This is a genomic window from Gillisia xinjiangensis (assembly GCF_046298265.1).
GTDB lineage: Bacteria > Bacteroidota > Bacteroidia > Flavobacteriales > Flavobacteriaceae > Gillisia > Gillisia xinjiangensis.
Genome location: NZ_JBKAHK010000002.1, coordinates 288,358 through 403,700 on the forward strand (window position 1 = coordinate 288,358; position 115,343 = coordinate 403,700).

Here is a 115,343-nt window from a genome sequence, read left to right on the forward strand (position 1 = left end):
TTCATTGTTATGAATTAATTCTGTAAAAATCTGACAGAATTCATTAGAAATAACTATAAGCCAAGGTTTTATATCCAGCAAAATGCAACAGCAAAAATCCTAAAATGGGGAAAAACCCAATACAATTAAAGTAAAAAGCCATCATCCTCAATAGAGAACGATGGCTTTTTACTCAGTAACCCAAAAACCTCGGGACAAAATCCCAAGAGCAAGGTAAGCCCGTCTAATGACTCGGGCAGGCCTCGGCAATTAAACCATCAATGAGGGTTTTTATTTCTTCCATTCAGCAACTCCACCTTTGGCAGAATCTACCTTTATCTGGTAATTCCCTCCTCCTGACACGATCCAGCGAACTTTTACTGAATTCATTCCCGGAATGTTAGCCACCAATATTTTTTCCGGATTCACCTTCTGTTCTTCCACTTTATTGAAATCGACATCTTTTACCACCATTCCGGTTACCACATTAGCGCCGGAAATTATAACATAATCTGGCCGTTCGATCTTATATTTAAGATCCTGACTACTGTGGGTAGGCATTAAACGTTCGTTATAAATTGTGGCGGTTATTTGCCTTAGACCACCACCCAAGTTTTCCTCTTTAACATCAGAAATACTGATTTTTGGAGTGTGATATGCGTGATATATAGTAAAGGCCATGTTTCTATGTGCATCCTGCTCCAGTAAAAATCCAGGATGTGCACGGCCAAAATTCTTTTTAAATCCGCCAACTTCGATTTTTCCGTATTGCGGATGATCATATTCTCCCCAATCTACAAAGGCATCTCCAAAGGTTAAATACCTGTCTACCTTCATTTCTTCCTCTTGGTTCCCACGGCCTTCATTTTGATGGAAATAAAGGTAAGAAACCATCAATTCATTGGTATAGGTATAAATGCCGCGGCTCCCGTAAAACCAGTCCAATTCCCCTCCAAAAACCGAATAAAGATCCTTGTAAACCACCAGGTATCTATATCCCGGGATCATTTCCTCCCCTTTTTTTGCAATAGCATCATAGATTTCTACATCGTCCTGGTTGTAGGTATCCTTATCTTCTTCGGCTCCCGGACCTCTTAAGATCATTCCACCATAATTATGATAGCTCTGTGCGCCTGCAATATTGGGGTGTTTCATCACAAATTCCATGACCGCACGGTTTTCAGGCAAACTAAAAGGATATTTATAGGCTCCCCGCTGTACATAATCCGGCTGCCATTTCCATCCCCAGTCACGGTTTGGATCGTAATAGCCAATTCCATCTTCATTTACTTCCCCGTCCCCATCGGTATCTATCCCTTCGTAACCCAACATTTCATATTCCCCCTTCTCTTCAGCAGCAACCCTTATAAGTTTTCTATCATCCATTTGATCTTTAATATATCTTCCGGTAGGTGACTTCCGAATCATCATCGTGATATGATTATCTTCGTTTAAATCGTTAAATCCATCTTCCCCGGCTTGTCCGTCGCCATCATTATCAAGAACGATCATTCCGGATCTTGGAGAATGCGGAGTGTTCGGATTATTCATATATTCATTCCGGGCATCAGGATTAATGGTTGGGTTGATGTAAAATGTCTTGTCCTGAAGCAGTTCCCGAATGAAATCAAGATCATCAAACATTTCTGTTAGGTACCAGGCAGTATAAAGGGAAAATTCAGCACCCTGTATTTCGTTGGAGTGTATGTTCCCATCGATATACATCGCCGGTTTTTTAGAAGGATCGCCTGTCTTAAAATCAGAAATGGTCAATAAATAGATATCCTTACCCTGGAATGATTTTCCAATACTTTCAATTTTTGCAAGATCCGGATGCGCCTTTGCGATCTTTTGCATAATATCCACGATCCCTTCATAGGTATAATACCTGTTCCAGCTTACCGTGACTTCCGGTTCGTGTGGAGTCCCAATAGCCCTAAAAAATTTCTCTTGTGCCTGTCCCGTTGGAATATTCAGCAACAAACTGAAAAACCCTAAAATCGCAGTATTTCTTATATTTTTTAAATTCATTTTCGCCAAAAATTAAAGTTTTACATTCATAGTTGCGTACCCCGTATGCGGCGCTCCTACTTTTATAGTTACTGTTCCCCCACCTTTTACAATCCAGGAAAGCGTCTCTTTTTCATAAGCGCCAAGTTTATCAACCAGTTTAATCGTATTCCCTGCAAGTATGTCTTTTTTATCCTTACTAAGGGTAACCTGTAATTTTTGAAGCCACCTGGATCTTTCTCCAAGTTCTGAATGTGTTGGAAGCGGGGAATTGTTAAGTAAATCTACGGTGATCCTGGTTAAACCTCCACTCAGTTTTTCTGTTTTAAAATTGTGAAATTCCAGTTTAGGCTGAATTTCAGCGAGTTTCACTATAAAATTCGTATGATTTTCAGCAATGCTATCCACCATTCGGTATGGTGGAGTTACCATAACAAAAGGTTTAATCCCGCCAACCTCAACTTTTTGATTTGGGAAATCGGGGTGATTAACTTCCTGCCATGGAATAAATATATTTTTCAGATCTTCCTTTTCTGCCCAGGCCAAAAAGTTGGTTTCCGGAGTAACTTTTACTTTTTTGGTTTCGGTAGAATCTTGGATTTCCAATTTAACCTCCGGCACCCACCATCCCGGAGTGCTAAAACTCAATCTTCCGAAGTGAAAATAAGCCCATTGAAAATAATCCCCATCTGTACCCTGATTTTCCTGATTGTAGGCTTTATGCGGAATTGTTTCATTATAAATTTCTGAAACCATCTTATTGAGTTCCACATCCTTTTCCAGCATAGAGCTCACAATCCTTTTTTCAGCATCACTTTTGTTGAATTTTAAAGGAGCTGAAAGATTATTGGCCGGACTGAAAGTTACAAATGCAAAAATATTCCATCGCTCGAACAGGTAATCCAGCAAAACCCTGCTTTCTTTTTGCGAAACCGGGTAATCCCCGGCATAAGGCTCAAATGCGGGAAATTTGTAAGTCAGGCTCTTGTTAAACGCGATCCCCTCTTCCGGGTCCTCATTATATTTTTCATCTTTATCATTGTCTATTCCTTCAGAAAACATCATATAGCGGGGTTCACTTTTAGCACCGTTTTCTGCTTTCACCAAAACCCGGAGGTCTTTTTCGTGAGGCACATACTCCCCTAAAGCACTTTCTACCCGAAACTTTGTTATAAATCCATCTTTATTTAAATCCTCATAACCGTCTTCGCTCAATCTGCCATCCCTGTCATGATCGATTTTCACCGAATTCCCTCTTCTTTCATATTTGATATTGCTGAAATATTGCGAATAAGCATCCGGAGACATATTTGGAAACACATAAAAGGTGGTGGTTTCCAGCAATTCAGCATGATCTTTTAACAATCTATTTGCAACCTGAAGCGCCAGTTCCACACTTAACACGTGATAGCCTTCCACGCCACCTGTAACAGCGATTGCCGGTTTATTCTCAAGATCATCTATTCCTATTTGAAGCGCCCAGATATCCTGTCCGCCTTCTGTTTTAGTGAGTGAAATTAATTTTGCATTTCCCGAAGAGGCCATTTGCTGCAGTCGTTGGGCTACCTCCCGGTTTGTTGGGTAATCCTGCTGTGCGGTGGCTGAAAATATTCCGAAGAAAGCAACTGCAAACAGGCCTATTAGATTTTGATTCATAGGGGTTGAATATAATTATTGATAGTAATCCTTCAAAAATAGGATTTTTATTAAGTATCTCTACTTAATCCAGCTGAAATTCTCCTGAAAGCATCGCTCTTAAAGCAATTTCTTATTTTATATTTACCCTTCAAATTTTAAGATTGTCTGCAATAAGTTTTAAAAATATCAACCGCCTAGCAATCCCTGCAATTATTGCCGGGATTGCAGAACCCCTGATCTCTTTAACCGACATTGCCATTATAGGAAATGTAGATAAAAACCCCATCGAGTCCCTTGCCGCAGCGGGAATTGTTGGTTCTTTTCTTTCGGCCATTATCTGGATCGTGGCACAAACAAAAACCGCGATTTCTTCTATCGTATCCCAGCATTTAGGAGCAAATCGTTTGCACGCGGTAAAAACCCTGATTCCACAGGCAATCTATTTCAACCTTCTCTTCAGCATTGTGATTTATGTAACTACTGCTTTTTTTGCTGAAGCTATTTTCTCAGCCTACAATGCGGAAGGTTTAATCTTAAGTTATTCTGAAGAATATTATCAAATTCGTGCTTTAGGATATCCGCTAACCCTGGTGACCTTCGCAATATTTGGTATTTTTCGCGGACTCCAAAATACCTTGTGGGCAATGAAATGCAGTATCACCGGCGCCCTGGTCAATGTAATTTTAGATTTCACTCTTGTTTATGGAATTGAAGGATTTATTCCGGCCATGCATTTAAAAGGTGCCGCATACGCAAGTCTTGCTGCACAGGCTACAATGCTGGTTATGGCATTATGGTTTTTCTTTAAAAAGACGCCTTTTCATTTAAAACTGAGTTTTAATATCAATCCACAGTTAAAAGGCCTGCTTCTTATGGCTGCAAATCTATTTGTTCGCACCGCTGCACTTAATTTTGCTATCTATCTCGCCAATGCATATGCCACAGGTTATGGCAAAAATTATATCGCGGCACAAAGTATCCTTATGAACATCTGGCTGTTTTTCTCCTTTTTTATCGATGGTTATGCAAATGCCGGAAATGCGATTGGAGGCAAGCTCCTGGGCGCCAGGGATTATAAAAGCTTGTGGGAACTAAGCAAAAAGATCAGTAAATATTCAGTTTTTATAGCTTTTATTTTAATGGGGATTTGCGCCCTGTTTTATGATGAGATTGGGCTTATCTTTAATAAGGAAGACAGCGTTCTAATGCTTTTTTATTCTGTGTTTTGGCTGGTTTTATTAATGCAGCCGGTAAATGCGATCGCCTTTATGTTCGACGGAATTTTTAAAGGACTGGGAGAAGCAAAATATCTTCGGAATCTTTTACTTGCAGCTACATTTTTAGGATTCACTCCTGCATTGCTTATCGCAGATCACTTCGGAATGAAACTCTATGCCATCTGGATCGCTTTCTTTGTATGGATGCTTATTCGCAGCAGTGCACTTGTAATTCAATTCCGAAGAAAATATTTGAAAAAGGAGATTTGATCAAGCTTTTAATAAATAAATCTGAAGAATTTCTATGATGAAATCGTTCTTCCCGCCACCAATGCACGAATTAATAAATATTAAAAATTAGTTTAAATTGATGAGATTGCCTTTTGTTTTCTTGGGAAATCGCTAGAAATTACCTTAAAAATCAGTTAAAACCGGAGTTTGAACCAAGGAAGGACTGCACTTTATAAAGCATTATACTTACATTTGATAAAATTCACCAGCTATGACCACAACCCGGGAAAACGGAAGTTTATATATAAGCATTGAGAACAAGATCGCAACAATTGAATTTGGACATCCGGCCAGCAATTCATTTCCTTCAGAATTACTGGAACGACTTCAAAAGGGATTTCAAACCCTCTCAGAAGATGAAAGTGTGAATGTGATCGTGTTAAAATCGGAAGGAGAAAAGGCCTTTTGTGCCGGTGCTTCTTTTGATGAACTTGTAGCCGTGGAGAGTATGCAACAGGGGAAATTGTTTTTTTCCGGTTTTGCCAATGTAATCAATGCCATGAGGGATTGTAATAAACTGATCATTGGCCGAATCCAGGGAAAAACCGTTGGCGGAGGAGTTGGACTCGCTGCCGCTTGTGATTACGTTCTGGCCACTGAAGCTGCCTCGATAAAACTTTCCGAATTAAGCATTGGGATAGGACCTTTTGTGATCGCTCCGGCGGTGGAACGCAAAATTGGCATTTCCGGGCTGGCAGAACTGAGCCTGGCAGCGCACGAATGGAAAAATGCCTATTGGGCTAAGGAAAAAGGTTTATATGCAAAGGTGTTCGACTCCATTAAAGAGCTGGATAATGAAATACTCCTTTTTTCAGAAAAACTGGCCTCTTATAACCCACAGGCGCTGCTGGAAATGAAAAGGATCCTTTGGGAAAATACGGCAAGCTGGAAAAATTTGCTTCATGAAAGAGCTGCAATCAGTGGGGAATTGGTGCTTTCAGAATTTTCAAAACAGGCATTATCCAGATTTAAAAAATAGAATATCAGATTCATTAACCTTTAAAGCTTGAAAAAAAGGGGTTTTAGCCAAAACGATCACATTTAATTTAAATACCTTTCTAAAAATAAAACTTATGTCATTTCAACTCGAGATACCTAAAGATCAACAACCCACTCCTGAACAGGAATGGGGATTTACCATTTGGGAATTTATTATGGGAAACCTTTGGTATATCATTGGGATCATTGTAATTCTTGCCATTTTTTTTTACGCAAGGTCTTATATGAAAAAACACTAAATCATGATTCAAAACGATATTCCTGTAAGTGAAGAAACCTACACTATTTTCAGTTTTTTAAGTGGGATGGGGCTTTGGCTTATCCTGGCAATTGCATTAATTGGAGTTGTACTATATAAGAAATTCAAAAAGTGATCAACGCGTTTTTAACCAACCTGTAATACTTAACCGGGTTGTTTTTACGGGTTTTACCTCGTGTTCCAGCACCTGACTTTCAAAGATCACCACCCTTCCTGGAAAGGGATAAATGCTTTTTGCAACCTCAACGCCGTTTTCTTCCTTATAAATCACCAGTTCCCCGCCATTTTCAGGTTTCCAATCCTCATCGTTTAAATAACACACAAGGGAAAGTTTTCGTCGGTCGTCATTTTGAAAAGTATCCAGGTGCCTTTTGTAAAAAGTTCCTTCAGGATAAATGGCATAATGAAATTCCTTCTGAAGGATCCCCAAAAAGCAGGTTTTATTGAGGTATTCAACAAGCGCGTTTATCTTTCTAAAAAATAGCTGCTCTGCTTCCCCCGCTTCAGATTCATTGATCCACAGAATAAAATCACCCCGCACCGCTTTCTCAATCGTTTCATTTACCCTATTGCCAATAGCCGCTTTTTTAAAACGCTCTTCTTCATATTTATTAAGAAGTACAGTTCTTATAGAACCCACTTCTTCGGCGTCAAAAAAATCCTCCACTATACAATATTGATCCTCCAGCAACCCGGAAATAATCTTTTCATAAAGCGGATTTTCCTTAAACTCCAGTTGTTCAAACAATTCAGAAGAAGAACTAATCATAATATATATTTTAAAAAGACGCCAAATATACTGCAGGAAAGCTTTGGTTGTATCTTAAATTTAAGGTGATAAAAATCTTTATCTTTGCACCAAATAACGATTATGAGCAAGATCAGGATCACCAAACAATTTTCTTTTGAAACCGGCCACGCTCTATACGGGTACGATGGCAAATGTAAAAATGTTCACGGGCACAGTTATAAATTAAGCGTAACGGTAATAGGCGACCCAATTACCGATAAAACTAATGTAAAATACGGAATGGTGATAGATTTTGGCGATCTAAAAAAGATCGTGAAATCTGAAATTGTGGACCTTTTTGATCATGCGACGGTTTTTAATAAAAACACCCCACACATTGAGCTTGCCAGGGAACTTGAAAGTCGGGACCATAACGTGATTTTAGTAGAATATCAACCTACCAGTGAAAATATGGTAGTGGATTTTTCTGAAAAAATAAAAAACCGGTTGCCGGATCACATCAAGTTACACTCGCTAAGGCTTCAGGAAACCGAATCTTCCTTTGCAGAGTGGTATGCAAGTGATCAGGAAGCCCCCCAGCCCCCAAAGAGGGAGTAAAAAAAGGCTCCTAACCTTTTTTTCCAGGCAGAAGATTGAGACGGAAGGGTTACTTTACCAAATCCTCATTACTTCAAGGTCCAAACCGAAATTATTTTATATTTACAGTTCAGATTAATTCTATGAACATTCCCCGAGGCAAAAAAATATATTTTTCGAGCGACAATCATCTGGGTGCACCTACCCAAGAGGAAAGCAAACCACGGGAACTTCGGTTTGTGAAATGGCTGGATGAAATCAAAGAAGATGCTGCGGCTATTTTTTTGCTTGGCGATCTCTTCGACTTTTGGTTTGAATATAAACATGTAGTCCCAAAAGGTTTTGTACGAACCCTTGGAAAACTTGCCGAAATTCGCGACAGCGGAATCCCCATTTATTTTTTTGTTGGAAATCATGATCTCTGGATGGATGATTATTTTGAAAAGGAATTGAATATTCCTGTTTTTCACAAACCACAGGAATTTAAATTCAACTACAAAAAATTTCTGGTGGGTCACGGAGATGGCCTGGGGCCTGGAGATCATGGATATAAGCGTATGAAAAAGGTATTCACAAATCCTGTCTCAAAATGGTTGTATCGATGGCTGCATCCGGATATAGGTGTGCCTTTAGCGAAACATTTATCGGTTAAAAACAAAATGATATCGGGAGTAGAGGATCAAAAATTTCAAGGTGAGGAAGGTGAATGGCTTATTCAATATTGCAAGCAAAAACTGGAAACTACACATTACGATTATTTCATCTTCGGGCACCGCCATCTTCCTTTGGAAATTGACCTGAATGGCAAATCTACCTACATCAATTTAGGCGACTGGATTTCTCATTATACCTATGGAGAGTTTGATGGAAATGAATTAAAGCTGAAAATATTCCAGGTTTAAAATTCTTCATTGAATTTTTCCAAAGTTTAAATCTTCAACTGGATTTCGATATTTTACGAACTTATATCCTTCAATTTCAATTGCAAACTTACATTCCCATTCCATTCGTTTTCATCAAGGGAATACACGGCATTGAATTTTTTCTTATCTGTGATGAGTTCACTTTTATTGCCCAGGTTAAAGCCAATTGCATCAATAGATACAGAAGTATGACTTTGTTTCACCCTGCATTTTAAATGAAGATCGTCCCCGCCCACACATTTCCCATAACCGGTATCTTTTAGGTTTTTGGTAAGAAATACCGGGGACATATTCCCGGGACCATGAGGAGCGAATTGCTTCAGGATCCTATGGAATTTGGGAGAAATATCATCCAGTGCCAGCTCTGCGTCTATAGCTATTTCTGGAATCAGAAGTCGTTTATCTATACTAGAAGCAACTACTTCCTCAAATTTCTGTTTAAAACCTTCATAGTCTGATTCCAAAAGCGTGAGTCCTGCAGCATATTTATGTCCGCCAAATTGCTCGATGAATTCTTTACATCCCTCCAGTGCATCATACACATCAAAATCCTTTACAGACCGGGCCGAAGCAGCGAGTTTATCTCCGCTTTTAGTAAAAACCAATGTAGGCCTGTAATAGGTTTCAGTTAATCTGGAAGCGACAATCCCAATGACGCCCTTATGCCAGTTTTTATCATAAACTACGGTTGTAAACCGTTCCTTTTCCCGCAGTTCTTCAATTTGCACAAGGGCTTCTGCGGTAATGGCTTTATCTGCTTCCCTTCTGTCTGAATTAAAGGTTTCTATTTCTGAAGCAAAAAGATCAGCGGTTTCCTGATTTTCTTCCACCAACAAATTCACAGCATAAAGTCCGTGTTTCATTCTCCCGGCTGCATTAATGCGGGGAGCAATTATAAAAACCACATCGGTTATAGTAAGGGTTTCTTTTTTTATTTGTTTTATAATTGCCTTAAATCCGGGGCGTGGTGCAACATTGATAACCCGTAACCCATGATAGGCCAGAATGCGGTTTTCTCCTGTAATTGGGACAATATCTGCTCCTATTGCGGTAGCTACAAGATCGAGATAGGGCAACAGCGTATCCATAGAATACCCATTCTGGATTACCCAGGCCTGCATCAGTTTAAACCCAACTCCACAGCCACAAAGCTCCTTGTATGGATACTCACAATCCTCCCGTTTTGGATCCAACACCGCAACCGCTTTTGGGATTTTTTCTCCAGGCCTGTGATGGTCGCAAATAATGAAATCGATATTTTTTTCAGAAGCATACGCTACTTTGTCAATTGCTTTTATACCGCAATCCAAAGCGATGATTAAACTAATGTCATTATCGGCTGCAAAGTCTATCCCTTTATAGGAGATCCCATAACCTTCATCATACCTGTCCGGGATATAGGTGGCCACATTGGGATAAAAAGTTTTTAACCAGGATGAAATTAAAGCTACACTTGTGGTACCGTCTACATCATAATCCCCATAAACCATAATATTTTCTTCGGAAGTGATTGCTCTCGCTATCCTTTCAACGGCCAGATTCATATCCTTCATCAGGAACGGGTCATGCAGATCCTCCAAAGAAGGCCGAAAAAATTTTTTTGCCGATTCAAAATCTTCAATTCCCCTTTGTGCCAAAAGAGACGCCACCGGAATTTCTATTCCAAGCTGAGAAGCGAGTTTTGTAACGGTTTCAGGGTTTGGTTTTGGTTTTAGCGTCCAGCGCATTTTCTGTTTGGTTTATATAGTTTAAGATACTAAAAGAAACTTATTTTTTCTCTAATGGATTTCCTTTAAATTCTATTCCATCCCATCCTGTTTTCATGAAATTTCTAATATTAAGATGATTTTTGGCATCAAAATTTTCAAGAACATCATCAAAATAATATTTTCCAAAACAAGAAAGGGTGAAATACTCGCTTAGCCCCTCAAGTTTTGCAAAGGCAAAGATCTTACAGCTGCCGTTATTTTCCCCAGGGTTATTCTTTAGATCCCCGTTAGTGAATGCGGAAGGTGTAAAGTTATAATGATCCTCAATAACCTGAATGGTCCTTAAAAATTCATTTTCTTTGGGATCCTGTTTTAAGGCTGTGATAAATTGGGTAGGGTTCATAGGTATCTTTTTCTGTGATCACCAATTACGTATTAGTGCACAATTAATTATTCGTTTTCTGCTTCTTGGAATTTAAAGGGGTGTGAAAATATAAAAAAATAGTGTTATTTTTTTCCTGAAACCACCACTACGATCTCGCCTTTTGGCGGTTTTTGTGTATAATGAGCCAAAACTTCAGCAACCGTACCGCGAATGGTTTCTTCGTGAAGTTTAGTAATTTCCCTGGAAACAGAAATGGGCCTGTCGGACCCAAAAAATTCAGCAAACTGCGACAAGGTTTTTAGGAGTTTATGTGGAGATTCATAAAAAATGATGGTTCGTTGCTCTTCTGCCAGGAAGGTCAATCTGGTTTGCCTGCCTTTTTTTACCGGCAGGAAACCTTCAAAAATAAATTTATCATTAGGAAAACCACTGTTCACCAAAGCAGGCACAAAGGCTGTTGCTCCGGGAAGACAGTCTACCTCAACTCCGGCCTCTACGCAGGCGCGAACAAGTAAAAATCCGGGATCTGAAATTGCCGGAGTTCCGGCGTCGCTTATAAGTGCAAAAGTTTCTCCGTTTAGGATCCTTCGCACAATGGTTTCCACCGTTTTATGCTCATTGTGCATATGGTGGCTGTGCATAGGGGTATTTATTTCAAAATGTTTCAGTAATTTTCCGCTGTTCCGGGTATCTTCAGCGAGGATGTAATCAACCTCTTTCAGCACCCGAATGGCGCGAAAAGTCATATCTTCAAGATTACCAATAGGGGTGGGGACCAAATATAATTTCGACATTTTCAGAAATGAATTTTCAGAAGGAATTTAGGATTTGAATTTATTTTCCACCAACTCCATAAATTTTTGCTCATACTCCTCTTTTCCGACCCAGTTTTTATAATCGGGTTTTACCAACAGCTGAACAAATTTCTTAGCCTCGGTTACAGAATCAAAGGTGTTAATTTGGGAAATCACCCTGTTATAATCGGCTGTTTTTCCATCAAAAAGATGACGAATAAAAGCCAGCCGCTCATTAAGTCCAATATTAATCCCGTTCTTTAAGCGATCGTTCAAAGATCTTGGGCGCTCTTCTTTATCCTGTTTTTTTACAGGTTCAAAATTTGGCAAATTATCATAATCTACTCCAATGTCACGGAAATCCTTTTTAGGTTTTGAAGGGGTTTCTGTAGATTTATCCAAACCGTTTTTGGAAATTATAGTGTTGATTAAATTATCCACATTTTGAGTTTCCGGTGGCATTTGGGCAACGATATCCTTAATTTTTTCTGTATTGGGTTCGGTAAGAGCATCGGAATCGTTGTATTGGGTTCCATCTGGCAGATAATCATCCTTTTCTTCCTGTTTATTATCAACCGATGCAGGAGGATCCAAGGTTTCATTTTTGGAAGCAACCTCAACCTGCTCTACTTTAGATTCTTTTCTATTCAACTCTTCTTCAGAAGATATATTAGAAGAAAAAGCTTCGAGATTTTTTTCGGTGAAATCTAAAACCGTAAGTTTTTCGTATAATCCAAGCACTTGATTCTTTAAGAAAGAAGTAGAATTATCCTCACTATTATTTAGAATTTTAGTTGCCAGATCTTTCAATTCGGCGTGCAATTTCTTTTTCATTCTGGATTGTATTTAAGTTACAAAGACTAACTGACTCAATATGCCGCAAAAATTTTACCAAAATTAAAGTCGGTAGTGCCTTATTCTTTTTTCAGCCTGATTTACAAATTTAAAGAACCATCCTGCTTAACCGGTTGTATTTTTAATAAATTTGTGTCAACTTTATGCAGATTAGGCATATTTCCTTTTCGGCATTGAAAATTACAAAATGTTTCTCGAAAATACAGTAAATCATAAGGAGCAATTTGGCTGGATAGAAGTTATCTGTGGATCGATGTTTTCCGGTAAAACCGAAGAACTCATCCGCAGGTTAAAACGAGCCAAATTTGCCAAACAAAAGGTAGAGATCTTTAAACCGGTTATAGACAAGCGCTATCACGAGGAAATGGTAGTTTCTCATGACGCCAATGAAATTAGGTCTACGCCTGTTCCATCTGCTGCCACCATCCGGCTGATGGCTGATGGTTGCGATGTGGTGGGAATTGATGAGGCGCAGTTTTTTGATGATGAGATCGTAACCGTTTGCAATGACCTGGCCAACCGCGGGGTACGGGTAATCGTTGCCGGACTGGATATGGATTTTAAAGGGAATCCCTTTGGCCCAATGCCTAATTTGATGGCAACGGCAGAATATGTAACCAAAGTACACGCAGTATGCACCCGTACCGGAAATTTGGCACAATTTAGCTATAGAAAAGCGTCTAATGATGATATCGTCTTTTTAGGAGAAAATGAAGAATATGAACCTTTAAGCCGCGGAGCTTATTATAAGGCGATGCTTAAAGAACGAGTAAAACAATTTCCGGTAACCGATGCGGAAACTCTGGAATCCATCAAAAAATCAGATTAATGCCAAAAACACGGGAAACTATTCTTGAAATAGATCTTGGCGCACTCGCCCATAACTATCGCTATTTACGTTCAAAAGTTCCGGAAAATGTGAAGATGATGGGCGTTGTGAAAGCTTTTGCCTATGGCAGTGAGGCTGGTGAAGTTGCTCATAAACTCAGCGAACTTGGCATCGATTTTTTTGCTGTTGCCTATACTTCTGAAGGGATTGCACTGCGGGAAGCCGGAATAAAAGACCCAATCCTGGTGCTTCATCCGCAATCTGTAAATTTTGAAAGCATTATAGAACATTGCCTGGAACCAAGTATTTACAGTGAATTTGTTCTGAAGGAATTTATAAAGTCTGCTGAAAAACTTGGGCAAAAAGATTATCCAGTTCATATAAAACTGAATACCGGTCTTAACAGACTTGGTTTTATTGAAAAGGAACTGGAAATGATTTTTGATGCATTTTCCAATACCAATGCCATTAAAATTAAAGGGGTGTTTTCACACCTTGCCGCTAGTGAAGACTGGCGGGAACGGGAATTTACATTGGGGCAAATAGGGAAATTCAGCACTATGGCAAGGCTTTTCATGAATGCCCTCAAGTATAAACCCATATTACATCTTTGTAATACGTCCGGGATCATCAATTATCCGGAAGCCCTCTTTGATATGGTACGCAGCGGAATTGGTCTTTATGGTTTTTCTAACGATATGGAAATCGACAAACACTTAAAGCCTGTTGGCACACTTAAAACCATCATTTCACAAATCCATCCTATTGAAAAGGGGGAAACCATAGGATATAACCGGGCATATAAAGCTGCCGGACCCATGAAAACTGCTACATTGCCCATAGGTCATGCCGATGGGATCAACCGGCAATTCGGGAACGAACGGGCCGGAGTTTTTGTTATTGGTCACTTTGCCCCCATTATCGGGAATATTTGCATGGATATGTTAATGATAGACATCACGGGGATTCCATGCGAAGAAGGCGATGAAGTCATTATTTTTGGTGAAATTCAGCCCGCTACCAAATTTGCTGAAAAAGGAAAGACTATTTCCTATGAATTAATTACCGGAATTTCCCAGCGGGTTAAGCGAATAATCAAACCTGAATAAATTTTCAGTCTTTTTAAAACGAGTGCTAATTTTTTATGTAAATTGCTTTTAATTAACCAAAAGCCAACAAAATGGGATTTTTTAAAGATTTTAAAACCTTTTTACTACGAGGTGATATTGTTGCCCTTGCTACTGCGGTAGTAATTGGAGCAGCTTTTAATAAAATTGTAAGCTCTGTAGTTTCCGATGTTATTATGCCTCTTATAGGTCTGATGACAGGAGGAGAAGCTTTTTCTCAAAAATTTCTTTCCCTGGATGGAAATTCCTATGAAACCTTGGAAGCTGCAATTGAAGCCGAGGCTGCTATTATAACCTATGGTAATTTAATAGATGCTATCATCCATTTTATAATTGTAGGATTCTTTATATTTTTAGTGCTTCGCGCATATGAAAGATCTAAAAAGAAAAAAGAAGAAGCTCCTGCAGCTCCAAAAGGACCTACTCAGGAAGAATTGCTTATTGAAATTAGAGACGAATTAAAACGACAAAACAAGCCAGGGAATATTTAAATCAATAAAAAGTACGCACACCGCTACACTACCTATTTTTTAATTTTAAACCCTTGCTTCGGCAGGGGTTATTTTTATAACAAAAATCACAATTGTGTTTAATTTGAAATATTGGAGTTAAAATTAAACGGTGCGGGGCATCAAATTATATTTTGAATAATATATTTGTATTTTACAAAAACAAACCTCACAGGTTTTTAAAACCTGTGAGGTTTAATAAACACTAAATATGAAAGTAGCAGTAGTTGGAGCCACCGGAATGGTAGGCACTATAATTTTAAAGGTATTGGAAGAACGCAATTTCCCGTTTTCAGAATTATACCTCGTAGCGTCCGAGCGATCTATTGGAACCGAGGTAAAATTTAAAAACAAAACCTATAAGGTAATAGGTTTGCAGGAAGCCGTAGATCTTAAACCGGACCTTGCCCTGTTTTCAGCCGGAGGTGACACTTCTTTGGAATGGGCACCGAAATTTGCCGAAAATGGCACCACCGTAATAGATAATTCTTCGGCCTGGAGAATGGACAAAACAAAAAAACTGATCATTCCGGAGATCAATGCCGGTGAACTGACCTCAGAAGATAAAATTATTGCCAATCCAAACTGTTCTACAATACAGTTGCTCATGGCGCTAAAACCTTTGCACGATAAATACACCATCAAACGCGTGGTGGTTTCCACCTATCAATCCATTACAGGAACCGGAGTAAAAGCTGTTCAGCAATTGGAAAATGAATATAAGGGAGCAAAAGGAGAAATGGCATACCCATATCCAATTCATAAAAATGCACTTCCACATTGTGATGTTTTTACAGAAAACGGTTACACTAAAGAGGAAATGAAACTTACCAATGAAACCAAAAAGATATTGGGAGATGATACGGTTTTGGTTTCTGCAACGGCAATCCGGATTCCGGTGGTTGGTGGTCATAGTGAATCGGTCAATATTCAATTTGAAAATGATTTTACCGAAGGGGATGTACGACGGATCCTAAGTGATTTTCCCGGTGTAACCGTACAGGATAATCCCGAATTGAATACGTATCCAATGCCAATTTATGCAGAAGGAAAAGACGATGTTTTTGTTGGACGGATTCGCAGAGATTATTCGCAACCCAATACTCTGAATATGTGGATTGTAGCCGATAATTTACGAAAAGGAGCTGCTACCAATGCAGTACAAATCGCCGAATATCTAGTGGAAAATAAAATTGTGTAAGTATTGTTGTGGATAACAAATCCCTGCATTTTGCCCAACGTTAATCAACATCGATGAACACCGGACCTTGTGTGTTTTTAAGGGAACGTTAATTTCAACTAAAAACCCTATTTTTGAGTTTACCATATAATTCTTAATAATGAAAAAAATAATACCCGGAATTTTCGCTGTAGTCGTTTTATTCTCCTGTAATGACAATTCCAAAAATGAAACCACCTCCTTGAACTATCCAGAAACCAAAAAAGTAGATACCGTTACCAATTACTTCGGAACTGAAGTTACCGACCCCTATCGATGGCTCGAAGATGACAGAAGTCCGGAAACCGAGGATTGGGTAAAAGCACAAAACAAGGTAACTTATAACTACCTCGATCAAATTCCTTACAGAAAGGAACTGAACGAGCGGCTAACCAAATTATGGAATTACGAAAAATTAGGCGCTCCCTTTACCGAAGGAGATTATACCTACTTCTTTAAAAATGACGGACTTCAAAATCAATATGTTGTTTACAGAAAGAAAGATCAGGATGCTGAAGCTGAAGTTTTTTTAGATCCCAATAAATTCAGCAAAGACGGAACAACTTCCCTTGGTGGATTGAATTTTTCTAAAGACGGTTCAAAAGCGGCCTATAGTATTTCTGAAGGCGGTAGCGACTGGAGAAAGATTCTTGTTATGGATACCGAAACTAAGGAAGTAATTGAAGATACCATAATAGACGTAAAATTCAGCGGAGTTTCATGGAAGGCCGATGAAGGTTTTTACTATTCAAGTTATGAAAAACCTGAAGGCAGCGAGCTTTCAGCAAAAACAGATCAGCACAGGTTATTTTATCATAAGCTTGGAACCAAACAAAGCGAAGACAAGATCGTTTTTGGCGGAACCGATGCCCAAAAACATCGCTATGTAGGCGGATCGGTTTCTGAAGATAACAACTATTTATTTATTTCAGCAAGAAACTCCACTTCAGGCGGGAAACTTTTTATGATGGATCTTACCAAAGAAGATGCAGAACTGGTTAGCATTCTTGATAATGAAGGTTCAGATACCTATGTGATAGAAAATGAGGGCAGCAAACTCTATATCGTAACAAATATGGATGCTCCAAATAAAAAAATTGTTACAGTCGATGCTTCCAGCCCAACTCCGGAAAACTGGAAAGATTTTATTCCTGAAACCAAAAATGTATTGAGCCCTTCCACCGGTGGTGGGTATTTCTTCACCAATTATATGGTAGATGCGGTTTCTCAGGTTAAACAATACAATTACGAAGGAAAGTTGATACGGGAAGTAGCATTGCCGGGAATTGGCTCTGTTGGTGGATTTGGAGCCAAAAAAGATAAAGAAGAACTTTATTACTCCTTCACGAACTATATAACTCCGGGAAGTATCTATAAATATGCTATTGAAGCCGGAACTTCTGAGTTATACAATAAACCGGACATTGATTTTAATCCTGAAGACTTTGAAAGCAAGCAGGTTTTTTATACTTCAAAAGACGGCACAAAGATCCCAATGATCATCACTCATAAAAAAGGACTTGAACTCAACGGGAAAAATCCCACCATTCTTTACGGTTATGGAGGGTTTAATATAAGCCTGACCCCATCATTCAGCATTGCTAATGCTGTTTGGATGGAACAAGGCGGCATTTATGCGGTTCCCAATTTACGTGGAGGTGGAGAATATGGAAAAGACTGGCACAATGCCGGAATAAAACTGAAAAAACAAAACGTTTTTGACGATTTTATCGCTGCAGCCGAATATTTGATAAATGAAAATTATACTTCCAGCGATTATTTGGCGGTACGCGGAGCCTCTAATGGCGGATTGCTGGTAGGTGCAGCAATGACCCAAAGACCGGAGTTGATGAAAGTAGCTTTGCCTGCAGTAGGCGTGATGGATATGCTGAGATACCACACCTTTACCGCCGGAGCCGGATGGGCCTATGATTATGGAACTTCAGAAGACGATAAGGAAATGTTTGATTATTTATATGGTTATTCTCCCGTTCATAATGTAAAAGAGGGCATTGAATATCCTGCAACGATGGTAACTACAGGAGATCATGACGACCGCGTGGTTCCTGCACATTCCTTTAAATTTGCAGCTGAACTACAGGAAAAACAAGCAGGAAATAATCCTGTTCTAATACGCATTGAAACCAAAGCCGGCCATGGTGCAGGAAAACCCACTTCAATGATAATAGATGAATATGCCGACATATTTGGGTTTACACTCTATAATATGGGGTTTGAAGTTTTGCCCAATAAAATAAATAAGAAGGTGAAAGGATAATTTTTCATCCTCAGTTATCTTGATACAAATGCCTCCGGAATAACTTTCGGAGGCATTTTTTATTTGATGAAGCAGTTGCCCTCACAAACTCGTCTAAAAGGTGGTGTTAGTTTGCCCTGAAAGGGTGAAATAAAAAGGGGTTTGAGGTATTAATAGGGTTTTCCTTCTATTATTTGATTTGGCTGTAACAAGTCGTATTTTTACCGCTATTTACTTGAATAGCACCCTTTATTTATGCTGAAAATTAAAAAAGTATCCTTCGCTTATACTGAAATTCCGGTTTTAAAGAACATAAATTTCAGCGTTGAAGAAGGTGAAAATATCTCCATCATTGGATCGAGTGGTTGCGGAAAAAGCACCTTATTACAACTTATTTACGGTCTGCATAATTCCGATGGAAAAATATTCTGGAAGGAAAAAGAGCTCCTTGGCCCTGAATTCAATCTGGTCCCCGGGGAGCCATTTATCAAATACCTCGCACAGGATTTCGATTTAATGCCACCTTTAAGTGTAGAAGATAATGTGGGAAAGTATTTAAGCAATATGTATCCCGTCAGGAAAAAACGCCGGATCAAGGAGTTGCTGGAAGTGGTGGAAATGGAAGATCTTGCTAAAGCAAAAGCCAAAACCTTAAGCGGCGGCCAGCAACAACGGGTTGCGCTGGCAAGAGCCCTTGCCAATGAACCGGAATTGCTGCTTTTAGATGAACCCTTCAGCCACATAGATCATTTCAGAAAAAACAATTTACGCCGAAGACTTTTCGCTTATCTGAAGGAGCGTAACGTCACCTGTATTATTGCGACGCATGACAGTACGGATGCGCTTTCTTTTTCCGATAAAACAATCGTTCTCAAAAACGGCAAAATCCACGCTAAGAATACCCCACAGCAGCTTTATTCCAATCCGAAGGATAAATATGTTGCTTCCCTGTTTGGGGATGTAAATTCGCTTAGTTTAAAGAATCTTGTTCCTTCAGAAAAAAGCAGAAAAAAAGTATTACTGTATCCTAATGAAGTAAAAGTTGTTTCAAAATCCTATTTAAACGCACGGGTTTTACAAAGTTATTTTAAGGGAGCAAACTTTCTGATCAAAGCAGAATTGAATGGTGAAATCATCTATTTTGAACATTCCAGGGAATTGGCCAAAGGAGAAATTGTGGGGGTTGAGGTTTCCGGGGATTTGATCAAATCCCGAATAAGGAACTGATACTAGACCTCACAGGTTTCGAAAACCTGTGAGGTCTAGTTTAATAACTTCTATTCAACCAAAAGAATCTCATTTGTATTCCCGTTAAAATCAAAACTTTCTTTTACCTTTTTACCTAAAAGAGCCTGCGCCACCGGAGAATTTGCTCCAATCGCATAAAATTTTTCATTTCCATCTAAAATTTCACCCGCTGGGATAACTATAAAATAATTGGCGACAGAAGTTTTCACAAGGCTTCCAAGTTGTATGGTATTAGCAGGAGCTTTTCTCCGGGCCATTGTAAGGGTTCTCTCCAATTTTCTAAATTCGCCTAACTGTCCGGTTAGTTTGTCAAATTCCAGATTGATCATTTCCCTACCGGTTTCATATTTATCGCCAGCGCTGCTTTTGGATTCATTTTCAAGGGATTCTTCAAGATCCTTCATAGCCGCTAAAATCCGATTAATCCGATGATGCAGATATTTTTTACAGGCTTCGAATAGCTGTTCTTTCAAGGTTGTTTATTTTAGGAAGACTGATTAATTTAAATGAAACCGGCCATGATTCTGCATTTGACGAACGATCCAGTTTTTGCGCTGGTTGATATAATTGCTGGCAGGATTTGCCCGGTATCGCCTTGGGTTTGGCAAAATAGCCGCAATAGCTGCAGCTTCATACGCCGATAGTTTCCCTGCAGATTTATTAAACCAGGCCTGGGAGGCAGCTTCAGCACCATAAATTCCTTTCCCCATTTCAATGCTGTTAAGGTACACTTCCAAAATACGTTCCTTGCTCCAAAAAAGTTCGATCATGAACGTAAAATAAACTTCAAGCCCCTTTCGAAACCAACTGCGCTGAGGCCATAGAAAAACGTTTTTAGCAGTTTGCTGGGAAATACTGCTCGCCCCCCGAAGGCGTTTTCCGGTTTTATTTTCATCCATGGCCTTTTCAATCGCCTTTATATCAAATCCGCTATGATTTAAAAAATTTTGATCTTCACTGGAAATAACGGCGAGTTGTAAATGTGGGGAGATCTCGCTTATAGGAACCCATTCATGTTGGATTGGCTCTTCCGGATTCTCAAAATAGCGAATAGCCATTAGTGGTGTAAAAGGCACGGGGACCCATTTGTACAGGATCACGAAAAAAATAGTGAACAAAAAAAATCCCGCTATAAGCTTTAGTAAAAATTTTAGTATTCGTTTCATATATAGAACCCTATTGTTTTTTATTGGTCTCCCGATAGCTGGGGAATAATTCGCATATTTTCATTGGTGTTTGCATCTGGTTTCCTTAATGCTCATTTCATATTATTCAACCATTTCTGCTAATTCCATTCCTACCAGACTCCCAATAGCAACTCCCATCCCACCAAGCCGCACACCGCAATAAACATTATTAGAAAGTTGTTTTAATATAGGTTTTTTTGTGCTGCCCACCCCCATGATTCCGCTCCATCGATGATCGATCTCAAAAGGAATATCAGGTAATATCGTGGATTTCAAAAGAGCTTCCAGTTTGTTTTGAATAAGGTCGGTCTGTTCCATTTCTGTCGTTTCTTCAGCCTTGAAATCAAGGTTTCTTCCTCCTCCAAACAGAATTCTGTCGTCTATATTTCTGAAGTAATAATAGCCCTTATCCAGGTGAAAGGTACCTTTCACTTTAAGATCCTTAATAGGCTTTGTAATTAAAACCTGTGCTCTTGCTGGTTTTACTTCTGAAACACCCATTTTGGAAGCAAATCCATTAGTAGCGATGAGTAATTTTTTTGTTTGGAACTGAAATTTATCTGTTTTCACCTCCACCGAAGTATTATTTTCTGAAAAATCCTCTACCGTGATACAATTAAGAATCTTTATTCCCGCCGCCTGCACTTTTTGCAGCAGTACTTCCATCATTTTCCCTGTATTGATTTGTGCTTCAAATTTGTTGTATATCAACGGTTCTTTTATATTTTTAAAACCAAAAATATTCGCTTTGGTCTCAAATACGTCTTCTCCAAAAACCGGTTTTATTAAATCATTAACCACCTTTATTTGGGCAACGCAGGATTTATAAAGTTGTTCATCTTCAGGGAGAAAAAGCTCATATCCGCCATAGCATTTGTATCCAATAGCATCATCTCCGAGATTTTTCCGAAGAAATTCAAGGCCTTTTTTTCGTTTTTGAATAAGCTCCACAACTTCCTGGGGAGAGTGGGAATCCAGGTCATCCAAAATTTCCGATAAGCTACCAAAGCAAGCAAAACCGGCATTTTTAGTACTGGCTCCATTCGGTAGAAATCCTCTTTCCAGGATCAATATCCTTGAATCCGGAAAACGGTTCTTTAAATGAAGTGCCGTATTCAGGCCTACAATTCCGCTTCCCACGATGGTATAATCTATATTTGAAATCCAGGATTGGTATTCCCAGTAAGAAAGGTTCATACTTTTGTTTTAAAAATGAAAATTACGTAAAGTTTTGGAGACTTTTGAACCAGATATCTTAGTTTATGCAAACAGAACTTTTTGGTATGGGGAAATTAAAGATTAGATTCTGAAAAACAAAATCCCGGCAGATTTTAAATCTGCCGGGATTTTGTTTTTTTATTTTAGGAACTACCATCAATTGGGACGGGATTTCTTCTGGATATTTGTTTTATTATTCGGGTACAATTGGATTCATTTTCCAGGACTCCATAAACTTAGTGGTATAATTTCCATCGATATAATCCGGATGATCCATCAACTGCCTGTGGAAAGGAATCGTTGTTTTCACACCCTCTATCACAAATTCATCCAGGGCACGTTTCATCTTGTTGATGGCTTCTTCCCTGCTTTGTGCTGTAGTGATCAACTTCGCGATCATAGAATCGTAGTTTGGCGGAATTGAATATCCGCTGTAAACGTGTGTATCTATGCGAACTCCGTGCCCTCCGGGAGCATGTAAATTGGTGATCTTTCCCGGGGAAGGGCGAAAATCATTGTAAGGATCTTCTGCATTTATTCTACATTCTATAGAATGCAATTGCGGGAAGTAATTTTTTCCTGAAATTGGCACTCCGGCAGCAACAAGGATTTGCTCTCTAATAAGGTCATAGTCTATAACCTGTTCTGTGATAGGATGTTCCACCTGAATTCTGGTGTTCATCTCCATAAAGTAGAAATTCCGGTGTTTATCTACCAAAAATTCTACCGTCCCTGCTCCTTCATATTTTATATACTCCGCAGCCTTAACCGCTGCATCTCCCATTTGTTTTCTTAACCTGTCGGTCATAAACGGAGAAGGAGTTTCCTCTGTAAGTTTCTGGTGTCGCCTTTGAATTGAACAATCCCTTTCTGAAAGGTGACAGGCTTTTCCTGTACTGTCCCCTACGACCTGGATTTCGATATGGCGCGGCTCAAGAATGAGTTTTTCCATATACATTCCATCATTCCCAAAGGCAGCACTTGCTTCCTGACGGGCAGAATCCCAGGCATTGCGGAGATTTTCTTCCTTTAGAACGGCACGCATTCCTTTACCTCCACCACCAGCGGTTGCTTTTAGCATCACGGGATATCCCATTTCTTTGGCAAATTTCCGGCATTCATCAAAATCTTTCAGTATTCCATCCGATCCCGGGATACAAGGAACTCCTGCGGCCATCATCGTGGCTCTGGCAGAAGCTTTATCACCCATTTTATCGATCATATCCGGGCTGGCACCAATAAATTTTATATTATGTTCCTGACAGATTTTTGAAAATTTGGAATTTTCAGCAAGAAAACCATAACCGGGGTGAATTGCATCTGCATTGGTAATTTCTGCAGCTGCTATAATACTTGAGATCTTTAAATACGATAAATTACTTGGAGGAGGACCTATACATACCGCTTCATCTGCAAACCTCACATGGAGGCTTTCGGCATCGGCAGTAGAATAAACTGCCACGGTTTTAATACCCATCTCCCTACAGGTCCTGATTACGCGCAATGCGATCTCACCTCTGTTGGCTATTAAGATTTTTTTAAACATACCTATCTATTTATTACTGAAGAAGTAAAATTAAATTCTTTGAAGCGAGTTTTAAGAAGGATCTACTAAAAATAAAGGCTGATCAAATTCTACCGGAGACGAATCATCCACAAGGACTTTTACGATTTTTCCGGAAATTTCGCTTTCAATTTCATTAAATAATTTCATCGCTTCAATCACACACAGCACATCCCCTACCTTTATACTATCCCCTACCTCAACAAAAACGTCTTTATCCGGGGATGGTTTACGGTAAAACGTTCCAATAATAGGAGATTTTACGGTGATGTATTTTGAGTTCTCTACTGCTGGTTGTTCATTTTCAGCGGCGGGTTTGTTGTTTTCCTGAGAGGAAACGGGAGGTTGCTGCTGTTGAGCCGGCATTTGCTGCTGCATTTGCCCACCCATAGGATACTGTTGAATATAAGTGTTTTCCTTATCATCCGATCCTGTTTTAATGGTGATCTTTATATCATCCATTTCAAGTTTTACTTCGCTGGCTCCTGATTTTGCCACAAACTTGATCAAATTCTGAATTTCTTTTAAATCCATAATAGTATAGCGTATTGGTTTATTAAGAATTATAAGCCCATTTAAGATAGATAGATCCCCAAGTGAATCCTCCTCCAAATGTTGCAAAAATTAAATTATCTCCTTTTTTAAATTGTTTTTCGAAATCGCCTAATAACAACGGAAGTGTTGCCGAAGTGGTATTTCCGTATCGCTCAATGTTCATAAGAACTTTTTCATCCTCAAGTTTCATTCGGCTTGCGGTTGCACCAACGATTCTTTTATTGGCCTGATGCGCCACCAACCAATCCACATCGGCACTGGTAAGATCATTTCTTTTCATTATTTGTTCACTGATATCTGCCATATTGGAAACCGCAAATTTGAAAACGGTTTTCCCGTCCTGTGTAACATAATGAAGTTTTTTTGCCACGGTAATTTCAGAAGGCGGCATTAAAGATCCACCTGCTTCAATTTTAAGAGCTTCCCTTCCTATTCCATCACTTCTAAGGAGTTCATCCTGAATTCCGAAGCCTTCATAATTGGGTTCAAACAAAGCCGCACCGGCTCCATCCCCAAAAATAATACAGGTAGTCCTGTCGGTATAATCAATTATAGAAGACATTTTATCGGCTCCTATCACCACTATTTTTTTATATTTTCCCGATTCGATATATGCAGCCGCTGTGGACATTCCGTATAAAAACCCGGAACAGGCCGCCTGTAAATCGTATGCAAAAGCATTTGTTGCCCCTATTTGGGTGGCAACATAAACTGCAGTTGCAGCAACAGGAAGATCGGGACTAACCGTAGCCAGAATTACCAGATCTATTTCCTTTGGATCTATTCCGGATTTATCAATCAAATCCTGAGCAGCTTTAATAGCAAGGAATGAAGTCCCTAAATTGGGATCTTTTAAAATTCGTCGCTCTCTTATACCTGTTCTGCTAAAGATCCATTCGTCGTTAGTATCGACCATTTCTTCCAACATCTTGTTGGTCAATATATCTTCAGGAACATAGGTGCCTACAGCGGTTATAGCGGCTGTGATTTCATTCATAAAAGCAATTTTTTACACTAAACAGCAGAAAAGTTCTGCTTCTTAAACAAAAACGCATCAAAACTACTGCGAATTGGGGTGCAAAATAAGGCCTTTTTAGGACTTATTCAACTTAAAACAAAAAACTCCCACTTGTAAATGTGAGAGTTTTATTTGGACGAAGCGATTGAATTATGCTTCTACTACTTCGGTGTTATCAATTAGCACCTGACCACGGTAATATAACTTACCTTCATGCCAATGTGCTCTGTGATACAAATGTGCCTCTCCTGTTGTTGGGTCTGTGGCTATTTGTGGAACAGAAGCTTTATAATGAGTTCTTCTTTTGTCTCTTCTGGTTTTAGAGGTTTTTCTCTTAGGATGTGCCATTGCTACGGATTATTTATCGTTTAATAAGTTTTTTAATTTATTCCAGCGGGGATCTATATCTTCCCCATTTTCATGCTCTTTAATATCAGCCACTTTAGGACTCAATTCTTCTAACTTTTCAAGTACTTCAGATTTCAGACTCCCGTCTATTACGCCGGGATGAACTCTTTTTAATGGAACAGATAATACGATCAATTCATAAATGTACTGCGCGACATTTAATTGATATTCCGAATGTGGAAGGATCAATAAGTCCTCATTATCATCGTTAAACTCATCTCCAAACTTTACCACCATGATCAATTCCCCGTCTACAGGTTGATCATAAGGTTCATTGGTGAGATCACAATTTACATTTACCATTCCGGAAGCTTTAAAAGTAAGCTCCATCATGCTTGGTTTTTTATCGAACAGCAAATCGATTTTTACATCGACGCTGTTAAATTCATCGTATTCAAAATGTTCAAAGAACTCTTTATCTATTTGATAATCAAAAGTATGCTTTCCTTGTTTCAACCCTACAAAAGGGATTGTAAACGCTTCTAATTTCTTCATAACATCATCTATTTCGAGCGTCTGCCCTTCGGAAAAGGCAGGTGCAAAGATATAAAATATAATGAATTATCAATCTGATATAAACAAATATTTGTTTATATCTTTTTGCTCTGTTTCCTCAACGGATCTTTGGTTAGTTTTTTATATTCCTTCCGGGTTTTAAAAATTTCGATAGCTTTAAAAACAGCCTCTTTAAAGGAGTTGATATTCGCACAATTTTTACCTGCAATCTCAAATGCAGTTCCGTGATCCGGGGAGGTTCTTACTTTTTTTAATCCGGCGGTGAAATTCACCCCCTCTCCAAAGGAAAGTGTTTTAAATGGAATAAGTCCCTGGTCATGATAGGATGCTATAATGGCATCAAAATTTTCGTGATTTTTAGAACCAAAAAAACTATCGGCTGCATATGGGCCAAAAACCAAATTCCCTTTATCTTTTAACTTCTGAATGGTGGGCTTTAAAATAGTTTCATCTTCCTGCCCTATCAATCCATGATCTCCGCTATGCGGATTGATTCCCAAAACAGCAATTTTAGGCTTGGATATCCTGAAATCCTGCTGAAGGGTTTTTTGTATCGTTGAAATTTTCTTCTCGATTAGCTCAGGGGTTATTATCCCGGCAATATCTTTCAGCGGAACATGATCTGTTAACAAACCTACCTTTAAATTATCTGTGATCATGAGCATCAGGCTGTCTCCCTGAAGCTCGCGTGCAAGATAATCTGTATGGCCCGGAAATTTAAATTCTTCAGACTGGATGGTATTTTTATTGATAGGGGCAGTTACCAATACATCGATTTCATCCTCCTTCAAGGCTTTTGTTGCGGCCTGCAGCGATTTAAAAGCGTATTTCCCGCTTTCGGGATCTTCAGCTCCAAAATTAATCACCGCATTTTCTTTCCATACATTGATCACATTCACTTTTCCATCTATTGCTTCTGAAGGCTTCTCAATTCCCTGAAAGTTAATAGAAAGATCAAAATGTTTTTTCAGAAAACTCAGGGTTTTAACCGATGCAAAGATAATAGGAGTACAAAAATCCAGCATTCTGGAGTCATCAAAAGTCTTTATAATGACCTCACCACCAATTCCATTTAGATCCCCAATACTGATTCCCAATTTTATCTTTTGCGCAGACTTCATATTCTATCCCCTTTTTTATTTCTATTTTTACATCACAAATGTAAGAATAATCCAAACATATGTTTACCGGAATTGTAGAAGAAATAGGAGAGGTGGTGGAAACCACTTATGAAAACGAAAATCTAAATTTAAAGATCTGGGCTAAAATGACACCTGAATTAAAGATAGATCAAAGTGTTTCCCATAATGGCGTTTGCTTAACCGTTGTTGGGCTGGAAAACCCCATTTATACTGTAACTGCAATTAAGGAGACTTTGGAAAAAACAAATTTGGGAGATCTAAAGGCTGGGCAATTTGTAAACCTGGAACGGGGAATGCAATTGGGAGCCAGGCTGGATGGCCATATAGTACAGGGACATGTAGATCAAACCGGAATTTGTAAGGAAGTAAAAGAGGAAAAAGGCAGCTGGATATACACCTTTGGGTATGATCCAGAAATGAGCAATATCACTATAGAGAAGGGATCCATAACAGTTAATGGCGTTAGTCTTACGGTGGTTAATTCAAAATTAAATGAATTTAGCGTTGCAATTATTCCTTATACGTATAATAACACCATTTTTAAATATCTCCAGAAAGGTGATACGGTCAACCTGGAATTTGATGTGATTGGAAAATACGTAAAAAGGCTCACCGAGCACTCTTAGGTGGTTTTTCTAAGCCTTAAGAAGCAAATTCCCATACCCAGACCTGCAAAAACAAGTATATAACTATGTTCATCGATAGGAACTACCAATCCTGGAGGCGGTGAACAACAAGTCTCCTCAGTAGACATCTGAGGCTGGGGTAAGTTATGGCTTTGAGCTGTCATAGAAACAGACCAAAACACTAAAAATACCGACAAAAGGAAAATATAGGGTAATTTCATTCTCATAATTGTGCGTAATGTACTACAAGAATTTTAATTACAAAAATAGATTCAATCTTCTGAGATCAAAAAATTAAGAAGTGAGGAAACATTTTCCATCTTTTGATGAACTGTTATTGCCTGGCAAAAAGAGAATTTTTTGGGGATAAAAGAAGAAAATAGATCCCCAGGAAGATTCCGGCTATCAATAAAATATAGATGTTGGTATCTATGGGGACTACCAGTCCCGGAGGAGGAGGTCCCCCAGGGCCTGTATCCATCTGAGGTTCAGGAAGATCAGCAGTTTGACCCCAGCTTAAAGAAGTTAGTATTAGAGATAGTATTAGTATGAAAATTCCGGACGCTTTCATAAGATCATCATGTAAAATTCACAATAATTTTTTATAAAAACTCTAAGTGGGGGTGTAAGAGCGAATCTGCTTAAAATTTCCGTTTAAGAGGGGCACGGGAGTATTTGAAATTTAAAGATAAATAATTAAGCAATAGACTACTAATTATTTATTTTTTATTTCCGGAAGTCTGGAAAGTGCTGGTTTCCTTTTCTGAAAACTAAAAAATAGATTCCCAGTCCAAGTCCGGCGATAAAAAGAAACTGAATGTTGGTATCTATGGGAACTACGAGTCCAGGAGGCGGTGGATTCTTTCGGTTGCAATATGCTGCTGGATTACATCCCCCTTCGCAATATTTAAACCCATTATCACACACTTGGACCAAGGCATAAGACGAAAATGAAAATAATATCGCAATAAAAAGGACTATTTTCTTCATATAAAGGTTAGTGATAACTTGAGGCATAACAGCAAACCTATTTTAAAACAAATTAGGTTTCAAAACAATTCGACGAAAAATTCATTTTAATCGATGAAAAGCATAATTCCCGATAAAAAAAATCAGATATAAATGGATTAGTACTTAAATCGGACACTGATCTACAGGAATATACGACAGAGGCTGACCAGAGTTTTTTATATTCCTCAGGAATTTAAATGGCGTAGGAATTGGTTGCAATAAAGAAATTTAAAATAAGAGTATTCTTTATTACTCCAGAAGTGAACCAGGGAATTTTCAAAATAAGTTCGTTTGCGATTGCCTTTAAAAGGAATTCCCTCCTGAGCGTGCTCAGGAGGGAATTGATTTTTTCTTAAATAAACCTTGTCGGAAAAACTAATTACTGTTTTTTCCAAAATTTAGTATGAAGTGTTCTGTCCAGATTAACGATCTCAAGCTTGATGTTTTTATATTTTGCAGTTTCCTTGAATTCGTCAATGATCTCATAGATATCATGGTGTATAAATTTTGCATCACTTCCATCAATTACCAAATGCGAATCTTCAGGCAAGTGATCTAAAAAAAGCATAATATCAGCTTTATTTAAAAAAGTGGTTTCCTGGGCGAGCTTAAGCACACGCTTGTTTTCCGATTCCTTATGTACTTTTTCTTCGTTGATGTAGGCATTTTTATAATTATCTCTAAGAATAAAAAATACTGCAATGGTACCACCCACGATTATACCTGTAATAAGATCTGTAAACATCACTACTAAAATTGTAATGATAAATGGCAGAAATTGTTTTTTACCTTGCTTAAATACCTGCTTGTAAATACTTACGCTGGTAAGCTTATATCCAACCACAAATAACACTGCAGATAATGCCGCTAAAGGGATTAAGTTTAAAATCACTGGGATTGCGGCAACACATACCAACATAATAATACCGTGTGTTATAGTTGCTGTTTTGGTCTTACCACCGGCATGAACATTTGCAGATGTTCTTACAATTACCGCAGTTACAGGCAAGCCCCCTACTAAACCTGCAACTATATTTCCAATACCCTGAGCTTTAAGCTCTCTGTTTGTTGAGGTTCGTCTTTTATAAGGATCAAGTTTATCTCCTGCTTCTGTACTTAAAAGCGATTCTAAACTCGCGATAAATGCGATGGATAAAGCGATAGTATAAACCTCAACATTTCCGATTACCGAAAAATCGGGAAACTGAAAGAAGCCAGCGAAATCACCCAGGGACTCCGCAACAGGTAAGTTTACCAGCTGACTGGATTCCAATGCGAAATCTGGAAAATAAACTTTAAAAAATTCATTTAAAAAAATACTGATTACCACTGCAGCCAATGCAGATGGGAAGTATTTAAAAAATGCAAATTGTTTTAAGACAGGACGATCCCAACCAATAATTATTATTAGAGATGCGATTGTTATGATAGTGGCACCATAACTTATCTCATAAAATATTTTAAGAATCTCGGAAAAAGTATTCGATCCATCATAATTTGTAAAAGATTCAACGCTTTCAAAAGCACCAGCTACCCCAAAAGCGTGTGGAATTTGCTTCAGTATAAGTATAAGGCCAATAGAAGCAAGTATCCCTTTAATCATGGCATTAGGGAAAAAGTATGCTACTGTTCCGGCTTTTAAATATCCTAAAGCTATTTGCAAAAACCCGGCAAAAATAACCGCGACCAAAACCGCTTCAAAACTCCCAAGGGTTTGAATTGCAGTGAATATAATTAAGGCTACACTTGCAGCAGGACCACTAACGTTGATACTTGAATTACTCGAGAAACCCACCACAATACCACCTATAATTCCAGCGATAATTCCTGAAAATAGCGGCGCTCCAGAGGCTAAAGATATTCCAAGACACAACGGCAGGGCAATAAGAAATACAACCAGACCTGCAGAAATATCGGTTACAAAATGTTTTTTAAGGAATTGAATATTTTCTTTCATATTAGGTAGAGATGTTTTTTGGAAAACCTTCAAAAGGCAGCTGCTTGCAACAATTTCAGGAAAAATTTAAAAAATGCAAAACTACTACATTTTAAAAGAATATACCTGATTTTTTAAAAAGACATATATTTAGGATTATTAACTGAAAATCAGTAGGCTATGGAATTAAATGCACTCGGAGAGGATCGGGGTTTTGAGGAAAAAAGTATTTTTTTATTCAAATCAAAATCCTCGATGCAAGCATACGAGGTAGGAAATGGAAAAAACTTATAAAAAATTGAGTCAAGTATATGTATTAAACTGAAGAGATTCGAAGGCGTGAGACTTCTCCCAGTGATAGATTTCAGGTTGCGAAAATCTCTGGTTACTTAATTTGAAACAAGTTTTTAATTTGAATCCCCACATTTAAATTTCTTTTTCTTTTTTGAAAACAAGCTCCTGGTTTTCCAGAAACTTTAGGGTCTCTTCTTTAAGATCTTCTAATGAGGTAAGAGTATCTAAAGATTGGACGCTGAAATTATATATCACATAAGGCTCATACTGCATTATTTTATCCTTTGTCTTAATGGTGGAAACTATAAAATGAAATTTCCTGGCCTCTATATTTGTTCCTTCAATAAAACCTTCTGATATATTAACCTGAGCATTCTCATTATTGAATACAGGAACCTTAACCCATTCTATTTGAAAAGTTTCATTGCTAAAGATTTTTGTTTCAGTATCCGGAAATTGAAGGCTATAAATTAAAAAGAGCATAATGCCGGCATTCCAGAGAAAATGGAACAGCATAGCCTTTAAAAGGTTAAAATTAATGGTAATCCAGATCAAAAAGCAACCTATAGAAAGTTGAGCCAAGGGAGTGAAAAAGTAGTCAGGGGAATAAAAATCTTCTAAAGTGTAATGAATTGCAGTGAACAAAAGAATATTTAATAAAATGCTAATATTTCCAAGAATTTTGTTTTCATATTTCAGGCTCAATAGATAAGCCGCAATAAAGAGCATTGAAAGTACAATTACAAACCACTCCATCGAAGCATTAACAGTTAAGACAAAAATTGGTAGAAAAATAATAGCTGCAATTTTAATCCATTTTTTACCTGTAAAAAAGCCTCTAAAAGCAATTTCCTCAAATAAAGGCGCAAATAAAAGTGTTAAAAACAACATTACTTTTAATGGCACATCAGAATAATTTCTTGAACCTTTGTAAGGATGTTCACTTCCAACAAAATTGTATAATAATACAAATAGCAATGCTGTGATTATTCCTAAAAGTAAAAGCCAGTTCTTAGATTTATGTCTTATCAATTTTGTTAATTTTTATTTGCTTTAGAATGTAGCTGTTCAGTTTCCATCACTCCCCACCTGGAATTGCGAAATGGCTTTCGGGCCAGTTCTGAGCTTAGTAATACTTAATTTCGTATTTAAAAGCTGTGGTATCTTTAAATTCAAAATCAATTTCCTTTTTATTCCTCAATTTATCAGGTTTTGAATACTTGTAAAATCTTGTCGTGTCCATTCTGGTACCTGAAATTCCCTTGGTGTAACCCTTATCTGAATACTTGAATATTTCCACCCAGGGCTTATCAAAATCTTCGTTATGATGAATTCGCTTAATTTCTCTTCCTTTTGAATCGTAAAATACAGAATCGGTTAGTTTCATAGCTTTTTCGGGGTCTGGATCTTTAGATGGGAACATTTCCCAGGTGCTTGTTTTAATGACTTCCAAATTTCCGATTTTATGATATTTACGAATAAATCTAATAGCGGTATCAGATTCATACATTGTCTGTATTTTCAAATTTTCTTTTGGATTGTACTCATAAACTGAAATCTGTCTAACAACACAAGTATCCTGTTTTTGGAAGTAATCACAGTCGGTTTCTTTTACCTTTTTTCCATTCTCATACTGGATTCTTACTATTCTATTGCTTCTTGTTTTTCCGAAATTTCTTTCCAAAACTTTATAGCCCTTTTTATCAAATTCTGCAACCCGACTTTTAGTAAAAGCGTTATTATTCTTAGTGTATTCAGTTATGGATTTAATTTTTGGAGAACATCCAAGGATAAAAATCAGAAATAGTAATTGAGGTAATTTTTTCATCATAGTATTGTTTTCATCAACTGTTGCCATCTTATGCTAATGGGTAGAGAAGATTATATTTCTCATGCCATTATCATTTTCAGAGGGAAATAAGGGGATTTAAATCTTCCATAATTTTATTGGCTTTTCCCTTATTCAATAAAACCTGCCTTGTTTTTTTTCTGAATTTTATCTCCAGAAAAACCGTTCCCCTACCAAATAGAATTGGTAGTATTCTTATTTTGGAAACCTCGTTAATAGCTATTTCATTCTGATAGGACACAAAAAAGATTTCCTTAATTAAAGCAAGCACAAAAAGAGCTATCATAAAAGATGCAATAAAAAGGTGGCCTGTTTCGCTTGTTTCTATATACTTCAATAAGGAAAAGAATCCCTGGGTCCCGGAAATGGCTAGGATCATTAAAAACATAAACCGCACAGGTTTTTTGGGTTCGATAATTTTTATCCTGTCGGATTCAATTTTAACTGAATTTTCAGGGCTGCTCATGGGTTCTTCGTATTCTTAGTTGACAAATTTATTTTCTTTCCGCTTTTTTCCGAGTCAGGACAAAATATATAACATATAACCAGCTAAAAAATCCGTGAATAATTGCCAATAATACCGATTTGTTTCTTTCCCAGGATGTCACTCCGGCAATTACGCTTCCAAGTCCAATTCCATTGCTTATTACTGTCCTTTTCGTTTCCGAGTCAATAATATCTTGACTATAACCCTCATATATTATAAATAGACCTAAAATAAATGTTGTGTAAATTTTCTTCATATTTCGAATTTTGTGGTATTAATGCCAATTCGTTATGCCCCAGCCTCACCCTACCATACCAAGATCTGGAACGGATAAAAGTAGATTTATCACATTTACTGTAAATCTATTAAAATTTTGTTGCTGCCCCTTATGGGAAACCGTATACTTAAACTTGCTTGTCTTCATTTTTCCCGCTCACAATGCTTGATACAATACCTTTTTGGTCTGTAAATTCTGCAAATAACACACCTGCAAGATGAATTACAACAAACGGAACTAAATAATAGATAGAAAGTATATGGATCTCTTCCATAGGTTTTTTTAAATCCTTAGGGCCTAATTCAATTATGAGTCCGGTAACCAAAGAGATTACAACACCTACGTAAAAGATGATATAGCTCCATTTTTGAAGTTTTTCCTTGGTATTCAATCTTTTATCGAATGGGTTTGAAATCTTCATTTTTCCAAAAAATGGCAGCAGGAACCGAATAATAAATAAACCAACTAAAAAATAACCTATATAAATATGCCATTCCCACATTGGTTTTCTAATTTGTTTTGCTAAAACAATTAATTGCTCCTGAGATAAAACCTGGCCGGTTTCACTAAGATAAATTTCAATTATACCTGCCATGTTATCCTTATTCATCCAGGTTAACCTCAAAAAAATTGTGATCAATAAAAGGATGAATGAAATGGCCATTGCCCAATGTATGATTCGATAAACTTTAGAATACGATTGTTTCATATGTAGATATTTATTATTTTTTAAAAGGTCTCCCGATGGCTATCGGGAGTAATTCGCATATCTTCATCGGTGTTTGCATTGAGTTGCCGTTATGCTCATTTCATAATATTTGTTTTTAGGCTTGAACCTCGGTATTACATCCACCCTTTTTATACCGTGATATTTAATGAATCCAGTATAAAAGCAGACTTATCAAATTTCCCTTAAATTTATTGAAATTTTATCACTACCACTTCCGTAAAACCATATAATTTCAGGATATTTAGATGTAACCGAATCCCTAAAACATTATAGTGAATTGTTATGATTGACTGTATAAAAGCAATGTAAAAAAGGATAAATTTGAGTTCGATGCTAAAAGTTTAGGGTGGTATACAATTAGGCATTTTTCAGGTTTTAAAAAGTGCCCAAAAACCAATAGCATTAGAAAATAGAATTACAAGAGAAGAAAGTTGGGACTAAAATTACAGCAGATTTGCGGTTACCATAAAAATATAAATATTTAAAAGCATAAATAAAAAAGCGGGCAAAGAAACCCAAATACTATCTTTTATATATAACCGGGTAATAAAGCCAAACAGCATTAACAGCGCCAGGCCGGCCGAAGAAATCAAAAGTAAAAAGGGAATAAATAAGCCTAGCAGCAGTCCTAATCCGCCTGTAATTTCAAAAACAGCGGTTAGCGTTCCAAACTTTGCCAGGCCAAAACGTATGAATTCGGCTTTCATAGAAGGGGAAGTAAAATAGGACACCCCGTAAAACAAAAATGAAATCCCGGAAACAATAATAAGAATGTGCAGTATGCCCATTCCTAAAGCAGGTTTGCTGCAGCCAAAGCAATATAGGCACTTAGAAGCAGTAACACCAAGGATGGTAATCGTTTTTTCCAGGGATTTCCTGCCTTAAAATGAAAGTACTGGGCTGCTACCATCAAAACTCCCATAAGGATCGCCGGTATAAGAACCAACTCCGAATACCAAATCCCTACAACCAGTAAGGTTGCAAGCACAAGCTTGGCTGCTCCTACCATAGTGCGGGTAAGGCTACTTAATCCGTATTGTTTAAATTCCTTTACAATATTTTCAAAACGAAAAATCCAAACAAAGGCCACAGATAGGGCGACAACTAATTGGGCAATATTCGTAATGTTCTCCATAACTTAATTTTTCATTGAATTTTACTGTTGTTTTATTGGAAACTAATCCTCTATCGAAATTGCATGCTTGTCTTTTGGTTCTGTATTTTTTTCTTAAAAAATATAAAAACCCTGTTTACACTTTTTGGAAGCCAAAAGCCTCCAAACCAAATTGGATATGCACCCAAATATAGGCTTTTTTATTGTTTGTGCCCTGGACAAATTCAACTCAGGGTCGTAACAAAAGATGATTTTTGGATCGCTAAAATATTCAGTTGGTAGGCTGAGCAGTTTGTCGTTTTTATAATTGAATTTTCTATTTAAATAGAAACTTAAACCATTGACCAAAATTTTTGCTCATTATATGGGTTTTTGAAGGCATTAAAGCAGCATAATTGAGGTTGTCAGAAATATCGGTAAACGTTTTGCCTTTTACATAATTTAGCCTTTTCCATTTTTCAGGTTCGAGATAAAAAAAATCTTCAAACTGATCATAATTGGAATGATCTATTTTTCGCCATTTTTCCAGAAAACCATCGATATCCACTTGATGGGAATGACCCCAATTAGTGAATTTTGTCCGGATTTCCTCTTCGCTGCGCGATAAGCATTCGTGGATAACTATAACCGGAATATAGATCACCTGTTTATTGGTGTTTCTGCCCGTTACATAACTGGGATAGTTCGTAGCAAATTTTTGATTTCGTGGTTTGGATACATATAATATCCCTTCATCGGTGTATTTATATAGATTGATATAATAACCAGCAATTTGAATTTGGTTTTCCTTGGGATGGTTCAAATATTTATTTCTCAGTCTGAGTTCTTTGGTGAATTTTTTAAAGTCCACAAAATATTCATCGCTATCTAATTGAATAATCCAGTTGCCAATTCCCATTTTCGAGGCCAGCATTTTTCGTTCTTTTACCTCATTCTCCATCGCGGTTAAACTGGAGTCATAAAAATCATCCCTGTAAATGCTGATCTTATTTTCTGTATCAAAAGATTTAAGCCAATGAAAGAAATTGTCGTCAACTTCAAATTTTCCTCCTGTCCAGGTCCTTAAGTTGTCATCCAGTGCAATTGTGATAGCATTAGCTTCCCTGTATACTAATGGAATGGAGTTTTTAAGTAATTTATAATCATAGGACATTAAAAAACCAACCTGAATTTCTTTCATCTATCGATCATTTTGATTTGGGGAAATTATAAACATTGATTTAATAGTTTATAAAATATTCAGGAATATTTTGATTTTTCTAAATTTTTGTTATTGAAAAATAAAAATTTACGGTTTTCTGCAAATAAAGATGTCCTGAAAATGGCATATAGAGATGTATGATTTTGAGGTCAGTTTAGGTTAGCGCCTCTCATACCGCACCCTAAAATAAAAAATCCCTACAAAACGCACTGTTTGTCGGGATTTTAATTGTATTCTGTGGTTTCACCTGTCCTCCATTCGACTCCGCCTGAAAAGGCTTCGCTCAGGACAGGCTTCTCGTCAAGACGGGAAACAAAAAAACCCTGCCGTTGGCAAGGTTTCTTTTCGTGGTCCCACCTGGACTCGAACCAGGGACCACCTGATTATGAGTCAGGTGCTCTAACCAGCTGAGCTATAGGACCGGCTCAATAGGTGTAATGAGGGCGCAAATTTATGTAATTGCCTCCTACTCCACAAGCATTTTTATTTATTTTTATTCTTTGCCTTTCCCTGCACTAAAATTGCCGAAATCTTTAATTGTAACAGTCTCATTATCTGGAACCTGCATCCTGACATAATTCCACCAAAACACCGTGTGAGGATTTGGGATGCAAAAAGGCTACCATCTTATTATCCGCGCCGTTTTTGGGGTTTTTCGAGATCAAAACAAAACCTTCCTTTTCCAATCGGCTTATTTCCGCCTCTATATCTTCTACATCAAAAGCGATATGGTGAATTCCTTCTCCCCGTTTTTCAATGAATTTGGCTATTGGGCTTTCAGGATTTGTAGCTGCCAGCAGTTCGATCTTGCTGTCCCCAATTTTAAAAAATGAAGTAAGCACACCTTCGCTCTCCACTTCTTCAGCCTTATAGGGTTCTGTATTGAGCAGGGCCCGGTAGGTTTTATTCGCTTCTTCTATATCCCTAACGGCCATGCCTATATGTTCGATTTTTCTCATCTCTTTTATTTAATGAATCATAAAGATAGTGACCTTTATGTTTTTGGTATTAATTAGAAGTATAATCTTAAGTAATTAGCTTCTGAATACAGGTTTTAATGTTTTCAAAAAACCACTAAACATTATTTCAATTGCTTTTTATAATTAATGTCCGGTAAAGAGTCAAGATCGTTCCGCCTATGGCATTATCAGTATTATTGAAAAATTCAAAAAAGCAATTTGTTTATTAAAAATCCCATTGCAATGTCCAATGAATGTGTGGTTCAGCTTTCTAAAAATATTTACCGGCAACAGTGCTTTTTATAAAATCATTCGTGCATTCGTGGCTTAAAAAATTATTTCGAAGGATTACCAGGAATAATAAATTCATATCCTTTGGATAAAACAGCTAATTTCCGATTATAAAAATACTATGCTATTTAAATATATTACTTTTGCAGTATGGAAGAAACAAATAGACAAAAGAAAATAGGCGGAGTTCTGCAAAAAGATTTGGCGGACATCCTGCAAAATCATATCAGGGATTCAGGGATTCATGGAGTTTTAGTGTCTGTTTCCAAGGTAAAAGTCACCACCGATCTTTCGATTGCGAAGGCATATATCAGCATTTTCCCATCTAAGGAAGCTAATGAAGTATTGGAAGGAATAAATCTTATAAAATCAAAGATCAAACACGAACTGGCGCAACGCACAAGACATCAGCTGCGAAGAATGCCGGAACTTACTTTTTTTATAGACGATTCCCTGGAATATATAGAAAAGATAGACAAATCCATCAGGGGCGAGGAAAACCCAATTTCTGATCCCGATCTTTTGGATCCACGGAAAAAATCTTAAAGTGAATTTTTCCCTCTACATCGCCAAACGGTATTTATTTACCAAAAGCAGCAATAATGCGATCAATATCATCACTATTATTGCCGCAGTAGGCGTTTTTGCGGGAGCCTTCTCATTATTTATTGTGCTTTCCGGATTCTCCGGATTAAAAGATTTCAGCTTAAGCTTCTCCAACGAATTTGACCCAGATCTTAAAGTATTTCCGTCAAGCGGAAAAACGATCAGTATTTCTGAAGCGGAAAAACAAAATTTATATAAAATTCAGGGGATCTCTGCTTCTTCTGAAATCGTGGAAGAACGTATTTTTCTGGATTACAGATCAAAAAACCATACCGCTTTTATAAAAGGCGTAGATTCTGAATATCGTAAAGTGAATAATATAGACAGCTCCATCGTGTATGGAAACTGGCTTACCGACAGTGATTTTCAGGTAGTGGCAGGTAATGGGATTACCAGGTTGCTAACCCTTAGTGCGTACGATTATAATCATTTATTGGAAATCATGGTTCCCAGGCCGGGAAAAGGTCAGGTTACCGTCCCAACTGATGCGTTTAATAAAGAAGGCGTCGTGGTTACCGGAATTTACAGCGTGAATGAAGAATTAGACAGCAAATATATATTCGCAAATATAAGTTTTGCGCGACAGTTGCTTGAACTGGAAGAAAATCAGGTTTCGGCTATGGAAATAAAACTTGCTCCGGGAGCCGACCCTGAAACAGTAACTTCAGAAATTAAAAAGATCCTCAGTCAGGATGTTATGGTTAAAAACCGTGCCCAGCTTAATGAAACGCTTTATAAAATGCTTAACACCGAAAATCTTGCGGTATATCTTATTTTCACCCTCGTGCTTATTATTGCGCTTTTTAATGTGGTAGGATCCATCATTATGGTGATCCTGGATAAAAGGGAAAATATTAAGACGCTTTACAGTCTTGGCGCTACTGAAAATACCATTAAAAACATCTTTTTTATGCAAGGTGCGCTTATGACTATTGTAGGCGGATTTATAGGGGTGCTTTTCGCCCTGATCCTGGTTTACCTGCAACTGCAGTTTGATCTTGTAATGATAACACCTTCGCTGCCCTATCCTGTTAAGATAAAAGCCGAAAATATTATTTTAGTTTTGGTAACTATTGGAATTTTAGGAATGACAGCCTCCTATATTGCCGCCAGCAGAAGCAAAAAAGCGATTCAGGCCTAAACGAATTCGAATCCTGAAAATTCTTTTTCTACCTCATCAAAAGCTGCAAAAACATCTATAGAATGATCGCTGGTCACCATTTTTGTGCGGAATTCCTTAAAATGCGGAATTCCTTTGAAGTAGTTTGTATAATGTCTTCTGGTTTCAAAAACACCTAATTTCTCACCTTTCCAGTCTATTGCCATTTGAAGATGTTTTCTGGCGGCCTGGACGCGTTCCTCCAGGGTTGGCGGTGCAAGATGTTCCCCTGTGGCAAAAAAGTGTTTCACCTCTCTAAAAAACCAGGGATATCCAATACTTGCACGGCCTATCATAGCACCGTCCAAACCGAATTTATCACGCATTTCCATCGCTTTTTCCGGAGTGTCCACATCTCCGTTTCCAAAAATGGGAATATGCATTCTCGGGTTGTTCTTAACATCGGCAATTGGACCCCAATCGGCAACACCCTTGTACATCTGGGCGCGGGTTCGGCCGTGAATGGCGATGGATTTTGCACCAACATCCTGCAATCTTTCGGCAACCTCAACAATTTTTATGGAATCATGATCCCAGCCTAAACGTGTTTTCACGGTGATTGGTAAATTGGTATGCTTCACCATGGCCGCGGTTAGAGAAACCATTAAATCGATGTCTTTCAGGATCCCGGCACCAGCTCCCTTGGAAACCACCTTTTTTACCGGGCAGCCAAAATTGATGTCAATGATATCGGGATTGGATTTTTCAACGATTTCAATAGATTGCAGCATGGAATCCAGATTGGCTCCAAAGATCTGTATGCCCACCGGGCGTTCCTTTTCATAGATATCCAGCTTCATCCTGCTCTTGGCAGCATCGCGAATAAGCCCTTCTGAAGAGATAAACTCGGTATATACTACATCTGCTCCCTGTTCCTTGCACAAGGCACGAAACGGCGGATCGCTTACATCTTCCATTGGTGCTAAAAGCAATGGAAATTCCCCTACATCTATGTTACCTATTTTGGACACACTCTTTTTATTTAAGGTGCAAAATTAAGCAAAATCCCCCTAACCCCCGAAGGTGAAATTTATGAAACTGGAATTCTGAAGAAATAAATTTAAGAAAGACTTAAAATGCCTACTCTACCAGGGGTATGTTTGTTAAAAACAATTCAAAGTTGAAAGTAGATATGCGAGATTTGGAATTAGGGTTCGTCCTGGTGAATCGCAGCAGTGAGAGTTCCCCCCTTCTGGGGTTAGGGGGCCGGGCCTAAATCCTGTCCCGCTCTGCAGCTTCTATTTGGCGCTGATTGTCACTTAATCTGAAATTACCGAAGTTGTACTTAAATCCAAACCGCACATAGCGCAATTCCTCCTGTGCGTAAAAGGAATTATCCTGATTAAGATATTGAGATGTCAACCGTGTATTGGTGGTATTCAGGATATCTTCAAAATTCAGACTTACCTCTGCCCTGTTGTTCCAAAGGGTTTTTCTAAAACCTATTGAAAAAGTGGTCATAGGATCCAAGTTATAAGAACCGGAAATAAAATCAGAAACATGCATTAAGAATAGATTTCCTTCAAAAGTGCCATCTTTAGAAAGCGTAAAAACATTGTAGACATAGGCCTGTATCCCATCTGCCTCATTGGTGACTTCGGCGTTTCCGCTTTCAACTGCCAAAAAAGTATTTTCCATGTGAAATAAGGAAGTAAATGCCTGGGCATACCACCACCCCGTTATAGACCTTCCGTGAAAAACATCAAGCCCATAGGATTTGTTTTCCAGCAAATTCGTACTCACATTTCTTATAGTTAGATTCCTGTTATCCTGAAATGCCAGGGTTGTAGGTGTTATCCCGTCATCCTTATAGTAAAGATCAAAGAAATACTGACCCTTCAGCGTATAATTTAAATTGTAATTGTTGCTGATAGCTGCCTTCAAATTTGGGTTTCCGGCATTGAAATTATTTTCATTCAGGAAATACCGGAAAGGGTTTAGACTCTCGTATTTAGGACGGGCAATTCGTCTGGAATAATCTAAAGTAAGCACATGATCATCGGATATTTTATGCTGCAAATAGGCGGTGGGAAAAAGTTCAAAATATTCCTGGGTATTGACTTCTCCCATAGAATTTGAAGTTCCGGTAATATCGGTATATTCCCCTCTAAGTCCTGCTTTTACGGCCCATTTATCCCAGTCTTTCGTAATACTGGCATAGCCGGCATAAATAGCCTCATCATACAGGAAGTTGTCGGACAAACCTTCAATAAGCTGGCGGTTGTTGTTCTGTGTATTAAAATAATCTATCCCGCTTTCAGAATTTATCTGAGATGATTTTGCCCCCATCTCAAAAGCAGTACTTCCTATTGGAGTTTGGTAATCCACCTGAGCGGTGAAAATATCGATTTCCTGAGCTGCATCGGTTAAAAAACTAATTCTGTTTAAAACAGCATCCTGCGGTGAAAAATAGGTGGAAAGCACATCCTGCCTGCGTTCCTGGTTGAAATTGGTATAATGGGCTTCCGCTGAAATTTGAGCTCCCTCGGTTTTCAGGAGGTGCGTAAATTTTAAATCCATCGCAATATTATTCTCATCATTTTCGAGTCCGCTTCGGGTAACAAATGAAGAATCCAGCTGAAACTGAGCACTCCTTATATCGGTTTCCACCACATTATCAAAAGTCCTGTTGGGCGATAACATCGCATTGGCAGAAAAACTCAATGTATTCCTCTTATCTATGGCATAATCCATATTTAGATTGGCATTGTGTGCCTGGGAACGGGTAGTCCTGTTGAAGTCTGTATACCATCGGGAGAATACGGCGCCATCTTCATTTATGAAATTGATATAGCTGTCGTCATTTTTAAAATCTTTCCGCGGACTGAAACTATAATTCGCAAAAACATTCAGCTTTTCACTTTTGAAATAATGGCTGGTCCCAAACTGGTATTTCGGAAAAATGGCCTGGGTATAGGTTCCGTTGAGACTTCCTTTATAGCCCGGGCTAATATTGCTGCTGGTAACTATATTCAAAATGGCTCCGCCCTGAGCTTCATAGCGCGCCGGCGGATTGGTGATGACTTCAATGGATTTTATGTTTGCTGCAGAATAACTTTCCAGCAAGGTTTGCAGCTCTGAAGCAGATAAATGAACTTTCCTGTCGTTGATATAAACTGCCACTATATTGTTGCGCACCAATAATTGGTTTTGTGTTACAATCACCCCGGGCGTTCTTTTTAAAATTTCCCACGAATTCCCTGAAGACAGGGTGGAATTTTCAACGTTGAAGATAAGTCTGTCTATCGTCTTGGTTACCGTTGGCTTTTTTGCATTGATCGTAATTTCATTAAGAGCTCCGGCATCTTCCTTTAAAACTATGGTGTTCAGCGTGCTGTTTCCGTTTACTGAAATCTTTTTTATATAGGGTTCAAAACCAACAAAACTTGCGATAAGAACATATTCTTTAGTTACAATATTTTCGAACAGATAATCTCCCTGTTCATCTGTAACGGCGCCTTTGTAAACAGTGGTAGAATCGTTTTCCATCAGGACTACATTTGCGTAGGCAACTCCTTCCTGGTTTGGAAATAGTACGGAGCCTTTAACAGAATTCTGGGAAAATGTGGAAAATGTAACAAGGAAAATCAGGCAACAAAGTGGGGGGATATATAAGTGCTTCATCAACAATAAATTGAAAATTGGGGTTTTTGTTGATCAAATATAGTATTTCTGAAAGATAATATTATCATTTCATTCTTAATTCCAAAAAAATGACAAAGTATAGGTAAGCTTCGGGGAATTAAACCCTCAATGAGGGATTGAAATTAATCCTTTTTTATCGCATCATATAAAACCTGCTGAATTTTGGTTCGGGTATTTAACTGATATAATCGCGTATTATCCCTTGTGGGATAAACCCGGTTTGACATAAAAATGTAAAGAAGATCTTTTGCCGGATCCATCCAAACCATAATTCCGGTAAAACCTGAATGTCCAAAACTTAAATCGCTTGCCTCCCTTGCTGCATTTCCGTCTGCTTTTCGCTCGCCTAAAGTGGGTTTATCAAACCCCAATGCCCGCCGATTATCGTTTTCAGGAAATTGATATTTGGTGAATTCCTCTATTGTTTTTTCTGAAATATATTGCCTTCCGCCATAATTCCCTTTGTTGAGGTACATTTGCATCAATTTTGCCAGATCGTTAGCATTTGAAAATAATCCGGCATTGGCCGAAATTCCGTTCATCATAATTGCTCCTTCATCATGCACTGTTCCGTGCAGTGGCATATTTCTGAATAAATAATCGTTTTCAGTAGGTATGATCCTGTTCATCGGAAATTTTTCCATAGGTTTATAAGTAAGGGTCGTGGCTCCTAATGGGTTGTAAAAATTTTTATTTGTGTAGGCTATAAAATCTTCATCGGTGATTTCTTCAACAATGCTGGGAAGCAAATAAAAAGCAAGGCCGGAATACAAATATTTTCGTTCAGCTTCCAAAGGGGATTTTTTTATGGCTTTAAATATTTTTGATTTATACCTTTTATGCAACCACATCGTTGAGGTAATTTTTATTGGAAATCTGGCTGAAGAATCCTTTTTGATGGTGTTCCATTTATAGCTGCCATTTTTTCGAAGGGTGTTTTTCCAGTAAGCGATCCAGGGTTTAAATCCCGCCTGATGTGCCAGGATTTCCCTGAACGGAACACCTGCTTTGTCTGAATTTTTGAAATAAGGCAGATAGGTTTCTATCCCAGCTTCCAAATTGAATTTCCCTTCATCATATAACTTCATCAAGGCCGGTAATGCTGAAGAAACCTTGGTTACCGAAGCCAAATCGTAAATATCGGTGAGTTTTACTCTTGTGGTATCGCTGTAAATATGTTCGCCATAAGCCTTATGAAAAATCACTTTTTGATCTCTGGCCACCAAAATCTGTCCGCCGGGAATCGCCTTTTCATTCATTGCTTCCTGCATCAGGGAATCTATGCGCCTATAGAGTATTTCTGAATCCATTTCCACTTCTTCCGGCAGGGTATATTTAAACCGGGTCCCGCCTTCAACGTCAAGGCCGGATCCCTCCTTAAATTTTTCGCCTATGCTCACCGGGAGTTTTCCGCTTGCGCCAATTCCGCCAAAAATAAGCTGTGCCGCCAGGTCCTGCGCGTTTTTGCTGTCCTGATAGGTAAGTATTAAAGCCGGGGAGTTTTCAATTCCCTCCAACTTATCCAACACATAGGGATTCTTAAAAAATGTGACAACCGTGTTTTTTTTGCCCGCCAATTCGCTAAGGAATTCCTGAGCTTCAGTTGAAAGTTCCAGGTTGTTCCTGGGGAATTTACTTTCGTCATAAACAGCTGCAATTACGAGGTTATAATTTTCGAACGCATTTTTAATTTCACTTACCTGCTCCACAGTTGCATCATTGGGAAGATGAAATTGAGCAATATTTGCGTATAAACTTATAGCTTCCTGAAAAACGCTGTTCTCACTTCCAAAAGAAACGGAAGCGATTTGCAGGTTTTCCAAATCCTTTAACGGCAAGAGATCGTTGTCGTTTTTGAGGACGGTAAGCGAAGCTTCTGTGAGTTTTCTGCTAAATAATTCGGCATCTGAATTATTCAGATCTTCCAACAGGTTTACCGAAGAAGTAGGTTGATATTCATTTAATCCCGCCCATTGTTTGAGTGCCAGGAGTTTTCGGCATCGTTTATCGATTTCAGCCTGTGAGATAAGACCCTGGTTTATGGCATTGCGTATTTCGGCAATGGCAAGCGGTACATCCACCGTAAATTCCAACAGATCATTCCCGGCAAGAATGGCGTCTTTATCTACGATTCCGGGGGAATTGTCTTTGGTTACGCCTTTCATGTTCATCGCATCGGTAACTGTTAAACCTTCAAAGTTCAATTCATTTTTCAACAAACCGGTGATTATGGGTTTTGATAATGTTGAAGGTACCCCGGTAGAATCCAGGGCAGGGATATCCAGATGGGCAATCATTACCCCGCCAATTCCGGCTTTTATTATTTCCCTGAAGGGATAAAGCTCCAGGGAATCCAACCTTGCCTGGGAATGATTTATTTGAGGCAACGCATAATGGGAATCGACATCAGTATCACCATGGCCGGGAAAATGTTTTGCGGTTGGCAATACCCCACCATCCTGTAAGCCCCGCATATATTCGATTCCTTTTTCAGCGACATTGTATTTATTTTCCCCGAAAGACCGGAAATTGATCACCGGATTGTTGGCATTATTATTTACATCGACCACAGGGGCAAAATTAAGATGCAATCCAACCTGTTTTATTTGCCGGGCTATTTCGGTTCCCATCGCATAGATCAAAGAATCATTTTGGATCGCTCCCAGGGCCATTTGAAACGGGTAACTTATGGTGCTGTCCAGGCGCATTCCCAATCCCCATTCGGCATCAATTGCACCCAATAACGGGACTTTTGAAGATGCCTGATATTCGTTCATCTGGCTAACCTGTCTTATTGGCCCTCCCTGGAAAAAGATTAACCCGCCTATTTTCTGATTTTTGATCAAATCAAGGATTTCCTGCCGATGTTCCTCTCCCCTGTTTGAATATGCCGCAACCATAATAAGTTGGGCAATTCGTTCATTCGGGGTTAAGTTTTCCATTAAGGAATCTACCCAGGTGCTATTGGTATATTGTAAAAATTCGGGAGTTTTTTGCTTATTTTCCTGTGCTTTCAGGGAAATTCCTGAAAAAAATATAATTGAAGCAAAACAAACTGGGTGTAAAAATTTCATAATTAAAAATTGATTTTTATTGATGACAGATTTCAGATTTAAAAACGATTAAACCTTAATATATATTTTTCGTTTATCCATAATATAACCCACGATCCACATTACCAGCACATAACAAATGGCAAAAACAAGCGAGGCGTTAAATTCGGTGAGCCAGCTCAAAAACCCGTTTTTATAGATCCATGTTTGTAAACCTTCAGAATTTACCAGGATGATATTCATTAACATCACCACCAAACCAGAAAGCACATAGATAAACAAAGGGTTTTTCCCAAAAACCTCGAAAAAATAGGTCCACCCTTTTAACTTCCACAATTCGATTATTAAAATAAGCAACGCAATAATAATAAGAGACCATCCAATGCTCAGCAATACATACGAACTGGTCCAGATCGCTTTATTAATAGGAAAAAACGGATCCCAGATCTCGGACAGGATCACCGCAATTATTCCGGACAGCACCAGTTTCCAAACAGTTGAAAACGTGTTTCCCGACTTTTGAATAAAAATTCCGGCCACGTATCCCGCCACAACATTTGCCACAGCGGGAAAAGTGCTCAACAAACCTTCAGGATCGAATGCCAAGCCAAAACCCCGATAAAGGTTTTCAGGGCGGAACAACATCAAATCGAATTTTAATGCGGCATTTCCGGTCAACCTATATGGTTCCGGCTGATCTCCGAAGGTATACATTACAAGCCAGTATCCAAATAAGATCAGAATGCTAACCACTATCGAAATTTTTAATTTTAAATAGTGAATCAGCAGGGAAGCAATTAAATAACATAAGGCTATCCGCTGTAAAACCCCCATAATTCTGATATTGGCCAGGTTCTTAAATGCCAGATAGCCTGCCTCATCTCTGTATAAAAATGGAAAAGCATTCAGAAACAAGCCGATAAGAAAGATCAATATGCTGCGCTTAAATATTTTTTTTAGGAAAAGGCCTTCTTCTTTCCCCTCGTATTTCCTAAGGCTAAAACTCATTGCGTTCCCAACTACAAAGAGAAATGTGGGGAATACCAGATCGGTAATGGTAAAACCGTGCCAGGCGGAGTGCCTGAACGGCGCATAAATAGTGGCCCAACTTCCGGGTGTATTTACTAAAATCATTAGGGCGATGGTGAGTCCCCGGAGCACGTCCAGAGCAAGATAGCGTTGCTGAGTTTTTAACATCATGAACTTCAGTATTAATTATTGACCTGCTTTATTAATTTCAGAAATAAAAAATTTTCGGCTATAATATAATCTTGTTTTTCACCTCTTCCTTAGTGAAGAATTCCGCGTATTCGCTGTAAGGATTCTTCCTCGCCCAAAAGCTCGTTCAGAATTTCAAAAAACACGCTTAGCATGTCATCCTGAACGAAGTGAAGAATCCCGCGTACTGGAGGGACGAATCACAATTAAAAGTCAATCACATTTTAAACACACCGAACCCTTACACAGCGTAGAGATTCTTCCTCGCCCAAAAGCTCGTTCAGAATGATAAAAAACGCGCTGGGCATGTCATTCTGAACGCAGTGAAGAATCCCGCGTACTCCTGAGACGAATCACAAATAAAAGTCAATCACATTTTAAACACACCGAACCCTTACACAGCGTAGAGATTCTTCCTCGCCCAAAAGCTCGTTCAGAATGACAAAAAAAGGATATCCACTTTTCCCTTTCCACTTTCCACTTGTCCATGACTATATAGCATTGACCGTTTTCACTTTCCTCTTCACTTTTTCTAAAACAATAAGGCTAAAAATATAAATTTTAAATAAACAATCAAACTTTTATTAAATTTTACATAAAGTGCCTTGAAGAATATATTTTTTTATATATTTTTAGAAAAAATTAACTTTGTTACCGTTAAGAATAAAAACTTAATCCTGACCGGTAACAAAGTAAATTTCTTTAATTTAAATTATAACTATGACTCAAGTTTTACAGGATTTTTTCATAAACAGTATTTCTCCATCGAATTTAACCAATGTTGAAAGGAAAAAATATTTGCAAAAGATCCGTATTATAAAGCACCTTTATATTAACGGCACCAATACAAATGCCGACATCTGCAGTACCTTTAAATTGAGTTTACCAACATCAATGGCGCTGCTCAACCAATTGACAGCTGCCGGAATAGTTGAAAAACAAGGCCAAGGCGAGTCGGTCGGTGGGCGAAAGCCGGATTTGTTCGGCTTAAAAAAACATACCTTTTTTGTACTGAGCATTCAAATAGAGCGCTTCAAGATCAAACTAGCCATTTTGGATAATACACATCAAATCCTGTTTGAAAAAACCATTCCTACCATAATATCCAAAGATTTCCGGATTGTAGAATTTATATACAAATATGCATCAGAAATGATAACGGCTTCAAAATTAAATTCTGATAAATTAATGGGGGTGGGAATTAGCATGCCCGGCCTGGTTTCCTCTGAAGAAGGCAAAAACTACACGTATTTCTTACAAGACCAGGAATCTGAATCCTTACAAAGCGCTTTTGAAAAAAGATTTAAAAAACCTGTTATCATTTTTAACGATGCAAAAAGTTCCTGTCTGGCAGAATTCAGGTTTGGCCTTGCTAAAAACAAAAGTAATGTCCTTGTGATCTCCATGGATTGGGGAATTGGATTGGGAATTATCATGGGCAAAAAAATGCATACCGGGGTTTCCGGTTTTGCAGGAGAGTTTGGCCATATTCCTATTGTAGAAGACGGATTATTGTGTCATTGTGGGAAACGCGGTTGTTTAGAGACGGTGGCCTCCGGAATAGCAATGGTCAATAAGGCGAAAAAAGGACTTGAGGCTGGGCAAACATCCATTTTAAACACGATGATCGACAATGAAATTGAAAACCTGGAGCCGGAAATTATAATTGATGCAGCCAATCTGGGCGACCAATTTGCTATCAATGTTTTGTCGGAAATTGGGATAAGCCTCGGGAAAGGAATTGCTATTTTAATACAAATATTTAATCCGGAACTGATCATCCTGGAAGGAAAAATTGCCGAAGCCAATCAATTTATAACCACTCCCATTCAGCAATCCCTCAACACGTATACTATGATCCAGTTAAAAGAACGGACTAAAATTTCCCTATCAACTCTCGGAAAAAATTCGAGTTTGTTGGGAGCCACAGTGGCGGTTATGGAACATATTTTCAAAGAACAAATCGATTCAGCAAAAGCAGAGATCAATTAAAAAAATCCCTCATTTCAGATTAAAAAATCCTAAAAAGCATTTCATTAATTATGGCTAGATTAAATTTACTTGAAGAAACCCGGTTTGAAAAATTACCGGTAAGCGTTTTTGCAGACGAGCATATAGCCTCCAAAATGGTGGCACAAAGAATCGCAGATCTTATAAAAAGGAAACAGGAAGAAGGAACCAATGCCGTTTTAGGACTTGCAACCGGGGCAACTCCAGTGGAAATGTATAATGAGCTCGTGCGGATGCACAAGGAAGATGGACTTAGTTTTAAGAATGTGATCACCTTTAACCTCGATGAATATTATCCCATGCAACCTGATGCAAAGCAAAGCTATGTGGCATTTATGGATGAAAACCTCTTTAGCCATATAGATATTAAAAGGGAAAATATCCATATTCCCGATGGGACCCTGGCAAAAGAAGCTATCGCAGATTATTGCCTGGAATACGAAAATAAAATAGAGGAAGTTGGCGGATTAGATCTTCAGATACTTGGGATAGGAAGAACCGGGCATATAGGTTTTAACGAGCCTGGATCGGCACCCAATTCTGGTACGCGGCTGGTAACTTTAGACGATCTTACCAGAAGAGATGCCTCCAGGGATTTTGGAGGTAAGGAAAATGTTCCTACCAAAGCCATCACTATGGGAATTGGCACCATTTTTAAAGCCCGGGAAATCATTTTGATGGCCTGGAGCAGAAAAAAGGCTTCTATTATAAAAAAAGCAGTAGAAGGAGAAATTTCAGGAAAAGTACCGGCTACTTACTTACAACTTTCAGATAGTGTGAAATTTGTGCTGGATAAAGAAGCTGCATCAGAATTGACCCGGTTTAATACTCCATGGCTCGTAAAAGATTGTGCCTGGGATAAAAAACTGATTAAAAAGGCGGTTATCTGGCTATCTTCTGAAATTGAAAAACCCATTCTTAAACTAACCGATGAGGATTATAACACCTACGGAATGGCACAATTAGCCGTTGAAAAGGGACCGGCATACGATATAAACATTGATGTATTCAACCAGTTACAGCATAGCATAACCGGATGGCCGGGCGGAAAACCCAATGCCGATGATAGCCAGCGTCCCGAAAGAGCCGAACCTGCCCATAAAAAAGCCCTTATTTTCTCTCCGCACCCGGATGATGATGTAATTTCCATGGGAGGTACTTTTATCCGGTTGGTGGATCAGGGACACGAGGTGCACGTGGCCTATCAAACTTCTGGAAATACCGCAGTCTGGGATACCGATGTGCTCCGTTATATAGAATTTACCATAGATTTCAATAAAAGTATTGGTAAGGATACCGAAAGGCTGATGGAAATTTATGCCAGGATGAGGGAATTCCTGAAAACCAAAAAACCCAATGAGATCGACCTTCCGGAGATAAGAAATGTAAAGGCATTTATCAGAAAATCTGAAGCCTATGCAGGGGCAAGATATGCCGGTTTACAGGATAAAAACATTCATTTTATGGCGCTCCCTTTCTATGAAACCGGAAAATCTGAAAAAAACCCCGTCAAAGAGATCGATGTGAAACTAACTATGGAATTGCTTCAGGAAATTAAACCTCAACAGGTTTTTGCAGCAGGTGATTTTGACGATCCGCATGGCACTCATATCGTATGTTTCAGAATAATCCTTGAAGCTATGAAACGTCTTCGTGAGACGGAGGAATGGACACAAAATTGCTGGTTATGGATGTACCGAGGAGCCTGGGATGAATTTGAAACACACGAGATTGAAATGGCCGTTCCCCTCTCTCCTGTTGAGGTTCAAAGAAAAAGAAACGCTATTTTTCAACATCAGTCGCAAAAAGATCACCCTGTTTTCCCGGGAGACGACCATCGGGAATTCTGGATGAGAGCCCAGGAAAGAAACAGGGAAACCGCAGAGAATTACCATAACCTAGGGCTTGCAGATTATGAAGCTATGGAAGCTTTTGTGAGGTGGAAGTTCTAACCAGATGTGAGATATTAAATATGAGAATTGAGTATTGAGTATTGAGATAAAAAATATTCGTGCATTCGTGGCTAAAAGCAATGAAGATTAATTTCTACGAGTCCCGAGCTATCGGGGCTGCGTTAACAGCTGCGCCCGCTGCGTGAAACCCGAAAGTCTAATCAATATTTTAATAAGTTTTTACGCCGTGTCCACTGCGTGAAACCCAGAAACGAAAAACCTTTGAGATATGAGAATTGAGATGAATTCCATTTCGGGATTTTGAATTTTGAATTCGGAATTTTAAATTGTTTCAGAACACTTCTCGGGCAAAAACAGCGTTATTTACCTAAAAAATTGATGTAAATGAAGAACTTTTTCCGTGTATTCCCCTTAATTCTTGTTGCTTCTGTTTTATTTTCCTGCGCTTCAAATCCTTATGCTTCCTCAAACAGAATCCATAAAAAACAGTCGAAGACGCTCACCAAAGAATTAAATACGTTTCCCCCAAACCAAAACATTCCGGAAGCGGCCTTAAATTATGGGGATTATTGGGCAGGAACCACCAATTTCAACCTTCGGAAACCAAATTATGTCATCCTGCATCATACGGCCCAGGATTCTACAGAAGAAACCCTTTATACCTTTACAATTCCCCGCACCCAGGTTAGCGCACATTACGTAATTGGAAAAGATGGAAAGATCTTTCATATGCTCAATGATTATTACCGGGCCTGGCACGGCGGAATAGGAAAATGGGGAAATGATACCGACCTAAATTCCACTTCTTTGGGGATAGAACTGGACAACAACGGTTTTGAACCTTTTTCTGAACTGCAAATTGCAAGTTTGATCCAACTTCTTGCAGTGCTTAAGGAAAAATATAATATACCCACGGCTAACTTCATAGGTCATTCAGACATTGCTCCAAGCAGAAAAGTGGATCCCAATATATTCTTCCCCTGGAAAAAACTCGCGGAAGAAGGCTTCGGACTTTGGTATGACGAAAGTATCTTGCTGGAAGATGAATCGGAAAAATTGAAAATCAAGGATTCCTTAGATCCGGCAGAGATCATGCTAAATCCAGGTTTGTTTACCGAAAGGCGTCCGGAACCAAAACTCGCATTAAGGATCATTGGGTACGATACCAGTGATTTGGATGCTGCGATAAAAGCCTTCAAACTCCATTTTATTCAGAAGGAAATCGACTCAAACCTAAGTGAGCAGGACCTAAAAATACTTTATAATCTCTATAAAAAATATATGTAATTATTGATTTGATTACAAACCAATGCATCCTTTTGAGGTATTTACTTGTTATAAATATTGGTTTTGTTCAAATAAATAAGTTCAGAATCCTCTTCATTTATAAGTCGTTTCGTGCGTAAATACCGGTTGTAATTATATTCATCAAAGTCTTCTGCATCGCGATCCATGGTGCTGATGTGAACATCGCCCATCGCATGAATAAATTTATTGTTGCCTATCCACATTCCTACGTGGATAACCTTTTCTGAAGTAGAATCTGTAGCTTTTCTTCCGAAGAATAGTAAATCCCCGGGAATGAGGTTTTCAAATTTCCGTTCGGTATCTACCTCAACTCCTGTATGAATTTGTTGGGAAGCATCCCGCGGGAGGATGATCCCGTTTAGGAAAAATATGGTTTTGGTAAACCCACTGCAATCGACTCCTTTGGCTGAAGTTCCTCCCCATAAATACGGTATCCCCATAAGCGTCTTTGAAGTTTCAACAAGGGTTTCCCCGGACGGTTGCAGACCGGAAATCCACTGTTCATAAGGTTGCGCATCTGCCTGCTCGATATAACCTGTTTTTCCATGAGGATACTTCACCTTGTAAAAACCATTTTCCTCTCCCAGGACCTCTAAAACGTTCCCGGCAACAAGATCTGACACCACCTGGGATTTAGTATTGGCTCCTTCATAGGCAAATCCAAATGTTTCAAGGTAAATCACCTTATCTGCAGCTTTCCAGGTGGAAAGGTCATTTTTGGTAAAAGGAGTAACTCCGCCATAATCTACCCAGGCCAAATATGCCTCAGGAGTTTGGATATAATACCAGCCACCGTCTTTTTTATAAACCTTAACCGGGGTACCCAAAATTGCCTGGGTAACAAGCTCTGCTGAATGTGAAGGCGCAGATCGAAGATTCGCAACAGAGATCTTGATAATTCCCTCTGAAGTTCTTTCCATTTCTGCCGAAGGGAGCAAGATAATGCTATCCTTAAATGAAATTTTTTCTGCATTCAGTTTTTGCTTCAGAGAGTTCACCGCTGACACCATATTGGATTCTCCTTTTAGAACGTATGTTCCATTTGTTTGATTGGCTTTAACATCAAATAAAGCCACCCTGGAATCGGGTGCGTATTCCGCTTTTACTTCTGCGATAATTTTTTGCAATTCATCCAATTCCCTATTATTCACTGTAGCTACATTCGTTTTGCAGGAACTGGCAATCAAAAGAACGCCCATTACCAGATATCCGAATTTTCCCAATCCTTTCATTTCATTCATTTTTTTAGACTTCATCAAAAATAAGTAATTTAGCGCCAGTACCATTCCTCTCCGGGAAATGAGTTTTACCATCGTAGACTTTAACTCCATCGGCAATATCGTTTTTAAGGAGCATTGCCCCATCCATATCCACATAATCCAATAAAGGTAAAAGTTGTGCGATGGCTGAAATTCCAACTGTGGACTCCGTCATACACCCCACCATAACTTTCATTCCAGGTTTTTTTGCTTCTGCAATCATCCTCCGGGCTGGGGTTAGACCGCCACATTTTGTGAGTTTTATATTCACTCCATGAAAATAGCCCGCGCATTTCTTCACATCGCTTTCTTTGATACAGCTTTCATCTGCAATAACAGGAATTACAGATTTTTTAAAGACTTCAGCCATTCCTTCGCTATCTGCGGGCGGAAGTGGTTGCTCCAGAAATTCCACATTCAAATCCTTTAAAATTTTTGAATATTCAATTGCCTGTTTTGAGGTCCAGGCGCAATTTGCATCTACTCTAAAAACCGAATCGCTGTATTTTCGCAAGTGCTTTATAATTTCGATATCATTGGGCGTACCAAGTTTGATCTTGTACAATGGCCAGGGAAATTCCTGCATCTTTTGGACCATTTTCTCAACGGCATCAATACCGATAGTGTAATTTGTTTGTGGAAGGTTATTCAACTCCAGACCCCATAATTTATAGAGCGGAAGGCCCTTTCTTTTGCCGTGAAGATCGTGCATTGCTATGTCCAGGGCGCATTGGGCAAAAGAATTTTCCTTTAAATAAGGGTTGGTGATCTCCCAGAGCTCTTCCGGGGTTTTATGAATGTTATCGGCGATCAGGGATTCTATCGCTTTTATCGCTGCGATCATACCTTCTGCCGTCACACCGTAATAGGATGTTGCTGCAGCCTCCCCATAACCTGTAAAGTTTCCATCGGTTAAAGCAACAATCAGGGTTTTTTGAAAATTCCTGGAAGTATGGCTAATGGTAAATGTGTCCTTCAGTTCAAGGTCAAATGTGAAAAAATTCAGCATAGATTAATTATTATCCTCCAACCGAAACTTCAATAAAATCGCTTTCATTTCCTGTTCTGTCCACGGCAGTAACGCCAATATAGGTAAGATGGGATCCTTTTTCATTTTTATTCTGAAGATAGGATAATTCGAATGAGTTTTGAGTCCGGCTTAAAATTTCATAACTCCAAACCCCATTATATTTAAAATACACTACCCATTTGAAAACCTCATCTATATCAGAATGACCCCAGTTTATTTCGACTTTATCCTGAACAACTTTTGCCTCCACTTTAGGGGCTGCAGGCAAAACATCATGCATCCAAAGACTTGCAGGAACCAGCGCCTCTTTTTGATAAGGACCATCCAGCAGCGCTTTGGAAACATTTGGATATTTAAGAAGCGGGCCTATACTCCAATGCACAGTCCCCTTGCTTTCCGGTAACATTCCACGGGTGAGCATTATCTGGTTTACCGTTTCATCAACGTTTAACGCATCGCCGCCAAAATCTATATTTATTCCTGGCCATAAATGGCGGTTTTGAAGGTTTTCACTTTCCCACCAGCCCAATAACACCGGAAAACTTTGTTTGGTTTGATTGATTTTCCAATATAACTGAGGGGAATAATAGTCTATCCAGCCTTCGTTTAACCATAGCCTGGCATCGGCATATAATTCGGTGTACTGATCCATTCCCGCGATTGATTTCGGGAATCCGGGACGGTAAATACCAAAAGGGCTTATCCCGAATTTTACCTTTGGCTTTTCAGCTTTAATCTCGTTATAGATTCGTTCCACGAAGGTATTTACACCATCTCTTCTCCAGTCGGGTTTTGATAGTTTTCCGCCTGTTTTTTGATATGCTGCAAAACTTGCTGCATCCGGAAAATCTACCCCATTATTATAGGAGGCATATGGATAAAAATAATCGTCAAAGTGGATTCCGTCAATATCATAACGCTTCACTATGTCCATCACTACAGCGGCGGTATGGTCCTGAGTTCCTTTTTTTGATGGATCCATCCAGTACATGCCATTTTTTAAGCCTACCACAAGATCCGGATGGGTTTTAACTATAGAGGCACCTGTGATCTTTCCTCCCGTAGAATGGTGTGCCCTGTATGGATTCAACCATACATGCAACTCCATTCCCCTGTCATGGGCTGCTTCAATCCAAAAATGTAAAGGATCGTAAAATGGTTCCGGAGCTTTCCCCTGTTCCCCTGTTAGAAAAAAGGACCAGGATTCAAGTGAACTTTTATAAAGCGCATCTGCCTGTGGCCTTGCCTGGAAAATCACCGCGTTATAATTATGTTTCTTTAAAAAATCAAGTAAAACAATCGCTTCTCTTTGCTGTTCACTGGTTGATAAACCCGATTTACTCGGCCAGTTGATATTGGCTACCGTAGCGATCCAGGCCGCACGAAATTCCCGCATTACAAAAGGGGCATTGTTTATAATTTGAACCGGCGTTACAGCCGATTCTTCCCCGGGAATCTCATTAATAATAAGGGATTCCGGAAGTTCTTCCTGATTTACCGGAGGAATTTCAGAAACCTGTGGTTCTGATTTTTTAGGAACGGTTTTTTTCGCTTTACACCCGGCCATTAAAACAATAAATACCAATGCGATAAGGAAGGGAAGTTTATGCAACATAAGAATTTATTCAGTTAAGTATTTAGAGGCAAAGTTATTTATAAATTCATATTTTATAACAAAAACCAGACCTTAAAAAAAATATTTTTCATTATAAATGATTGTAGATTAAAAAATTAGAAGAATGATCACCCATCAATCCCGGCACGCCAGAAATACCTCCTTCAGGTTATTTCTGAACCTGTAACTATTAAAGAAAATACTAAACGTAACCGTTGTAACTGTTAATAAAGATCAGATTCCTAAAGGGGTTAAAGCATGCAAATAATGTTTTTGGTTCTTTTGCTTTTTTGTAGGGCGTCCAGTCAACTTCCGGGCTGGGAAAAAAATGAACTCCCCTTTCGTTCAATCGTTCTCCGTGAATCGATACACGACCGGTAAAATCTAAAAAATCACGTTTGCTTTCAGAAATCCAGGCCACTTCAGAGACAATATGATTGGCACAAATCACAAAAGGGCCATGGATCCATATAGGAGGCGTTGGTGGAGGTAATTCCTTCAACCTCTATTGAAAATTTTCAATAATGTTTTGTTGTTTAAACTAAAATAACAAATCTAAACAATAATTTAAGGAAAGATTTTTAAAGGTTAAGAGTCACAGAAAAATCCATTTTTTACTTAAGGTTTTGTTGGCGTAACCAGACCACCTTTTGGTCCGGAATATGCGCTTTTCCTATTATTTCCTGATATAAGTCTGGCCTTCTGGCCTGGATATATCTATGACCTCCAGCTTTTTCTATATTATCGTGAAAAAGAACAGCAGAGGCAATATCATCTCCTAAATTCCGGCATTCGGCTAAAATATCACCAAAAGGATCAAGGATCATAGAACAGCCATTTTTCAACTGATCATCATCCATCCCAATTGGGTTTGAAAAAACCACGTATACCGAATTGTCATACGCCCTTGCCGGCAGCCATTTCATTAGCCAGGTCCTGCCTTTAGGTCCTTCGAATTCCAGCCGGAGAGAAGTAGGATCCTCCTTTCTGTTTTCCCATAATGAGGAATCAACAAACCCTGCTCCGGGACGGGTGGAGGGGGTACACATAGTTACATGTGGCATAAAAATAATTTCCGCACCAAGTAATTTCGTTGCACGAACATTTTCCACAATATTGTTATCGTAACAAATCAGGATTCCAAATTTCCATCCGAAAAGATTAAAAACACAGTATTCATTTCCCGGTGAAATGAATGGGTTGATGAACGGGTGAAGTTTTCTGTGTTTTGCTACTAAACCATTTTTGTCTACACAAACATACGCATTGAACATGTTATCCTCTTTATCCTTTTCAAAAAGACCCGCCAGTATAACGATTTTATGTTGTTTTACGATTTCCGTTAATCTAACTATGCTATCGCCATCAGGGATTTCCTCAGCCAAATCCAACATTTCGGCCAGGGAAAGAAGACAGGCAAAAGTATAACCGGTAATGGAACATTCATGGAAAGAAATAACCTTGGAACCCTCCTTTGCCGCTTGTTTTGACAACTCTTCTATAACTGAAAGATTGTACTCCTTATCGCCACTACGATGTTCAAATTGTGCTGTAGAAACTTTTAGATCGTTCATTTTTAACTCTTCAAGCTCATTATTTTCCCGAAAATTAAAGCTGTAGCACTCAGAAATGCATATTCAGTGTTTCTTGAAATTTCCAATCGAAAATTATTGGTTTAACATTGGAAACAACTTCCGAATCTCTTCTTCAGAAGGTTGCCTCCCGTATTCGCAGATCTCAAAAGATTCGGCATATTCCACTGATTCTCCTTTTTCTTTTCCGTACCATTTTTTTAAGGACTCACGTTCACCAGGAGTAATACTCCCGGACCGATTATTGCTGAGCCATTCTTTCCTTTTATCTTCATTTTCAGGAACCAATTCTAAGGTATTATTTGTCCAGGGCAACCATTCATACATTTGACTTTTATGTGCATCCAAAGCATTTATCTTTTTATCAAAAGTATTTGTAATATCAACTGCAATGTCAGGTTGAAATGGAGTAGGTTTTTGAAAATGATCTTCTAAATAAAGAAAAACAGGATTTTTCTTTAACGGAGGTGTATCCGGAGTAATATTGGGCACTATCACTACGTAGGCTGCATCCTGCACTAAAACTCCTGTATATCTATGATCGGGATGATAATCAACCGGCCTGTGGGTCAGAACAATGTCGGCCTCCCAATTACGGATCTCTCTGATGATTTGATCCCGTATATCCAGCGTGGGTAATAATTTCCCGTCATGATTATCCAGCACAACATAAGCTGCTATTTTGAGTTGCCTGCCAGCTTCTTCTGCTTCTTTCCTTCTTATTTCAGCCAGAGCTGCACCTCCCAGCTCAAAATGACCGGCATCTCCATTGGTAACAGAAACAAATTTCACGCGGTGTCCCATTTCTGCAAAAAGAGCGGCTGTACCACCAGCTTTATTATCAGCATCGTCAGGATGGCCGCCAAATACAATAATATTTAATTTAATATTGCCCCTGGACTGGGCAATCATATTGAAATCGTTACACAGCAGAAAAAGAATAAGGAGAGAAATGAAAGTTGTTTTCATCTGTTTATAATATTGTTTTAGAGGTCTCCCGATAGCTATCGGGAGTAACATCCATATAAACATCCCCCTGTGTGAGAAAGTTTATTCTCATGGATGTTTCATATTAATTATCTTCAGTTAATTTCCAAAAGATTTCAATTTATTTTTCAGAACACCATCTCAGCCTCTGTATAACATACAGTTCACGGTCCGTTGTTTAATCTCAAAAATTCCTTAATTTCAATTTTGCTTTTCTACAGAAACAATTTCATTTTTTATCTTATCATTCACTCGTACCAACTGCACGTAATCGTCATTTTTTACCACAACAATATATTCCCCGTGAGGAGTATTTAATCTCACCATATCCTTAACATCTCCGGGAACAAATAAGCCACTCTTTCTTGCAGGCACAGGTTCAAATTCACCCTTGCCATCACCTTTTAGGAAAAGCCCTACCCCGGCGTCTGAACGAGGAGTCTCCACTTCAGAACTGTAAAGATTACCTGCTATTAAAGCATCAAGATGACCATCCTCATCAAAATCTTCTACAAGTATTTGATTGATGCTCGATACCTGAGCCTCATTTGGTAATTTATGTTTTTTAAAAGACCCTCCCACATTTTCTAAATAAAGGCTGGCAAAAGATTTTACCTGGTAATGTAAAGCATCGTCTAAAGATCTATTTGTATATACATCTTCCAGAGTTGCTTCTGAAAAGGACTCGTAATTTTGAAATTTTTGTTTGATACCCGGCATCTGCTGGGAAGAACATTCTCTTCCACGAACCGGAAATTTTTCACCATCGTTAAAATAACTAAGAACTATGTCTTTGCTACCACTATTGTCAAAATCATGGTAATAGACATCAAAAGTTTCTTCCTCATCCGCCTGGTATTTGTAGTTGAGTCCTAAATTACCCGCAATTAGATCTACATCCCCATCATTGTCAAAATCACCAGCTTCAATACTGAACCACCACCCTGCAGAATCTTCCAATCCCATTTTTTTAGAGACATCGAAAAATTCTCCTCTGTCATTTTTAAACATCTTTATAGGCATCCATTCTCCCACAATAACGAGATCTACCCATCCATCATCATCAAAATCTGTCCAAACGGCACTGGTGACCATTCCCAGCTTCTCAAAATCCGGAGCAACATTTGCAGTAATATCTACAAATTTGGCAATACCATTTTCCGATCTGTTTTCAAGGATATAGCTATCTGCAGGTGAAGGGTAATTTCCGGGAACAAGCCGGCCACCCACAAACAGGTCCAGATCCCCATCATTGTCATAATCTGCAGCATATACTCTGGATCCGCTGGTGATCATTTCAGGAAGTGCCGAAACGGATCTTCTGAAAATTCCGTTTTCATTGATGTAAAGCCTGTCCTGCAACCATTCTGAATTCATATCAAATTCGTTACCGCCGCTCACCACGTAAATATCATTATCGCCATCATTATCGGCATCAAATATTATTACGCCCAGATCTTCAAATTTTTGATCATTTTTAATATCCTCAAACTCCTGCTTTACAAAACCTTTGTCGGTTTGAAAATAGATCCCTGCCGGATACCCGGTTGCACCTCCAATAAAAAGATCTTCCAGACCATTTCCGTTTAAATCGCCCACAGCCACACCTGGGCCAAACATGGAAGTTTTGTGGGGCAGAAGGATCTCTTTGGCAAAATCATCATAAATATTCTCTGTGTGTTTATGTTTTAATCCTAAAGAATCTGCTGCAATTGTAAGGAAAACAGGAGGATCACCTAGGGCAGGCTCAGGTTCTTTAGTTTTAGCGTTTTTGTAATCCAGCACTAAAAGCTGATTGGAAGGAACATTTTCAAGAATTTCTATTTTTTTATCGGGCCAAACTACTTTAAGTTCAGCTATGGTTTCACTTTTACCAACACCAAAATTCAATTTTGGTGCTACTGAAGATTGAAAACCCCGACTAAGAGTCAATTCCTGCATTTGGGTATTTCCGGAATCAGACAAATAAACTCGTGTCCCAAGACCATTTTTATTTTTTTCCGGCCCCTCCAATTCAATTGCCAGATAATTGTTTTGGTTTAGGTTGTTGTTTTTGAATATCGTCGCGTAATCATCAATATTATTGGTGATTATCTCAAGGTTTCCGTCATTATCGAGATCTACATAAACTGCACCATTGGAAAAACCTTTAAATTCTAGACCCCACTCCTCATTGGATCTTTCAAAAGTTAAATCACCCTTGTTGCGATATACAAAATTGTCGATTTTTTCAGATGGAATAGCCAGCGTTCTCTTCAACAAGCTATCTCTTTGGTTAGGAAGCTGGGAAAGCTCCTTAAAATAATCCCGGTTGTTCACTTCCCTCCTGGTTCCGTTCGAAATAAAAATATCTTTCCACCCATCATTATCCAGATCAGCAAATAAAGCACCCCAGCTCCAATCTGTAGACGAAATCCCTGCCAGTCGGGAAGTGTTTTGGAAATTCGGAATCCCATCTTCCATTACACCCGTGTTAGTTTGCAGGGTGTTATGCATATACTGGTAATGAAAACCAGCATTTACGGCGCTCCAAAATATTGCAGGGTTCATACTGGCCATATTCGCTTTTGCCCGCCTGTTACTTTTAGCATCCATATCTACCTGTAGCACATCCAGGAGTCCATCATTATTATAATCAGCAATATCTACTCCCATTCCGTAGAAGGAGGTTTGTTGGGTAGCATTTTTTATCACTTCCCGAAAAGTTCCGTCCTGATTGTTTATATACATAAAATCTGGCGAGCTAAAATCATTTGAGATATAAATATCGGGCCAGCCATCTTCATTTAAATCCCCAACAGTTGCACTTAATGTGAGTCCGAAAGAACGCAAACCAGCTTCATTGGTTACTTTAGTGAATTTTCCATCATCATTACGGTATAGATTATCTGTTTCAATATCCTGAACATTGTTCATTTTGAACTGGTAGTAATTGTTAGGGGCGTTGAAACGTGTAGGAGGATAATTTGCAACATAGAGATCCAGGTCGCCGTCATTATCATAATCAAAGAAAGTAGCCTGTACACTATTTCCTTCATCGGCAATACCGTATTCTGCCGCTCTTTCTGTAAAGGTGCGGTCTCCATTGTTAATGAATAATAAATTAGCTTTTGGACCATATTTTCCGGCTACTGAACAATAAATATCGAGAAATCCGTCGTTATTCACATCGGCCATGGTGACTCCGGTAAACCATCTATCATCTCCTGCTATCCCGGCAGGTTCTGTAATGTCTTCAAATTTTAGGTCTCCTTTATTAAGATATAATTTATTAGGAACCATATTACCGGTAAAAAAAAGATCAACCAAACCGTCATTGTCTATATCCCCGGCGGCTATACCGCCCCCCATGTAAATATAGGAGTAAGTGAAATAATTAAGCGTATCGTTTTCTTTAAGAATATTCTGAAAATCAATTCCTGAATCTTCAGGAGAAAGTTGAGTGAATTGTTTTTTCTCGTTCTTTTTTTCATCCTCCTCTTTTTCAGTAGAACAGGAAAATAATAATAAAACGAAAAAAAGAAAAAATAATGAAGGAAAAAATTTCGGCATCTCTCTTTATTTTAATGTTTTGTGAAAGATAAGAAGAGCCCTATAAAAATAGCGCTCTTCTTATCTTTTTTTAAAAAATTGGCCTATAATTTAATAGCCTGGATTCTGCTGCAATATACCGCCGCTCAAATCAATAGCATTTAATGGGATTGGCAGAAGATCATGTTTAGGCTCATACTGTTTCGCTTTTTGACCAAAATTAGAAATAGTACGAGCTTCGTTTTGCACGTAAGTATTTAAAACCTCCACCGTTCTGTCCTGTCTTCTTAGATCGAACAAACGTTGACCTTCAAGTGCCAATTCTAATCTACGTTCAAACCTTACGGCTTTTCTGGCAAAATCCTGACTATTAAAAGAAGCATAAGGTTCTATTTTATAATTGGCTGCAGGACCTGTTCCGGCTTCGTTTTGAACCACGGGTGAGTCTTTCGCCCGGTTTCTTATCCTGTTCACATATTTCAAGGCCAGGTCAAGATCGTTTTGCTCAACTGCTGCTTCTGCGGCCATCAAAAGCACATCAGAGAATCTCATGATCTGATAGTTAATACCTGAACGTTGCTGACCCCAGTCACCCGTTCCCATGTTAACATCATCTCCTGCATAATAAATATTTTTCTTGGATAAATACGGACCTGAAATATCTGCAGGGCTTGCACGAATCCAATCTTTACCTACCATTACTCCCCAGCCGTTATAATCTATTCCTCTTCGGCCAACAGTGTAATCAAGTCTGGGATCCAGCATTCCTGTTTCCGGCGTGAAAGGTTCATCACTGGCTAAACCATAATCATTGGCAACATCAGATTGGTTATAGGTATCTAACAAGGGTAAACCGTTTGCATCAGTTTGATAGGCATTTACAAGATCCTGTGTAGGCTGTATAAATCCACAGCAGGAATTAAATGGTCCCCCACCTGGGAAGTTCAGGGTTCCTCCCTGATTTCCGTTAAAAGACAATCCGTCATCTGCTGCAAATTGAATAGCAAAAATAGATTCAGGGCTGTTTTCCCCACTTGCTCTGAATATATCAAAAAAGTGACTGTTTAAAGCATATGGCCCGTTATTTATTACCTCGTTAAACAATGTTAATGCAGGACCATATTTATCCTGGTATAAAAAAGTTTTGGCTAAAAATGCTTTGGCAGTCCATGAAGTAGGACGTCCGGCATCTGATTGGGTATCCGGTAAATTATCTATTGCAAACTGAAAATCTGCTTCAATCTCGCCCCAGATGGATCCCGGATTAGGTTGATTGAATTCTGTATTGTCATAGTTTTCGACAGAAATGAAAGGGACATTCCCATATATTTTTTGAAGTTCAAAATTAAAATGTCCTCTTAAAAATCTTGCTTCAGCCTCTTTTTCAGGAAAATCCCGGTCTTCTATTTTTTGGATTACAGAAATAACGGCATTTGCACGGTTGACCCCAGCATAAAGACCGTTCCATTTTCCGAAGAAATAAGGGTTTCCACTGGTCCAGTCGTAAATTTCAGCTAAAAAAAGATCGGCCTGGTCACCATCTGTACTCCCTTTATGGGAATCATCGGAAAGAACATCAAACCACCAGTTGTCTCCACTCACGGCCCAATCATCTGCACCCTGTGCATTACGTTTACCATCGAGAACGGAATAAGCACCTGTAAGAAGTAGATCTACTCCCTGTTCATTTTGTAAAGCTTGATCACTTAAAGCACCAATGGCTGGAGTTTCCGTAAATTCTTCACTACAACCTATAAATACTATTAGCGGAAGAATATAATAAATTAATTTCTTTTTCATCTTTTTTATAATTTTATATTAACACCTAAAGTCAAAATTTGAGAGATAGGATAAATATTATCATCTATTCCTAAATTCAAACTGTTAAACGATTGTATCTCAGGATCCAGTCCGTCGTATCCTGTAATTGTAAAGAGGTTTGTTCCCTGAACATACAGACGAAGGCTTTCAACACTTAACCTGTCTGAAATATTTTCAGAAAAATTATAGCCTACCTGTAGGTTCTTTAGCCTCAAATATGATCCGTCCTCTACAAAAAAGGAATTTGGATTGGTTTCATTATTTGTAATTGTCTGGCTTAAAGCAGGGTTTTCAGCATTTGTATTATCAGGTGCCCAGGAATTTAAAACTCTTGTACTTCTGTTCCCGTCGAAAAAGGTAGGGAAATCTGAGTAGATTTTCTCATAATTATAAATATCATTTCCCTGAGAACCAGCAATGAATGCAGAAATATCAAATCCTTTATAACCCGCCATCAAGTTTAGGCCATAGGTAAAATCCGGATGAGGAGAACCTATATAAGTTCTGTCTGAATCATTAATAACGCCATCGCCATTGATATCACTATATTTGAAACGACCCACACCACTTGCCGGATCCGGAAATCCCTGATCGGCGTGACCAGAAACTTCTGCTTCAGAGGCAAAAATACCTTCTAACACTCTACCATAAAAGGAAGATAAAGGACGGCCTACAGCACTTCGTGTTATAGCACCACCTCTATAGAAAGATTCTCCTGGTTGGAAATCACTTATTAAATCCGTCACCTCATTATCGTAACGTGAAAGATTAAGTTCTATACCATATGTGAAATCATTAGAAGAGCTATTTTGATATCCAAGATTAAAATCAAAACCGGTATTTTGAATAGATCCAAGGTTGACCAATGGTGCCTGGGCATCAATAGCTGTAGAGCTAATCAAACTGTTATCCCTGGTGATCAAATCATTTGTAACAATTTCGTAAAATTCAATTGAGGCTGTAAGTGCATTGGCAAACATTCCCAGTTCCAGGCCTACGTTTTTAGAAATACTTTTTTCCCACCTCAAATTTGGATTTCCTACCTGGCTTAAAATGGCCCCTGTAGTGATGGCACCGCTTCCGTTGAAAGCATAATTTGCCAGACCCTCATTTAAATTAGAAATATTGATCGTTGGATTGGATGCGGGTAAAGTCTGATTACCTAATTCTCCCCAGGAAGCTTTCAATTTTAACCTTGAAATATTTCCAATAGGAAAAAATTCTTCCTCACTAATTACCCAACCCGCACTTACCGAAGGAAAAATATCGCTTTGATTTTCTCCGAGGAATCTGGAGGATTTATCCCTTCTTAAGGTACCGGTTAATAAATATTTTCCTGCAAAGGAATAATTGGCAGTTCCAAATATTGAAAAGAGCGTGGAGGTACCATCATATGCAAAATTCACATTTGGAGTACCCGCGCCATTACCCAATAAATAGAAGTCCGGGTTTTCAAATAAATAATCATTTCGGCTAATGCTTTTTCCTTTTTGGCTTGTAGATAAAGCCTCAATACCTACAACAGCATTTATAACATGATTATCAAAGGTTTGATTGTAAGTTGCGGTGTTGGTCCACACCCATTCATACCTGTTGAAATCACTTTCGGTTAACGTGTTTGTGGCACGTGCTTCTGAATGCTCAGGGTTTACGGGCAAAAAGTTTCGGTTATTGAAAGACCGAATATCCCCCCCAAAGGTTGTTTTTAATACCAATTCATCGAAAAGTTGATAGGAAGCATAAACATCCCCGAATAAACGAAGAGATTTATTGTAATTATCGGCTGCCCTATATCTATTCGCTACCGGGTTTGTAGGATTTGATAATCCAGCAGAAGACTGGTAAGTTCCAGCAAAATTGCCGGCATCATCCCTTACAGGAATTAATGGGCTGCTACGCAAGGCATTATTTATCTCATTCCCGCTTCGGGTATTATCGAAAGAAGCATTTAAATGTTCCCCTAACCGAAATTTGTCACCTAGTTTAAATTCAGAATTTAATCTGGTAGTAGCTCTTTTGTAACCTGTAAAAAGCTGGATCCCTTCCCGGTCCAGATAATTTACAGACATTAAATATTTCCCGTTCTCATTTCCATTCTGCATAGAAATTGAAGTACTATGTGTAAGTGCCTCCTGAAAGATTTCATCCAACCAGTCAGTTCCGCCGGGTTGTACTGTGGCATCTACGTCAATTCCCAAAAGTTTGGTTGGTACTACAGGACTTGCTCCATCACCATATTGCGGATGTTGAACTGTTGCTCCGTCATTACGTAAACTTTGGAAAATCATTTCCCCGTGTTGCTGAGGGTTCAACAAATCAGGTAGATTTGCAGCTCTGGAAACCCCAACATAACTATCTATAGAAATGGATGCTTTTTGCATACTATAACCACCGCTTTTTGTAGTTATAATAATTACACCGTTTGAAGCCCTTGCACCATAAATAGCTGCCGCACCATCTTTAAGAACGTTCATTTGCGCAATGTCTGCAGCATTTAAAGAGTTCAAAATGGAAGGATCGTCTGTTTGTACTCCGTCAATTATATATAGAGGGTTGTTATTATTGCTTGTTCCAAAACCACGGATCCTTACCACCGGAGATGAACCCGGCTGCCCGTTACTTACTACTGTAACCCCGGTAACCCTTCCTTCCAACGCTTCTGCAGCATTTACTATAGGTTGTTTTGTCGCTTCAGAAACATCCACTGAAGAAACTGATCCTGTAAGATCCCCTCTGGTTTGAGTGGTATATCCCATCACAACAATTTCATCAAGTTGAGCGGCATCCTCTAACAATGTCACATTGATTATTGTACTACCCCCTATAAGTATTTCTTGGTTACTATACCCAATATAGCTAAAAACCAGGGTCTCATTTTCAGAAACATCAATACTGTAATTACCATCAAAATCAGTTTGCGTCCCCCTGTTAGTTCCTTTCACAAGAACATTTACACCTGGCAAAGGAAGACCGTTTTCGTCTATAACCGTACCATTAATGATTTGTTGCATGTTTTCATTGCTATTGAAAGCCTGTGTTTCTGCTGTGCCAAAGAATAAAAACAAAGAAAAAATAATCACACCTATATGAAGGTATTTATTCTTTCCTGGTGAAAATCCAATGTGATTGGTTGTAATCTTCATATCCATAATGTTCTTTAATTTTGTTAATGAATTGATAAAGCTAATTGAAAGAAACGTGAAAATATAACAAAAGTTTGAAATTCAACTAAAAAAATAATAAAACTTTCCTGAAGTTTTTTGATTTTACAATTTACAATTCCTTATAACTGCATCATTTTTGTCATTACCATGGCACTTTCACTTCCGTAAATATTTACTTATTGTGGTTGAAAACCGGGCGGGGTTTCAGCTTTCGGTATCATAGTAATAGTGAATTTTTGTCTATCTAATAACATGCTCTCGATGCTTATTCATGGTAAAAAAAGCGGTGGGAACCGGTGACCTGGCAGGATTAAGCTCAATATACTGGGGTAGACCAGGTTTGGTAGAAATTCTCCGTACCGGTACGGTATTCCTCTAATAATTTGATGGCTTCTCCTGCCTGAGACACCGGATATTTGCAGGTTTTATTCTGGCACACGTAGATCAGGGTTTTTCCCTCAACAAGTTTTCCTTTAAGAAGTGGTAAGTTTTCTTTTTTTCCACCCATAAAAATAGAAGTTGGCAAATAATTTAACTGAAGTTGCATGTTTTTTTCAAAAGCCTTGTCACCAACCAATGCGATCTCGTATGCGCCAAATGTTTTAAGACTTAAGAGTTTCGTCCAATTGGCATAAAAAGAAGGTTCTTCAATGGCCTTATCAATCATTTGATTAAGCATATTTTCACTCATTTGGATATATTCTCCCTTATCCAACAGATTGCCCAAAATATAAAGATTATTTGCCATTGCAGAATTGGAAGAAGGAATAACATTGTCATCTAATTCCAGATTTTTAGCAACTAAATTTTCATGATTATCGGCTGTGTAAAAAAACATTCCACTTTTCTCATCCCTGAAATTCTCTATAACATAATCAGTAATATTTTTCGCTTTTTCCAACCATTTCACATCAAAATTCACCTGATAAAGACGCAGGTAGGCCCCACTTAAAAAAGCATAATCATCCAAAAAAGCATTTACTCCTGCTTTTCCGTTTCTGTAGCTTCTCCATAGGCTGAAATCTTTTTTGAGCATTTTTTCATCCAGAAATTCAGCGCATTCTATAGCCTTTTGTAAATACTCCTTTTCACCAAGGGCTGAAAAGGCCTCCAAATAGGCATCGATCATCAATGCATTCCAGGAAGTGAGGGATTTATCATCTATAGTAGGTTTGATTCTCTGTTTTCTTTTGTTCAAAAGCTTTTGCTTTGCACTGGCCAAGAATTTATTAAATTTCTTTATATCCAGCTCCTGCCGGTCTGAATATTCAGTTTTAGAAAACCTGCGATACAAAATGTTTTTACCTTCTTCCCAGTTCCCGCGGCGACTAACATTATAATAATCGGAAATTAATTCCAGTTCCTCGGAATTTAGGGCATCTTCAATCTCTTCAAAAGTCCATACATAATATTTCCCTTCCTCTCCTTCACTGTCCGCATTTACAGAGGAAAAAAAGCCACCCTCTGAATTTGCTAATTCCCTTTCAACAAATTCCAGATTTTGTTCTATAATCTCCTTGTATTCCTGGTTCTTGGTAACTTTATAGGCTTTTGAGTACAAACTGGTTAACTGGGCATTGTCATAAAGCATTTTTTCAAAATGAGGGATCAACCAATCCGGATCTATAGTATATCTAGCAAATCCTCCTCCCAATTGATCGTAGATTCCTCCTCTGGCCATTTGGTCCAGGGTGAGTTTTACGTTTTTCAGGGCCTCTTGATCTTCTGTAAGATAATAATATTGTAATAGTGCATCCCAGGTTACAGGCAATGGAAATTTTTGTGATCCTTTATAGCCCCCCTTTCGTTCATCTAGATTAGTTTGCCAGCCCTTATAAATATCGAGATAATCGGATTCGGAGAATTTGATTTTTCGGTCAACAAGATTATCAAGACTGTTTGCGCTTTTAATTCCTTCAGTTAGATCATCAGCGATTTTCGTGATCCTGTCCTTATCTTCCTTATAAGTCTTAATTATTTCAGTTAAAACGTTCTTCCATTCATCTTTTGGAAAATAAGTGCCTGCAAAAAATGGTTTGCCATTTGGAAGAGCAACTACATTAAGAGGCCATCCACCGCTGCCTGTTAATAATTGGGCTGCATTCATATAGATTTGATCAATATCAGGACGTTCTTCCCTGTCGATCTTAATAGAAATAAATTCCCGGTTCATAATATCTGCCACACCTGGATCCATAAAACTCTCTTTTTCCATTACGTGACACCAGTGACAAGCCGCATACCCCACACTAATTACAATAGGCTTGTCTTCTTTTTTAGCCTTTTCCAACGCTTCCGGACCCCATTCATACCAATCTACAGGATTATCGGCGTGTTGCACCAAATAAGGACTATTGGCTTCAGAAAGTCTGTTCTTAGGATTTTTTTCTTCAGATTTATTCATATCATTACAACTGGACAAGCAGCATACGATAAAATAATAAATGCTGATATTTCTTAAAAATATCAATTTCATTGGGTACTTTCAAATTTGGCTCTCAAGATAAAACAATTACCTCTAAACTTTAGAGATTTGCAAACTTTAGCGCAAAAACTAAAAATAAATGACAGAAATGAAAAAATCATTTTTTATCTTTTCCCTTATTCTAAATAATGAATTTTTTTGCTTATCCGTTTAGACACCTAAATATAGTTTTTGCTTCCCTGAACGAAGTCGAAGGGTCAAACAAAAACGTCTCGACTGCGCTCGGTGTGACATTTTTATTTCAATTATGCCTTATAGTTCCCTTAGCGGATACACAATGAATTTTTTATATTAATCATTTTTCACCAATCAAAATTATGATACAAAGAAGAACTTTCCTCAAGCGATCAGGTCTTGCTTTCGCTGCCGCCACTCTAATGCCAACTGTTTTATTTTCCTGTGAGAAGGAACGTAGATTGGGACTACAACTCTATTCATTAAGAGAGTATATAGGGAAGGATGTTTCGGGTGTAATTAAAAAAGTAGCCGACATAGGGTTTGAGGAAGTAGAAACTTATGGATATTCACCGGAAGGAAAATTTTGGGGATTGGAAGTCCGTGAATTCAAAAATATTTTAACCAATAATGGCCTATCTACCCCAAGCGGTCATTATGGAGCTGATCCATATTTAAGTGAAACCGGTACAGATGAAGACCTAAAGTATATACTTGACGTAGCGAATGAACTGGATCAAAAATATGTTGTTATTCCTCATATCTCTGAGCCTTTACGCACTTCGATAGAGGATTATAAACGAATCGCAGAAAAATTGAATAAGGCTGGTGAAATGTGCCGAAATGCGGGACTGAAATTAGGTTATCATAACCACGCATTTGAATTTGATGATTATAACGGGCAAAACGGATTAGAAGTTTTTTTGGAAAATACCGATAAGAACCTGGTCGATTTCGAACTGGATATTTATTGGGTGGTAAGAGCCGGTGTCGATCCTGTTTCATTATTTGAAAAATATCCCGGAAGGTTTCCGTTGTGGCATGTGAAGGATTTGAGTAAAACTGATCCTGCTTTAAATACAGAAATTGGAAGCGGCTCCATAGACTACAAACAAATATTCGAAAAATCAGAAAAATCAGGGGTAGAACATTACATTGTAGAACAGGAAAATTTTGAAATGGATCCATATCAAAGTCTGGCACAAAGTTTTAATCATATTCATAAAAATTTGTAAATCATACCGAACATGAGAACATGAAGAAATTAAAAAGGAAATCATTACTGAGTTTGATTTTAATATGCCTGCTAACCACAAATACAGTTTTAGCACAAAAAGGCGTAGGTGCTGAACCGCCTGAAAATGCTTTTGTTTTGTTTAACGGATCAAAAGAAAGCCTGCAAGAAAACTGGACCTATTGGGAAGGGCCCAGACTGGCTGCGGAAATGCCAATAAAATGGGAAATTGTGAAGGATCCTCTAGGGCCGGGAACTGCAGTTAACACCAATGATACTGCTGCTTCTAACGGGTTATATGGTGCTGCAGATATCGTCTCAAAAAGGAAATTTGAAGATTTCAGGCTTCATGTGGAGTTTTTAATAGAAAATGAAGGTGGGAATAGCGGTGTTTATCTCCAAAACCGGTATGAGATCCAGATTTTGGACGGGGATTCTACTAATCACGGTATGGCCGCTATTATCAATGAAAAAGCCGGTGACTATAAAATCTACAACGGTCTGAAAAAATGGAATGCTTATGACATAATTTTCCGGGCCGCTAAATTTGATGATCAGGATATTTTAATTGAAAATGCGCGGGTAACGCTTTATTTCAATGGAAAAAAAGTTCATACCAACGTTCCCATCACCAAAGTTTGGGGAGGCCCTAATTCCGGATTGGATGGCGGTAATAATAACGGATTTGGTATTACCAACAGGCCCGGGGGGATTAAACTTCAGGCTGAAGGTCACGATGTTTTATTTAAAAATATTTGGATTGAGGAAATTTCTATCGAAGATAGCACTGATCTTTAGATATTAATCTTCCATTCATATTTGATTTGCCACAGATCTTTCGGGAAGTCAGAATTGGGAAATCTGTTATAAATTCCCTTTCTCCATCTCCTGTACCGCAAAATCTACTGCCCGTGCAGTAAGAGCCATATATGTCAAAGACGGGTTTTGAGTACCCGTTGATGTCATGCAGGCACCGTCTGTAACAAATACGTTCTTGCAGGTATGCAACTGGTTCCATTCATTCAATAATGATGTTTCAGGATCTTTTCCCATTCGCACCCCTCCCATCTCGTGAATATCCAGTCCGGGAGCTTGTTTTGAGTCATGAGTTGTTATATTGGTAAAACCGGCATTTTCAAACATTTCTGTCATTTGCTCAAAATAATCCTGGATCATCTTCTCATCATTCTCGTCATAATCTACAGATATGTTAATCAACGGAATTCCCCAATCATCCTTTTTCGTCTCGTCAAGACTAACAAAATTTGATTCTTTTGGGATTGTCTCCCCCATCATATGACTCCCTATCCTCCAGGGACCCAACTTGAGGTCCAGTAAATTTTCTTTTAATGATGTACCTATACCTTCCGAGTTATCAACCTTGCTTCGATTAGCACTCAGCCCGGAAGCATATCCTCTTAAGAAATCGGTTTCCTGTTTACGCACATTCCTAAAACGCGGAATATAACCACTGGTAGGACTTTTGCCATCGGTAGTAAAATCCAGCAAACCGTTGTATTCGGCCTGCACTTTTGCCCTGTAATTATGAAAAGCTACGTACTTCCCAAGAAGACCATTGTCATTGCCCAAACCATTGGGAAACCTTTCCGATTTAGAATTCAGTAAAATAAGATTGGTATTAATGGCCGATGCGTTAACAAACACAATTCTTGCAAAATAATCTGTTTTTTCTTTTGTTATTGAATCAATCACTCTCACCCCGGTTACCTTTTGCTTTTCTTCATCGTAGATCAAAGATTCCACGACTGAATCTGGCTTAAGAGTCATGTTGCCGGTTTTTTGAGCCCAGGGAATTGTGGAAGAATTACTGCTGAAATACCCTCCATAAGGACATCCGCGTTGGCAAATGGTCCTGTTCTGGCATTGCGCCCTGCCCTGTTCTGCGTGAATTGGCTGCTGTTTTGAAATATGTGCACAGCGCGCCACAATAACGTGACGGTCCTCATATTTATCGGCTACCTGATCCTTAAAATACAGTTCTGCTTTGGTCAATTCATATGGCGGCAAAAACTCCCCATCCGGCAGCTCCTCGAGACCATCCTTGTTACCCGAAATTCCGGCAAATTTTTCCACATGGCTATACCAGGGTGCAATGTCTTTATAACGAATTGGCCAGTCTACCGCAAAATTATCCTTTACAGGCCCTTCAAAATCAAAATCACTCCAACGCTGCACCTGTCTTGCCCAAAGCAAGGATTTACCACCTACCTGATATCCTTTGATCCAGTCGAACGGCTTTTCCTGCTCATATGGATGTTCCTTATCCTTAACAAAGAAATGAACAGCATCTTCTTTGAACGCATAACATTTGCTTCCTATAGGATTTTCTTCGATAATTTTATGCGACAGCCTCCCGCGATGCTCCATATCCCAGGGATTCATATGTGTGGTGGGATAATCTACAATATGTTTTACATCTCTTCCTCGCTCCAATACAAGCGTCCTGATCCCTTTTTCTGTCAATTCCTTAGCTGCCCATCCCCCGCTTATCCCAGACCCAATTACAATGGCATCATAAGTATTCTCTGCTATTGCTTTTGTGTTTAAATTTGCCATACTTATACGTTGGTATAAATTGATTGAGTAACAGGAAAACTACCATGAAACCTTGCAGGTACCAACTCATAATTCAGGTGGTTCTCCATAACATACTGAGAGCTCATAAAACCGGCAATAGTTAAGCCTTTTACGAAAGCGACAAAATTTATCTTTTTTTCCGGAGGTGTTTCATAGGATTCCAAAGTACATAGCATATCATTTCGCTCTGCCTCTGTTAATTTGATTAAAGAATTTCCATAAAAATCTTCAGAAAAAGCATTTAACTCCCCAAATCCTGATAAAAACTCTGCCTTAACTTCTTCATTGTAGCAATCTCTCACCATTACACTGATGAATTTTTCGACTCCGAGTTCTTTTGCGCCGGGTGTATCTGTCTTCGGAATGATGATATTTACCAGTTCTGCAAGTTGCAATTGCTGATTACCGGTTAAAAAGCCGTCATCTTCTGGCAAATCTTCTGCTGTCCAGGAATCTATCCAAAAGGGTACAGTTGCAAGTCCAACTGCTGAAATTCCCAAAGTTTTAATGAGGTTTCTTCTATTCATAAAATATTTAAATTAAATATCATTGGTTATATCACCTCTATAATTCGGTCATTCTTGATGCAACTAAAAAGCTTCTATTCCCAACCCAAGATGTTTTTTAAAGAATTTCCAGTTCTCTCGCGCTACATTCCTGCCCAATTCCAAACCTGCAAGATTATCTGCCTGAATATGATAACCTCCAAGTACCCTGGACATCCCTGCCATTTCTGCGGTTTGAGTAAAAGTTGGAAATTTTAGCAACACTTCTTCCCCCAGGTTACCGGGTTCTGTTAGTGCACCGGCTGTCAATTTCACTTCTGAACCAAATATATCACTGCCTGTAAAGAGCTTTAAAGCTTCTGCACAAGCTCCACTTATAGAACTGTGACCAGAAACGTAACTGGGGAAAGGAGGACACAGGAAAGTGTCTGGAGAATATGGTCTCCAGTCCTTCCCATTCATAGTAACAATACCTTTTCCAGGTCCGCCCCAGCCTTTGATCTCTTTATCTGCATAATATTGATGAACCAAAGCGTAAGGCCTAGCAAAATCATAAAACATTTTGGAATCCCAACTAGCAATGAAAGCATCCATGGCTGTTATTTGATTATAAAAATACATTTTCACGTCGTCATCCAGGCTGTGATTATCCCTTACAGAAACTTCCATGGCAAATTTGAGCCAGTGTCCTGCCTGCTGAAGGGATTGAGGACCATCTCTCATAAATTCTACCAAAGCTTTTTGACTATCGGTAAGATTTTCCTGTAAATCTATTACTTCCTGCACTTCTTTCTCAAGCTGTACAGAACCCACAAGTGGTGGCGGAAGAGGACGAAACTGGTCTGGTGATTTTAAACCAATAGGCTTTACCTGGTCCCAATAAGGTGTAAGGCAGGTGGGTGCGAATTTTCCTCCCTTGCCATCTGAAAAATATTTTGATTGCCAGCGGTTAGGATCTACATTTAAGTCGGCCGTGTTTACGGGTTGATATCCTGAATAATCAAAATAGGCTTTCCCGTTTGAATTTTCCTCTTCACCATACTGATTAGAACCATCGTTGAATCTGGCTTCTATAACTGCCTTAGCTGCGAGATTTCCAATGCCTTCAGGTGTATTGGGAACCAAGGTTTCATTATCAGGGTCCAGGCCAAGCTCCACCATAAAGGCTCTGAAAATGGCTTTATCCGAATAATAATATTCACTAAGCGCCCGGTATGCGGCATAACTTACCGCTATTTCTCTATTCTGAAGGTTTTGTTCTGATAGTGGTCTTCTCTCTACGTTTTGGAGATATACCGGAATTGCCTTTTCATCATATCTGGTCCAGGCATCAAAAACAGCAGTAAATATAAGACCCAGGAACCTTGAAGTAATCGTAGGTCTTGGATTAAATCTTTCAGTATCATTTGCTGTGGCAAGAATAGCCATTTCACCCCATTTGTAGGCTATATTTTCAGCCCCTTTGGGTTCTACAGGACCTTCACATCCATCTGTCGGAAATTCTATAATACCGGCATAATTTTCTATAGAAACGAATAGGAGTAAGGCAAGTAATAAAAAAGTTTTCATAAAAATATAAATTTTGGTTGACAATTCATTAATCCATGTAAATGAAAGGATAATTATCTTAATATCAAACGTTAAATCTTTTGCTGATCTTTTGCTTTATTCTTCAATCACGGTTCAGGCATGGGGAACCTTGTTTGGTATTGTTTTATATGAAGCTTTTCTGAAGCTACTAGCTATACGCAAAAAATAGTCGACTTACTCGAAGGCTGAATTTAATAATTCTGTATTCTCGTGAATGTTGCCGATAACTTTAAATTCACCAAATAATATTATAACGCGGGAGTATATTATTAAATACTTTTCAATAGTCAACTTTGAAATGCTACGAAGATTAAAACTAATCTTTTCCCAACGCCTTAATCGCAGCGCGGACATTTTTGTGTTTGCTCAAAATAGCTGAGGCCTCTTCTTCCTTTACACCACATTCCTCCATGATCATTTTCACTCCCCTATCTACCAGCTTTTTGTTTGAAAGTTGCATATCCACCATCTTATTCCCCTTTACCCTTCCAAGTTTGATCATGACAGAAGTAGAAATCATATTAAGCACCAGCTTTTGTGCAGTTCCCGATTTCATTCTGGTACTTCCGGTGACAAATTCTGGTCCCACCTCGACTTCAATTGGAAATTGGGCAGCTTTTGCCAGAGGGGAATTTTTATTATTAGTGATGCATCCCGTGAGCAGACCATTCTCTGTAGCATCCTTTATTCCTCCTATTACATAAGGCGTCGTACCAGAGGCAGCAATTCCCACCACTACATCTTTTTCATTTATATCAAATGCCTTTAGATCTTCCCAGGCGCGGGAGACATTATCTTCGGCGTTTTCCACAGCTTTTCGCAAAGCAATATCACCTCCGGCAATCAATCCTATGATTATATCATCAGAAACTCCAAAGGTGGGAGGACATTCTGAAGCATCCAGCACTCCTAATCTTCCGCTGGTGCCTGCGCCTATATAGAATAATCTACCTCCTTCCTCTATTTGTTTTACTATGACATTCACCAGGGCTGTAATCGCAGGTATTTCCCCTTCAATGATCTCCGGAACTGTTTTATCTTCTTTATTGATATTAATGAGCAATTCAAAAGTGCTCATTTTTTCCAAATGGTCATAACGGGAAGCCTTTTCAGTAGTAGGTTTAGTTTGCTTCATTTAACTAGGTTAATTTTCTGCAGGAATAAATCCTGAAAATAATGTTTTTGGTTCTTTTGCTTTTTTGTAGGGCGTCCAGTCAACTTCCGGGCTGGGAAAAAAATGAACTCCCATCTCGTTCAATCGTTCTCCATGAACCGATACACGACCTGTGAAATCTAAAAAATCACGTTTGCTTTCAGAAGTCCAGGCCACTTCAGCAACTGCCAGAGTTCTTGGCCAAAAGCGATCATCCATCATTTCATCATTCAAAACATGTTCGGTCCATACAGGAGCTTCCACTCCAATTACACTTGAGCTTTTTGAACTAAAACTATATACATCTTCTATAGAAACCCCATCTTCCTTGCACCAATTGAGGGTGTTTTCCTGTCCCGGAGTATTGGCGTGATCAAGATAAAAATTGGTGCAAATAGACTCTATGACTTGCACATCTACCACACTTTCCGTTTTACCATGCCATTGCTGGCTAATTAATGAACTACTCACAGAGGCCTTTGTAACCTCTTCCCAGCCAATGGTGATTTTTCCATGATGTTGCACAATAGAATCGGCTTTTACTACAAATGTCTCATACAATGGATCCTCGATCTCATCACCCCCGATATGAATCCAGGGTCCTTTCGTGATTTGTGCAAGTTCACCAATAACCTCAGAAACAAAGTCATAAGTTTCCGGTTTTTCAAGGCAAAATCTACTCCATCCCACTTCATATCCTGAATAAAGCTCAGGGGGAGTAGCAAGTTTTGGATCTATATTCGAATTTTCCGGACAATTAAGTTCGGGATAGGATACCAGTGCAGAATAAATGTGCCCGGGAATATCAATTTCAGGAATAATTACAATATTTCGTGCTAAAGCATAATCCTGTAATTCCAGGTATCCCTCTTGTGTTAAAAACCCTGAATTCCCTCCTTTTACAGATCCTTTAGAGCCTATTTCGGTTAATTTAGGTTTGCTTTTTATTTCAATTCTCCAACCCTGATCATCCGTTAAATGTAAATGAAGCCGGTTTAACTTATACAAAGCCATCCGGTCTACATGGTCTTTGAGATATTCCAGTCCGAAAAAACTGCGGGCAACATCTACCATGGTACCACGCCAGCTATATTTTGGCTGATCTTCGATGTGTACCTGCCGGAGGAAAATTTCGGTTTGAGAAAGTTGTTTCCGCTCTATTTCTGCAGGAAAAAACTGTCTTAAAGTTTGAATCGCATAAAATAAACCGGCTTCAGTAGCACTTTTAAGAGTAACCCCATCATTATCTATATCAAGAATATATCCTTCTTTCCCAAGTTGTTCCTCCAGGGCTGAATCTGTAATTAACGCCCAGTTTCCACAAGAATTCCCCTGCGTCTTTTCGGCCTTAGCATTTGCTCTTTTCAGCAATTCCTGTAACCAATTTGCTGCTTTTTCACTTCCTTCATTAAAACAAATAGTATTTGCATTTGGTATTTTGTACATATTCTCACCCCAAGTGAGAGTTTGAGGTAAAGGAATAATTGCAGGTGGTGATCCTTCAGCGATAATTATATTATCAGAGGATTGGAATCCCCCACACGATGAAAAAAAGATTGAAACTATTAAAATTAAGGCTGGAAATTTATAATATAGTGATTTCATAAAATTGGATGGTTATATTAGTCTTTATAATAAATCTAATCCTGAAAAAAATATGAGGTAATTCAATCCTCATATCGGTTTTCTATTTCAGTTTGGGCGATGTCTGTGATTAATCCCGCTAATTTTTGAGCAATAGCAGCAAAGAATTTTTGGCCCTTTTCTTTTGTGGCTTTTTTTGGATTTCCTATTCCGGTATCCACGGTTACCATAGACCAATTTCTTTCAGACCAAGCCCAGCCTTCGCGTATTCCTTTTATTCTGGATTTTCGCTCTTTTCCTAATCCTGCTTCCTCCAAAGGCAAGACCAGATCAGGCCTTAAATGCAGCATCAGGCTAGTTTCCATTTCGTCAGCATGATCTCCGGATTCTTCAAAAAAAGCGGATTTATCAACTATTTGAAAAAAATTAGTCGTTACAAGAAGCATCTTCGTGAATTTCAATCCTAATTCCCTTAAAAGGGGTTTAAAACCATTTCCTCCATGGCCGTTGAGCAGAATCAATTTTAAAATTCCCTGCCGGTTCAGTACTTCAATAACATCAGAAAGAATAGCAAATTGGGTACTGGGATTCAAATTGATATTCAGGTCAATATCTTTCTGGCCTGTATTTACTCCGAAGGGAATATTGGGAAGAATCATCGCTTTTGTTCCAAGCCCCCATGCGCGCTTTCCGGCTTCAGCTGCAATAGCTTCTATTTGATAATTATCTGTTGCATAAGGCAAATGGTAATTATGTGCTTCGGTGGCACCCCAAGGCAAGACTGCCACTTCAACATCAAGCTTTTTTATAGCTTTCCAGTTGGTTTCTGCCAGTATATAGGGTCTCATTTTTTTCTTATTTTATATCCATATGATGCGTAATACAGTATAAACAAATAACAAGGGATTAAAATCCAATAAGCAGTTTGCGGATTCAGGCTATCAGCTAAGGCTCCGTAAAGCAGCGGGATTATCGCTCCACCAGCAAGGGCCATAATTAAAAAGGATGCTCCAACTTTGGTGAATCGTCCTAATCCATCGATGGCCAATGGCCAAATTGCCGGAAATACCAGGGCATTTGCCAAACCTAACAAGGATATCAAGAGAACTGAAATAAATCCATCGGTAAAAATGGCTCCCAGACCAAGTACCATCCCCAGTATTGCAGAAACTTTCAAAGCTTTTTCCTGGGTTATAAATCTTGGAATAGCATAAATTCCAATTATATATCCCACTATCATGGCAATTAAAGTATAGGTGGTAAAAAATTTGGCCGTAGTAAAAGGAATTCCCTGTGACGCGCCATAACTTATTACTGTATCTCCAGCCATTACCTCGACTCCAACATAAAGAAACATGGCCAGGGCACCTAACAACAAATGTGGGAATTGAAAAATACTTTTCTTATTTATATTGGTCTTTGCCAGGGTTTCATCTTCCTTATCGGTATCGATTTCCGGCAATGACGAGAAATAAATAAAAATGGCAAGCAAAATAAGTACCCCCATCATAATTAAGTAAGGCGCTACCACTCTTTCGGAAAGCAGATTTAAAGCCGAAACTTTTTCTGCCAGGTTCATGGTTTTCAATTCTTCTACCAGCGCATCAACATTTTTTAAAGCTATTGCACCAAGGACAATAGGCGCAAGAGCTCCGGCAACTTTATTACAAATTCCCATTATGCTAATACGTTTGGCTGCACTTTCTATTGGTCCTAAAATAGTGATATAAGGATTGGCAGCAGTTTGTAAAATTGCCAAACCTGTACCCTGAACAAATAATCCAAGAAGGAATAATTGATAAGTTCTTGTATACGCCGCAGGTATAAAGATTAATGCTCCTACCGCCATAACCAGTAGCCCCAGGGACATTCCTTTTTTAAAGCCGGTTACTTTCAAAATCCAGGCCGAAGGAAGTGCCATCACCAAATAGGAAATATAAAATGCTGTTACCACAAAGTAAGACTGAAAGTTATTTAGCTCACAGGCAATTTTTAAATAAGGAATAAGTACCGAATTTAACCAGGTTACAAATCCAAAAATAAAAAAAAGAGCTCCAATTATAATAATTGAGCGGTTGGTAGTGCCCGGAGATGCGGGAGCTTTTACTTCAGCCGTATTTGAATTTGACATGCCAGTTGTTGGGTTTTTAATGAATAATTACCAGGAGGTTTATTGAAATTTTCAATTACAGTTGATTTTAGATCACTTTTTATTCCTGTTTTTGTAAATTTATTAATGCCGCAGACCCCAGAATGGAAACATTAAAGGTTTCTGAAGGTGCTATGATCAGTTTCTTAGTAACCCTTTTAAAAGGGAAAGAATCAATTTTATTTTTAAGGGAATTTTCAAAAAATGAAAATGATTTGCTAACCGATCCACCAAAGAAAATAGCTTCAGGAGAAAGAACATTGATGATTATCCTTATGGCATTTCCAAGATGAGTCCCGTATTCTTCGAATATTTTTAAAGCATCAGAATTTCCCTTTTGAGCCATTTCATGAACTTCTCTGCCTTCCATGTCATATTGAGACTGAAAGAACTTTCCGCTGCAATAATCTTCAATTGTTTTATCCAAATAAGGAATATCTGCAAGCTCCCCGGCACTTGAAAGCGTTCCGGAATAAAGCTCATGATTTATTATGATCCCTGTTCCAAAACCGGTACCCAATGTAATTCCTACAAGGTTTTTATATGCTTTCCCTTTTCCATATTTTTTCTCACCCAGGGCAAAAGTATTTGCATCATTGGTAATTCTTACTGGTTTTTTAAAATGATCCTCCAGATGCGCTTTTAAATGGACTTCGTTCCAGGAAGGTATATTCCAGAGATCATAAATAATTCCTTTATCTTCATCGACCAGTCCAGGTACTCCTATTCCTATTCCTGAAAAATCAGAATCAGATATTTGTTTAATTCCCTGGATGATTTCTGTTACTATTTGGTCTTTAGGTGCGTTTGCCGACGTAGGGAAAATTAACTCCTCAATAACTTTCGAATCCTGCACAAGCCCTATATGTGTTTTGCTTCCTCCTATATCAATACCAATTATCTTATTACTCATAAACTTATTTAATATTTTCAGAAGGTCCCTTTTAAGTAAAGTTAAGGATATAGGGAATTATTCTAAAATTTCATTTATTTCAATATTACGCCAATAAACTTTAATACCACCACCATCATGAATTTGAAGAGCAATCTTACCATTTGCATCTCCTATTTTTTCATCTGTGAATTCCACCATTTTCTCACCATTTAACCAAGTGGTGACATTATCTCCTACAACCCTAATTTTCATTTTATTCCAATCTCCAAAATTCAAAACTTCCTCCTTTTCAGGATCTGGTTTTACCAACCAGCCACGGCCATAAGATTCGTAGATTCCCCCTGTATGTAGGTCCTGTGGAGCCACCTCAACCTGCCATCCGGATATCTTTGTACCATCAAGGCCTGAGCGAAAAAACACACCGCTATTACCATTGGCTTCCTGTAAAAACTCGAGGTTTAATTCAAAGTTTTTGTAGTTATCTTTAGTAGCTAAATAACCATATTCTTCATCGGGACCACTTTCTGCAATAAGCAATCCATCTTCAACATACCATTTTTCAGTACCATAAATTTCCCAACCGTCCAGGTTCTCCCCGTTAAACAGATTTGAAGTACCGGAAGTGTTACAGCCTATTGTAAAGGTAAGCACTAATAAAAGTGCGATTTTGATTAAATGCTTCATAATTTTCTTATTTTGATATTTTTAAACCAAGTAAAACTTCCGTGATCCTGAAGACCTATTAAACCTTTTCGAGCTGTTCCATAATCCGGAAAGTCTTTCCATTTTCCTTCAGTTTTTCTTTTTTCCCAGTCATCAGACCAAGGAACGAATTCAACTGTTTTTTTACCGTTTAACCAGTAGGTAACTTTATCTTTGGTAAATGTGATCCTGCTCGTATTCCATTCTCCAACTTCCTTTAGATCTTCTTCTTTATATTCGGGGTTATACATTCCGTAATCACCTCCAATTGATTGCCAGGGCTCCAGCTTATCAGGAAATCCTTTTTGATCAATTATTTGATATTCCGGAGCGACATAATAAGGTGCATCGTATTTTTCATCTTCCACAACATGATAAAATATCCCACTATTACCACCTTCTGAAATTTTCCATTCCAGTGATAGTTCAAATTCCCCGTATTCTTCTTTTCCATACACAATGTCACCTCCAATGTCCCCTCCTTGTCCCAGGGATTTCAAGGTTTCCCCTTCTATCACCCAACCTTCAGGGAGTCCGTCTTCACTGTTATAGGCCCGCCAGCCATCAGCATTGGCGCCATCAAATAAATACTGCCATTCCTCTTGCTGTTCTCCTGTAGCATTTTGTGACTTTTCTTTGTCCAGGTTCTCAGATTGTTTATTTTCATTTGCATTTTTACAGGCTGTAAATGAAGCAACCATTAAAAAGATCATTACAAGTTTTTTCATAAAAAAGGTTTCTAAGATTTAACAATTTTCATATTAACCGGATCCCAGTTAATAAATTTATTTTGGTAATAACTATCATTACATAGTAAAGCCGGAGCGGCGGCTCTGAAACCAAAAACAGGGTCTTCAACTACAGTTCCATTTGTCCTTATCGCATTGAAAAAATTTGCAAAATGATCGTAATGAGCTCCTTTATATCCTTCTTGCGCGGTATATACCGTTTCTAGTGGAGCAATTATTTGTTTTCGGTCGGTCTGACTATTTACACCTTCTTTTGCTTTTTCTGCGAAAAAGGGATCGTCACTGGCAACATTTGCATTCCGTTTCAAAACTACTTCGTCCCATTTAACATCCATAGAGCCCTTACTTCCCACAATTTTTAGATAAGTACTCCCACTTGTACCATCCACAAAATTGCAACGCAGGGATAAATTAAACGGAGGATGCTGAACGGTTTTGGGATAGTCAAACATTCCTAACAAAACATCGGGAACCTCTCTTCCATCTTTCCAATATCGCAAACCACCTGTAGCAGATACTTTATTTGGCCCTAGTGAATTTGTAATAAAATGCAAGCTTGAAAATAAATGTACAAACAAATCACCGGACATTCCGGTACCATAGTCAAGGTAATTTCTCCATCTAAAAAAACGCATTGCGTCAAAAGGACGTTTTGTTGTATTGGCTATGTACCTATTCCAATCAACTGTCTCGGGAGATGCATCTTCAGGTATAGTGTATTGCCAGGCACCTTCCGGGGAATTTCTTGCCCAAAACCCTTCAGCATAATTAATTTCCCCTATAGCTCCGGCTTCCAACAACTCTTTTGCCTTTTCATTTCCTAAAGAGGAAAGACCCTGGCTACCCACCATAAAAATCTTCCCGGATCCTTTCCAGGCGTTAATAAGATCCTTACCCTCTTCTACAGAATGTACCATAGGTTTTTCGCAGTATACGTGCTTACCCGATTTTAAAGCATCTATACTTATTTGTTTATGCCAATGATCTGGTGTCCCAATGATTACAGCATCTACATCATCTCTCTTAAGAATATCCTTATAGTCCTTTGTGACAAATACCTGCCCGCCCCACCTCGACTTTGCATCATCCAGTCTTCCCGAATATAAATCGCAAACAGCAATCATTTCAACATTTTGGTGAGATAAAGCTGTTTTGGCATCAGCTACCCCCATACCTCCCGCTCCAATTAAGGCCAGGCGTATTACTGTATTATTTGATCCAAGGTCTAATGAGGTTCTCTTAAGAAAATCTGCCTTTTTAACTTCTTTGGAAAATGCCGATGGCATAACAGCCGCTGCAGCAGTTGCTAATCCAAGATTCTTTAAAAATAATCGCCTTTTGTTTTCCATATCTAATATTTCGTAAATAGATTAAAAAAATTTAACCCGGGTAACTTTATTAAAAATTTCATTTATGTTTAATGTATTTCCATAAAAATTTACACAACAAATATAAACAAATAAAATAAACAAGAAAAAAATTTTATTTTTAAGAATTTAGAAATTATGACCTGATTTTTTTCTGAATAATTTATTTATATAGAAACACAACAGTATATCTAAAAAACTGAGTTCAACTTCCAATTCTGGATACGATGATTGGAGGGCCGAGATAAAAACCATTTCCAAATACCACCAAACTTGTTTGGCACATTTGCAACGCATCTTAAACTACCTTACCAATTATACCCCAAACAAGAGTGAGGCATTAATTTCATAAAGTAATTATACCACCCTTAGAAACTAAAGAAGCTTTTAGATTTTCAAAACAATATAGGTAAGGCCTTTATACAAGGCTTTGATTATTTATTGAACAACCCGCCAAACGAAAAATAAAAAGAGCTCGATGCCTTTTACAAAAGGATGCTTCGGTAAGACAATATATTTTTATATACCTCTTAATTGAAAATGTGCCACCGGACAATAATGCATCGGAAAGTACCATCCGCAATGTTGAGGTGAAACAAAAAAATATCCAGACAATTCAAAGTAGGACAAGCAGCACAGAGCTTTACCAAAATATGTTCTGTAATAGCCGTAACAATTAAAAACGAATAAAATGTCTCATCGTTAAATTGATCCTCAAATAAAAACTGATTAGTTTCTATTTTCTTATTTCAAAAATATTATCATATCTTTTAGTTTTTAATAAAATATTTTATTTAATTGCCTTAAAGTATCAAAACACATTTACTAGTTATTATTTAGTTTTTTCGATATTAAAAGTGGAAGTTTTAGTCAAAATGACAGATATTTTCCAATACCTCTCAAATTGACCTTAACACCAATTCCGATGGTCGGTACCGCAACAATCCAGAATATTAGATATAAAATTCTAATTAGAAGTTAAAATGTAACTGTTAATTTATAAACAAACAGTTCCATTAATTTTTCAGGAACCAAAACAGCAGGAGGCTCTTCAGTAAAATGATTTAAAACAAATCAAGTACAAAGCTTTCTTTTTTAAAAAATTTAATTAAAGTCTATAGGTATGAAATTATTTTTCACTTTTGTCCTGTTTTGTATAGCAAATATTTGTTTTGGACAAACTGATACTTACGGAATTTTTGAATACAATAAGGATATAGGTAATCCTAAAATAGCAGGTGGGGCTCAATATGACACCAATTCTCAAACATTTACATTATCTGGAGCAGGCTATAATATTTGGTTTGAAAGAGATGAATTTAATTATGTATTCAATCAAATAGAAGGTGATTTTATTATCACTGCCAATTTTCAATTCATTGGCGAAGAAAATGATCCTCATAGCAAAGTTGGGTTGATGATTAGGGAAGCCGAAGAGGAAAATGCTGCTCATGTAAGCGCTGCGTTACATAGGGATGGATTAACGGTGATGCAGTGGCGTGAGCTGAAAGGTGCTTTTATGAGAGATTCACAAGATGAAATTTTTGCCCCTAAAACCAATTATGGAATCCTGCAGTTAGAGCGTTCCGGAGAAGAAATTATCATGCGCGCAGCCCATTTTGGAGAACCTCTTCAAACTATTGGTTCTCATAAAGTTGACAACCTTCAAAATTCTGTTTTAGTAGGCTTGTTTATTACATCTCACGATGAAAATTATCTTGGGCAGGCAAAGGTTTGGAATGTTCGAATTGATAAACCAGTTCTGGATGATACAAACCCAAATATTTCTGGAGATATTGGGTGCAGACTGGAAACAATGAATGTATTGAATGGAAAAAGAATGGTGATCTATGAAAAGAATGACTGGTTTGAGGCCCCAAATTGGATGCCAGACGGAAAGAAGCTGCTTTTTAATATGGATGGACTATTATATACGATTCCAGTAGAAGGTGGCCAAATATCCCAATTAAATACAGGTTTCGCAAACAGGAACAATAATGATCATGGGATCTCATTCGATGGAAAATTATTAGCTATAAGTCATCATCGTGAAGGATTACCAGGTGGAGGCTCAACAGTGTATGTTCTTCCAATTGAAGGAGGAACTCCGCAGCTTATTACTGAAGAAACTCCTTCTTACTGGCATGGTTGGGCGCCAAACAATAAAGAAATTCTTTATGTGGCTACAAGAAAAGGGAAACTCACTTATGATATTTATAAAAAAAATATCAAGGGAGGTGATGAAATCGCCCTCACTAATACAAAAGAAGGAGAACATGTTGATGGATGTGAATATTCTCCGGATGGAAAATATATCTTTTATAATGGAAGTGCCTCAGGAACAATGCAAATATGGCGCATGAGACCTGATGGTTCCAGAAAGGAACAAGTTACATTTGATGCAAATAATGATTGGTTCCCTCATATCTCCCCAGATGGAAAATGGATCGTATATATTTCATTTCCTTCAGATATCCCGGTGAATTCACATCCTTCCTATAAAAGAGTTACCCTGAATTTAATTTCTGCCGCAGGTGGACCTCCAAGAGTGATCGCATATTTATATGGAGGACAAGGAACCATGAATGTTCCCTCCTGGTCTCCTGATAGTAAACATATTTCATTTGTTAGTAATTCTGGCAAAAGAGATTAACTATCATTTTGAAGTAATATTGCTTTAATAATTTAAAAAAACTTTTCTCAAAAGCAATTTAGAGTGTTGTTAATTACAGAAACTGACTGCTGGCACCATGAATCTATTAGTACGGAAATTGAAGCTAAAAATGAATTAGCTGCCGCCGCCCACTAATAAAAACAGTAACGGAAATGCTCAAATCAAAAGTTTAAATTTTAATGTTTCAGAGGGAGCACTCCTGAAGAACTTTTTTCTAAAATAAATGTTTGCTGATCATTTACTTTTTCTTCTTCAATCAGTATTTAGCACCCAACCAGTAACCGCAGAAATGTCCGGAAGAATATCTTAATCCAAGACCTATAAAAAAACTATATTTGTAGCCATAAAATTTATGGCGCTGTTTAAGGGCCACTCACTTTGAAAATGACAGATGAAGAACATACGTAACTTTTGTATAATTGCTCATATTGACCACGGTAAAAGCACCCTGGCAGACAGATTGCTGGATTTCACCGGCACTGTTACCGACCGTGAAAAACAAGAGCAATTGCTGGACAGCATGGATCTTGAGCGCGAACGCGGGATCACGATAAAGAGCCACGCGATCCAGATGAATTATACCTACAAAGGCGAAGAGTATATTCTAAACTTAATAGATACCCCGGGACATGTGGATTTTTCCTATGAGGTATCCCGGTCCATCGCGGCTTGTGAGGGTGCTTTACTAGTTGTGGATGCTGCCCAAAGCATCCAGGCACAAACCATTTCCAACCTTTATCTTGCCCTTGAAAACGATCTTGAAATTATTCCGGTTTTGAATAAAATAGATCTTCCAAGTGCAAATCCCGAGGTGGTTACAGATGATATCGTGGAATTGCTTGGTTGCAATAAAGACGACGTTATTCCTGCAAGCGCGAAATCCGGAATTGGTATTGAAGAGATCCTTTCAGCTATTATTGAGCGTATTCCACCTCCCACAGGAAAACCTGATGCACCTTTAAGGGCATTGGTATTTGATTCTGTTTACAATCCCTTTAGAGGAGTTGAGACCTATTTCCGTGTATTTAACGGATCTATAAAAAAAGGCCAGCAAATTAAATTTGTGGCTACAGATAAAAATTATTTTGCAGATGAGGTTGGAACGCTTCGGTTAAAACAATTTCCGCGTCAGGAAGTTAAAGCCGGAGATGTAGGCTATCTTATCACGGGGATTAAAGATGCCCGGGAAATAAAAGTAGGTGATACCATTACCGATGCAAAAAATCCCACCACCGAGGCTGTTTCAGGTTTTGAAGACGTGAAACCGATGGTTTTTGCAGGTATTTATCCTGTAGATACTGAAGAATTTGAAGATTTGCGTTCCTCCATGGAAAAATTACAGCTGAACGATGCGTCGCTTGTTTTTATTCCTGAAAGTTCTGCGGCACTTGGTTTTGGATTCCGATGCGGATTTTTGGGAATGTTACACCTTGAAATCATTCAGGAAAGGCTGGAGCGCGAATTTGACATGACCGTGATCACTACGGTTCCCAACGTTTCTTATCACGCCTTTACCCATAAAAATCCTAACCAGGTAATCCTTGTTAATAATCCTACAGATCTTCCGGAGCCTTCCAGCCTTGCGCGGGTGGAAGAGCCTTATATAAAGGCCAGCATTATCACAAAATCAGATTTTGTAGGTCCTGTGATGTCCTTATGTATTGAAAAACGTGGACAAATCACAAACCAGACCTATTTAACCCCGGAACGGGTTGAACTTAATTTTGATATGCCGCTGGCAGAAATAGTTTTCGACTTTTACGACCGGTTAAAAACCGTATCCAAAGGCTATGCTTCTTTTGATTATTCCCCAATTGGAATGAGAGCTTCAAAATTGGTAAAAGTTGATATCCTGCTTAACGGAAGCGTTGTAGATGCACTTTCAGCCCTGCTTCACGTGGATAATGCTTATGACATTGGTAAAAAAATGTGTGAAAAACTAAGGCAATTAATCCCAAGACAACAATTTGATATTCCAATACAGGCAGCAATTGGCGCTAAAATTATTTCCAGGGAAACCGTTAAGGCGCTTAGGAAAGATGTTACTGCTAAATGTTACGGAGGGGATATTTCCCGGAAAAGAAAGCTTCTGGAAAAGCAGAAAAAGGGTAAAAAACGTATGAGGCTGGTTGGAAATGTTGAAATTCCGCAGGAAGCATTTATGGCCGTTTTAAAATTGAATGATTAAGGAATACTCCAAATAGACAAAAAGCATACCCTCAATGAGGGAATACAAAACCCCCACAGATTTTAAAACCTGAGGGGGTTTCTATTTTATTAAAAAAGATTTATTGTGGAAAAATCATAATCTTGGCATTTTCCTCAAAATAGGTTTCCATTTTTATCGGGATTTTATCGAGAACCGGCTGATAGGCCACGCTGCCTTTTCTTGCGGTAATAAGCATAATAATGTCTTCCGGTTGGACATTTTTGGAAAGTATTAAAAAGTCTTCCCAATCATTAAATTCGTTAAATTCGAATGGAGCTCGTAAATTTAAATCATCTACAAGTTCCTCTATAGCTTTTTGGGTTTTTTTCGTGCAGTTAACAACTATGGGTACGCTTAACTCCGCTGAAATTTTAATGACCTTTTTCACCCAAAGCTCAAATCCCACCATATCTTCGGATCTTTCGGGAACGGCAAGAATAATTTTTTGATGTGTGGCCCAGGGTTTATCGCTCTGGCAAAGAAATATGGTTTTGGTGGTATTGTCTATTATACTGCGCATTTTTTCACCTATCACTTTATCTTTGCCGGAGCTTGTAGGCCATCCCATCACAATAAAATCGGCGATAAGTTCCTTGGACTTTCTGGAAATTCCATTGGCGATATCCTGATCTATAGTGGCGGTTACATTTACTGCAGTTTCGGTAGCTGAAGCTTGCTTTATATATTCCTCCAGTTTTGTTTTTGCCTGGGCAATATTTAGTTCTGCTTCCTCGTCGTTGGGAACAACGGTAAGAATAGAAACCGGATTTGTAGAGCTTTTGTCTTTTATAAGAATTGAAAATTCCAATAATTTTTCAAGATTTACCATATTGGCCAATGGAAGTAAGATACTTTCCATTTTATAACTTTCAGATTTTTTGATCTCCTCCGGATTTGTTTCTTTAGCTTCAGAAACCATACTTTTTGCGGCATTTTCAGTTGCTAAAGTTGACACAATTGAAGTAATAAGAATAAGTATAATCGTTCCGTTTAGGATGTTGATATCAATTATTCCGGCATTATAACCAACAATAATTACTGCCAGGGTAGCGGCTGCATGCCCACTGCTTAAGCCAAAGATCACTTTGCGTTGTGAAGCGGTATATTTAAATACGTATTGGGTGAAAAATGCAGCAAGCCATTTCCCTAAAACCGCAACTACAGAAAGTGTAATTGCGATGACTATGGCCATATATCCTCCAAAAATCACGCTTATATCTACCATCATGCCTACGCTGATAAGGAAAAACGGAATAAAAAGGGAGTTCCCCATAAATTCGATTCTGTTCATAAGTGCAGAGGAATGTGGAATTAATCTGTTAAGGGCCAATCCTGCCAAAAAGGCTCCAATAATGTCCTCTACCCCCGCCAGTTCAGCTAAAAAAGCAGCTAAAAACATCACGGTAAGCACGAAAATATAATGGGAGTGTTTCTCTTTTTCAAGTTTGGTGAAAAACCATTTAGCAATTTTTGGTACTGCAAAAAACATGATCAAACAAAAAATCGTGAGTGAGATTAGGAGTCGTATCCAGAAATCCAATGTTAAACCACCTTCCTGGGCATTTCCCATAATCACGGCCAGGATTATAAGCACGGCGGTATCGGTTAAAATAGTACCCCCAACGGTAATTGCCACAGCCTCGTCCTTGGAAACTCCCAATTTACTAACAATAGGATAAGCGATAAGCGTGTGAGTTGCAAACATACTGGCAGTAAGAAAACTGGCGTTAAAATCGTATCCCAAAAAATAAAAACATACTGGAAATCCTATAGCAAGGGGCAGTGAAAAGGTGAATAAACCAAAAAGAAAGCTTTTATTCCGATTGATTTTAAACTGATTCATATCGAGTTCCAACCCGGCAATAAACATAATATACAGCAGGCCTATTTTTGAGAATAGATCGATAGCTGCATTTTGCTCTAAAAGACCAACCCCAAAAGGGCCAATAAAAATACCTGAAATAATCAATACGATTATTCCCGGTATATTAAGCCTTCTGAATAATATTGGGGAAACCAGAATTATTATAAGAATAAGGGAAAAAACCAGCACGGGATTGCTAAAAGGCAATTCAAATTCGTGATATAAAATTTCTGAAAATTCATCCATCTGAAAACCTTAGTAGTGTTATTATAATGCCTGGTGGAATTTATTCTGAATAAAAAAATTATTTAGCGTAAAAAAAAAGAATTGTAAAGACAAATTTAGCAGTGAATTATCAAAATTTTGACAAATTATTCATAAAATATAGATCACACCTTTTCATCTACATTTTCTTCTTTTTGAATTTGTTTTCCAAGATAAACCAGCTTTGAACCTTCCTGTATTTCAATTTCTGAGTTATTTGAAGGGATGATTTTAAGTTCGCCCTTTACTCCTTTAATAAATAAGGGTACGATATGAGGATCGGTTTTAGATATCTCGATCAAGCCTTCATAATGTTGTAAACTGTTAAGAGGTATTTCATGAATTGTAGGGTACTTTCGTGATATTTCGGTGAGTTTTATATAATCGTCGGTATGAGAAAAAAGACCTTCGGATGGATTAGTTTCAGGATCATTCATCTCATCCGAAGAAATCAAACGGTAGGATCCCTTTTCCCCAAATTGCTTTTTAAACCTGGTAATAGCAGTTTTATTGATGTCACTATTTCCTGTCATGGACATCAGGTATCCAATATCATTTAATTCTATATTATTCAAAAGATCATCGGCATAAACACTTCCCTCAATGGCATCCAGCCCCATTCTCTTGGATTTTTTAATGTTATCATTATTACTGTCAACCAGTACCACGTGCCTTTTATTATCCTGAAGATATTTTGCAATTAGTCTGGAAATAGAAGAGGCACCAATTATTAATATCCCTTCCGAATTCTTAACAAACACACCCACCAATTTGGCAAATAACCGTGCGGTAGTGGCATTTAGCAATACAGAGCCCAAAACCATCATGAATACAAGCGGGGTGATATATTCTGCACCAGGAACCCCTTCTTTTACAAGTCTAAGTCCAAATAAAGAGGCTATACCGGCGGCCACAATTCCACGCGGGCCAACCCAACTTATAAATGCTATTTCATTTATTTTAAGTCCGGAGTTTATAGAACTCAATATCACTCCAAATGGCCTTACTAACAATATAACCACTCCAAACAATATCAGGGAATTCCAGTTGAAGATTAGTTCCAGTTCCTCGATTTCAATATTTGCAGCCAGTAGGATAAATAAAATGGAAACCAAAAGAACGCTAAGGGATTCTTTAAAATACAAGAGTTCCTTGATATTGGGCAATTGTTTATTACCCATAACCATTCCCATGATCACTACGGCCAATAATCCGCTCTCATGAGCAAAAATATCTGCCAGTACAAATACCCCAAGTACTGTTGCCAGAATAAAAACATTAAGCAAATAATGGGGGATCACATTTTTTTTGATCAAATAGGCAAGAACATTGGCAAATGCATATCCAAAGGTAAACCCGAATAAAAGTATTTTTCCAAACTCAATAAGGGCAGTTTCGGTAAAATCCTGCCCACCTTCAACCCTAATAAATTCGAATACCAAAACTGCAATAAGTGCTCCAATTGGATCAATTAAAATTCCTTCCCATTTAAGGATGGAAGAAACGTGTGTTTTAAGCGGGATATTTCTTAAAATAGGAGAAATAACGGTAGGGCCTGTTACAATTATGAGGGCTGAAAAGAGGAAGGAAATTTGCCAGGTTAATCCCAAAATAAAGTGTGCGGCCAGACCCGCACCAAAAAATGTAACCGCTACTCCTACACTAATAAGTTTTATAATAACAGGCCCAATATGGCCCACTTCACTTTTTTTAAGAGTAAGCCCACCTTCAAATAAAATTATTGATATTGCCAGGGAGACAAAATAAAACAGACTTTCTCCCGGAAATAAACCCTCTGTTCCATTCCATATGGGTTCCAGCCATTTAGTTCCGTCTTCAGAAATAAGCGTTGAAAAGGGACCTACAAAAAGTCCTATTAAAATAAGGGGTAAAATTGCTGGCGTTTTGGTTTTCCAGGCCAGCCATTGAGCCAATATTCCAAGTATAATTAATCCTGCAAGCTCTAGCATTCTATAAATTTTTTGATTGGCATTTTAAAAAACAATTAAAATCGCCGTAAAATTAATGTTTATTATAAAACTTCAGGGATTTAAGTTCAGGCAAGTTAAGCTTTTGAAAAAACGAAATTTCCAATATTGAAAATGTATGTTAAATATTCCCGGTAGATTCTAAAGTTTTAATAAATGTCTAATGGTTTTAGTAATTTGCGGATGTAATGAATTACCCTGAAGCATGCTCACAAGGTATGTAAAAGGAAGAAGCACTCAAAACCCTTATGAAATCCCGCCGGAAATTGCGTGAGGACACCTGGGGATTAAAAAAAATCCATTTTTCATGAAATTATACCCAATAGAAGCAGGAAACTTTAAGCTGGATGGAGGAGCGATGTTCGGCGTAGTTCCAAAAACAATCTGGAATCGCACAAATCCATCAGATGAATCCAATTTAATCGATATGGCCGCGCGCTGTTTATTGATAGAAGACGGAGATAAATTAACCCTTATCGACACAGGAATGGGGGATAAGCAAAGCGACAAATTTTATGGGTACTATAATCTTTGGGGAGACGAATCTATAGACAAATCCCTAAAAAAATATGGTTTTCACCGAGACGATATCACCGATGTTTTTTTAACTCATCTCCATTTTGATCATTGTGGCGGCTGCATTCAATGGAATAAAGATAGAACAGGCTATGAACCTGCATTTAAAAATGCGCGTTTTTGGAGTAACAAGGATCACTGGTTATGGGCAACCGAACCCAATGCCAGGGAGAAGGCCTCCTTTTTAAAGGAAAATATTATCCCTATAAATCAAAGCGGAAGACTTCATTTTATAGAAAAAGATTCTTCTCAACAATTCACAAATTTACCAAATTTAGGTTTTGGTGTGTTTTTTGCAGATGGGCATACCGATAAACAAATGATCCCAAAAATAGAATATAAAGGAAAAACCATCGCTTTTATGGCAGATTTGCTTCCTACCGCAGGACATATTCCTTTGCCGTATGTAATGGGTTATGATACCCGGCCGCTAATAACTTTATCTGAAAAAGAGTTGTTTTTGAATACCGCTGCAGATGAAGGTTTTTATCTGTTTCTTGAACACGATGCGCACAATCAAATAATAACCGTAAAACACACCGAAAAAGGTGTTAGGCTGGATGAAACCTTTACCTTTAACGAACTTTTTGATTAATCTAATTCCTATATCAGGCTTATTTAATTCGATAGATATCGCTTAAATTTAACAAATAATAATTATATGCAAATACCATTTTTCAAACCCCTGCTTATTACAAGTTTGGTCTTATCCTTAGCCGGATGTAGCAGCACATCCCCTTCAATTCTTTCCACTCCCATTGAAAATATAGATGAACTTCCTTTAAAGATTGTCCCTTTAACCGATTCTCAACTAAAATATTGGGGTGAAGCAGACCTTTCCACCGATACAATCCCAGGAATGAGCATCAATAAGGCGTATGAGGAAATTATTAAAAACAAAACAGGAACTTCGGTAATTGTTGCTGTAATAGACAGTGGAGTTGATATCACCCATGAAGATCTAAAAAGTGTTGTTTGGATCAATAAAGATGAAATTCCCAACAATGGAAAAGATGATGACAACAACGGGTACATAGATGATATTCACGGCTGGAACTTTTTAGGAGATGCTGTAAAAGAAAATATGGAATACACCCGTATTTACAAACGTTTAAAACCAAGCTATGATAATAAACCTGCCAGTTCTATAAGCACTGCAAACAGGGAAGAATTTGCCCTTTATCAACGCGCTAAGGCCGAATATGAAAAAGAGTATAATGAAACCCTTCAATCCCGGGATCAATACCAACAAATAAAACAACAATTGGTTCCTGCACATGCTGCTGTATCTTCAAAACTGGGAAAAGAGGATTATTCCAAAAAGGAATTATCGGCAATGCCTGCTGATACAGACCAGATGAAAAATTATAAAGGCATGTTAATGCAAATCCAGAATAATGTGAATGAAAGCATTCCGGAAGCCTTAAAATTACTGGAAGAAGGCCTTACCTATTTTTCAGAGCGGTTGGATTCACATTTCAACTTTCAGCTGGATGGTAGGGCAGTAGTAGGGGATGATCCCTATGATATTACCGATACAAAATACGGGAATAACCAGGTTTCAGGTCCTTCAAAAGATAAGGAAGACATTAAACATGGTACACACGTAGCTGGAACGATTGCTGCAAAAAGAAATAATAACATTGGAATAAACGGGGTTGCAAATAATGTGAAAATAATGGTTTTACGAGCCGTTCCCGATGGAGATGAATACGATAAAGATATTGCCCTGGCCATACGTTATGCCGTAGATAACGGTGCCAAAATAATAAATACCAGTTTTGGGAAATATTTTTCTCCAAATCCGGAATGGGTAACCGATGCTATCATCTACGCAGCTGAAAACGATGTTTTGATCGTGAATGCATCCGGAAATGAAGGTTTGGATCTTGAAACCAAAAGGGTATATCCAAATGATCAACATCCTGGTGCCCCTAATGAAATATCAGATAATGTTTTAAGTATTGGAGCCCTTAATTATGAATACGGATCTGGCCTTATAGCAGGATTTTCAAATTATGGTAAAACCAATGTGGATGTATTTGCACCCGGAGTAAAAATTTGGTCCACCACTCCCAATAATACCTACGAGTATTTACAGGGAACTTCAATGGCTGCTCCGGCTGTTTCAGGTGTAGCTGCAATTATCAGGTCATTTTATCCAAAATTAACCGCAAATCAGGTTAAACAGGTAATTATGAATAGTGGTATTTCCACCAATGCTACCGTGCTCGTGGGAGAAGGAAAAATTCAGAAAAAATTCAAGGATCTTTCCGTTTCAGGAAATATGGTTAATTTATATAACGCATTAATTTTAGCAGATAAAGTTTCAAAACAGTAAATTATGAAGAGAATTTTAATAACGCTTACATTTTTATCCGGATTCTGGGCCTCTGCCCAAAACAATACTTCTTATTGGCAACAACAGGTTGATTACACAATGGAAGTAGATATGAATGTTGATAACTACCAATATACAGGTACTCAGGAGTTGGTTTATACAAATAACTCCCCGGATACCTTAAACCGCGTATTTTACCACTTGTTTTTTAATGCCTTCCAGCCTGGAAGTGAAATGGATGTAAGATCCAGAACTATTGCAGATCCAGATAGCAGGGTAGGAGATCGTATTTCAAAATTATCTGAAACCGAACAAGGGTTTTTAAAGATAAATTCGCTTACTCAAAACGGAACAACCTTAACTTATAAAGAGGTTGGAACTGTACTTGAAGTAGCACTTGAAAACCCGATACTTCCTGGAGAAAAGACAACTTTTAACATGGAATTTACAGGACAGGTGCCTGTTCAAATTCGTCGTTCCGGAAGAAATAGTTCTGAAGGAGTTGCCCTTTCAATGACCCAGTGGTATCCTAAAATAGCTGAATATGATTTTGAAGGATGGCACGCCGATCCTTATTTAGGAAGAGAATTCCACGGTGTATGGGGAGATTTTGATGTAAAGATCAGCATCGATAAAAGCTATATTATGGGTGCAACCGGATATTTACAAAATCCGCAGGAAATAGGTTATGGGTACGAAGAAGCAGGTACGAAAGTAAACCGTCCCGGTGGTAAAAAACTCACCTGGCATTTTATAGCGCCAATGGTGCACGACTTTGCCTGGGCTGCCGATCCTGAATATATTCACGATAAAAGAACCGCTGCAGATGGAACAGTGCTGCATTTTCTTTATAAAAACAACCCTGATATAAAAGAAAATTGGAAAAATCTTCAGCCTAAAACAGAAGCTTTATTGCTGTATTTTAATGAACACATCGGGGAATATCCATGGGATCAGTATTCTGTTATCCAGGGTGGTGACGGTGGAATGGAATATGCGATGCTTACCCTTATAACCGGAGAACGTACTTTTGGAAGTTTGGTAGGAGTAACCGCACATGAACTGGCCCACGCTTGGTTTCAGCATTTGCTGGCCAACAACGAAAGCAAGCACGAATGGATGGATGAAGGATTTACTTCTTATATCTCCAATCTTGCAATGAATGAGGTTATGGAGGAAGGAAAGGAAAATCCATTAGAGGGAACCTACCGAGGTTATACAAGATTGGCTACCTCTGGAATTGAGCAGCCACAGTCTACCCATTCAGACAGGTATGCAGTAAATGCTGCTTATGGAACAAGTGCCTATTCAAAAGGAGCTATATTCCTTTCTCAGCTTGGATATGTTATTGGACAAGAAAACCTTCAGAAAACAATAAATCGTTATTACGAAGAATGGAAATTTAAACACCCTACACCAAATGATTTTATAAGGATTGCTGAAAAAGTTTCCGGAGCTGAACTGGACTGGTATTTAACCGATTGGACCCAAACCACCAATACCATAGACTACTCAATAAAAGAGGTTGCGGAAGGTGAAAATGAAACAACTACCGTAACTTTTGAAAGAATTGGCCTGATGCCGATGCCTGTAGATCTAAAAGTGGTCTACAAAGACGGAACAGAGGAATTGGTTTACATTCCATTAAGAATGATGCGTTGGCAAAAACCAGCCCAGAATACTACTAAACGGATAGTTGCAGACGATTGGGCCTGGGCATATCCTACCTATACATTGAAATTGAATAAACCTAAAGCGGAAATAAGCAAAATCATTATTGATGATTCCCAGATGATGGCCGATATCAATCGTGAAAACAATGTTTTTGAGCAGGAATAAAGGTTGATTGCAAAAAATTAGAACGTCTTTCTAATAAGCATACATAAAAAGAAAGATCCGTTTTGGGAATTCCCAAAGCGGATTTTTTTAATTTAGCCCTCTAATAATTCAACGATGAATGAAAAGTTTCCTTCTTCAGAAAAACTGAAAAGCAAAATACTTATAGACCGCTTGTTTTCAGAAGGAAAATCCATAAAAAATTTCCCTTTAAAACTCATTTATCTACCCCTGAAAGAAACTGGATTAAAAACCTGTAAAACAGGGGTTTCTGTTCCTAAACGCAATTTTAAAAGAGCTGTAGACCGCAATTATTTTAAGAGATTAATGCGTGAGGCTTTCAGAAAAAATAAATATCTTGTAGAAAGCAATCCAGATCAAAAATACGCGATGATGTTTGTTTATACCACCGCTAAAAAATTTGATTATCATCAAATAAATACGTGTTTGATCCAGATTTTGGAAAAATTAAAAGAAAAGGAGGCATCTCATGAAAAAATCAATAATTAAAACAATTGGAATTGCGGTTCTTGGAATTGCAGTTCTTATTGGAACAACCGGTTTTAAATCTGATTTTTTTGCAATCGCAAAACAACTGGAGATCTTTACAACCCTGTTCAAGGAGCTGAACATGAATTATGTAGATGAAACCAACCCTGCAGATTTGATGGATACCGCCATAAAAGCAATGCTTGAAGATCTGGATCCCTATACAAATTACTGGAATGAACAGGATGTGGAAGCAGCAAGAATGAATACTGCAGGCGAATATCAAGGCATAGGAGCGGCTGTAAGGATAAGGGAGGACAGGTTTACCATCATTGAAACCTACAAAGATTTTCCGGCAGATAAAGCCGGTTTAAAGCCCGGAGATGAAATAATACAAATAGATGGAATTGCGGTGAAGGATTTCAAGGAAGATGCCGGAAAACTGCTCAACGGTGCTCCAAATTCGCAAATTACCCTCACCTACCTTAGGCAGGGGAAAACCCAGTCCACAACATTAACAAGAGGAACAGTGGCCCTTAAAGCGGTTCCTCATTATCAATTGCTGGAAGACAAAACAGGATATATCGTTTTAAGCAGGTTTAATGAAAATGCATCCAACGAAACAATTAAAGCCCTCAAAGATCTCGAAAGTCAGGGGGCAACTAAAATTATTCTTGATTTACGTGGTAATCCCGGGGGTTTGCTGAGTGAAGCTATTTTGGTTTCCAATATTTTTCTTGATAAAGGTCAATTAATCACTTCTACAAAATCTGTTATAGAGAAATACAATAAAGAATATTTCACGCCCAATGAGCCTATCAATACTAAAATTCCATTAACTGTTCTGGTAAATGGACGAAGCGCATCTGCAAGTGAAATTGTTGCCGGGGCAATTCAGGATCTGGACCGCGGGGTAGTTGTAGGTGCCAGGAGTTTTGGAAAAGGACTGGTACAGCGACCTAAAGAACTTGCATACGGAACTCAGTTAAAATTAACGATTTCCCGCTATTATACACCCAGTGGAAGATGTATTCAGGCATTGGATTACAGGGATAGGGATACCAAGGGAAATGCAGTAAGGACCAGAACAGAGGATTATAATGAGTTTAAAACCAAAAACGGAAGAAGTGTTTTTGACGGTGGTGGAATTCTTCCCGATGTAACATTAAAGACTTCAGAATATAGTGCAATAACCAATGCACTGCTGGCCAGCAATGCACTTTTTGATTTTGCTACAACGTATTATTATTCTCATAAACTGGAAAATCCCGAAAGTTTTCGGTTTAGCGATGCAGATTATAATGAATTTAAAGAACATCTGAACAAAACCGGGTTTAGCTACCAAACAAGGACCGAAATGGAACTCGATAAAGCTATGATCACAGCTAAAAATGAGGGTTTTGAAGAGGAAACCATTCAGAATTATAAGGAGATAACGCTTGAAATAGAAGCGGCTAAAAAAGAAGAACTCGATGCTAAAAAACCAGAGTTGGTAAGTTTATTAACCGATGAAATTATTAAAAGATATTTCTATCAGGAAGGATTGTATAAATATTATGTAAAGCATAATCCTGAAATTCTTGAAGCCAGGGCTATTCTTAATAATCAACAGCGTTATAAATCTATTTTAAAATAATACACTTCATTCACCTTATTTATAAACCATACCTGGTTCTTGCAGTTACGCAAAAGACGGAACAATTTTGGCTCTTTACCAGACATTACTGATTTTATAAATGATAAAGGTTCCACTCAGGAACCTTTTATCATTGCAATATGTGGAATACCATCTTCCAGATATCCTTCCCCTAATTGAATAAAACCGTGGGTTTCATAGAACTTTATTAAATATTTTTGCGCGGAAAGTTTTATGTTTTTAGTCTGGTATTGGTTTTTTATAAGGTCGATGGAAGCTTTGAGTATGTCGTGGCCAAATCCATATTTTCTGAAGTTAGATTTTACAATCACTCTGCCAATAGATGCTTCCTCAAAATAATATCCCGGTTTAAAACAGCGCGTATAGGCAACAAGCTCATCTCCTTCAAAACCCATCACATGGATAGCCTTGCTGTCTTTTCCGTCTATATCCTGGTAAACGCAATCCTGTTCTACAACAAAAACCTCAGATCTTAGCTGTAAGATTTTATAGAGTTCCTCTAGTTCAAGTTCCTGAAATGTTTTTATTTTAATATTCATTCAAAAGCAATTAAATTGAGATGATTGGATACGGAAATTTTTTATTTTTCAAATGGAATTTTTGCTACCCTGTTTTGATGCCTACCTCCTTCAAAATTGGTATTTAGGAAAATATCAACCATATCAATCGCCTGAGTTTGCGAGACAAACCTGGAAGGAATACTTAATATATTAGCATCATTATGTTGTCGTGCAAGTTTAGCTATTTCAGTAGTCCAACACAAAGCACAACGAATTCCCTGGTGTTTATTTGCAGTCATAGAAGCTCCATTTCCGCTTCCACAAATAATTATTCCAAGATCCACTTTCCCGTTTTCAACATCATTGGCCACAGGATGAACAAAATCCGGATAATCTACACTTTCTTCAGAGTCCGTCCCATAATTAACAACATCTATTTCTTTAGATTCCAGATAGGCCATTATAGCATGTTTATATTCGGTTCCTGCGTGATCGTTTCCAATTGAGATGGTCATAGTTATGTTTTTAGTTAAGCAAAGGTAAAAAATGGCTTGTTAACTTAAATTATTTTGATTGTTAATTACTAACTGTACTTCCTTTATTTTAAAGACTTTGGAAATATCGTTAAATTGTGGATAACCTTTAGTTAGAATCTAACAACGAAATTTGGATAAGTGGATGAGAATTAGAATAGAAAAAATTAACCCTTAAAAGCAAATTATAACTCTGCAATTTTTAGACAACTTATGAGCACTAAAAATGGCATTGTGAACAACCAAAACAAAATTAATTTTCACATTTTTATATTAACAAGATTTTGTTAACCATTGTTAAGAAAACCTTAAAAATAAGTCAAAATCAAGAAGTTGGGTCTTTATAGTTATGTTAACAAGTTGAAATCAATTGTTCGTAATGAGAAATCCAATTTTAATTCAAAAAAGTTATGCTACAAATTAACAAGCTATAATAAGCATCAGTTTTAATTTTAGTAAAAGAAGAAAAATGAAATATATATTATTTATGTTAACAACTATAGTTTCTATGAGATAAAATTAATGAAAGGATTTAAAACTTTTTAGTTAAAACCAAGTATATGATACTTAAGCAAAAGCCATTTTAATATTATAAAAAATAATAATTCAGGCTATGTATATTCACATAGTTCTTATTTCACTTGGTTTAATAGGCTTTAAATGAAAAAATAATATTTTATTCAAAATAAATTTTGGTAGTTTTATTAAGTAAACTATTTTGCTTTGAATAGATTGTTACCTGAATTTCTGTAAACGATTTTTTATTCAAAGTTTTATTTACAAGAACAGTTACTCCTATTAACCCCAGAAGGAAAATAAGAAAAAACAACAATGATATTTTAGAGGACTTACTCAAAACCATAACGTTTTTTAAAAAATCTGGGGAATTAGATGGGGGATTTTATTGGGGAATGGGAATATGAATTTAAGAAACTTTTAATAAAAAACAAATGATTTAACCAAAAAATATTTTCTTAACTATTTGTTAATCAAAGGAGTCCTTTTGTTTATAGGGTTTAACCTTTAAAACATACTTAACAAATCTTTAGCGGCTTATTAATCTAAAGTCACATAATAGCTGTAATTTTATGCTTTATTTAAATTTATGAAGAAGAAAAAGAGTAAATCGCATACATCCGGAGGCAAGGATAATTTTTCAAAAACCATTCTGGATATCTTAAGAAAATCACCTGAAAACGCTTTTAACTATAAACAAATTGCTGCAAAACTTGGTGTAGATGATCCTGGATCAAGAAATAAAATTATAAGAGTGCTGGCGCAGCTTGCGGCAAAAAAGCAAATTAAGGAAGAAGACAGGGGAAAATTCAAGATTGAAGCAAACCTGGAATATTATTCAGGTATACTTGATATGACCACCAAAGGTTTTGGTTATGTTGTGGTAGAGGAACTGGAGGACGATGTTTTTATACCTCAAAATGCGTTGAACAAAGCACTAAACGGGGATGAAGTAGAAATTTATATTTACAATAAACGAAACAAAAGGAAATCGGAGGGGGAAGTAGTAAAAATCCTTAACCGAAAACGTACGGAATTTGTGGGAATTCTCCAACTGAAGGAGAATTTTGGTTTTGTTGCTATTGGAGATCCAAAGATGTATACCGATATTTTTGTTCAAAAAAATAAGATACTGGATGCCCAGGATGGTGATAAAGTGGTTGTTATCCTTGAAGAATGGCCTGAAAAGGCTGATTCTCCTTTTGGAAGAGTAAAAGAAGTTCTTGGTAAACCAGGCGAGCACCAAACTGAAATGCATTCCATTTTAGCACAATATGGATTACCGCATGAATTTCCCAAGGAAATAGAAGATTTTGCCAATGGTATTGATACTTCTATAAAGGAATCTGAAATCAAAAAAAGAAGGGATTTAAGGGATACGCTTACTTTCACTATCGATCCGCAGGATGCTAAGGATTTTGATGATGCATTAAGTTTTGAGGCTCTAAAAAATGGAAATTACAACATTGGAATACATATAGCCGATGTTTCTCATTACCTGCTACCTGGAACAGTTTTAGATGATGAGGCCTATGAACGGGCAACCTCGATATATCTTGTAGACCGCGTGGTTCCTATGTTGCCGGAAGTACTTTCCAACAACGCATGTTCATTAAGGCCTAATGAGGAAAAGTATACTTTTTCTGCCATTTTTGAAATAGATACCAAAGGCCATGTAATAGATCAATGGTTTGGAAGGACGGTTACAAACTCCGATTATAGATTTGCCTACGAAGAGGCACAATATATCATTGAAACAAATCAGGCTGTGATTCCGGATGAAATTTCCATTCAGGAAAGCGGTTATACGGTGAATGATGATGTGGTTTCTGCGATTACAACAATGAACGATCTCGCTATGACAATGCGCGATAGAAGGATGAAAGAAGGTGCAATTTCTTTTGATAAGGTGGAAGTGAAATTTCAGTTAAGCGAAAACAATGAGCCTATTGGAGTATATTTTAAAACTTCAGCTGAAGCCAATAAGCTTATTGAAGAATTTATGCTTTTGGCCAATAAAAAAGTGGCAGAGTTTATTGGAAAACAAACACCAAAAAAGACCTTCGTATATCGATGTCACGATGAACCGGATGAGTCTAAACTTAATTCCCTGCAAACGGTTATTTCGAAATTTGGATATAAAATAGATTTAAAGGATAAAAAATCCATCGCTAATTCTCTTAATACGCTGTTGAGCGATGTACAGGGTAAAAAAGAGCAAAATATGGTAGATACCCTTACCATCAGGACGATGAGTAAGGCATACTACAGCACTAAGAATATAGGACATTACGGTTTGGCATTCGATCATTATTCTCATTTTACATCCCCTATAAGAAGATATCCGGATGTGATGACGCATAGGTTGCTTCAGGAATACCTGGATAATAAACCATCTGCCAAAGAAGAGGAATACGAGGAAAAATGTAAGCATAGCAGTGATATGGAAAGCCTTTCTACCAGTGCTGAAAGGGATTCCATAAAGTTCATGCAGGTTAAATTTATGCTGGATCACCAGGAAGAAGAATTTTTAGGAGTTATTTCAGGAGTTACAGAATGGGGTATTTATGTGGAGATTGAAGCCAATAAATGCGAAGGAATGGTTAGACTTAGGGATATTAGGGACGATCATTATGAATTTGACGAGGAACAATATGCCATAGTTGGAAGAAAAACCAAAAATAAATATACTCTTGGAGACGAAGTGTATGTAAGTGTAAAAAATGCCGATTTGGTAAAAAGACACTTGGATTTCAATTTAGTTGGAAGTAGAAAAAGTGTAGAAAAGGAATAATTTATAATTTTCCAATTCAGAAATAATTAACTGGGTGCAGGCTAAAAATATTTATAGGATGGAAATCCATAAATAATTGGTAGGAAGGCATGCTTTGGAGGAACTCCAAAATATATATTCTAAAACCTTATCTTTGTAGAAATCACATTTGTGTATGATTCAAGATATTTTGGCCGCCATACCTCTGGGAATTTTCTTGGCTTTTTTACTTGGACCCGTATTTTTTGTTTTGTTGGAAACAGCGGCAATTAAAGGATTCAGAGCTGCATTTTCCTTTGATTTAGGCGTAATTTTAGCCGATATTGTTTTTCTCTTTATAGCATATCTCAGTACTTCAAAATTACTTTCAAGCTTAAAAAACGATCCTGCATTGTATATTTTTGGAGGAATGATCCTTGCCACTTACGGTTTAATGTCGTTTATACAAACTAAAAAAGCACTTCCACTTGAAGATGAAATCCCTGAAGTAAGAAAATTAAACAGAAGCGATTTTTTTGGTATGGCAGCCAAAGGTTTTCTCCTAAATTTTATAAATATTGGTGTATTGGGATTCTGGCTTGGATTGATTATCGTTTTTGGTCCTACGCTCAATATGGAAACAAACAGGATTTCGGTATTTTTCGGAACTATTCTTATCACTTACCTTGTAATAGATATTGTTAAAATCCTCCTGGCTAAAAAATTAAACAGGAAATTGACACCTAACCGAATATACTTAATGAAGAAAGGCATCAGTATTTTAATGATAATTTTCGGGATAATATTAATTATTCGGGGTGTTTTTCCTAAGAGGGCAGAGAAGTTACAGGAACGAATTGATATTATCCATCCTGAAAACGTCGTTTCATTACTCCCTAAAGATTCCAAAATTTACTTTTTTCAGAAGAAAGGATAATTTCTTTCTTCGTTTAGGCTGAAGAAAACTTGACAAGCCTGAGGAATTCATAATATTGAGAATTATTAGATTATAAAACATAAAAAAAGCTTCCTGAAAAGGAAGCTTTTGGAGGCATCGAGCGGATTCGAACCGCTGTACGAGCTTTTGCAGAGCTCTGCCTAGCCACTCGGCCACGATGCCATTAATTTGGTTGGCAAATGTAACAAAATTTTCTATTTACTGAACAAAAAACTAGCGGGATTTAGTTCTGCACACACTTACCATTTCTACATCCCCATCAATTGGAGGGTTTATTTTTGATACACAGACCTTTACTTTTTTTATAAGATTCAATTCTGCTAAAGTCCTTACAAGAATACGTTCGGCAACAGTTTCCAATAATTTAGAACGAATCGCCATCTCCTCTTTTACTATTTTGTTAAGATGAACATAATCGATCGTATCTACTAAAGAATCAGTTTTAGCCGAAAGAGACAAATCACCGTGTACCGTAAGGTCTACGCGGTAATCGCTTCCTATTTTCCCTTCTTCTTCCAAACAACCGTGATTCGAGAAGGTTCTTATGTTTTTTAATTTGATGGTTCCCACACTTTTTTTACAAATGTAGAACCCCGCAACCTAATATGTTCTATAAAATTCATTTTTTCAGTTTTAATCAAAATCCCGGGGCGTGGCCACGAAGTATGAATTGGAAAAATACTTTTAAAAATTCGAACCAAGCCCGCCTGAACCAATCGGGCAGGCCTCGGGGAATTAAAGCCTCAATGGAGGATTAACCTTGATTTACTGGAAGAATTTATTGGAATTAAGGTTGTTTTATTCTTTAACTTGTTTCTTTAGCTTGCTTCAAGGTAATTGATTGGTATTCCCGAGCGAATTTTTGATAACTTTGCCACCTATTTTTTATCCAGAATTATTATGACTGAAGTAAAAAAACCCCTCAATTTTATTGAGCAAATTATAGAAGAAGATCTTAAGGAAAATTATTCCAGGGAACAATTGAAATTTCGTTTTCCTCCGGAACCTAATGGTTATTTACATATTGGACACGCAAAATCCATTTGTTTGAATTTTGGATTAGGAGTGAAGTATGGTGCTCCGGTAAATCTTCGGTTTGATGATACCAATCCAATCAAAGAAGAACAGGAGTTCGTGGACTCCATCAAAGAAGACATTTTATGGCTTGGTTTTAAATGGGAAAAAGAATGCTATGCTTCCGATTATTTTCAACAGTTATATGATTGGTCTGTTCAAATGATAAAGGATGGATATGCTTATGTAGATAGTCAGACTTCCGCAGTTATGGCAGAACAAAAGGGAACTCCAACGCAGCCCGGGATCCATAGTCCGTTTAGGTCCAGGTCGGTCGAAGAAAATCTGGATCTTTTTGAAAAGATGAAGAATGGAGAAACCGAAGAAGGAGCGCATGTACTTCGGGCTAAAATAGATATGGCCTCTAAAAATATGCTAATGCGTGACCCTGTAATGTACAGGAGTTTACATAAAAACCACCACCGTACAGGAAACGACTGGATGATCTATCCTATGTACGACTGGGCACATGGCCAAAGTGATTTTATAGAACAGGTTTCACATTCCTTTTGTACACTTGAATTTGTGATGCACAGGGAGCTTTATAATTGGTTTTTAGGGGTGATTGATACCAAGGATCAATTAAACCCAAAACAAACCGAATTTGCCCGTTTAAATTTGAGTTATACGGTGATGAGTAAACGCAAACTTGCAGAATTGGTGAATAATAAATTAGTTTCTTCCTGGGACGATCCCCGAATGCCTACCATATCTGGATTGCGAAGAAGGGGATATACACCGGCTTCCATCAGGAAATTTGCCGAAACCATTGGAGTGGCAAAACGTGATAATATTATTGATGTATCGCTGCTTGAGTTTTGCATACGCGAGGATTTGAATAAAATTGCACCTCGTGTTATGGGTGTTTTAGAGCCTGTTAAATTGGTGATTACCAATTATAAGGATGGAAAGGAAGAGTGGCTTGAAACCGAAAACAACCCTGAAGATGAATCGGCAGGTACAAGGGAAATTCCTTTTTCAAAAGAACTTTATATAGAAAGGGAAGATTTTAAAGAAGAAGCCAACCGGAAATTTTTCAGGCTTAGCATTGGCAAAGAGGTAAGGCTTAAAAGCGCATATATTATAAAAGGGGAGAAGGTTATAAAAGATGAAAACGGAGAGATCCTTGAAATTCATTGTACGTATGATTCCAAAAGTAAAAGTGGAAGTGGTACCGAGGAAGCTTTAAGGAAGGTTAAAGGGACTTTACACTGGGTTTCTGTAAAGCACGCAGTTCAAGCAGAGATACGGCTTTACGATCGCTTATTTAATGAGGAATCTCCAGATACGGATAAGGAAAAGAGTTATTTGGAATTTATCAATCCGGATTCCTTACAAATCGTGAATGGATATGTTGAACCTGGGTTAAAAGGAGCCGGTGTTTCAGAAAAATTCCAGTTTCAGCGAATTGGATATTTTAATGTGGATAAGGATACTACTGAAGACAAACTTGTTTTTAACAGAACCGTTGCCTTACGCGATTCCTGGGGAAAACAAAACCAGTAATACTGGCGGAAATCAAGGTTTTAAAGGCCATTTAAGAATATTTTGGGAAAGGAAGTTTACATATTAACCGGTTATTAACAGAGGAAACCTTAGTTTTAAGTTAATTTTGTGCAATAAATAATCAATTAAATCAAAAAATAATTATGGCAAATACAGGAAATACCTTATTAGCGTTGATAACAGGTGCCGCTATTGGTGCAGCTGTTGGGTTGTTATATGCTCCGGAAAGTGGAGATGAAACCCGTAAAAAAATAAGTAAAGAAACCAAAAAAGCGCAGGAAGAATTTAATAAAAAATATAAGGAAACTTCCTCTAATTTAAGCTCAAAGGCTAAAAAAGCCCGTAAAGATTTTGAATCCCGCCTTGAGGAAACTTTATCTTCAGCCAGCTATAAAGCTGATGAAATCCTGGAAGCAATGGAATCTAAACTTGAGGATCTTAGAAAACAAAACGCCAAATTAAAAAAAGACGTTAAATCAGATTCCGCTTCAGACATTCCGGATAGAGCTATAATATAAGTTTAGTATGGCTTTTGAAAAACTAACCAATAGTATTCAAGATCTTAATGATAATATTCGCGCACTCGCACACAGCAGTGCCGAATATTATAAGTTGGACTTATACAAGAAAATAATAAGAGGAGCAATCTTCCTTGTTAATATGATGTTGATTGGTTTTATATGCCTTATTGTACTTTTATTTTTATCCATTGCCGTTGCAATTACAATTGGAGAAGCATTAGGGATACCCAGTGCAGGATACTATATTGTAGGAGGCTTTTATTTGCTCATACTTATTTTTATATGGGTATTTGGGAAGCATTACATCCGGAAGATCATCCTTCTTAAATCCTCCAGAACTTTCTTTAACGATTAATTTTATGCTATGAAAGAGTACAGTTCATTTGATGAAATAGAAAGAGATCTGAAGATTCTAAAATTACAAACACAAATAGATAAGGAGGAGATAAAATTAAGTTATGAACTTACTAAGGATAACATGTCTCCGTTTTCCCTTATTGCAAGTATGGCGAGCTCTGTAATTCAAAAGGCCCTGGTTTTAAAAGCTGTTGCAAAAATATTTGGTGTAAAGAAAGTAATTACTTCAACGCGTTAAATTTTAATTCCAACACTTGGGATTTTTAAAGGATAAAGTCATCGAAATTTCGATGACTTTATCCTTTTTTCAATTTGAGATTGATACTGAATGATTGTTGACCGTTAAACATTTTTTGTGAAAGCAGAAACCACACATTCATTTAGCTATCCAATGGTATTTTTAATCCCTCATTGAGGGTTTAATTCCACGAGGCCTGCACGAGTCGTTCAGGCTGGGCTTGCCCCGAGGTTTTTGATTTAACAAACCTTATTTTTCTGAATTTTTCAATTATATCGATAATAAAGTGTTTTAAAAAAAACAGAAATCATGACTAAATGTTTATCCGTTAATTAAAATCAGGTCTTTTATCTTGGTTCTTGCAGTTACGCAGAAGGTGGAACGATCCTGGCTCTTTATCGGACATTACTGATACTGAATAATATAATAACGTGATTTTCTATTTCTCTTAATTATTCTTCCGTTCCTGAATTCCTATCCTTTCGTTCCTTTTTTTTATTCTGAAGGTATAAATTTTCAGCATTTTTTTGCTTCATAGCTTCTCCAATCTGGTTGGATGCGGTAAAAGAAGCGATCATATTATTTAGCATATCGCTTCCTGCCTGTGGGGAATTGGGGAGTAGAATGAGATTGCTGTTGGTTTGCTCTCCAATAGCCTGCAGGGTGTCATAATGTTGGGTTACAACAATTAAAGCCGAAGCTTCCTGAGAATTAATTCCTACTTTATTTAAAACATCTACACTTTCTTCCAAACCTCTTGCGATCTCCCGTCGCTGATCTGCGATTCCCTGTCCCTGTAATCGCTTGCTTTCTGCTTCCGCGCGGGCTTTAGCCACTATTTTGATACGTTCAGCCTCCGCTACGTATTCTGCAGCTACCTTTTCCCTTTCAGCAGCATTTATCCTGTTCATCGCCGATTTTACCTGCGCATCGGGGTCTATATCTGTAACCAGGGTTTTTATAATATCATATCCATAGTCCTGCATAGCTTGATTTAATTCCCTTTTCACCGCATTTGCAATGTCATCCTTTCGTTCAAAAACATCATCCAGTTTCATTTTTGGAACTTCAGCCCGCACAACATCAAAGACATAAGAGGTGATCTGGTCATTGGGATTTTCCAGTTTATAGAAGGCATCATAAACATTTGTTTTCATAACCTGGAACTGCACAGAAATTTTTAGTTTTACAAACACATCATCCTTGGTCTTGGTTTCTACCAGAACATCCAGTTGCTGAACTTTTAAATTAATGCGTCCCGCTATTTGGTCTATAATAGGAACTTTAAAATGTAAACCCGAATTTCTGATACTTCTGAATTTTCCGAATCGCTCTATAAGAGCTGAAGTTTGTTGTTTCACGGTAAATATTCCTGAAAACAGGATAATTAGTGCAAAAACAAGAACAATGGGAATAAGAATTGTTGCAAGCATAGTGTTTAGTATAATTTAGATGCATAATATACTAATAATTGACCTACTTTAGATTATTAAAAATTTTTAAAATATGCGAAATTTAACCTTATTTATAGTGAGTATGCTTATGATTTGTACTCTTTGTATACAGGCACAAAACAGGTATGGAGACTCCTACAACCGGCTTGGGATACAGGCTGGGATCAACTATGGAGGATTTAATAGCGATGATTTTAATACTTCTGAAAAAGCAGGATATATGGTTGGACTAACTACCCGTGCCGCTGTTTATAATAATTTCATCATTATCTACGGGATTAATTTCTATGAATTCAAAACAGGAATAAATATCATGGAAACACAGGCTTCTCAATCCATAGTTGCTAATTTTAAAGCTACAGGGGTTCAATTAAACCTTTTTGGAGGCCACAAGATCATTGGAGAACATTTAAGCTTTGAAGCGGGTCCTGTGCTTCAAATAAACAGCAAATGGAAACCTGAAAAGGAATTTGAAAATTATTTTATAGAAGGCTACGATCTTCAGGCTGAGGATCTGGAAGAGATTTCCAGGGTTAACTTTAATGTTGCCGGAAATATTTCGGCGGGTTTCAGGGATGTTAAATTATGGATTCAATATCAATACGGCGTAAATAATATTTTCAGCAAACTAAATTCTGAAGGACTGGAAAATAAAGATTCCCGCGCTGCTAATCTAAATGGTCATTTAGGTTTAGCAACAGCGGGAATTGTAGTTTATTTATAACCCCCCAGGGCTTGCTCCGGGGATAGTGATCATCTATTTAAGCGCGGTTACAGCGTAATTAATTCGCTTCAGGGTTTCTTCTTTTCCTAACATGGCGGCAATTTCAAAAACATCCGGACCCTGCATTGCACCAACAAGCGAAAGCCTGAATGGTTGCATCACTTTTCCAAATCCAATTTCACTTGATTCAATCCAGGATTTGACGTCATGCTTTAGTTTTTCAACCTCAAAATTTTCTACTTTTGATAAAATCACTGCAAGTTTTTCCATGATCTCAGCACTGTCCTCTTTCCAGGCCTTTTTTGCTGCCTTCTCATCAAATTCTTTAGGTGCCTCAAAGAAATAACTTCCCAATTCCCAGAAATCGTCCACAAAAACAGCACGTTCCTTTAAAAGGTTTACCACTTCAATAACGTATGTCAGGTTAAATGATATCTCTTTGGATTCCAGTATTCTTTGAAATTCCTTGGCTAGATCATAGTCAGATTCCAGTTGCAAATAGTGCTGTTGAAACCATTTTGTTTTTTCAGGATCAAATTTGGCCCCGGATTTATGTACCCTGGAAATTTCAAAAGCTTGTACCAATTCCTCCAGGATGAAAAATTCCTGTTCGGTACCCGGATTCCACCCAAGGAGACTTAACATATTTACAAGAGCTTCCGGCAGGTAGTTTTCTTCGCGGTATCCGGCTGAAACCTCTCCTGTTTTAGGATCTTTCCATTCCAAAGGAAAGACAGGGAAGCCCATTTTATCTCCATCGCGTTTGCTTAATTTTCCTTTTCCCTGAGGTTTTAAAATAAGCGGTAAATGGGCGAATTTTGGAGCTGTCCATCCAAATGCCCGGTAAATCAGGACATGTAAAGCAAGGGAAGGAAGCCATTCCTCACCGCGAATCACGTGTGAAATTTTCATCAAATGATCATCAACAATATTTGCCAGATGATAGGTTGGTAAACCATCACTTTTAAAAAGCACTTTATCATCCAACACAGCAGTATCTATTTCCATATTCCCCCTAATTTCGTCGTACAGCTCCAGGGTTTCAGATTCCGGGGATTTGAAACGAATTACATAAGGAACCTCTGCATCCAGGTTTTCCCTTACTTTATCTTCAGAAAGGGATAAGGAATTATTCAATTTTTGTCGGTTATGCCAGTTATAAATGAAGGTTTTCCCTTTTTCTTCATGATCCTTCCGATGTTCTTCCAATGCTTCTGAAGTATCAAACGCATAATAGGCATTTCCGGATTCCAGCAATTTATCGGCATATTCTTTATATAAATGTGCACGCTCACTTTGGCGATATGGGCCGTAATCTCCTTCTTTCCCGGGGCCTTCATCATAAGGAATTCCACACCAATTCAGGGAATCAATAATATATTGTTCGGCGCCTTCCACAAACCTGTTTTGGTCTGTATCCTCTATCCTCAAAAGGAAATCTCCGTTGTGTTTTTTTGCGAATAAATAATTATATAATGCTGTTCTTACACCACCTATATGTAAAGGTCCTGTTGGACTGGGTGCAAAACGTACGCGTACTTTAGCAGGCATAATTGTGAATTTTAAATGCAAAGGTAATGGATTCTAAAGGTTTTTACCATTTTTATAGCTTGTTAGGTAGAGGCATCGGTTTGCACTTTTGAAATATCTAATTCCAATAAAAGAAATATGAGAAAGTTATAAGAAATTCGTAGTTTTAATACCGGGAAAGGAAGGAGGAAAAATCATGGAGGATTTCAATTTTATTCAACAGAAATTATCAGCATTTATAAAAAGATTTTATATAAATGAATTGCTGAAAGGCAGTATTTTGTTTTTTTCCATCTGGCTTTTTTATCTCATCCTTATTCTGCTTATCGAATACTTTTTCTGGTTGGCACCCACCGGCAGAAGTTTCCTATTTTGGATTTTTATAGCCGTTTCATTTGGATTGTTGTTTAAATTCATTTTGGTTCCGTTGGGAAAACTCTTTAAAATATCTAAAGGGATAAGTCTCGCAGAAGCTTCCAGAATGATAGGCAGGCATTTTCCGGAAGTAAATGATAAGCTGCTTAACGTATTGCAATTGGAAAATTCTTCCGAAAAATCGGATTTGTTGCTTGCAAGCATCGCTCAAAAATCCAGAGAATTAAAGCCCATACCTTTTAAATTTGCAGTTAATTTCAAATCCAGTCTGAAGTATTTGAAATATGCCGCATTTCCCGTAATAATTATTCTCGCCTTTTTGCTCACAGGGAATTCTTCTGTTTTTTCAGATAGTTATTCCCGCGTGGTACATTATAAAACCATTTATGAACCACCGGCGCCTTTTATCTTTATCTTGAATAATGATGAGTTTTTAGTAGAGGAGGGTAAGGATCTTAAGTTGGAAGTTAAAACCAGTGGGAAGCTTGTTCCGGAAACAATGACGATTCATTATAATGGGGAAATGTATTATTTGAAATCTACTAACGCCAATGAATTTGAATATGATTTCCGCGGAATAAAAGAAGATATAGAATTTTATTTAAGCTCCAATAATGTTAGGTCCCGGAATTATAAAATCGAGGCTTTAGAGGTTCCTAGACTATTGGATTTTCAAATGCATCTGGAGTATCCAAAGTACCTTCAAAAAAAAGCTGAAACTGTTAAAGGAACTGGAAATGTGAATATCCCCGAAGGCACAATGGTTTCCTGGGAGTTAAACACAAAATCTACAGATAGGGTAGCTTTTGTTTTAAAGGACAGCGTAATTCAGTTTGAGAAGGAAAATGCCAAATTTACTATGGTCACACCCGTATTTTCAAATTTTGATTACAGGATCAAAACTTCAAATTCCAGGGTTGAAGATCATGAGGTTCTGGAATATTCAATTTCTGTAATAAGGGATCAGTTTCCGCAGATCACGGTAGAACATAAACTCGATAGTATTGACGGGGAAAGTCTTTATTTCTTCGGAAAGGTTTCCGATGATCACGCGGTTTCTGCCGTGAATATGGTGTATTATGTTGATAATGAAGAAGATAAATCTGAAAAAATTGCAATAACTGTAGAAAATCAGAATTTCAATGAATTTCTAAACTCGTTCCCAGGAAATATTGCTTTGGAAAGAGGAAAAGAGTACAGTATTTATTTTGAGGTTTTCGACAATGATGGAATACGGGGCGCTAAGCGCAGCAAAAGTGAAGTTTTTAGTTTCAGGGAAAAATCGGATAAAGAGATCGTAGAAGAACAACTTCAGCAACAGGGGGAATCCATACAAAATCTTACACAGAGTCTCGATCAAATGCAACTTTCAGAGCAGGAATTAAAGGAGCTTTCTCAACTTCAGAAACAAAAAGACAAGTTTAATTATAACGACCGGAAGAAGCTTGATAATTTCCTGGATCGCCAAAAGCAACAATCAGAAATGATGAAAAATTATTCTGAAAAGTTAAAGCAAAGTTTGGAGGATAAAGTTGGAACTGAAGAAAGCAGCAAGTTTAAAGAGGAACTTA

The 115,343-nt window shown here is 38.0% G+C and carries 96 protein-coding genes and 2 tRNA genes (2 of these 98 only partly in view); 37 read left to right on the forward strand and 61 right to left on the reverse strand.

Annotated features, from left to right (window positions below; all coding sequences use genetic code 11):
- Nucleotides 1-26: the final stretch of a GNAT family N-acetyltransferase gene (locus tag ACKGJN_RS02400; protein WP_409537826.1), read on the forward strand. 481 nt of this gene lie to the left of the window's left edge; 26 of the gene's 507 nt are visible here — the last part of the coding sequence; its start codon lies off the left edge, out of view; the stop codon is at nucleotides 24-26.
- Nucleotides 27-270: 244 nt separating this feature from the next.
- Here ACKGJN_RS02400 and ACKGJN_RS02405 read toward each other — a convergent pair whose 3' ends face one another.
- On the reverse strand, nucleotides 271-2,010 hold the full coding sequence (locus ACKGJN_RS02405; protein ID WP_409537827.1) for a M14 family metallopeptidase: 1,740 nt from the start codon (nucleotides 2,008-2,010) through the stop codon (nucleotides 271-273).
- A 12-nt stretch (nucleotides 2,011-2,022) separates the two neighbouring features.
- A complete protein-coding gene (locus ACKGJN_RS02410) occupies nucleotides 2,023-3,645 on the reverse strand; it encodes a M14 family metallopeptidase (protein WP_409537828.1) in 1,623 nt (540 codons plus the stop codon).
- 143 nt (nucleotides 3,646-3,788) lie between these two features.
- Here ACKGJN_RS02410 and ACKGJN_RS02415 point away from each other — a divergent pair, with 143 nt between their 5' ends.
- The 4 genes from ACKGJN_RS02415 (at nucleotide 3,789) to ACKGJN_RS02430 (ending at nucleotide 6,508) form a co-directional block, all read left to right on the forward strand.
- The gene (locus tag ACKGJN_RS02415; protein WP_409537829.1) at nucleotides 3,789-5,114 is read left to right on the forward strand and encodes an MATE family efflux transporter; all 1,326 of its coding nucleotides are present in this window, start codon (nucleotides 3,789-3,791) and stop codon (nucleotides 5,112-5,114) included.
- Between the two features lie 232 nt (nucleotides 5,115-5,346).
- On the forward strand, nucleotides 5,347-6,114 hold the full coding sequence (locus ACKGJN_RS02420; protein WP_409537830.1) for an enoyl-CoA hydratase/isomerase family protein: 768 nt from the start codon (nucleotides 5,347-5,349) through the stop codon (nucleotides 6,112-6,114).
- Between the two features lie 94 nt (nucleotides 6,115-6,208).
- A complete protein-coding gene (locus ACKGJN_RS02425; protein WP_409537831.1) occupies nucleotides 6,209-6,373 on the forward strand; it encodes a hypothetical protein in 165 nt (54 codons plus the stop codon).
- Between the two features lie 3 nt (nucleotides 6,374-6,376).
- Entirely contained in the window at nucleotides 6,377-6,508 is a 132-nt protein-coding gene (locus ACKGJN_RS02430) for a hypothetical protein (protein WP_409537832.1), read from the forward strand.
- Here ACKGJN_RS02430 and ACKGJN_RS02435 read toward each other — a convergent pair whose 3' ends face one another.
- Nucleotides 6,509-7,162 carry a 2OG-Fe(II) oxygenase gene (locus tag ACKGJN_RS02435; protein WP_409537833.1) on the reverse strand — a complete coding sequence of 218 codons (654 nt, stop codon included), beginning with the start codon at nucleotides 7,160-7,162 and terminating at the stop codon, nucleotides 6,509-6,511.
- A gap of 102 nt (nucleotides 7,163-7,264) precedes the next feature.
- On the opposite strand from ACKGJN_RS02435, the gene ACKGJN_RS02440 reads away from it, so the two are divergent.
- On the forward strand, nucleotides 7,265-7,741 hold the full coding sequence (locus ACKGJN_RS02440; RefSeq protein WP_409537834.1) for a 6-pyruvoyl trahydropterin synthase family protein: 477 nt from the start codon (nucleotides 7,265-7,267) through the stop codon (nucleotides 7,739-7,741).
- Nucleotides 7,742-7,863: 122 nt separating this feature from the next.
- Nucleotides 7,864-8,622: a UDP-2,3-diacylglucosamine diphosphatase gene (locus tag ACKGJN_RS02445; protein WP_409537835.1), complete on the forward strand. Its 759-nt coding sequence runs from the start codon at nucleotides 7,864-7,866 to the stop codon at nucleotides 8,620-8,622.
- A 53-nt stretch (nucleotides 8,623-8,675) separates the two neighbouring features.
- Here the strand turns inward: ACKGJN_RS02445 and recJ are convergent, their stop codons facing one another.
- The 4 genes from recJ to ACKGJN_RS02465 form a co-directional block, all read right to left on the reverse strand.
- Entirely contained in the window at nucleotides 8,676-10,370 is a 1,695-nt protein-coding gene (gene recJ / locus ACKGJN_RS02450; protein WP_409537836.1) for a single-stranded-DNA-specific exonuclease RecJ, read from the reverse strand.
- A 40-nt stretch (nucleotides 10,371-10,410) separates the two neighbouring features.
- Nucleotides 10,411-10,755, reverse strand: a complete 345-nt coding sequence (locus tag ACKGJN_RS02455) for a HopJ type III effector protein (RefSeq protein ID WP_409537837.1) — start codon at nucleotides 10,753-10,755, stop codon at nucleotides 10,411-10,413.
- Between the two features lie 104 nt (nucleotides 10,756-10,859).
- The gene (rsmI, locus tag ACKGJN_RS02460; protein WP_409537838.1) at nucleotides 10,860-11,531 is read right to left on the reverse strand and encodes a 16S rRNA (cytidine(1402)-2'-O)-methyltransferase; all 672 of its coding nucleotides are present in this window, start codon (nucleotides 11,529-11,531) and stop codon (nucleotides 10,860-10,862) included.
- A 27-nt stretch (nucleotides 11,532-11,558) separates the two neighbouring features.
- Nucleotides 11,559-12,365: a hypothetical protein gene (locus ACKGJN_RS02465; RefSeq protein ID WP_409537840.1), complete on the reverse strand. Its 807-nt coding sequence runs from the start codon at nucleotides 12,363-12,365 to the stop codon at nucleotides 11,559-11,561.
- 208 nt (nucleotides 12,366-12,573) lie between these two features.
- Here ACKGJN_RS02465 and ACKGJN_RS02470 point away from each other — a divergent pair, with 208 nt between their 5' ends.
- From ACKGJN_RS02470 to ACKGJN_RS02495, 6 genes are all read left to right on the forward strand, one after another.
- Entirely contained in the window at nucleotides 12,574-13,215 is a 642-nt protein-coding gene (locus ACKGJN_RS02470; RefSeq protein WP_409537841.1) for a thymidine kinase, read from the forward strand.
- On the forward strand, nucleotides 13,215-14,324 hold the full coding sequence (gene alr / locus ACKGJN_RS02475) for an alanine racemase (protein WP_409537842.1): 1,110 nt from the start codon (nucleotides 13,215-13,217) through the stop codon (nucleotides 14,322-14,324). Before ACKGJN_RS02470 ends, alr begins: the two co-directional genes overlap by 1 nt.
- Before the next feature lie 71 nt (nucleotides 14,325-14,395).
- Entirely contained in the window at nucleotides 14,396-14,833 is a 438-nt protein-coding gene (gene mscL / locus ACKGJN_RS02480) for a large conductance mechanosensitive channel protein MscL (RefSeq protein ID WP_409537843.1), read from the forward strand.
- Between the two features lie 229 nt (nucleotides 14,834-15,062).
- Nucleotides 15,063-16,052 carry an aspartate-semialdehyde dehydrogenase gene (locus tag ACKGJN_RS02485; protein WP_409537844.1) on the forward strand — a complete coding sequence of 330 codons (990 nt, stop codon included), beginning with the start codon at nucleotides 15,063-15,065 and terminating at the stop codon, nucleotides 16,050-16,052.
- 139 nt (nucleotides 16,053-16,191) lie between these two features.
- Entirely contained in the window at nucleotides 16,192-18,348 is a 2,157-nt protein-coding gene (locus ACKGJN_RS02490) for a prolyl oligopeptidase family serine peptidase (RefSeq protein WP_409537845.1), read from the forward strand.
- A gap of 234 nt (nucleotides 18,349-18,582) precedes the next feature.
- Complete coding sequence (locus ACKGJN_RS02495; RefSeq protein ID WP_409537846.1) at nucleotides 18,583-19,554, forward strand: ABC transporter ATP-binding protein; 972 nt, start codon at nucleotides 18,583-18,585, stop codon at nucleotides 19,552-19,554.
- Between the two features lie 50 nt (nucleotides 19,555-19,604).
- Here the strand turns inward: ACKGJN_RS02495 and ACKGJN_RS02500 are convergent, their stop codons facing one another.
- From ACKGJN_RS02500 to pdxA, 9 genes are all read right to left on the reverse strand, one after another.
- Nucleotides 19,605-20,048: a transcription elongation factor gene (locus tag ACKGJN_RS02500; protein ID WP_409537847.1), complete on the reverse strand. Its 444-nt coding sequence runs from the start codon at nucleotides 20,046-20,048 to the stop codon at nucleotides 19,605-19,607.
- A gap of 24 nt (nucleotides 20,049-20,072) precedes the next feature.
- On the reverse strand, nucleotides 20,073-20,741 hold the full coding sequence (gene mtgA, locus ACKGJN_RS02505; protein WP_409537848.1) for a monofunctional biosynthetic peptidoglycan transglycosylase: 669 nt from the start codon (nucleotides 20,739-20,741) through the stop codon (nucleotides 20,073-20,075).
- 102 nt (nucleotides 20,742-20,843) lie between these two features.
- Nucleotides 20,844-21,959 (reverse strand): NAD(P)/FAD-dependent oxidoreductase, encoded by a 1,116-nt coding sequence (locus ACKGJN_RS02510; RefSeq protein WP_409537849.1) that lies wholly within the window; start codon nucleotides 21,957-21,959, stop codon nucleotides 20,844-20,846.
- A gap of 214 nt (nucleotides 21,960-22,173) precedes the next feature.
- Nucleotides 22,174-23,526 carry an acetyl-CoA carboxylase biotin carboxylase subunit gene (gene accC, locus ACKGJN_RS02515; RefSeq protein ID WP_409537850.1) on the reverse strand — a complete coding sequence of 451 codons (1,353 nt, stop codon included), beginning with the start codon at nucleotides 23,524-23,526 and terminating at the stop codon, nucleotides 22,174-22,176.
- A 51-nt stretch (nucleotides 23,527-23,577) separates the two neighbouring features.
- Nucleotides 23,578-24,078 (reverse strand): acetyl-CoA carboxylase biotin carboxyl carrier protein, encoded by a 501-nt coding sequence (accB, locus tag ACKGJN_RS02520; RefSeq protein ID WP_409537851.1) that lies wholly within the window; start codon nucleotides 24,076-24,078, stop codon nucleotides 23,578-23,580.
- 22 nt (nucleotides 24,079-24,100) lie between these two features.
- On the reverse strand, nucleotides 24,101-25,096 hold the full coding sequence (locus ACKGJN_RS02525) for a beta-ketoacyl-ACP synthase III (RefSeq protein ID WP_409537852.1): 996 nt from the start codon (nucleotides 25,094-25,096) through the stop codon (nucleotides 24,101-24,103).
- Between the two features lie 171 nt (nucleotides 25,097-25,267).
- Nucleotides 25,268-25,465 (reverse strand): 50S ribosomal protein L32, encoded by a 198-nt coding sequence (rpmF, locus tag ACKGJN_RS02530; protein WP_409537853.1) that lies wholly within the window; start codon nucleotides 25,463-25,465, stop codon nucleotides 25,268-25,270.
- A gap of 9 nt (nucleotides 25,466-25,474) precedes the next feature.
- Nucleotides 25,475-26,020, reverse strand: a complete 546-nt coding sequence (locus ACKGJN_RS02535) for a YceD family protein (RefSeq protein ID WP_409537854.1) — start codon at nucleotides 26,018-26,020, stop codon at nucleotides 25,475-25,477.
- 95 nt (nucleotides 26,021-26,115) lie between these two features.
- On the reverse strand, nucleotides 26,116-27,162 hold the full coding sequence (pdxA, locus tag ACKGJN_RS02540) for a 4-hydroxythreonine-4-phosphate dehydrogenase PdxA (protein ID WP_409537855.1): 1,047 nt from the start codon (nucleotides 27,160-27,162) through the stop codon (nucleotides 26,116-26,118).
- A 59-nt stretch (nucleotides 27,163-27,221) separates the two neighbouring features.
- On the opposite strand from pdxA, the gene ACKGJN_RS02545 reads away from it, so the two are divergent.
- Nucleotides 27,222-27,809 (forward strand): riboflavin synthase, encoded by a 588-nt coding sequence (locus ACKGJN_RS02545; protein ID WP_409537856.1) that lies wholly within the window; start codon nucleotides 27,222-27,224, stop codon nucleotides 27,807-27,809.
- A gap of 334 nt (nucleotides 27,810-28,143) precedes the next feature.
- Here the strand turns inward: ACKGJN_RS02545 and ACKGJN_RS02550 are convergent, their stop codons facing one another.
- The 12 genes from ACKGJN_RS02550 to mce form a co-directional block, all read right to left on the reverse strand.
- Nucleotides 28,144-28,290, reverse strand: coding sequence for a hypothetical protein (locus ACKGJN_RS02550; RefSeq protein WP_409537857.1), 147 nt, complete (start codon nucleotides 28,288-28,290; stop codon nucleotides 28,144-28,146).
- A 909-nt stretch (nucleotides 28,291-29,199) separates the two neighbouring features.
- Nucleotides 29,200-30,777 (reverse strand): SulP family inorganic anion transporter, encoded by a 1,578-nt coding sequence (locus ACKGJN_RS02555; protein WP_409537858.1) that lies wholly within the window; start codon nucleotides 30,775-30,777, stop codon nucleotides 29,200-29,202.
- A gap of 405 nt (nucleotides 30,778-31,182) precedes the next feature.
- A complete protein-coding gene (locus tag ACKGJN_RS02560; protein ID WP_409537859.1) occupies nucleotides 31,183-32,082 on the reverse strand; it encodes a CPBP family glutamic-type intramembrane protease in 900 nt (299 codons plus the stop codon).
- Nucleotides 32,083-32,176: 94 nt separating this feature from the next.
- A complete protein-coding gene (locus ACKGJN_RS02565; protein ID WP_409537860.1) occupies nucleotides 32,177-32,908 on the reverse strand; it encodes a hypothetical protein in 732 nt (243 codons plus the stop codon).
- Between the two features lie 49 nt (nucleotides 32,909-32,957).
- Nucleotides 32,958-33,365: a hypothetical protein gene (locus ACKGJN_RS02570; RefSeq protein WP_409537861.1), complete on the reverse strand. Its 408-nt coding sequence runs from the start codon at nucleotides 33,363-33,365 to the stop codon at nucleotides 32,958-32,960.
- A gap of 28 nt (nucleotides 33,366-33,393) precedes the next feature.
- Nucleotides 33,394-33,642, reverse strand: coding sequence for a hypothetical protein (locus ACKGJN_RS02575; protein ID WP_409537862.1), 249 nt, complete (start codon nucleotides 33,640-33,642; stop codon nucleotides 33,394-33,396).
- A 148-nt stretch (nucleotides 33,643-33,790) separates the two neighbouring features.
- Nucleotides 33,791-34,372 (reverse strand): cytochrome b/b6 domain-containing protein, encoded by a 582-nt coding sequence (locus tag ACKGJN_RS02580; protein WP_409537863.1) that lies wholly within the window; start codon nucleotides 34,370-34,372, stop codon nucleotides 33,791-33,793.
- A 464-nt stretch (nucleotides 34,373-34,836) separates the two neighbouring features.
- Nucleotides 34,837-35,181, reverse strand: coding sequence for a DoxX family protein (locus tag ACKGJN_RS02585; protein ID WP_409537864.1), 345 nt, complete (start codon nucleotides 35,179-35,181; stop codon nucleotides 34,837-34,839).
- A gap of 2 nt (nucleotides 35,182-35,183) precedes the next feature.
- Nucleotides 35,184-35,528 carry a DoxX family protein gene (locus tag ACKGJN_RS02590; RefSeq protein WP_409537865.1) on the reverse strand — a complete coding sequence of 115 codons (345 nt, stop codon included), beginning with the start codon at nucleotides 35,526-35,528 and terminating at the stop codon, nucleotides 35,184-35,186.
- A gap of 295 nt (nucleotides 35,529-35,823) precedes the next feature.
- Nucleotides 35,824-36,687 (reverse strand): hypothetical protein, encoded by an 864-nt coding sequence (locus ACKGJN_RS02595; RefSeq protein ID WP_409537866.1) that lies wholly within the window; start codon nucleotides 36,685-36,687, stop codon nucleotides 35,824-35,826.
- 369 nt (nucleotides 36,688-37,056) lie between these two features.
- Nucleotides 37,057-37,130 (reverse strand) — tRNA-Ile (locus tag ACKGJN_RS02600).
- A 129-nt stretch (nucleotides 37,131-37,259) separates the two neighbouring features.
- Entirely contained in the window at nucleotides 37,260-37,667 is a 408-nt protein-coding gene (mce, locus tag ACKGJN_RS02605) for a methylmalonyl-CoA epimerase (protein ID WP_409537867.1), read from the reverse strand.
- Nucleotides 37,668-38,108: 441 nt separating this feature from the next.
- On the opposite strand from mce, the gene rbfA reads away from it, so the two are divergent.
- Both rbfA and ACKGJN_RS02615 read left to right on the forward strand, forming a co-directional pair.
- A complete protein-coding gene (gene rbfA / locus ACKGJN_RS02610) occupies nucleotides 38,109-38,504 on the forward strand; it encodes a 30S ribosome-binding factor RbfA (protein ID WP_409537868.1) in 396 nt (131 codons plus the stop codon).
- Between the two features lies 1 nt (nucleotide 38,505).
- Nucleotides 38,506-39,705 carry an ABC transporter permease gene (locus ACKGJN_RS02615; RefSeq protein ID WP_409537869.1) on the forward strand — a complete coding sequence of 400 codons (1,200 nt, stop codon included), beginning with the start codon at nucleotides 38,506-38,508 and terminating at the stop codon, nucleotides 39,703-39,705.
- On the opposite strand, the gene dusB is transcribed toward ACKGJN_RS02615, so the two are convergent.
- The 4 genes from dusB to ACKGJN_RS02635 all read right to left on the reverse strand — a co-directional run bounded on the left by dusB (nucleotide 39,702) and on the right by ACKGJN_RS02635 (nucleotide 47,621).
- Nucleotides 39,702-40,694, reverse strand: a complete 993-nt coding sequence (dusB, locus tag ACKGJN_RS02620; protein WP_409537870.1) for a tRNA dihydrouridine synthase DusB — start codon at nucleotides 40,692-40,694, stop codon at nucleotides 39,702-39,704. The genes ACKGJN_RS02615 and dusB overlap by 4 nt on opposite strands.
- Nucleotides 40,695-40,935: 241 nt before the next feature.
- On the reverse strand, nucleotides 40,936-43,347 hold the full coding sequence (locus ACKGJN_RS02625) for an outer membrane beta-barrel protein (RefSeq protein ID WP_409537871.1): 2,412 nt from the start codon (nucleotides 43,345-43,347) through the stop codon (nucleotides 40,936-40,938).
- Nucleotides 43,348-43,490: 143 nt separating this feature from the next.
- A complete protein-coding gene (locus ACKGJN_RS02630) occupies nucleotides 43,491-46,442 on the reverse strand; it encodes a glycoside hydrolase family 3 N-terminal domain-containing protein (RefSeq protein ID WP_409537872.1) in 2,952 nt (983 codons plus the stop codon).
- Between the two features lie 48 nt (nucleotides 46,443-46,490).
- Nucleotides 46,491-47,621, reverse strand: coding sequence for an acyltransferase family protein (locus ACKGJN_RS02635; protein ID WP_409537873.1), 1,131 nt, complete (start codon nucleotides 47,619-47,621; stop codon nucleotides 46,491-46,493).
- A 738-nt stretch (nucleotides 47,622-48,359) separates the two neighbouring features.
- On the opposite strand from ACKGJN_RS02635, the gene ACKGJN_RS02640 reads away from it, so the two are divergent.
- The 3 genes from ACKGJN_RS02640 to ACKGJN_RS02650 all read left to right on the forward strand — a co-directional run bounded on the left by ACKGJN_RS02640 (nucleotide 48,360) and on the right by ACKGJN_RS02650 (nucleotide 52,849).
- Nucleotides 48,360-49,631, forward strand: coding sequence for an ROK family transcriptional regulator (locus tag ACKGJN_RS02640; protein ID WP_409537874.1), 1,272 nt, complete (start codon nucleotides 48,360-48,362; stop codon nucleotides 49,629-49,631).
- 50 nt (nucleotides 49,632-49,681) lie between these two features.
- Complete coding sequence (gene nagB, locus ACKGJN_RS02645) at nucleotides 49,682-51,601, forward strand: glucosamine-6-phosphate deaminase (protein ID WP_409537875.1); 1,920 nt, start codon at nucleotides 49,682-49,684, stop codon at nucleotides 51,599-51,601.
- Nucleotides 51,602-51,946: 345 nt separating this feature from the next.
- Entirely contained in the window at nucleotides 51,947-52,849 is a 903-nt protein-coding gene (locus tag ACKGJN_RS02650) for an N-acetylmuramoyl-L-alanine amidase (RefSeq protein WP_409537876.1), read from the forward strand.
- A 41-nt stretch (nucleotides 52,850-52,890) separates the two neighbouring features.
- Here ACKGJN_RS02650 and ACKGJN_RS02655 read toward each other — a convergent pair whose 3' ends face one another.
- The 10 genes from ACKGJN_RS02655 to ACKGJN_RS02700 form a co-directional block, all read right to left on the reverse strand.
- Nucleotides 52,891-54,126 carry a C40 family peptidase gene (locus ACKGJN_RS02655; protein ID WP_409537877.1) on the reverse strand — a complete coding sequence of 412 codons (1,236 nt, stop codon included), beginning with the start codon at nucleotides 54,124-54,126 and terminating at the stop codon, nucleotides 52,891-52,893.
- Nucleotides 54,116-55,138, reverse strand: a complete 1,023-nt coding sequence (locus ACKGJN_RS02660) for a dipeptide epimerase (RefSeq protein WP_409537878.1) — start codon at nucleotides 55,136-55,138, stop codon at nucleotides 54,116-54,118. The genes ACKGJN_RS02655 and ACKGJN_RS02660 overlap by 11 nt, the downstream gene beginning before the upstream one ends.
- A gap of 10 nt (nucleotides 55,139-55,148) precedes the next feature.
- Nucleotides 55,149-56,774 (reverse strand): glycoside hydrolase family 10 protein, encoded by a 1,626-nt coding sequence (locus tag ACKGJN_RS02665; protein ID WP_409537879.1) that lies wholly within the window; start codon nucleotides 56,772-56,774, stop codon nucleotides 55,149-55,151.
- Nucleotides 56,775-56,976: 202 nt separating this feature from the next.
- Nucleotides 56,977-57,276, reverse strand: coding sequence for a hypothetical protein (locus tag ACKGJN_RS02670; protein ID WP_409537881.1), 300 nt, complete (start codon nucleotides 57,274-57,276; stop codon nucleotides 56,977-56,979).
- A 112-nt stretch (nucleotides 57,277-57,388) separates the two neighbouring features.
- Nucleotides 57,389-58,348: a nitrilase family protein gene (locus ACKGJN_RS02675; protein ID WP_409537882.1), complete on the reverse strand. Its 960-nt coding sequence runs from the start codon at nucleotides 58,346-58,348 to the stop codon at nucleotides 57,389-57,391.
- A 93-nt stretch (nucleotides 58,349-58,441) separates the two neighbouring features.
- Nucleotides 58,442-59,335 carry a PIG-L deacetylase family protein gene (locus tag ACKGJN_RS02680; RefSeq protein ID WP_409537883.1) on the reverse strand — a complete coding sequence of 298 codons (894 nt, stop codon included), beginning with the start codon at nucleotides 59,333-59,335 and terminating at the stop codon, nucleotides 58,442-58,444.
- Nucleotides 59,336-59,554: 219 nt separating this feature from the next.
- Entirely contained in the window at nucleotides 59,555-62,905 is a 3,351-nt protein-coding gene (locus ACKGJN_RS02685; protein ID WP_409537884.1) for a VCBS repeat-containing protein, read from the reverse strand.
- A 90-nt stretch (nucleotides 62,906-62,995) separates the two neighbouring features.
- The gene (locus tag ACKGJN_RS02690; protein ID WP_409537885.1) at nucleotides 62,996-64,684 is read right to left on the reverse strand and encodes a RagB/SusD family nutrient uptake outer membrane protein; all 1,689 of its coding nucleotides are present in this window, start codon (nucleotides 64,682-64,684) and stop codon (nucleotides 62,996-62,998) included.
- Nucleotides 64,685-64,689: 5 nt separating this feature from the next.
- Nucleotides 64,690-67,848, reverse strand: a complete 3,159-nt coding sequence (locus ACKGJN_RS02695; protein ID WP_409537886.1) for a SusC/RagA family TonB-linked outer membrane protein — start codon at nucleotides 67,846-67,848, stop codon at nucleotides 64,690-64,692.
- A 337-nt stretch (nucleotides 67,849-68,185) separates the two neighbouring features.
- A complete protein-coding gene (locus tag ACKGJN_RS02700) occupies nucleotides 68,186-70,345 on the reverse strand; it encodes a thioredoxin domain-containing protein (RefSeq protein ID WP_409537887.1) in 2,160 nt (719 codons plus the stop codon).
- Between the two features lie 326 nt (nucleotides 70,346-70,671).
- Here ACKGJN_RS02700 and ACKGJN_RS02705 point away from each other — a divergent pair, with 326 nt between their 5' ends.
- Together ACKGJN_RS02705 and ACKGJN_RS02710 are read left to right on the forward strand one after the other, a co-directional pair.
- Nucleotides 70,672-71,544, forward strand: a complete 873-nt coding sequence (locus tag ACKGJN_RS02705) for a sugar phosphate isomerase/epimerase family protein (RefSeq protein WP_409537888.1) — start codon at nucleotides 70,672-70,674, stop codon at nucleotides 71,542-71,544.
- Between the two features lie 20 nt (nucleotides 71,545-71,564).
- Nucleotides 71,565-72,341 carry a 3-keto-disaccharide hydrolase gene (locus tag ACKGJN_RS02710; protein WP_409537889.1) on the forward strand — a complete coding sequence of 259 codons (777 nt, stop codon included), beginning with the start codon at nucleotides 71,565-71,567 and terminating at the stop codon, nucleotides 72,339-72,341.
- Between the two features lie 66 nt (nucleotides 72,342-72,407).
- Here ACKGJN_RS02710 and ACKGJN_RS02715 read toward each other — a convergent pair whose 3' ends face one another.
- The 11 genes from ACKGJN_RS02715 to ACKGJN_RS02765 all read right to left on the reverse strand — a co-directional run bounded on the left by ACKGJN_RS02715 (nucleotide 72,408) and on the right by ACKGJN_RS02765 (nucleotide 84,818).
- Complete coding sequence (locus ACKGJN_RS02715) at nucleotides 72,408-74,120, reverse strand: GMC oxidoreductase (RefSeq protein ID WP_409537890.1); 1,713 nt, start codon at nucleotides 74,118-74,120, stop codon at nucleotides 72,408-72,410.
- Between the two features lie 2 nt (nucleotides 74,121-74,122).
- Nucleotides 74,123-74,668, reverse strand: a complete 546-nt coding sequence (locus tag ACKGJN_RS02720) for a gluconate 2-dehydrogenase subunit 3 family protein (protein ID WP_409537891.1) — start codon at nucleotides 74,666-74,668, stop codon at nucleotides 74,123-74,125.
- 63 nt (nucleotides 74,669-74,731) lie between these two features.
- Nucleotides 74,732-76,216, reverse strand: coding sequence for a vanadium-dependent haloperoxidase (locus ACKGJN_RS02725; RefSeq protein WP_409537892.1), 1,485 nt, complete (start codon nucleotides 76,214-76,216; stop codon nucleotides 74,732-74,734).
- A gap of 337 nt (nucleotides 76,217-76,553) precedes the next feature.
- Nucleotides 76,554-77,372: an N-acetylmuramic acid 6-phosphate etherase gene (gene murQ / locus ACKGJN_RS02730; protein WP_409537893.1), complete on the reverse strand. Its 819-nt coding sequence runs from the start codon at nucleotides 77,370-77,372 to the stop codon at nucleotides 76,554-76,556.
- 9 nt (nucleotides 77,373-77,381) lie between these two features.
- Nucleotides 77,382-78,995: a beta-N-acetylhexosaminidase gene (locus ACKGJN_RS02735; RefSeq protein ID WP_409537894.1), complete on the reverse strand. Its 1,614-nt coding sequence runs from the start codon at nucleotides 78,993-78,995 to the stop codon at nucleotides 77,382-77,384.
- Between the two features lie 62 nt (nucleotides 78,996-79,057).
- The gene (locus ACKGJN_RS02740) at nucleotides 79,058-79,822 is read right to left on the reverse strand and encodes a creatininase family protein (RefSeq protein ID WP_409537895.1); all 765 of its coding nucleotides are present in this window, start codon (nucleotides 79,820-79,822) and stop codon (nucleotides 79,058-79,060) included.
- Nucleotides 79,819-81,105: a sugar MFS transporter gene (locus ACKGJN_RS02745; protein WP_409537896.1), complete on the reverse strand. Its 1,287-nt coding sequence runs from the start codon at nucleotides 81,103-81,105 to the stop codon at nucleotides 79,819-79,821. The genes ACKGJN_RS02740 and ACKGJN_RS02745 overlap by 4 nt, the downstream gene beginning before the upstream one ends.
- Before the next feature lie 79 nt (nucleotides 81,106-81,184).
- Entirely contained in the window at nucleotides 81,185-82,036 is an 852-nt protein-coding gene (locus tag ACKGJN_RS02750) for an ROK family protein (protein ID WP_409537897.1), read from the reverse strand.
- A gap of 57 nt (nucleotides 82,037-82,093) precedes the next feature.
- Nucleotides 82,094-82,702, reverse strand: a complete 609-nt coding sequence (locus tag ACKGJN_RS02755; protein WP_409537898.1) for a 3-keto-disaccharide hydrolase — start codon at nucleotides 82,700-82,702, stop codon at nucleotides 82,094-82,096.
- Nucleotides 82,699-83,448, reverse strand: a complete 750-nt coding sequence (locus ACKGJN_RS02760) for a 3-keto-disaccharide hydrolase (RefSeq protein WP_409537899.1) — start codon at nucleotides 83,446-83,448, stop codon at nucleotides 82,699-82,701. The genes ACKGJN_RS02755 and ACKGJN_RS02760 overlap by 4 nt, the downstream gene beginning before the upstream one ends.
- Before the next feature lie 11 nt (nucleotides 83,449-83,459).
- On the reverse strand, nucleotides 83,460-84,818 hold the full coding sequence (locus ACKGJN_RS02765) for a Gfo/Idh/MocA family protein (RefSeq protein WP_409537900.1): 1,359 nt from the start codon (nucleotides 84,816-84,818) through the stop codon (nucleotides 83,460-83,462).
- A gap of 482 nt (nucleotides 84,819-85,300) precedes the next feature.
- Between ACKGJN_RS02765 and ACKGJN_RS02770 the strand changes: the two genes are divergently transcribed.
- The 3 genes from ACKGJN_RS02770 to lepA all read left to right on the forward strand — a co-directional run bounded on the left by ACKGJN_RS02770 (nucleotide 85,301) and on the right by lepA (nucleotide 89,698).
- Nucleotides 85,301-85,516, forward strand: coding sequence for an IS66 family transposase (locus ACKGJN_RS02770; protein ID WP_409538373.1), 216 nt, complete (start codon nucleotides 85,301-85,303; stop codon nucleotides 85,514-85,516).
- 443 nt (nucleotides 85,517-85,959) lie between these two features.
- A complete protein-coding gene (locus ACKGJN_RS02775) occupies nucleotides 85,960-87,489 on the forward strand; it encodes a TolB family protein (protein WP_409537901.1) in 1,530 nt (509 codons plus the stop codon).
- Between the two features lie 412 nt (nucleotides 87,490-87,901).
- Nucleotides 87,902-89,698 carry a translation elongation factor 4 gene (gene lepA / locus ACKGJN_RS02780; RefSeq protein ID WP_409537902.1) on the forward strand — a complete coding sequence of 599 codons (1,797 nt, stop codon included), beginning with the start codon at nucleotides 87,902-87,904 and terminating at the stop codon, nucleotides 89,696-89,698.
- A gap of 100 nt (nucleotides 89,699-89,798) precedes the next feature.
- Here lepA and ACKGJN_RS02785 read toward each other — a convergent pair whose 3' ends face one another.
- Nucleotides 89,799-91,829 carry a cation:proton antiporter gene (locus ACKGJN_RS02785; RefSeq protein WP_409537903.1) on the reverse strand — a complete coding sequence of 677 codons (2,031 nt, stop codon included), beginning with the start codon at nucleotides 91,827-91,829 and terminating at the stop codon, nucleotides 89,799-89,801.
- 143 nt (nucleotides 91,830-91,972) lie between these two features.
- The gene (locus ACKGJN_RS02790) at nucleotides 91,973-93,817 is read right to left on the reverse strand and encodes a cation:proton antiporter (RefSeq protein WP_409537904.1); all 1,845 of its coding nucleotides are present in this window, start codon (nucleotides 93,815-93,817) and stop codon (nucleotides 91,973-91,975) included.
- Between the two features lie 325 nt (nucleotides 93,818-94,142).
- Here ACKGJN_RS02790 and ACKGJN_RS02795 point away from each other — a divergent pair, with 325 nt between their 5' ends.
- The 5 genes from ACKGJN_RS02795 (at nucleotide 94,143) to ACKGJN_RS02815 (ending at nucleotide 100,713) form a co-directional block, all read left to right on the forward strand.
- Nucleotides 94,143-95,006 carry an MBL fold metallo-hydrolase gene (locus ACKGJN_RS02795; RefSeq protein ID WP_409537905.1) on the forward strand — a complete coding sequence of 288 codons (864 nt, stop codon included), beginning with the start codon at nucleotides 94,143-94,145 and terminating at the stop codon, nucleotides 95,004-95,006.
- 66 nt (nucleotides 95,007-95,072) lie between these two features.
- Complete coding sequence (locus ACKGJN_RS02800) at nucleotides 95,073-96,752, forward strand: S8 family peptidase (protein ID WP_409537906.1); 1,680 nt, start codon at nucleotides 95,073-95,075, stop codon at nucleotides 96,750-96,752.
- A 3-nt stretch (nucleotides 96,753-96,755) separates the two neighbouring features.
- Complete coding sequence (locus ACKGJN_RS02805; RefSeq protein ID WP_409537907.1) at nucleotides 96,756-98,591, forward strand: M1 family metallopeptidase; 1,836 nt, start codon at nucleotides 96,756-96,758, stop codon at nucleotides 98,589-98,591.
- 114 nt (nucleotides 98,592-98,705) lie between these two features.
- A complete protein-coding gene (rnpA, locus tag ACKGJN_RS02810) occupies nucleotides 98,706-99,098 on the forward strand; it encodes a ribonuclease P protein component (RefSeq protein ID WP_409537908.1) in 393 nt (130 codons plus the stop codon).
- Nucleotides 99,079-100,713 carry a S41 family peptidase gene (locus ACKGJN_RS02815; RefSeq protein WP_409537909.1) on the forward strand — a complete coding sequence of 545 codons (1,635 nt, stop codon included), beginning with the start codon at nucleotides 99,079-99,081 and terminating at the stop codon, nucleotides 100,711-100,713. Before rnpA ends, ACKGJN_RS02815 begins: the two co-directional genes overlap by 20 nt.
- 116 nt (nucleotides 100,714-100,829) lie before the next feature.
- On the opposite strand, the gene ACKGJN_RS02820 is transcribed toward ACKGJN_RS02815, so the two are convergent.
- Both ACKGJN_RS02820 and rpiB read right to left on the reverse strand, forming a co-directional pair.
- The gene (locus ACKGJN_RS02820) at nucleotides 100,830-101,273 is read right to left on the reverse strand and encodes a GNAT family N-acetyltransferase (RefSeq protein ID WP_409537910.1); all 444 of its coding nucleotides are present in this window, start codon (nucleotides 101,271-101,273) and stop codon (nucleotides 100,830-100,832) included.
- Nucleotides 101,274-101,314: 41 nt separating this feature from the next.
- Complete coding sequence (gene rpiB, locus ACKGJN_RS02825; protein WP_409537911.1) at nucleotides 101,315-101,749, reverse strand: ribose 5-phosphate isomerase B; 435 nt, start codon at nucleotides 101,747-101,749, stop codon at nucleotides 101,315-101,317.
- Between the two features lie 1,123 nt (nucleotides 101,750-102,872).
- Here rpiB and rnr point away from each other — a divergent pair.
- Together rnr and ACKGJN_RS02835 are read left to right on the forward strand one after the other, a co-directional pair.
- Nucleotides 102,873-105,077, forward strand: a complete 2,205-nt coding sequence (gene rnr / locus ACKGJN_RS02830; RefSeq protein WP_409537912.1) for a ribonuclease R — start codon at nucleotides 102,873-102,875, stop codon at nucleotides 105,075-105,077.
- Nucleotides 105,078-105,231: 154 nt separating this feature from the next.
- Entirely contained in the window at nucleotides 105,232-105,972 is a 741-nt protein-coding gene (locus ACKGJN_RS02835; protein WP_409537913.1) for a LysE family translocator, read from the forward strand.
- 109 nt (nucleotides 105,973-106,081) lie between these two features.
- On the opposite strand, the gene ACKGJN_RS02840 is transcribed toward ACKGJN_RS02835, so the two are convergent.
- Nucleotides 106,082-106,155, reverse strand: a tRNA-Cys gene (locus ACKGJN_RS02840).
- A 51-nt stretch (nucleotides 106,156-106,206) separates the two neighbouring features.
- Complete coding sequence (gene folB, locus ACKGJN_RS02845; protein WP_409537914.1) at nucleotides 106,207-106,563, reverse strand: dihydroneopterin aldolase; 357 nt, start codon at nucleotides 106,561-106,563, stop codon at nucleotides 106,207-106,209.
- A 330-nt stretch (nucleotides 106,564-106,893) separates the two neighbouring features.
- On the opposite strand from folB, the gene ACKGJN_RS02850 reads away from it, so the two are divergent.
- The 4 genes from ACKGJN_RS02850 (at nucleotide 106,894) to ACKGJN_RS02865 (ending at nucleotide 109,689) form a co-directional block, all read left to right on the forward strand.
- On the forward strand, nucleotides 106,894-108,573 hold the full coding sequence (locus tag ACKGJN_RS02850; protein WP_409537915.1) for a glutamine--tRNA ligase/YqeY domain fusion protein: 1,680 nt from the start codon (nucleotides 106,894-106,896) through the stop codon (nucleotides 108,571-108,573).
- A gap of 143 nt (nucleotides 108,574-108,716) precedes the next feature.
- The gene (locus ACKGJN_RS02855; protein WP_409537916.1) at nucleotides 108,717-109,091 is read left to right on the forward strand and encodes a YtxH domain-containing protein; all 375 of its coding nucleotides are present in this window, start codon (nucleotides 108,717-108,719) and stop codon (nucleotides 109,089-109,091) included.
- Nucleotides 109,092-109,098: 7 nt separating this feature from the next.
- Nucleotides 109,099-109,449, forward strand: a complete 351-nt coding sequence (locus tag ACKGJN_RS02860; RefSeq protein ID WP_409537917.1) for a phage holin family protein — start codon at nucleotides 109,099-109,101, stop codon at nucleotides 109,447-109,449.
- Nucleotides 109,450-109,458: 9 nt separating this feature from the next.
- The gene (locus ACKGJN_RS02865) at nucleotides 109,459-109,689 is read left to right on the forward strand and encodes a DUF6327 family protein (RefSeq protein ID WP_409537918.1); all 231 of its coding nucleotides are present in this window, start codon (nucleotides 109,459-109,461) and stop codon (nucleotides 109,687-109,689) included.
- Nucleotides 109,690-110,141: 452 nt separating this feature from the next.
- On the opposite strand, the gene ACKGJN_RS02870 is transcribed toward ACKGJN_RS02865, so the two are convergent.
- A complete protein-coding gene (locus ACKGJN_RS02870; protein WP_409537919.1) occupies nucleotides 110,142-111,122 on the reverse strand; it encodes an SPFH domain-containing protein in 981 nt (326 codons plus the stop codon).
- Between the two features lie 73 nt (nucleotides 111,123-111,195).
- On the opposite strand from ACKGJN_RS02870, the gene ACKGJN_RS02875 reads away from it, so the two are divergent.
- Nucleotides 111,196-111,867: a hypothetical protein gene (locus ACKGJN_RS02875; RefSeq protein WP_409537920.1), complete on the forward strand. Its 672-nt coding sequence runs from the start codon at nucleotides 111,196-111,198 to the stop codon at nucleotides 111,865-111,867.
- Nucleotides 111,868-111,900: 33 nt separating this feature from the next.
- Here ACKGJN_RS02875 and gltX read toward each other — a convergent pair whose 3' ends face one another.
- Nucleotides 111,901-113,418, reverse strand: a complete 1,518-nt coding sequence (gene gltX, locus ACKGJN_RS02880; protein WP_409537921.1) for a glutamate--tRNA ligase — start codon at nucleotides 113,416-113,418, stop codon at nucleotides 111,901-111,903.
- Between the two features lie 175 nt (nucleotides 113,419-113,593).
- Between gltX and ACKGJN_RS02885 the strand changes: the two genes are divergently transcribed.
- Nucleotides 113,594-115,343, forward strand: the 5' portion of a protein-coding gene (locus tag ACKGJN_RS02885; protein ID WP_409537922.1) for a hypothetical protein. Its footprint extends 1,550 nt past the window's final position; the window shows 1,750 of its 3,300 coding nt (coding positions 1-1,750); the start codon lies at nucleotides 113,594-113,596; the stop codon falls past the right edge of the window.

Excerpts from the sequence above, each read along its gene's own strand:
- ACKGJN_RS02680 (WP_409537883.1), bottom strand. The coding sequence starts at position 59,335 with ATGAAAACAACTTTCATTTCTCTCCTTATTCTTTTTCTGCTGTGTAAC.
- gltX (WP_409537921.1), bottom strand. The coding sequence starts at position 113,418 with ATGCCTGCTAAAGTACGCGTACGTTTTGCACCCAGTCCAACAGGACCT.
- ACKGJN_RS02545 (WP_409537856.1), top strand. The coding sequence starts at position 27,222 with ATGTTTACCGGAATTGTAGAAGAAATAGGAGAGGTGGTGGAAACCACT.
- ACKGJN_RS02640 (WP_409537874.1), top strand. The coding sequence starts at position 48,360 with ATGACTCAAGTTTTACAGGATTTTTTCATAAACAGTATTTCTCCATCG.
- ACKGJN_RS02455 (WP_409537837.1), bottom strand. The coding sequence starts at position 10,755 with ATGAACCCTACCCAATTTATCACAGCCTTAAAACAGGATCCCAAAGAA.
- ACKGJN_RS02555 (WP_409537858.1), bottom strand. The coding sequence starts at position 30,777 with ATGAAAGAAAATATTCAATTCCTTAAAAAACATTTTGTAACCGATATT.
- ACKGJN_RS02650 (WP_409537876.1), top strand. The coding sequence starts at position 51,947 with ATGAAGAACTTTTTCCGTGTATTCCCCTTAATTCTTGTTGCTTCTGTT.
- ACKGJN_RS02445 (WP_409537835.1), top strand. The coding sequence starts at position 7,864 with ATGAACATTCCCCGAGGCAAAAAAATATATTTTTCGAGCGACAATCAT.
- ACKGJN_RS02525 (WP_409537852.1), bottom strand. The coding sequence starts at position 25,096 with ATGAATGAAATCACAGCCGCTATAACCGCTGTAGGCACCTATGTTCCT.
- nagB (WP_409537875.1), top strand. The coding sequence starts at position 49,682 with ATGGCTAGATTAAATTTACTTGAAGAAACCCGGTTTGAAAAATTACCG.
- ACKGJN_RS02585 (WP_409537864.1), bottom strand. The coding sequence starts at position 35,181 with ATGGGCATACTGCACATTCTTATTATTGTTTCCGGGATTTCATTTTTG.
- ACKGJN_RS02705 (WP_409537888.1), top strand. The coding sequence starts at position 70,672 with ATGATACAAAGAAGAACTTTCCTCAAGCGATCAGGTCTTGCTTTCGCT.
- ACKGJN_RS02675 (WP_409537882.1), bottom strand. The coding sequence starts at position 58,348 with ATGAACGATCTAAAAGTTTCTACAGCACAATTTGAACATCGTAGTGGC.
- rpmF (WP_409537853.1), bottom strand. The coding sequence starts at position 25,465 with ATGGCACATCCTAAGAGAAAAACCTCTAAAACCAGAAGAGACAAAAGA.
- ACKGJN_RS02635 (WP_409537873.1), bottom strand. The coding sequence starts at position 47,621 with ATGATGTTAAAAACTCAGCAACGCTATCTTGCTCTGGACGTGCTCCGG.
- ACKGJN_RS02535 (WP_409537854.1), bottom strand. The coding sequence starts at position 26,020 with ATGAAGAAATTAGAAGCGTTTACAATCCCTTTTGTAGGGTTGAAACAA.
- ACKGJN_RS02765 (WP_409537900.1), bottom strand. The coding sequence starts at position 84,818 with ATGGAAAACAAAAGGCGATTATTTTTAAAGAATCTTGGATTAGCAACT.
- ACKGJN_RS02795 (WP_409537905.1), top strand. The coding sequence starts at position 94,143 with ATGAAATTATACCCAATAGAAGCAGGAAACTTTAAGCTGGATGGAGGA.
- ACKGJN_RS02785 (WP_409537903.1), bottom strand. The coding sequence starts at position 91,829 with ATGGATGAATTTTCAGAAATTTTATATCACGAATTTGAATTGCCTTTT.
- ACKGJN_RS02835 (WP_409537913.1), top strand. The coding sequence starts at position 105,232 with ATGATTCAAGATATTTTGGCCGCCATACCTCTGGGAATTTTCTTGGCT.
- ACKGJN_RS02750 (WP_409537897.1), bottom strand. The coding sequence starts at position 82,036 with ATGAGTAATAAGATAATTGGTATTGATATAGGAGGAAGCAAAACACAT.
- ACKGJN_RS02745 (WP_409537896.1), bottom strand. The coding sequence starts at position 81,105 with ATGTCAAATTCAAATACGGCTGAAGTAAAAGCTCCCGCATCTCCGGGC.
- ACKGJN_RS02790 (WP_409537904.1), bottom strand. The coding sequence starts at position 93,817 with ATGCTAGAGCTTGCAGGATTAATTATACTTGGAATATTGGCTCAATGG.
- ACKGJN_RS02740 (WP_409537895.1), bottom strand. The coding sequence starts at position 79,822 with ATGAGACCCTATATACTGGCAGAAACCAACTGGAAAGCTATAAAAAAG.
- mtgA (WP_409537848.1), bottom strand. The coding sequence starts at position 20,741 with ATGAAACGAATACTAAAATTTTTACTAAAGCTTATAGCGGGATTTTTT.
- ACKGJN_RS02655 (WP_409537877.1), bottom strand. The coding sequence starts at position 54,126 with ATGAAGTCTAAAAAAATGAATGAAATGAAAGGATTGGGAAAATTCGGA.
- ACKGJN_RS02815 (WP_409537909.1), top strand. The coding sequence starts at position 99,079 with ATGAAAAAATCAATAATTAAAACAATTGGAATTGCGGTTCTTGGAATT.
- ACKGJN_RS02570 (WP_409537861.1), bottom strand. The coding sequence starts at position 33,365 with ATGAGCAGCCCTGAAAATTCAGTTAAAATTGAATCCGACAGGATAAAA.
- ACKGJN_RS02435 (WP_409537833.1), bottom strand. The coding sequence starts at position 7,162 with ATGATTAGTTCTTCTTCTGAATTGTTTGAACAACTGGAGTTTAAGGAA.
- ACKGJN_RS02725 (WP_409537892.1), bottom strand. The coding sequence starts at position 76,216 with ATGAAAACTTTTTTATTACTTGCCTTACTCCTATTCGTTTCTATAGAA.
- mce (WP_409537867.1), bottom strand. The coding sequence starts at position 37,667 with ATGAGAAAAATCGAACATATAGGCATGGCCGTTAGGGATATAGAAGAA.
- ACKGJN_RS02630 (WP_409537872.1), bottom strand. The coding sequence starts at position 46,442 with ATGAAATTTTTACACCCAGTTTGTTTTGCTTCAATTATATTTTTTTCA.
- ACKGJN_RS02735 (WP_409537894.1), bottom strand. The coding sequence starts at position 78,995 with ATGAAATCACTATATTATAAATTTCCAGCCTTAATTTTAATAGTTTCA.
- ACKGJN_RS02755 (WP_409537898.1), bottom strand. The coding sequence starts at position 82,702 with ATGAAGCATTTAATCAAAATCGCACTTTTATTAGTGCTTACCTTTACA.
- rbfA (WP_409537868.1), top strand. The coding sequence starts at position 38,109 with ATGGAAGAAACAAATAGACAAAAGAAAATAGGCGGAGTTCTGCAAAAA.
- ACKGJN_RS02580 (WP_409537863.1), bottom strand. The coding sequence starts at position 34,372 with ATGAAACAATCGTATTCTAAAGTTTATCGAATCATACATTGGGCAATG.
- ACKGJN_RS02860 (WP_409537917.1), top strand. The coding sequence starts at position 109,099 with ATGGCTTTTGAAAAACTAACCAATAGTATTCAAGATCTTAATGATAAT.
- recJ (WP_409537836.1), bottom strand. The coding sequence starts at position 10,370 with ATGCGCTGGACGCTAAAACCAAAACCAAACCCTGAAACCGTTACAAAA.
- ACKGJN_RS02465 (WP_409537840.1), bottom strand. The coding sequence starts at position 12,365 with ATGAAAAAGAAATTGCACGCCGAATTGAAAGATCTGGCAACTAAAATT.
- ACKGJN_RS02665 (WP_409537879.1), bottom strand. The coding sequence starts at position 56,774 with ATGTTGCATAAACTTCCCTTCCTTATCGCATTGGTATTTATTGTTTTA.
- rnr (WP_409537912.1), top strand. The coding sequence starts at position 102,873 with ATGAAGAAGAAAAAGAGTAAATCGCATACATCCGGAGGCAAGGATAAT.
- ACKGJN_RS02430 (WP_409537832.1), top strand. The coding sequence starts at position 6,377 with ATGATTCAAAACGATATTCCTGTAAGTGAAGAAACCTACACTATTTTC.
- ACKGJN_RS02760 (WP_409537899.1), bottom strand. The coding sequence starts at position 83,448 with ATGAAAAAACTTGTAATGATCTTTTTAATGGTTGCTTCATTTACAGCC.
- ACKGJN_RS02565 (WP_409537860.1), bottom strand. The coding sequence starts at position 32,908 with ATGGCAACAGTTGATGAAAACAATACTATGATGAAAAAATTACCTCAA.
- ACKGJN_RS02710 (WP_409537889.1), top strand. The coding sequence starts at position 71,565 with ATGAAGAAATTAAAAAGGAAATCATTACTGAGTTTGATTTTAATATGC.
- ACKGJN_RS02715 (WP_409537890.1), bottom strand. The coding sequence starts at position 74,120 with ATGGCAAATTTAAACACAAAAGCAATAGCAGAGAATACTTATGATGCC.
- ACKGJN_RS02720 (WP_409537891.1), bottom strand. The coding sequence starts at position 74,668 with ATGAATAGAAGAAACCTCATTAAAACTTTGGGAATTTCAGCAGTTGGA.
- ACKGJN_RS02700 (WP_409537887.1), bottom strand. The coding sequence starts at position 70,345 with ATGAAATTGATATTTTTAAGAAATATCAGCATTTATTATTTTATCGTA.
- ACKGJN_RS02425 (WP_409537831.1), top strand. The coding sequence starts at position 6,209 with ATGTCATTTCAACTCGAGATACCTAAAGATCAACAACCCACTCCTGAA.
- ACKGJN_RS02870 (WP_409537919.1), bottom strand. The coding sequence starts at position 111,122 with ATGCTTGCAACAATTCTTATTCCCATTGTTCTTGTTTTTGCACTAATT.
- ACKGJN_RS02875 (WP_409537920.1), top strand. The coding sequence starts at position 111,196 with ATGCGAAATTTAACCTTATTTATAGTGAGTATGCTTATGATTTGTACT.
- ACKGJN_RS02855 (WP_409537916.1), top strand. The coding sequence starts at position 108,717 with ATGGCAAATACAGGAAATACCTTATTAGCGTTGATAACAGGTGCCGCT.
- ACKGJN_RS02590 (WP_409537865.1), bottom strand. The coding sequence starts at position 35,528 with ATGGAGAACATTACGAATATTGCCCAATTAGTTGTCGCCCTATCTGTG.
- ACKGJN_RS02625 (WP_409537871.1), bottom strand. The coding sequence starts at position 43,347 with ATGAAGCACTTATATATCCCCCCACTTTGTTGCCTGATTTTCCTTGTT.
- ACKGJN_RS02690 (WP_409537885.1), bottom strand. The coding sequence starts at position 64,684 with ATGAAAAAGAAATTAATTTATTATATTCTTCCGCTAATAGTATTTATA.
- ACKGJN_RS02800 (WP_409537906.1), top strand. The coding sequence starts at position 95,073 with ATGCAAATACCATTTTTCAAACCCCTGCTTATTACAAGTTTGGTCTTA.
- murQ (WP_409537893.1), bottom strand. The coding sequence starts at position 77,372 with ATGAAGCAAACTAAACCTACTACTGAAAAGGCTTCCCGTTATGACCAT.
- ACKGJN_RS02440 (WP_409537834.1), top strand. The coding sequence starts at position 7,265 with ATGAGCAAGATCAGGATCACCAAACAATTTTCTTTTGAAACCGGCCAC.
- ACKGJN_RS02405 (WP_409537827.1), bottom strand. The coding sequence starts at position 2,010 with ATGAATTTAAAAAATATAAGAAATACTGCGATTTTAGGGTTTTTCAGT.
- ACKGJN_RS02775 (WP_409537901.1), top strand. The coding sequence starts at position 85,960 with ATGAAATTATTTTTCACTTTTGTCCTGTTTTGTATAGCAAATATTTGT.
- ACKGJN_RS02685 (WP_409537884.1), bottom strand. The coding sequence starts at position 62,905 with ATGCCGAAATTTTTTCCTTCATTATTTTTTCTTTTTTTCGTTTTATTA.
- mscL (WP_409537843.1), top strand. The coding sequence starts at position 14,396 with ATGGGATTTTTTAAAGATTTTAAAACCTTTTTACTACGAGGTGATATT.
- ACKGJN_RS02850 (WP_409537915.1), top strand. The coding sequence starts at position 106,894 with ATGACTGAAGTAAAAAAACCCCTCAATTTTATTGAGCAAATTATAGAA.
- ACKGJN_RS02510 (WP_409537849.1), bottom strand. The coding sequence starts at position 21,959 with ATGAACCTTTCTTACTGGGAATACCAATCCTGGATTTCAAATATAGAT.
- ACKGJN_RS02575 (WP_409537862.1), bottom strand. The coding sequence starts at position 33,642 with ATGAAGAAAATTTACACAACATTTATTTTAGGTCTATTTATAATATAT.
- ACKGJN_RS02485 (WP_409537844.1), top strand. The coding sequence starts at position 15,063 with ATGAAAGTAGCAGTAGTTGGAGCCACCGGAATGGTAGGCACTATAATT.
- alr (WP_409537842.1), top strand. The coding sequence starts at position 13,215 with ATGCCAAAAACACGGGAAACTATTCTTGAAATAGATCTTGGCGCACTC.
- ACKGJN_RS02420 (WP_409537830.1), top strand. The coding sequence starts at position 5,347 with ATGACCACAACCCGGGAAAACGGAAGTTTATATATAAGCATTGAGAAC.
- accB (WP_409537851.1), bottom strand. The coding sequence starts at position 24,078 with ATGGATTTAAAAGAAATTCAGAATTTGATCAAGTTTGTGGCAAAATCA.
- rnpA (WP_409537908.1), top strand. The coding sequence starts at position 98,706 with ATGAATGAAAAGTTTCCTTCTTCAGAAAAACTGAAAAGCAAAATACTT.
- ACKGJN_RS02470 (WP_409537841.1), top strand. The coding sequence starts at position 12,574 with ATGTTTCTCGAAAATACAGTAAATCATAAGGAGCAATTTGGCTGGATA.
- lepA (WP_409537902.1), top strand. The coding sequence starts at position 87,902 with ATGAAGAACATACGTAACTTTTGTATAATTGCTCATATTGACCACGGT.
- rsmI (WP_409537838.1), bottom strand. The coding sequence starts at position 11,531 with ATGTCGAAATTATATTTGGTCCCCACCCCTATTGGTAATCTTGAAGAT.
- accC (WP_409537850.1), bottom strand. The coding sequence starts at position 23,526 with ATGTTTAAAAAAATCTTAATAGCCAACAGAGGTGAGATCGCATTGCGC.
- ACKGJN_RS02820 (WP_409537910.1), bottom strand. The coding sequence starts at position 101,273 with ATGAATATTAAAATAAAAACATTTCAGGAACTTGAACTAGAGGAACTC.
- pdxA (WP_409537855.1), bottom strand. The coding sequence starts at position 27,162 with ATGAAGTCTGCGCAAAAGATAAAATTGGGAATCAGTATTGGGGATCTA.
- ACKGJN_RS02865 (WP_409537918.1), top strand. The coding sequence starts at position 109,459 with ATGAAAGAGTACAGTTCATTTGATGAAATAGAAAGAGATCTGAAGATT.
- ACKGJN_RS02660 (WP_409537878.1), bottom strand. The coding sequence starts at position 55,138 with ATGCTGAATTTTTTCACATTTGACCTTGAACTGAAGGACACATTTACC.
- ACKGJN_RS02805 (WP_409537907.1), top strand. The coding sequence starts at position 96,756 with ATGAAGAGAATTTTAATAACGCTTACATTTTTATCCGGATTCTGGGCC.
- ACKGJN_RS02595 (WP_409537866.1), bottom strand. The coding sequence starts at position 36,687 with ATGAAAGAAATTCAGGTTGGTTTTTTAATGTCCTATGATTATAAATTA.
- rpiB (WP_409537911.1), bottom strand. The coding sequence starts at position 101,749 with ATGACCATCTCAATTGGAAACGATCACGCAGGAACCGAATATAAACAT.
- ACKGJN_RS02410 (WP_409537828.1), bottom strand. The coding sequence starts at position 3,645 with ATGAATCAAAATCTAATAGGCCTGTTTGCAGTTGCTTTCTTCGGAATA.
- ACKGJN_RS02495 (WP_409537846.1), top strand. The coding sequence starts at position 18,583 with ATGCTGAAAATTAAAAAAGTATCCTTCGCTTATACTGAAATTCCGGTT.
- ACKGJN_RS02695 (WP_409537886.1), bottom strand. The coding sequence starts at position 67,848 with ATGAAGATTACAACCAATCACATTGGATTTTCACCAGGAAAGAATAAA.
- ACKGJN_RS02490 (WP_409537845.1), top strand. The coding sequence starts at position 16,192 with ATGAAAAAAATAATACCCGGAATTTTCGCTGTAGTCGTTTTATTCTCC.
- ACKGJN_RS02550 (WP_409537857.1), bottom strand. The coding sequence starts at position 28,290 with ATGGATACAGGCCCTGGGGGACCTCCTCCTCCGGGACTGGTAGTCCCC.